Here is a 115343-nt window from a genome sequence, read left to right on the forward strand (position 1 = left end):
TTGTGGTTTCTCGAGTTGGTGTGGCTTGGTGCGTGTTTGTTTTTGTGATGGCTACGGCCGCCCCGGCAACTGACCACTTTCAATTCGTCGGCAGCGTCAAATGTGGATAAGAGACAGGTCTATGGTTTCAATGCAAATACCGGACGCCCCGGTACAACCCTCACCTCTGCCTGCGACAAACCTCAGTTCAACGTGTACGACCGAGAAGGCAACGATACCTTGGATTTCTCTGGCTTCTATCAAGACCAACGGATCGATTTAACACCCGGCACTCGCTCCAGCGTAGGTGGCCAGCACGATAATGTGTTTATTACCCCGGAAACCCTTATCGAAAACGCCATAGGTGGCAAGGGCAACGACCGTATCAGCGGAAATAGCGCCGATAACATCCTGATCGGTGGTGCAGGCGCGGATCATCTGACCGGTAATGGCGGTTTCAATACCTTCAGCTACCATTTTTCCTGCGATTCTCCACGCAATAACGCTGACCTCCTCACGGACTTCACCACAGGCAAAGACAAGATTGATTTGAGAACAATGAGCGAAAACGCTCACGTCAAACTCAACTATGTCAATCAGTACCGCAACCAGCCCGGCGACACGATCATCGTGCACAACCCGGCCACCGGCAGGTACTTCCTGGGCGTTGATTTGACAGGCGACGGGAAGACCGATTTTTTGATCAAAAGTACCCGGCCAATCAGCAGCGAAGACGTTATTGGGCTGAACATCCAGGATGACGGTTACCTCTGATCGTTCAGGGTGGACAGCATCAACGCAAGGCCCGGCGCAGCACCTTGCCCACCGTAGTCTTGGGCAATTCCGTAGTGCGAAACTCCACATACTTAGGCAGCTTGTACCCCGTGAGGTACTCTCGGCAGTGCGCAAGAATCTGCTCCTGTGTCAGGTTCGGGTCCTTGCGCACGACGATGATCTTGACCTTCTCCCCGCTCACCGCATCTTCCACACCAATGGCCGCCACTTCGGCAACTCCAGGGTGCATGGCCACCACGTCCTCGATTTCATTGGGGTACACGTTGAAACCCGAGACCAGGATCATGTCTTTCTTGCGGTCCACCAGGCGAATATACCCGCGTGCGTCCATCACGCCGATATCACCGGTGGACAGCCAGCCCTCGGCATCCAGCACCTCGGCGGTTTCCTTCGGCCGTTGCCAGTAGCCCTGCATCACTTGCGGGCCGCGTACTTGCAACTCGCCCTGCTCGCCGATGTCCGCCAGTTCGCCGTCTTCACGTATAAAACGCACCCAGGTAGAGGGCAACGGCACACCAATGCTGCCGGTGAATTCCATCTCGCGCATGCGCGAAATATCAATGGGGCTGATGCTCACCACGGGCGAGCACTCGGTCAGCCCGTAGCCTTCGATGATCGGCAGCCCGGTCACTTCCTTCCAGCGCTTGGCCACGGCGGTGTGGGTGGCCATGCCGCCAGCAATCACCAGGCGCAGGTCGGAAAAGTCCCGTGCACAGAACGCCTTGTTTTCCAGCAAGCCATTGAACAGCGTGTTCACCCCGGCGATGCCATTGAAGCGTTCCTTGCGCAGGATCATCTGCACGCGCTTCACGTCCCGAGGGTTGGCGATGAGGATATTACGCCCGCCCAGGCACATGAACATCAGGCAGTTCACCGTCAGGGAGAAGATGTGGTACAGCGGCAGCAAGGTCACGTTGGTTTCCTGCTTGTGCTGGTTTAACTGGTCACCGACCCAAGCCTTGGCTTGCAGCAGGTTGGCAATGATGTTGCGATGGCTGAGCATCACGCCCTTGGCATCGCCGGTGGTGCCGCCGGTGTATTGCAAAAAGGCCAGTTCTTCGCGGCCCAGGCTGACCGGCAAATGGTGCATGGCCCTGCCCTGTTTGAGCACCTGGTTGAAACGCAGCGAGCCGGGCAGCCTGAAGGCCGGCACCTGCTTCTGCACGCTGCGCAGAATGAAGTTCATCGCCGCGCCCTTGAAGGTACCCAGCAAGTCGCCAATGGCCGCGACCACCACACGCTTGACGCTGCTGCCCACCATGGCTTTTTCCAGGGTATGCGCGAAATTTTCGAAGATCACCACGGTTTCGGCGCCACTGTCCTTGAGCAGGTGCTTGAGTTCGTGGGCGGTGTACAACGGGTTGACGTTGACCACCACCGCCCCGGCCAGGATCGTGCCCAGCAGGCAGATCGGGTACTGCAAGCAGTTGGGCATCATCAGGGCCACGCGATCGCCCTTCTTCACGCCCTGGCCCTGCAACCAGGCGGCAAAGGCAATGCCTTGGGTGCGCCAATCGGCGTAGGTCATTTCGGTGCCGATGCTGACGTAGGCGACCCGCTCACGGAATTTTTCCAGGTGCTCCAGGAACACTTCGCGCAGCGAGGGGTAGTCCTCGATCCCGGCCTCAATGTCCGCCGGCACGCCGGGCAGGTAAGTGTTCAACCAGATGCGTTCGGTGTGTTCCAGGCTGATAGCGTTCATGGCAGTGTCCTTATTGTTGTTTTTGATAGCGCTACTTTTCGACGATGGCGGTGATGCCCAACCCACCCGCCGCACAGATCGAGATCAGGCCGCGACCGCCACCGCGTTCGTGGATGGCCTTGGCCAGCGCCGCCAGTTGCCGGCCACCTGTGGCCGCAAAGGGATGACCGCAGCCCAGTGAGCCGCCGTTGACGTTCATCTTGGCGCGGTCGATGGCGCCCAGGGGGGCGCTCAATCCGAGTCGCTCGCGGCAATACTGCGGGTCTTCCCAAGCCTTGAGCGTGCACAGTACCTGGGCGGCGAACGCTTCGTGGATCTCGAAGAAATCAAAGTCGGCAAAGCTCAAGCCTTCACGTGCAAGCATGCGTGGCACGGCGTAAGCCGGCGCCATCAGCAGGCCCTCGGTGCCGTCGACAAAATTCACCGCAGCCGTTTCGCCGGTGCGCAAGTAGGCCAACACCGGCCAGCCATTGGCGGCGGCCCATTCTTCACTGGCCAGCAGCACCACCGAGGCGCCATCGGTCAAGGGCGTGGAGTTGCCGGCGGTCAGCGTGCCGTTCTGGCGGTCGAAGGCCGGCGACAAGCCTGCGAGCTTTTCGAGGCTGATATCGGCACGCAGGTTGTTGTCACGGGCCAAGCCGCGATGGGGGCTGATCAGGTCGTCGAAGAAGCCGCGTTTATAAGCCGCATCCAGGCGCTGGTGGCTGGTGAGGGTCAGCTCGTCCTGGGCCAGGCGCTTGATCTGCCAACGCTTGGCCATTTCTTCGCAATGCTCGCCCATGGACAGCCCGGTGCGCGGTTCGCCATTACGCGGCAGCAACGGTTTGAACAGCATCGATGGGCGTACTTTCAACAAGGTTTTGAGCTTGTCGCCCAGGCGTTTGGCGCGATTAGCCGCAAGCAAGGTATGGCGCAAGGATTCGTTGATGCCAATGGGCGCGTCGGAAGTAGTGTCGGCACCACCGGCAACGCCCACGTCGATCTGGCCGAGGGCGATTTTATTCGCCACCAGCAGCGCGGCTTCAAGGCCAGTACCACAGGCTTGTTGTACATCATAGGCAGGGGTTTGCGGGGAAAGCGTGGTGGACAACAGCGCCTCGCGGGCCAGGTTGAAATCCCGCGAATGCTTGATCACCGCCCCAGCGGCAAACTCACCCAGGCGCTGGCCGTGCAGGTTGTAGCGCTCCACCAACCCTTGCAGGGCGGCGACCAGCAGGTCCTGGTTACTGTCGTGGGCATACACCGTGTTGGAGCGCGCAAAGGGAATACGGTTGCCGCCGATAATCGCCACGCGGCGGGTCGGGGCTGGGGTAAAACTGTGGTCGCTCATTGCTGGCTCTCTTTGCAAATGAATAGCCCGCGCATATGGGGCTTGTCCCCGGCGAGATTGCGCACTTCGAACTCGCGCCGTGGGCCGCTCACGGGGTGGCCCCACAGGGCAACCTGGCCGGGCAGGAAGATCGGCAATTTGAAGTCGCAATGGGCCTCGGCCTGGTCCATGCCGCCGGGTGGTTGTTGCGCTGCCAATGCGCGGCCCAGGGTCCACATGCCATGGGCGATGGCGCGACGAAAGCCGAACAGCCTGGCACCGATGACCGACGTGTGAATGGGATTGAAATCCCCCGAGACCTTGGCAAAGCGTCGCCCCAGGTCGGCGGGCAGTACCCAGCGCTGGGTGCGTAACAGGCCGTCTTCCTGCAGCGGCAGAGGGTCATTCCAGGGTTCACCCACCGGGTCACTGACATCACGGCGCAAGTACAGACTGTCGCTTTCCCACACCAGGGATTCCTGGCTGTAGGCACGGGTGGCGATGCTCAAGGCCTGCCCTTTCGGATGGGCCACCCAGCGCTCGCAATACACCTCCAGGCGCAGCGCCTGGCCCTCGTGCAGGCGCTGGTGCTGACGAATACGATTGGCCAGGTGCACCATGCCGCTGGCCGGGTACGGGAAGCTTGGCCGGGTCAGCAGCATCAGGTGCAGTGGGAACGCCAGCACATGGGGATAGGACAATGGCACGCCCTGCTCGCGACGAAAGCCACACGCCCGTGCGTAAGCGGCGATACCGGCCGGCGAAAGCTCCACCGCGCTGCGCACCAGGCGTGCGGTGGGCAATGGCGGCGCACCGTCGAACTTGGGTTTGCGCAAGGCGCGCAGGCCGTCGAGCAACAACTGCGTGCGCGACGGCGGTGGGTCGATAATCTGCGTCACGTAGTCCATCGGTCAGGCTCCCAACAGGCTTTGGCCGCACACCCGCACCACCTGGCCATTGACCCCACCCGACGCCGGATGGGCCAGCCAGGCGATGGTCTCGGCCACGTCGATGGGTTGGCCGCCCTGGGACAATGAATTCATGCGCCGCCCCGCTTCGCGGATCATCAGCGGGATCTTCGCGGTCATCTGCGTTTCGATAAAGCCAGGCGCCACCGCGTTGACCGTGACCTGCCGGGCGGCCGCACGCGGCGCCAGGCCCTGTACCAGGCCGATCACCCCGGCCTTGGACGTGGCGTAGTTGCTCTGCCCCAGGTTGCCGGCGATACCGGAAATCGACGACACGCACACAATGCGTCCACCAGGGTTCAAACCCTGACTGTCGAGCAAGGCCTCACTGAGCTGCCACGGCGCTTCGAGATTGACCGCCAGCACACTGCGCCAGGCGGCCTCGGTCATTTTGGCGATGGTCTTGTCGCGGGTGATCCCGGCGTTGTGCACCACCACATCAAAGGCGCCGTATTGGCTGACGTGGGTTTGCAACAGTGAGACGGTGTCGGCGGCGGTAATATCCAGGGGCAACGCCGAACCGCCCACGCTGGTCGCCGCCTGCTGCAAGGCTTGCTGGGCCTGGGGCACGTCCACACACACCACATGGGCACCGTCGCGCGCCAGCACCTGGGCAATTGCCAGGCCGATGCCACGGGAGGCGCCGGTGACCAGGGCGCGTTTGCCGGCAAAGGGTTTGTCCCAGTTGACGGCGGCGTGGCCATCGACCGGTTTTTCCAGGCGCACCACTTGCCCCGAGACATAGGCGGAGCGGCGCGACAGGAAAAACCCCAGGCTGCTGTCCAGCGCGTCTTCCGCGCCCGGCGCCACGTACAGCAATTGCACGGTGATCGCCCGGCGCAGCTCCTTGGCCAGCGACCGCACCAAGCCCTCAAGGGCACGTTGGGCGATGGCCTGGGGCAAGTTGTGGCAATGTTCGGGCGCGGTGCCCAGTACGACCACCCGGCCATGCTGGCCCAGGCGTTTGGCATTGCTGTGAAAGAACAGGTAGAGCTCATCCAGCTGTTGCAGGTCGGCCACCCCGCTGGCATCGAACACCGCGCCTTGCACCTTGACCGTGGACGGCGCCTTGAGCGTCGCCGGGGTCGCGGCGACGGTATCAGTGGCGCTGAAGAGGCGCTGCACCGAGGCCACCAGGCGCCCTGCCCCGGCGATGATCACCGGGTTAGCCAGGCCGGCCTGGCCGCTGCGATGCCGTTGCAGTGCCAAGGGTTGCGGCAAGCCAACGGCCTGGGCCAGGCGCCGGCCCCAGGGGGAATTGACGAACGAAAGGTAGCTGTCACTCATAGAGGGTTTCACTCACAACACAGTTCTTGGCTGGTAAACCCGATCAAATGTGGGGAACTGGATTACCCTCTGTAGGAGCGAGCTTGCTCGCGAAAAACGTCAACGATAACGCGGGCTGCCTGAATGAACGCGGCGCCTGTGAGTTTTTCGCGAGCAAGCTCGCTCCTACAGTTAGGGCAATCCAGTTCCCACGTGGGGGCCGGGTTTCTATTAATTGACCGGGACGCTGCGCCGTTTGGCCACCGGCTCGAGCGCCTGCTTACGCTGCTGCAGGGCCTCCAGCAAACCAAAGTCCTGGGGGAAGTCATCCACCTGGATACCGTGGTCGGCGTATTCCACATAGCGCGCCAGCAAGGCGTCTTCGTCGTCGCTGATCAAATCCAGCGCCCGCGCCTTGACGCGCCAATCGGTAAAGGCCGTGGCAGCAATCGGCAGCGGGCCGAGCAGACCTTGCTTGATGGCGGGTTTGAGCCGCGCCTCGATCAACTCCACTTGGGGCAACAAACGGAAACCCAATTCGCCGTAGGCCAGCTTGTCGACTTCCGGACGCGGGATGTAGGAATTGGCCAGCAAACGGTCGCGGGTCTCGCCAGGGGTCTGCACCACCTGCGCCACCTGTGCCAACAGCCGGTCCGATGGTTTGCGCAGCGGGATGCCAAACGGAAAACTCAACGTGCGCACCACCGCTGCAGCGGGTTTTGAGGGGTAGTTGTCGAGCACTTCGGCCAAGGCTTCATGGGCGCGCAGCAACGCGTCCTGGGCCGCCCAGTGCACCAGCGGCAAGTCCGCCTGGGGCCTGCCGTCATCCTCGAAGCGCTTGAGCACGCAAGACAGGATGTACAGCTGCGACAAAATATCCCCCAGGCGCCCGGTAATACTTTCCTTGCGCTTGAGGGCACCGCCCAGCACGCCCATGGAGATATCCGAGATCAGCGCCAGCACCACCGACAGCCGATTGGCCTGGCGATAGTAGGCAGCCAGCGCCGGGTCGGTCTTGGCCGGGGCCGCAATCAGGCGCCCGCCGGTCACGGCATGCACCGCTGCGCGTACGGTGTTGGCCACGACAAAACTCACATGGCCAAACATTGCGCTGTCGAAGTCTTCCAGGGCCTTGCGCCGGTCGGGGTTGTGCGCCGCCTCCATCTCGCGGAACACGTAGGGATGGCAACGAATCAAGCCCTGGCCAAAGATGATCAGGCATCGGGTCATGATGTTCGCGCCCTCCACCGTAATGGCGATGGGGCTTTGCTGGTAGGCACGGGCGAGGAAGTTATTGGGGCCCATGCAGATGCCTTTGCCGGCGACGATGTCCATGCCGTCGTTGACGATGATCCGCGCCCGCTCGGTGACGTGGTACTTGGCAATGGCCGAGATCACCGAGGGTTTCTCGCCAGCATCCAGGGACGCCACCGACACCTTGCGCACCGCATCACACGCATACAGATGCCCGGCCATACGCGCCAATGGCGCCTGCACACCTTCGAACTTGCCGATGGGCAGGCCGAATTGCTTGCGCATCGCCGCATAGGCGGTGGTACCGCGTACCGCCACTTTACCCAGGCCGACGTTGGCCGAAGGCAGGGAAATTGCCCTGCCTGCCGCCAGGCATTCCATCAACATGCGCCAGCCGTTGCCGATTTGTTCGCGACCACCGATCACCCACTCCAAGGGGATGAACACATCCTTGCCGGTGGTTGGGCCGTTCTGGAAGACCGCATTCAACGGCCAATGACGCCGGCCACTGTTTACGCCCGGGTGGGACGTGGGGATCAACGCACAGGTAATGCCCAGGGAACCTGGCGCGCCAAGCAGGCCCTGCGGGTCTTCGGCGCGGAACGCCAGGCCCAGCACCGTGGCAATCGGGCCGAGGGTGATGTAACGCTTGTCCCAGGTCACTTTGAAACCCAGTACTTCCTCGCCCTCATGCATACCTTTGCAGACGATGCCCAGGTCGGGGATCGCGCCGGCATCGGAGCCCGCATACGGGCTGGTCAAGGCGAAACAGGGGATGTCGTCACCGCGTGCCAGGCGCGGCAGGTAGTAGTTGCGCTGGGCGTCGGTGCCGTAATGCAGCAACAGCTCGGCCGGGCCCAGGGAGTTGGGAACCATCACCGAAATCGCTGCCGCCGAGCAGCGTGTCGACAGCTTCATCACCACTTGGGAATGGGCGTAGTGGGAGAAACCTTTGCCGCCGTACTGCTTGGGAATGATCATGCCGAGGAACCCGGCCTCCTTGGTGTACTGCCAGCCCTCGGGGGACATGTCCTGCCAGACTTGTGTGGTTTCCCAGTCGTTGGCGATGTCGCACAGGGTTTCGACTTCGTTGTCGAGGAAGGCTTGCTCCTCGGCGCTCAGGCTGGCCGGCGCGGCTTGCAGCAGGCGCTGCCAGTTGGGTTTGCCGCTGAACAGCTCGGCATCCCACCACACGGTGCCGGACTCGATGGCCGCACGCTCGGTGTCGGACATCGCCGGCATGATCGTACGAAACAGGCCCAGGGCCTTGGCGGTCAGCAGCTTGCGACGCAGCGGTTTGACCGCCATCACCAAGGCGGGCAGCACCACCAGCACTGCCGCCAGGGTCATGCCCGGCACGGCCACCACGTTGAACAGGTAACCCGCCGCCAACCAGACCAGGCCAGCGCCCAGCCACAAGGTGGCGGCGGCTTGTCGATACGCCAGGGCAATCGCGGCGGCGAGACCCACCAATAACCAGATAAGCATGGGGATACCTCTACTTGATTCGGGGCGTGGCAAACGCGTGGGCAGCTCGATATGAACTGCGGCTGAAAACCACACTACAAACTTCAAAGAGCAAATTCAAATTTTGTTTTGAAATTTTTATTTAATCGTTAAGCCAAAAAAAACACGGCTGAATGCCTCAACCTGTCCTCACCGACATAGATCACCGCCCTGTAGAAAGACGCAGCTCGGAGGAAGGCTGCAAGATGCGCTTGCCGCCCTCCGCCATCGTCCTCAGGCCCCGTCAGAACGCATAGGTCGCTGACAAACTGACCACATCACCGGAAGACTCGGCCTTGCCATCCAGGCTTGCGCCGCCCAGCCGGTCGATGTTCTTGGTCTTGAGATTGACCTTCTGCACGAACTGATGGGAATAGGCCACATCCAGGCTCAGGCCCTTGACCGCCTTCACATCGTAGCCAGCCCCCAGCGAAAGGAACGTACGATCACCATCGGGGATGCGTGGATCGCGGGTGGAGTTACGTGTAGGCGTCTGGTCGATAGCCACGCCGGCACGCAAGGTCAGTTCATCGGTCGCACGGTAGTCACCACCCAGGGAGTACATCCAGGTGTTTTTGTAGTTGTAGGGAATGGAGACAATGCGCATGTCGCCGGAGTCGAGGGTCAGGTCCTTGAACGACGACCATTCGGTCCAGGTGACGCTGGCACCCAGGGTCAGGCGATCGTTGAACTGATGCACCCAATCCAGGCCCGCCGTGGCAGGAATATCCAGTTGAACCTTTGCATGCGCACCGTTGGGCGCCAATTCCAGGCCAGGGTAGGCGGTGTTGACCAACGTACCGGTGCCCCCGAATGGGCTGGGCTGAGTCATGAGGTTGTAGGAAAACTGATCGGCGTACAGGTTGTACTTACCCGTCATCTTGTTTTTGATCTTGGCGTGGTAGTTCAGGCCCAAGGTGTCGCGCTCGGTGGGCTTCCACACCACGCCGGCAAACCAGCCAGTGGAAATATTGTCGACCTTGACCCGCATCAGCGCATGGCCCACGTCTGAGGGGAAGTTGATCCCGCCAAGCTCGGAGTCCGACACTGCCGCAGCGGACAACAGGTCGACGTTCTGGCTGACGAAGCCCTTGCTGTGCTGCACGATCATGCCGCCCCCCACGGAGAACTGGTCGTTGACTTTAAACGACAGCGAGCCCGTCAGCCCGACGGTTTCGATTTTGGTATCCACGGCAAAGTCGCGCAGTTTGGAGTCTTCATTCCAAGTGGAGCGCATGCCCTGTGGCACCACTTGGCTCAAGCCGAAGGCAAACCGGTCGCCCAAGGGCATTACCATGAAGCCGGTGGGCAGCCAGGCCGTGAAGCCGCCCTGGCCACCGTCGTTGTTATTGACAGCGGTTGCGGCGCCATCGGGAAAACCGTTCTCGTCCAACGGCGTACTGGAAATCGGGTTGCCGGCGTAATCCGAGGCACTGCCCTTGTACTTGATCTTGATGCGCGCATAGTCGACCGTGAATTGCGCAACATTGTGTTCGACAAACGCCATGGCGGCCGGGTTGTTGTAAGCCGAGCTCGGGTCGTTCTTGAACAACGAGCCGCCGGCAAACGCCCTGCCCCAACCAGGTGCGCCGTAGGTCGGGGTTGAAAAACCGCCAGCCTGTGCAGGCGCGATGAAGGCGGTTACCCCTCCCATTAACGCCAGCCCCAGCAAAACCTGCACGTGTTGTTTCTTATTATTCATGCGGCACTCCTTTTTGTTATCCCTGTGAACCGGCCTCGCCCGTTCGTCTTGCTGCCCGGCACTGCCTGAACTGGCGCCCGGTAAAGGCGCCAGTCTTTCAGCAGGTGATCAACCCAGTGTTCCGACCGGCCATCAAGGCACGATGGTGAAGGTTGGGCTTGGGGTCACGCTCAAGCTCACCACGGTGCAGCTGCCGCTGAGCCCTTGGTTGGCCGCCGTCAGCACCCCACCGCTGTAGCCCACGGTGATGGTCGATGGGCCACAGTTAGAGGCTGGGTACAGAACCGAAGAGGCGATGGTATAGCCGACATTGGCGACCGAACCTGCCGCTGGGCCGGTGGCGGTCAATGTCCATGGCAACCCAGTGATTTTTGGCAATGCGCAAAGGCCGCTACCGCTCACCGTCACCCCGGTGATCTTGGCCACCCCAGTGGCGTCGACGTTGCCGGTAAAGTTGGCGGTGCAGTTAACGGTGGCCTGATAGGACGACGGTGACTTCACCGAAATAGTGCCAGGCGCCGTAAAGTTCGAATTAACCGGCGTGATGCTGTAGGCATTGGCCATGGAAGCAGCACCCATGCAAACAGCCAAGGCAGAGAGCGACACGAGAGTTTTCAAGCTTTTCATTGTTTTTCCTCACATGTTATGGCGATTCATTTCGCCAGGGGTAATGGCCATGATCGAGAGGTCACGGTGAAACTGCAGAACTTCCCTTTCCAGCCAAATTTCAATGTATTTACCGCTGCAACAGTCGGAACGCGTTATTCGACAACTTTGAAGTTGGTTGGCATCTTGATCGACACCGTCTTGATCTTGCAGTCTTCGCCAATCGCCACATCGCTGGCTTCCAACTTGCCAGTGGCGTTATCCCAAGTACCGTCGGCCGTCGAAGGCCCGCACTTGCCGCCGAGGCCGAAGGCATGCACATCCACGCTGATCTTCGACATGGAGCCACTTTTTGTGTCTTTGGCGATTAACACCCAAGGCAAGTTGATAGCTTCGACGCGACTGCACTTGAGGCCACCGTCGAACTCGACCTTGTCCACATTCACCGACGAACCATCGGCTGCAACCTTGCCGGCCACCTTGATGGTGCAATCGGCACTGATGAGCTTGCCTTTGGAAAAACTGATAGGCCCCTGGGCAGTGAAGGCACTGCCCGCGGGTTCGATACGCGCAGCCTGGGCCTGGTGATACACAATCAGGCCCATGGCCGCCAAGAAGATGTGGGCGGTGAACTTGGCAGAACTTTGCATGGTGTACGTCCTTCCCTTGAAATTATTGTTGTAGGGTCAAACCAGGTGCTTGCACTCAATACTCCGGGCGATCAGAACCTGCGCGATACACAGATCCCGAGTACACCCTGAAGGCTTACTTCATCTCAAAACGGCTTGGCACTACCGCTGTACTTTTCCAGGTACTTCAAGCGTTTTGACGGTTGAAGATTGGTCAGGTTGATATCGCCGGCATAGTGATTCAGTACGCGATGGTCCATTCGACGCCGCCACAAATACGGCACATAAGCCCAGACAATCATGCTGGCGTAGCCATACGGAAGTTGCGGTGACTCATCAAAATGACGCAGCGACTGATAACTGCGCGTGGGGTTGGCATGGTGATCGGAGTGCCGTTGCAACTGGAACAGAAAGATATTGGTGACAATGCGATTACTGTTCCACGAGTGACGCGGCGAGCAGCGTTCATAACGGCCATTGGGCAACTTCTGGCGCTTGAGACCGTAATGTTCGACGTAGTTCACCACTTCCAACAACGAGAACCCGTAGATGCCCTGGATAATCAAGAACGGAATTACCGCCGCCCCCAGCCAGGCAATCATCGCGCCCCACAACACCACGCTGTACATCCAGGCGCTGAGCACGGCGTTCTTCCAGTGCAGCGCCGGCAGGCCGAGTTTGCGCAGGCGTTCGCGCTCCAGGTTCCAGGCAGACACGGCGCTGAACCACACCGAACGCGGCAGGAATGCCCAGAAACTTTCACCGAGGCGCGAGCTGGCAGGATCTTCCGGGGTGGCGACCCGTACATGATGGCCACGGTTATGTTCGGTGTAGAAGTGCCCGTAGAAGGTCGGCGCCAGAGTAACCTTGGCCAGGAACACTTCCAGGGGCTTGGGTTTGTGCCCCAGCTCATGGGCGGTGTTGATGGCAATGCCGGTGGCGGCACCGGTGGACATGGCCATGCCCACATAGGTCAACCAGCTGATTTCACCGTGAAGTTCAGTGCGTGCGGTGATGAACGCGGCGGTCTTGGCCAGCCAGCTTGAGGGTTCCAGGGTGGCCGTGGCGTGCAACAGGCCGCCGTTGATGATCCAGTCGATGCCGCCTGCGGCGAGCCAACCGGTGATGATCACCGAGGCAATCACAAACAGCACGCCGGTGTAGACGATCCAGCGGTAGTAGCGTTGGGATTCAAGGTGGCTGACCGCAGATTCAGGCGGGTTGCTGACGTCTTCGCCGAGCAGGCCGTCAATCAGCGGGATCAAGCCGAAGATCACCAGCACGCCCACCCACCACAGTTGTTGCACGCCTGTGGTGATGGCAAGGGCGCCAGAGAGTAAGGGAGTGGCCAGCGGCATGATGCCGAGCCACCACAGGTGGCGTTTGCCGTCGGCCCAGACATGCGGAGCTGCCAGCGTCTGGTTCATGGCAGCCTCCGAACACATTCGGTAGGCAATGCGACAGCGATGCGCTGACTGCTGCGAAAAATCATGCATGCGATAAAAGGCGTTTTTTTCATTATTTTATTCGCTCTTAGGCATTTCAAAAATAATTTCAAATTACACATTGAAATATTTTTTTAAATAAATAGCGCGGAATCGTTAGGTCGTCAACTAGTTTCTCCAGCCCTTTTTTCCGTGACCGAGCAGTCTCTTTTCAGCCATTGGGTCAGGTATTCAGGGCAGGCGTCAACGCTAATGAACCGCAGTCGAGTAGCACCGTTATTTGCTCGCCAAGGCTACAGATGGCTGTAACGGTCTGACGTTTTCACTGGGTCGAACCCGCTTGGCCACCTGCTCCACCAGCGCCGCCACGCGCTCGGAGGCGGTGATCGGCAACATATGCCCGCGGCCTTCGATCACCTGCATTTTCAGCCCTGGCACCTTGCTGGCCAGGGCTTGGCCGTGTTTCTGGAAGTCGAGCACCTTGTCTTGCCCACCGTAGATCAGGCCGATGGGCAGGGTCAGTTGGGGGTAGCGCTTGACCATGTCCGGCAGGTGATCATTGACCCGGTTGATCTCGGTGGACGCGGCGTAGAAGTTGTCGGGGCGCATGCCCAACAAGCCGCCGCCACGGCTGGCGAAGTCTGGCGGCGCAGGGTCCGGGGCGAACACGCCCTTCACCACTGAGTCTTTGGTCAGCAGGCCGATGGGCAGGGTCAAGGTGTGGGCCACCCAGCGCCGCAGCCAGGCCGGGCGCACGGCCAGAGACAGGAACACCAGCGGCAGCATGCGCTGGGGGTGAGTCAAGGGCGCAACCAGCACCAACCCAGACACCGCATGGGGATGGTCGAGGGCCAGCGCCAGGGCAATCGCGCCGCCCAGGGAGTGCCCCAGCACCAGCGGCTTGTCCAGGTCCAGCGTCTTGATAAAGGCCGCGATTTGTCGCGCCTGGGCCGGCAAGTCTGCTGGCGTGCCGCTGCGCCGGGTGGAATAGCCTGAGCCCGGCCGGTCGAGGCTGATGACGCGAAAATGCTCACGCAACTGGCCGGACAAGGCATAGGTCAGGTTGCGACTACTGCCCATCAGCCCGTGAATCATCACCAGCGGCGGGCCCTTGCCCTCTTCGACATAATGAAAGCGCTCGCCATCCACCTCGACGAAGCGCCCGTTGATCGGCACGGTCGCTTCAATGCGCCGCGTCATCCAGGCACTCAAGCCCCATAACACCGCGCTGGCGCCCACCAGCACACCCGCAGCGACAACCCACTCCACAGCCATAGCTCGGTCCTCTGCTTCCCTGCTGCTGGCGACCCGACCGGAATTAGCCTGGCCTCAGCCATCGTCCACACCCTGGACCTAGACTTCATGCATACCACGTTCGTCCGTCGGACAAATCGCTCATGCGCAACAAGGCCCTAGCGTAGGCGAATTTTTCAGGTAGATTATTTAAAATCTTTTTTAAAATAAATAATTCAATTTTCCTTTGCAATGGTGTTCTATCTAAAAGACAAAACAAGAACAGGAGCACATCCGATGCCCAAGCGCTTTATTGACGAGGCAGCCCTATGAATGCCCCCAGTGACTCAATCGACATCGCCATCATTGGCTCCGGGTTCGCGGGCCTGTGCATGGCGATCAAACTCAAGGAGGCCGGGCTCACCGACTTCTTTATCGCCGAACAGGCCGAGACACTCGGCGGTACGTGGCGCGACAACCACTACCCAGGGTGCGCCTGCGACGTGCAGTCCCATGTGTACTCGTTTTCCTTTGCGCCCAACCCGAACTGGACGCGACAGTTCGCGGCCCAACCCGAGATTCGTGCCTATCTGGAAGACTGCGCCAAGCGCTTCGAGCTAGCGCCTTACCTGCGCTTTGGCATGGGCTTGCAACGTGCGCTGTTTGATGAACAACAACAGCGCTGGCAACTGACCTTCACTAACGGCCGCCACGTCAGCGCACGGGTACTGGTGTCGGGCATGGGGGGCTTGTCACGCCCGGCAATGCCAGATATCCCAGGGCTGGACAGTTTCAAGGGCAAGCGCTTCCACTCCCAGCAGTGGGATCACGAGTACGCCTTGAAGGGCAAGCGCGTGGCGGTGATCGGCACCGGTGCCAGCGCCATCCAGTTCGTGCCGCAGATCGCCCCGCAGGTAGCGCACCTGGACCTGTTCCAGCGCACGCCGCCGTGGATCATGCCCAAACCCGATCGGCCGATTTCAACGGTCGAACGGTGGCTGTTCAAGCACCTGCCGTTCACCCAGAAGCTGGCACGCGCTGCACTTTACTGGGCACTGGAAGGCCGCGTGGTGGGCTTTGCCCTGCATCCACGCCTGATGAAAATGGTGCAGAAAATCGCCCTGCGTCACCTGCGCAAACAGGTGGCCCGCCCTTCCCTGCGCAAAACCCTGACGCCGGACTACACCATCGGCTGCAAGCGCGTGCTGATCTCCAACGATTACTACCCGGCACTCTCGCGCAGCAATGTCGAAGTCGTCACCGACAGCGTGCTGCGCATCGAAGCCGACGGCGTGATCACTGCCGACGGTATCAAGCACCCCGCCGATTGCCTGATCTTCGGCACAGGTTTCCAGGCCAGCGACCCGTTGCCCCGTGGCTGCATCATCGGCCGTGACGGCATCGACCTGATGGACGCCTGGCGCGATGGCGCCCATGCCTATAAAGGCACCACCGTGCCGGGCTACCCGAACCTGTTTCTGATCGTCGGCCCCAACACTGGCCTGGGGCATAACTCGATGATCCTGATGATTGAGGCCCAGGTCGCGTACATCCTTGATGCCCTGAAACACATGCAGCGCCAGCGCATCACCACGGTGGAGGTCAAACCTGCCGTGGAGCACGCCTACAACCAGCAGTTGCAGGACAAACTCAAGCGCACCATCTGGAACACCGGCGGCTGCCAGAGCTGGTACCTCGACCCGCGTACCGGCAAGAACACCACGCTGTGGCCCGGCTCGACCTGGCGCTTCAAGCAGGTCACCCGGCATTTTGCCCTCAAGGACTACAGCGTCAGCCAGGTGCCGGCGCCCGTCCTCCCGCGTGCGGTTGCAACGCCCCACTCCACCACAGAAGGCAGCCTGTCATGAAGTCATTCAACGGCCGCGTCGCGGCGATCACGGGCGCGGCTTCCGGCATGGGCCGCGCACTGGCCCTGGCCCTGGCGCGGGAAGGGTGTCACCTGGCGCTGGCAGACAAAAACAGCCAGGGCCTGGAACACACCCAGGAGCTGATCCGCGCCTCGACCTTGGCGCCCGTCACCGTCACCATCCAAGTGCTGGACGTCTCCGACCGCCAGGCCATGCAGGCGTGGGCAGCGCGTTGTGCGGCTGAGCACGGCCAGGTCAACCTGGTGTTCAACAATGCCGGGGTGGCGCTGTCGAGCACCGTCGAAGGGGTGGATTACGCCGACCTGGAATGGATCGTCGGCATCAACTTCTGGGGAGTGGTGCATGGCACCAAGGCGTTCCTGCCGTACCTCAAGGCCAGCGGCGACGGGCATATCATCAATACGTCCAGCGTGTTCGGCCTGTTCGCCCAGCCGGGCATGAGCGGCTACAACGCCACCAAGTTCGCCGTGCGCGGCTTCACCGAAGCCTTGCGCCAGGAACTCGACCTGCAACGCTGCGGCGTGTCGGCCACCTGTGTACACCCCGGTGGCATTCGTACCGACATCTGCCGCAGCAGCCGCATCGACGCGAACATGACCGGTTTTCTCATCCACAGCGAGCAACAAGCCCGCGCCGATTTCGAAAAGCTCTTCATCACTGACGCCGACCAGGCCGCCAACGTGATCCTGCAAGGCGTACGCAAAAACAAGCGCCGCGTGCTGATTGGCCGCGATGCCTATTTCCTCGACCTGCTCGCCCGTTGCCTGCCGGCGGCCTATCAGGCGCTGGTGGTGTTTGCCAGCAAACGCATGGCGCCCAAGCCGCGTACGCCAGTGTTTGAAACCAACGACGAGCCTCGACTCTGAACAGGAGCACGCAGCATGTTGCCGATCCGTCGCGATATCCGTTTTGCCTTGCCTGCCGAGCGCATCAAGAACTGGCACGAACAAGGGCCTGTGGTCAGCCATTTCTTCAATGCCCTGTCGTTGCTGTTTCCCCAGGGCGAGCTGTTCTTCATGGACAGCGTGCGCCACTACCGTGGGCAGATCGACGATGCCGAACTGAAAAAAGAGATCCAGGGGTTTATCGGCCAGGAGGCCATGCACAGCCGCGAGCACGTGGCCTATAACGACTTGCTGCAAGCCGCCGGCCTGCCGGCGCACACCCTCGACCGACGCCTGAAGTTCTTCCTCGACCTGCAGAAAAAACACCTGCCACCGTCGTTCAACCTGGCGGTGACCATCGCCCTGGAACACTACACCGCCATGCTCGCGGAAATCCTGCTGAGCGACCCGTCGCGCTTTGGCGACTCACTCAAGGGTTACCAGCAGATGTGGTACTGGCACGCCTTGGAAGAAACCGAACATAAAGCCGTGGCGTTCGATGTGTGGAACACAGTGATCAAGCCAGGGCCTGCGCGTTACCTGCTGCGCACTGGGACCATGCTGACCACCAGCGTGCTGTTCTGGGTGGTGGTGCTGGATTTTCACGTGCGCCTGTTGATTGCCGACCGCACTTCGGGTGGCACGCTGAAGGGGCTGTGGCGCATGGTTAAATTCTTGTATGGGCCCAAAGGCGTGTTTCCACGGATGTTCCGGCCGTGGCTGCATTACTTCAAGCCGGGGTTTCATCCCTGGGATCATGACAACCGGGCGCGGTTGGCGGGCATTGACCGGTTGGTCGAAGAGATAGAGCGTACGCGCCGCGGCTACGACGCTTATCAAACTGACGCACCCTGACCTAACTGTGGGAGCGGGCTTGCTCGCGAAGACGGTGGGTCAGTCACTGAATCTTTAACTGAACCACCGCTTTCGCAGGCAAGCCAGCTCCCACATTGGTCATGTACTACCCACAAAATCTGCGCCTGGCACAGATCCCCCTGTGGGAGCGGGCTTGCTCGCGAAAGCGGTGGGTCAGCCACTGAAGCTTTAACTGAACCACCGCTTTCGCAGGCAAGCCAGCTCCCACATTGGTCATGTACTACCCACAAAATCTGCGCCTGGCACAGATCCCCCTGTGGGAGCGGGCTTGCTCGCGAAAGCGGTGGGTCAGTCACTGAATCTTTAACTGAACCACCGCTTTCGCAGGCAAGCCAGCTCCCACATTAATCATGTATTGCCCACAGAATCAGCGCCTGGCACAGATCCCCTGTGGGAGCGGGCTTGCTCGCGAAAGCGGTGGGTCAGTCACTGAATCTTTAACTGAACCACCGCTTTCGCAGGCAAGCCAGCTCCCACATTAATCATGTATTGCCCACAGAATCAGCGCCTGGCACAGATCCCCTGTGGGAGCGGGCTTGCCCGCGAAAGCGGTGTGTCAGCCACTGAAGCTTTAGCTGAACCACCGCTTTCGCAGGCAGGCCAGCTCCCACATTAATCATGTACTACCCACAAAATCTGCGCCTAGCACAGATCCCCTGTGGGAGCGGGCTTGCCCGCGAAAGCGGTGTGTCAGTCACTGAATCTTTAACTGAACCACCGCTTTCGCAGGCAAGCCAGCTCCCACATTGGTCATGTACTACCCACAAAATCTGCGCCTGGCACAGATCCCCTGTGGGAGCAGGCTTGCTCGCGAAGGCGGTGGGTCAGTCGACATCAATATTGACTGACACACCGCTTTCGCGAGCAAGCCCGCTCCCACAGGGGGATCGCGTTAGGGCTGTGAGGGTTACGCCAGGCTCTTGCTGACCACCTCAAACACATCGCTGGACAGCTCACCCGCGCCCAGGATGCGTTCCAGCTCCGCTTTCATCAGCGCCTGCCGGGCGCTGTCGTATTTACGCCAGCGGGTCAACGGCGCCAGTTGGCGCGAGGCGATCTGTGGGTTCAAGGTATTGAGTTGGATCACCAGGTCCGCCAGGAAGCGGTAACCCGAGCCATCCGCCGCATGGAAGTTGATCAGGTTCTGCCCGGCAAAGGCGCCCACCAGCGCGCGCACCTTGTTGGGGTTCTTGATGGTGAACGCCGGGTGCTCCATCAACGCCTTGACCCGCGCCAGCCCGCCCGGCAAGGTGCTGCCGGCCTGGACGCTGAACCATTGGTCCATGACCAGCGGGTTGTCCTTGAAGTTCTCGGCAAACACGGCCAAGGCCTGGGCTTTCTCTGCTTCAAACGGCGAGTTCACCAGCACCGCCAACGCCGTCAGGCGTTCGGTCATGTTATCGCTGGTGTCGAACTGATCCAGGGTGGCCGCCAACACTTCTGGCTTGCCACTGAGCATCAAGTACGACAGCGCGATATTCTGCAGGGCACGCCGGGCGAAGTGCTCGGCCTCTGCCACATATGGCGTTTGCTTAGACAGCTCACGGTTGGCCTGATAGCGCAGCCACAACCCTTCGAACAGGTTGTCGGCCAGTTGCTTGCGGGCAAACTCGCGGGCAGCGTGGATGGCGTCCACATCCGCCACTTCGCTGATTTCCGTGAGGTAGGCTTCACTCGGCAGCGAGAGCATTTCGGCGACCATGGCCTGGTCCAGGCTTTCATCGCTCAACACCGTGCGCAGCGCGTCGATCAGGCGTTGGTCGAGCTTGAGCGGCTGGCCGGCCTGGTGCTGGCCGATCAGTTCTTGCAATACCTGCACGGCCAACTGCTGGCCAGCATCCCAGCGGTTGAAACCGTCGCTGTCGTGCTGCATCAGGAACATCAGTTGATCGCGGCTGTAGGGGAAGCTGAGCTTCACCGGCGCCGAGAAACCCCGCAGCAACGAAGGCAAGGGTTTTTCAGCAATGTCGACAAAAGTAAACGTCTGCTCCGCTTCGGTTACCGAGATCACCCTTGAGGTGCCTCCTGCCGTCGCTTCACCGGCCAGGCGCAAAGCGATACCGGCGCCCTGCCCGTCCAGCAAGCCCAGCTCCACCGGGATCACGAAGGGCAGTTTCTCGACCTTGTCCGGGGTCGGCGGGCAGCTCTGGCGGAAGGTCAGGCTGTAGGTCTTGGCCGCCGCATCGTAGGCTTCGCTCACCGCCAGACGTGGGGTGCCGGCCTGGCTGTACCAGCGCTTGAACTGGCTGAGGTCGGCACCATTGGCGTCTTCCATGGCCTTGATGAAATCGTCGCAGGTCACGGCCTGGCCGTCATGGCGTTCGAAATACAGGTCGCTGCCTTTGCGAAAGCCCTCGGCGCCGAGCAAGGTGTGGATCATGCCGACCACTTCCGAGCCCTTTTCATACACGGTCAGGGTGTAGAAGTTGGAGATCTCGATAAAGCTGTCCGGGCGCACGGCGTGGGCCATGGGGCCGGCATCTTCAGCGAACTGATGGGTACGCAGGTACGCCACGTCCTGGATGCGCTTGACCGTGGCCGAGTTCATGTCGGCCGAGAAGCCCGAGTCACGGAACACGGTGAAGCCTTCCTTGAGCGACAGCTGGAACCAGTCGCGGCAGGTCACGCGGTTGCCCGACCAGTTGTGGAAGTATTCGTGGGCAACGATGGCCTCGACGCGCTGGTGAGCGGCATCGGTGGCGGTTTCGGCGCGGGCCAGCACGGCGCTGGAGTTGAAGATGTTGAGGCCCTTGTTTTCCATGGCGCCCATGTTGAAGTCGTTGACCGCGACGATCATGAAGATGTCCAGGTCGTACTCGCGGCCGTAGGTCTCTTCGTCCCAGCGCATGGATTTTTTCAGGCTGGTCATGGCGTGCTGGCACTTGTCGATATTTTCCGGCTCGACGTAGATGCGCAGCGCGACTTCGCGGTTGGTCATGGTGGTGAAGCTGTCTTCGACGCACCACAGGTCACCGGCCACCAACGCAAACAGGTACGCCGGCTTCTTGAACGGATCTTCCCAGGTCGCCCAGTGCCGGCCGTCTTCACCAGGGCCGCTGGCGATCGGGTTGCCGTTGGACAACAGCACCGGGTAGCTGTGCTGCTCGGCGATCACCGTGGTGGTGAACACGCTCATCACATCCGGGCGGTCGAGGTAATAGGTGATCTTGCGGAAACCTTCGGCCTCGCACTGGGTGCAGAACATACCGCTGGATTTGTACAAGCCTTCCAGGGCGGTGTTGGTTTCCGGGTGGATCTTGACCGTGGTGTCCAGGGTGAAGGTTTCACGCTGGGGCTGCAGGGTCAGGTGGCTGTCGGTCAGCTGGTAATCGGCGGCGGTCAGTTCCTGATCCGCGAGGGTGACGCTCAGCAACTCAAGCTGCTGGCCATCGAGCACCAGCGGTGGCAGGCCGGTACCACGCTCGGGGTTGCGGCGCATCACCAGCTGCGCGTGGACCAGGCTGTGGTCCTCGAACAACTCGAAGGTCAGGTGCGTCTCGTCGATCAGGTAGTCCGGCGCCTGATAGTCCTTCAGGTAAATCATCTTCGGTTGTTCGGTGCGCATGCTGGGGATCCTTCTACTGATGCACGGCGAGCTGGTAGGCCGTGTATTTACGAATGTTGATGACGCCGGTGTCGAAGATCAGGTATTGGCCCTTGATCCCCAGCAGCGTGCCTTCGGCAATCGGGTTCTTGTCCAGGTTGAAGCTGACGATCTTGGTCGGATACTGCTCGACCGGGTAGCGGATTTCAATCGGCTCGATGTCGGCAATGGTTTGGATGGCTTGCAGGCCAAAGCGTTCCTGCAAACCCAGCAAGCCCTCGGCGCAAGAGGCGAACAGCTCGTCACGCACCTGCTTGAGGTCCACCGATTGCGCATCGCCCTTGAGCAAAGCGCGCCAGTTGGTCTTGTCGGCCACCTGGCTGCGAAACAGGTCTTCGACGAAGCCCGATTGCTGGCGCGTCGCCACGCGCATGATCGGCAGCGCCTGGCTGGCGCCCTGGTCCAGCCAACGGGTGGGCAACTGCGTAGCCCGCGTAATGCCGACCTTGATCCCCGACGAGTTGGCCAGGTACACCACGTGGTCGGTCATACAGAATGTCTCGCCCCAGCCCGGATCGCGGCAGGTGCCGGCGTCGTAATGGCAACGCTCGGGGCTCATGATGCACAGGTCACACTGGGCCAGCTTGGTCATGCACGGGTAGCAATAGCCCTGGCTGAAGCTGGTCTTGGTCTTGCGCCCGCAATGGCTGCAATGAATCGCGCCCAGGTATTCCAGGCGTACATGGGTGCCGATCAGCGGATTGACCGGCACCTCGGTGTTTCCTAAGCGAAAGGCGTATTGAACGGTCGGCTCACCGAGTTGCGCCGACATTTTGCTGACTGCACCGCGACCAATTTCAATCAATGGATCGCATCCGACTTGAACAGGATGTTGGGTACCGGTGCCGATTTCGACGCGCATTCCTGCGGGCCCATATAGCCGGTGCGCTGGTCTTCGGGCAGGTTCTGGATTTCCCAGGCGATCACCGCTTGCAACGACAGCTCGCGCTGCTCGGCGGTGAGCTTGCGGCCATCGGACCATTTGCCGATCTCTACCGCGAGCTTGAGGCTCTCGTAGATGTCCGGGGTGATGTTTTCGATCATTTCAGCAAAAGAGGACATAAGGCTCTTCCTTATCAAAGAGACGCTTTGCGACGGTTGTACAAACCGCCGAGCAAACCCGTCAAGCAACCGATGACCAAGCCGCCCACATGGGCCGCGTTGGCGATTTCGCCGAAACCGATCATCGAGACCAGCCCCGACAGGCAGAGCAGCAACCACACCAGCATCATCACCAGCACCCCACGGGGCAGGCGATAGGCCGGGTTGGGCGACAATAATTGAAAGATCCAGCAATGCCCGAGCAGGCCATACAACACGCCGGACAAGCCGCCAAACAAGCCGGGGCCGCCGTAGGCGTATTGCGCGTAGTTGGAGACCAGGCTGAACAACAGGGTCAGGCCCAGCAGGTTGATGCTGCCCTGGCGCGCTTCAATGCGCCGACCCAGCTCCCAGTACCACATGCCGTTCATCGCCAGATGCAGGATGCCGAAGTGGATCAGCATCGGCGTCACCAGGCGCCACCACTGCCCCGAGGCCAGGGTGTAGGCCAGCGGCGTGAACTGGATGTACTCGCCCAGCACCCGGAACGGCAGGAAGGTCAACCAGGCCATGGCTTGCAGGTTTTCACCCAGCAGAGTTACGGCAGCGACGATGAGACTGGCCAACAACACCAGAGCGGTGACCGGGCTGTGGCGCACCTGCTGAACAAAACCTGGCCGCGCAACGGGCGCCTGCTCGGGAATGTCCAGTTGCTGGTCCGGGTCGCCTGCTGGGAAGCGCTGATACAACACGCGCACATCGTCACTGATGGCCTCGGGCACCCACAGCACCTGTTCACCCGCCTCTTCGCTGACGCGGTGCGGCACCTGCATGCGGTGCAGCAACTTGACGAAGCCACCCAGGTCGACGCTCAGGGGCAAGCGCAATACAGCTACGGTACTCATGGAATGGCCTCTGGTCGCTCAACGTCGACCCATACGAATTTACGCGGATCCAGTTGGGTTTCCTGGTCCAGTCGATACGCCACCAGCTTGCCGTAGAGCACGGCACTGTAGTCCAGGCAGGCCAGGTTTGGGCGGATCGGCGCGGGTTTGCCGCTGCGCCAGTAGTGGCCGACGAACAACAGCGGTTCATCGACGCCATAGCGCAGCAGGGAATTCTTTTCAGTGGACGATAGCGGCGTGCGTGCCACCGGCTCCGGCAAAGCATCGGGCTGGAACACGATGTCGCCGTAGGTCTTGGGGTCGTCTTCCCAGAACTTGGTGCGAAAGAACGAACGTGTCAGGCCATCGCCACCGGTCAACGTCAGGCCGTCGGGCAGGCGCATATCGGTACCGCGCAACAAGCGATCGAACGCGTTGCAGGCGAAACTGCCCGGTACGGCAGCGGCTTGCAGGAAGTGCGGGTCGATGCAGCCATCCGGGAACGTCGCGCGCAGCGGCTGAATAAAACTGTCGTCCCAGCACGCGTGCACCACGCGAAAGCGCCCGGCGTCGACAAACAGCGGCATGTCGTAGAACCAGCCGAGGAAGTCGTGCCAATCGGCCGGGTGGTGTTCGAACTGGGTCAGGGTCTCGTGGATCAAGCGGGCGTGGCGCGGGTTGTGCTCACGCACAAACTGCTTGCCGCTGCCCGGAGGGGCCGGCGTGGTCCAGCCCAGCGCATTGAACTCGTGGTTGCCCATGATGCACAGCGCCTGGCCGGCCTCGGTCATGTCATGGACGATATGCAGCGCCTCGCGGATGCGTGGGCCACGGTCGATGATATCGCCCAGGAACACGGCCATGCGTGACGGATGGCGCCAGGTGCCGCCCTGCTTGTGGTAACCCAATTGGTCGAGCAAGTGCTCAAGGGTATGAGCGCAACCGTGCACGTCACCAATCAGGTCGTAGCTACGCGCGGGATCGAGCATCAGTCGCCTCCACCTCCCAAGCGGCTGCCCCAGCCCAACTTGGTGCGGCACACTTCGTAGTAGTTGTGATCCAGCGGGTGGATCAAGCGCAACTTCTGTGCCTTCTTGCTCACGGTGATGGTGTCACCGGGGGCGCAGGTGAAATGGTTCTGCCCGTCGCAGGAGACTTGCGGGTAGATTTGCATGTCTTTGGACACCACGATTTTCAGCTCACTGTTGCCATCGACCACAATTGGCCGACTGGACAACATATGGGGGTACATCGGCACGATCACAATGGCATCGAGCTTGGGGTGCATGATCGGGCCGCCCGCCGACAGCGCGTAGGCGGTGGAACCTGTGGGCGTGGCGACGATCAGGCCGTCGGCCTTCTGGCTGCACACGAACTGGCCGTCGATGTACAGCTCGAACTCGATCATGCGCGTGGACTTACCGGGGTGCAGCACCACATCGTTGAGGGCATCGCCCTGGCCGATCGCCTCGCCGTGGCGGCGCACTTCGGCTTGCAACAGGAAGCGGTTCTCCACCAGGTAATGGCCGTCGAGCACCTTCGCCACTTCGACTTCCAGCTCATCGGGGCGGATGTCAGTGAGGAACCCCAGGCTGCCGCGGTTGATCCCCAGCACTGGCACGTTATGCCGCGCCAGCGCTCGGGCGGCGCCGAGCAGGCTGCCATCGCCACCGACCACGATGACCATGTCGCACACCTCGCCGAGCATCTTGCGCGACGAAGTTTGCAGGCCGTGGCCGGGGAGGATTTCAGCGATGGTGTCTTCGAGGATCACATGCAGGTGGCGCTCGAGCAGAAACTTCTTCAGCCGGCGGACGGTGTCCAACACCTGGGTACTGCCCAGGCGACCGATAATGCCGATATTGCGAAAGTGCTCCATGGGGCTCCTGCGGGATCTGGGGTGAGGCAAAAAGAGCGATTATGGGCGAAAGGCCGCCTCAGGCAAAATCCTTTGTCGCCGCCAGGCCTTGATGACAATGGTTCTCAGGCACCTTGCGCGCGCTGAAAAGGCTATGCTCGGAGCATGACGCCATTCCCCGACTTGCACACCCTGCCCCGCCAATTGCGCCACCCCGAGGTGCGCGACCTGGCGTGGGTGATGCTCGCGCCACCGATGCTGGCGCAGACGCCTTGGCCCCAGCGCCACCCGCTGGCCGGCAGTGACTGGGTGCAGGCCCCTCATCAGCTCGAAGCCTGGCTGCGCCAGTTGGACCAGGACAGCAGCGCGTTGCAGCAGTGGCTGAGCCTGTCACGCACCCGGCGCCTGGGCCTGTATTACGAACGCTTATGGCAATTCGCGGTGCAGCATGCGCCGGGCGTGGAGTTGCTGGCCGCCAACCTGCCGATCCGCCGTGCCGGGCATACCCTGGGCGAGCTGGACATGCTGCTGCGCGACCGCGATGGCGTGCATCACCTGGAGCTGGCGATCAAACTCTACCTGGGCCCGCAGGACGGCAATGGCCAGGACACTGCGCAATGGCTGGGGCCTGGCTGTCATGACCGGCTGGACCGCAAACTGGCGCACCTGGCCCAGCATCAATTGCCGATCTCCGCGCGGGCAGAAAGCCGCGAGGCCTTGGCGGCGTTGGATATCCAACAGTTCGATGCGCATTTGTGGCTCGGCGGCTACCTGCTCTACCCCTGGCCTGGCGCGGCGCAATCCCCGCTCGGCGCTCACCCGCAGCACCTGCGTGGGCGCTGGTTGCATCAGCGCGATTGGGCGGACTTTGTCAGCACTCGCCCAGCGGGCCGCTGGCAACCCCTGCCCCGGCATGCCTGGCTGGCGCCGGCGCATTACCCGGCGGATGAAGTGTGGAGTGAGGTGCAGATGCAAGGTTGGCTGGCAGACCTGGACCCAATGGCCCCGGCGCAGTTGCTGGTGCGCATGGTGCCCAACGGTGAGGAGTGGGAAGAAGCCGAGCGGTTGTTTCTGGTGGCCGATCTTTGGCCGAATGTGCCGGGGACAGGCTGATACTGGTGTGGTGTGTTTGAGGGCCTCTTCGCGAGCAAGCCCGCTCCCACATTCGACCCAGTACATCCGTTGGAATGCGGACAAATGTGGGAGCGGGCTTGCTCGCGAATGCGCCCTCCCTGGCACTACACATCATCGATATGCTGATACTCCAACTGCAACCCCACCGCCAATCCCTCAGCCCGCCCCAACCTGATCGGCCCACGCTCGATATCAATCAACATACCTGGGCACTCCAACCGCGGCAGCGCGCCCATCGCCTTCAGTCGCCCATCGGTCACCACCAGCAACTTCTGCTGCTCGGCGGGATAACGCTTACGCCGTGCCGCCAACCAATGCCCCGCCTCGGTCAGCGCAGCCAGCAACGGCGTCCCGCCGCCCGCCCCCAACTGCTCCAACCAATCGGCCAAGCCTTTGGCCGCCTTCAAGCCTTGCACTTGCCACTTCGGTGACTGCCCGCTAGCCGTGAGCAACGCCATGCGCGCCCGTTGCTGATAAGCATCGTCAAACAACTGAGCCAACAACCCCTTGGCGTCGGTCAACGCCCGATGGCGCCGCGTGGACGCCGAGGCATCGACAATCACCAGCCACAGCTCAGGGGCTGACCGGCTACGCAGATGAAACAGCAGGTCAGCACGGCATTGCGGTCGCCCACCGAGCAACGTGCCCGGCCAATTGATCGCCCCGCGCTGTGCGCTGCGGGCCTTGCCCTGCCGGCCGGTGTTCAATCGCCCCGCCTGGGGCCGGGCATCCGCCCCCGCGTCAGATCGGGGGCGGATGCCTAGGGCTTTTTTGGCCAGGTGGGTACATCGCGGCGGGCGCCCGTAGGCAGGGCGGGTGCAGACATATCGCCCCACTGGCCTTGGCCGGGCGAGGTGTCAGAGGGTTGCGATGACGGCCCGTCATTCGGCTGGGGCGGCGCGCCTGGCGGAGTCTGTTGCTGACGACGATGGCGCAAGGCAAACTCTGCCACCGCATCGATATCTTCCTGCTCGATAGCGGCCGCACCACGCCACGCCGCGTGGGCACGGGCGCCACGCAACCAGACCAAATCGGCGCGCAAGCCGTCGACCCCTGCGGCAAAGCAGCGCTCGGTGATGCGGGCCAGCGCCTGGTCATCCAGGGCGATGCTGTCGAGCCGTGCCCGCGCGTGGGTGCAACGTTCGCGCAAGGCGGCTTGGGCTGGCGCCCACTGCGCGCAGAACGCAGCTGGGTCGGTGTCGAAATCCAGGCGACGCCGGATGATTTGCCCACGCTCGGCGGGCAAGGTCTGCCCGCTCAAGGCCACGTTGAAGCCGAAGCGGTCGAGCAACTGCGGGCGCAGCTCGCCCTCCTCCGGGTTCATGGTGCCGATCAATACAAAGCGCGCCGCATGGCGATGGGAAATCCCGTCGCGTTCGATCAGGTTGGTGCCGCTGGCCGCCACGTCCAACAGCAGATCCACCAAGTGGTCCGCCAGCAGGTTGACTTCATCCACGTACAACACGCCGCCGTCGGCCTTGGCCAACACGCCAGGGGAAAATTGCGCGCGGCCCTCGCCCAGTGCGGCGTCCAGGTCCAAGGTGCCGACCAGGCGCTCTTCGGTCGCGCCCAGGGGCAAGGTGACAAATTGCCCGCTGGCCAGCAGGTCCGCCAGCCCACGGGCCAGAGTGGACTTGGCCATGCCCCGTGGCCCTTCGATCAGCACGCCGCCGATCTTCGGGTCGATGGCGGCCAGGCACAGCGCCAGCTTCAAGTCATCGGCGCCGACCACGGCGGACAGCGGGAAATGGGGAGTATCAGTCATCAGCTGTCTTCTTCTATGTCCAGCAACAGGTTTTCCAAGGCTTCGCGGTACGCCCCCGGTGCCTGCCACAAGCCACGTTGTTGAGCTTCGAGCATGCGCTCGGTCATGTCGCGCAGGGCATCGGGGTTGTGCTGTTGCACAAAGGCACGGGTGTCGGGGTCCAGCAGGTAGGCATCGGCGAGCAAGGCATATTGGTGATCGTCAATCAGCGCGGTGGTGGCGTCGAAGGCGAACAGGTTGTCCACGGTCGCGGCCATTTCAAACGCGCCTTTATAGCCATGGCGCTTCACGCCTTCGATCCACTTGGGGTTGGCCGCGCGGGAACGGATCACCCGGTTGAGCTCTTCCTTCAAGGTGCGGATTTTCGGCAAGTCCGGCTGGCTGTGGTCGCCATGGTAGCTGGCGGCCTTGTCACCGCTCAGGGTTTCCACGGCGGCCAGCATGCCGCCCTGGAACTGGTAGTAGTCGTTGGAGTCGAGCAAATCGTGCTCGCGATTGTCCTGGTTCTGCAACACCGCCTGCACCTGGCTCAAACGCTGGGCAAATTGCTCGCGGGCTGCGGTGCCTTCATCGGAGCCACCGTAGGCGTAGCCACCCCAGTTCAGGTAGACCTCGGCCAAGTCCTCGCGGCTCTGCCACAGGCGCCCGTCAATCGCGCCCTGCACGCCTGCGCCATAGGCGCCCGGCTTGGCGCCAAAGATGCGCCAGCCGGCCTGCTTGGCCGCTGCTGCTTCATCCAGGCCCGACTCAAGCAGCGCTTGGTGTTCGCTGCGCACCTTGGCGGCCAGCGGGTTCATGTCGTCGGGTTCATCCAGGGCCGCTACCGCCTGCACCGCCGCATCGAACAGGCGGATCAGGTTGGCAAACGCATCGCGAAAGAACCCGGACACGCGCAGGGTCACATCCACACGCGGGCGGTCCAATAAGCTGATTGGCAGGATCTCGAAATCGTCCACCCGCTGGCTGCCGGTGGCCCATACCGGGCGCACGCCCATCAGCGCCATGGCCTGGGCAATATCGTCACCGCCAGTGCGCATCGTGGCAGTGCCCCACACCGACAGGCCGAGCTGACGCAGGTGGTCGCCATGGTCTTGCAGGTGCCGCTCAAGAATCAGGTTGGCCGACTGGAACCCGATGCGCCAGGCCGTGGTGGTTGGCAGGTTGCGCACGTCCACGGTAAAGAAGTTACGCCCCGTCGGCAGCACATCGAGCCGCCCGCGACTCGGCGCGCCACTGGGCCCCGCCGGGACAAAGCGCCCACTCAAGGCATCGAGCAAACCACGCATCTCTGCGGGGCCGCAGGCATCCAGGCGTGGCGCGACGACAATGCGCAGGCTTTCGATCACCGACTTCACCTCGTGCCAGCCGGGCTCTTCCAACTGCTCGATGGGCCCTTCCAATGCCTGCTCGATCAAGCGCGCTGCGTACAACTCCAGACGTTCACGGGTATCCCCGGCGGTGCGCCACAGCTGATCGTCAATCTTCTGCAACACCAACGGGCGCCGCCCCGTCCAGGGCTCGGCCAATGCGCAATCGAGCGGATCAAACCCCAGCTCGAATGCCTTGGCCAACACCCGCAACAGGCTCGACTGCGGGCCCCGGCCATCGCCCCGGGGAATGCGCAGCAGCGCCAGCAAGGTGTCGATACGCAAGCGGCCCTCGGGCGACTCGCCAAAGATATGCAGGCCGTCGCGGATCTGCGATTCCTTCAAGTCGCACAGGTAGGTATCCAGGCGCGGCAGCCACACCGCCGCGTCCGCCTCACTGCCCAATTCCAACTCCTGGTCGATACGGGTTTCGCGCACCAGCTTGAGGATGTCTTTTTGCAGCTCCTGGGCACGGCGCGGGTCGAGCAATTGCGCTTCGTAATACTCATCGGCCAGCAACTCAAGGTCACGCAGCGGGCCGTAGGTTTCGGCGCGGGTCAGCGGTGGCATCAGGTGGTCGATGATCACCGCCTGGGTGCGCCGCTTGGCCTGAGCGCCCTCACCCGGGTCGTTGACGATAAACGGGTAGATATTCGGCAGCGGCCCCAGCAGTGCATCCGGCCAGCAGTGCTCCGACAGGCCCACGCCTTTACCAGGCAGCCATTCCAGGTTGCCGTGCTTGCCCACATGGATCACGCCGTGGGCGCCGTAGGTATCGCGTAGCCAGAAATAGAACGCCAGGTAGCCATGGGGCGGTACCAGGTCCGGGTCGTGGTACACGGCGCTGGCATCTACCTGGTAACCCCGGGCCGGCTGGATGCCGACGAAGGTCAGGCCCAGGCGCAGGCCGGCGATCATCATGCGGCCATCGCGGCACATCGGATCGTTTTGCGGGGCGCCCCAACGCTCCAGCACAGCCTGGCGATTGGACGCCGGCAAGCGATCGAACATCGCCTGGTATTCCACAAGGCCCAGGCTTTGATGGCAGGGGCGCAGGTCGAGGCTGTCGAGGTCGTTGGTGACGCCGCCGAGCAGTTCATGGATCAGCGCAGTGCCGCTGTCGGGCAGCACATCCGCCACCGGATAGCCTTCGGCTTGCAAGGCGCGCAGGATATTCAGCGCCGCCGCCGGGGTGTCCAGGCCCACGCCGTTGCCGATGCGACCGTCGCGGGTCGGGTAGTTGGCCAGGATCAACGCAATCCGTTTCTGGGCATTGGGCACCCGCGCCAACTCGACCCAGCGGCGTGCCAGCTCAGCGACAAAATCCATGCGCTCGGGCGCTGCGCGATAGCACACCACGTCCGACTGGCTGCGCTCGCTGCGCCACGCCAGGTCCTTGAAACTGATCGGCCGGCTGATGATGCGCCCGTCCAGCTCCGGCAAGGCTATATGCATCGCCAGGTCGCGGGGCCCCAGGCCTTGTTCGCTGGCCTGCCAGCCGGGTTGGTTGTCCTGGGCGCAGATCGCCTGGATCACCGGAATATTGCGGCGAAACGGGCGCAAATGTGGCGCTTCCGGGCTCGATTGGGCAAAGCCGGTGGTGTTCAGAATTACCGCGGCTTGCACATCATCCAGCAGGTCCTCGACCACCGTGAGGCAGCCGGGCTCTTTCAAACTGGCCACCGCAATCGGCAATGGGTTGAAGCCCGCCGCTTGTAAGCGCTGGCAGAACACATCGATAAAACCGGTATTGGCCGCCTGCAAATGGGAGCGGTAGAACAGCACCGCAGCCACGGGCCAATCGGCGTGCCAATCGGCCTGCCAGTCATTGAGACGGGCATTGGCGGTGTGCGGGTGATAGATCGCCGTGCGCGGCAGCGCTTGCGGCTCGGCCCAGGCATAGTCGCGACCCAGGTGAGCACTGGCCAGGCAGTGATAAAAATCCAGGGCATTGCCCAGGCCCCCTTGGCGCAGGAAGTGCCACAGGCGCTCGCGGTGTTCGGCCGCAACGGTGCTCAGGCCGCTGAGTTCCGGGTCTGGGCGGTCGTCACCCGGCACCAGGATCAGGGTGACGCCGCGTTCGGCCAACTCCACCAGGCGCTCGATACCGTAGCGCCAATAGCCGATGCCGCCGTGCAATGACAGCAGGATGACCTTGGCGTGGCGCAATACCTCGTCGACGTACAGGTCGACCGAGGCATGGTTCTGCACCTGCATCGGGTTGGCCAGGCGCAGGCTGGGGTAATCCTCGGGCAATTGCTGGGCGGCTTCGGCGAGCAGCGCCAGGCTGGAATCGCCGCTGCACAGGATCACCAGTTCAGCGGGGGTCTGGCCAAGGTCGGCAATATTGTCGTCCGCGACGAAACCACCGGGTTGGGTCCTGAGCAGGTGCATGGTTAAACGCTGAGGGCAGCGCGCAATTGCGCTTCAAGGCCGGCGGCGTCCAGTTCCTGGCCGATCAGTACCAGGCGCGTGGTGCGTGCTTCGTCAGCGCCCCAGGCACGGTCGAAGTGCTTGTCAAAGCGCGTGCCCACGCCCTGGATCAGCAGGCGCATCGGTTTGTTGGGGATCGCGGCGAACCCTTTCACACGCAGGATGCCATGCTGCACCACCAATTGGGTCAGGGCGTCGAGCAGCAGCGCCTCATCAGCTTGGGGCAAGTCGATGGAGATGGAGTCGAAGGCATCGTGATCGTGGTCGTCTTCACCTTCGTGGTGATGGTCGTGATGGCTGTGACGCCCGTCGATATGCTCCTCGGAACCGGCGCCCAGGCCGATCAGCACGTCCAGGGGCAGGCGACCGCTGCTGGCTTCGATGATCTTCACCGCGGGCGGCAGTTCTTCGGCGACTTCCAGGCGCACACGGGCCAGGTCTTCGGCGCTGATCAGGTCGGTTTTGTTGAGAATCACCAGGTCGGCGCTGGCCAACTGATCGGCGAACAGCTCGTGCAACGGCGATTCGTGGTCCAGGTTGGGGTCAAGTTTGCGCTGGGCGTCGACCTGGTCCGGGAAGGCGGCAAAGGTGCCGGCGGCCACGGCTGGGCTGTCGACCACGGTGATCACCGCGTCAACGGTGCAGGCGCTGCGGATTTCCGGCCACTGGAAGGCTTGCACCAACGGCTTGGGCAGCGCCAGGCCCGAGGTTTCGATGAGGATATGGTCCAAGTCACCGCGACGGGCGACCAGTTCACGCATCACCGGGAAGAACTCTTCCTGCACGGTGCAGCACAGGCAACCGTTGGCCAGCTCGTAGACGCGGCCATTGGCCTCTTCTTCGGTGCAACCGATAGAACACTGCTTGAGGATTTCACCGTCAATGCCCAGCTCGCCGAACTCGTTGACGATCACCGCAATGCGACGGCCCTGGGCGTTGTCGAGCATATGGCGCAACAGCGTGGTTTTGCCCGAGCCAAGGAAGCCGGTAACGATGGTGACGGGAAGTTTGGCCAGTGTTTTCATCGGATGCCCTTTGGGGCGGGCATACGGGACGACAGGCCCTGCGGCGGCGCGCAGCAGCGGATTTCGTCACCGGATCACCCCGCCCGGTTGAAGTGGAAAATCAGTCGCGAGGCAGGTCTCCTGGCTTGGGGTGTGCAGGTCTTGCGACCAACGCTGACTGCGCCTTCCCGCCCTATCGGCAGTGGCGTGGCAGTCAACTGAACCCTTCACAGTTGCGGGGGCAGCCGCGGCTTGAACCGCGTTCCCTTCTTAGCTTCGGCCTGGGCCGAAGAACCTCGAGGGTGCAAGGCTACAGGGGCTTGCAGCATTTGACTACCGTCCCCGGCCCATGCTCTCCTACACCTCTTGTTTCGGGTGCCCTTCACAGGGTGAAACGGGAAACCGGTGCGTCATAGTCCTATGACCAGTCCGGTGCTGCCCCCGCAACGGTAAGCGAGCGAAGCGTCATGGCCACTGTGCGTTTGCATGGGAAGGCGACGCTTTCAGGAGGACTCTTTGATGAGCCGCCCCTCGCAAGCCCGGAGACCGGCCCGAAAAAATCAGATAACAAACCCGCGGTGGGCGGGCGCTGTTCGAACCCTGCGTGCCTGGCGCGTGGGGTTTTCATGCGCTCGTTTCACCCTGACACTTCAAAGGGACGCGCCATGTCGATCATCAGCAGCACTTCGCACTCCGCCAGCAGCACCGCCACCCTCAGCCAACGCCTGACCGCCGCCATCGGTGCGTCGATACTCGGCGCGTGTTTGGTGTATTTCGCCGGGTTCTCGCATATCGAGGCGGTGCACAACGCCGCCCACGATACCCGCCACAGCGCCGCGTTCCCGTGCCATTGAGAGCTGCCGACATGATCAAGCGTATTGCGCAAACCGCAGGGTTCACTGGGCTGTTGGCGGCCTTGCTGCTGACTCTGTTGCAAAGCTTCTGGGTCGCCCCGCTGATTCTGCAGGCAGAAAGCTTCGAAAAAGCCCCACCAGCCACCGAAGTGGTGCATGAGCACTCCGCTGGCGCCGCAGCCCACAGCCACGATGCCCAAGCCTGGGAGCCCGAAGATGGCTGGCAGCGCGTGCTGTCCACCACCGGCGGCAACCTGGTAGTGGCGGTGGGATTTGCACTGATGCTCGCCGGCCTCTACACGCTGCGCGCGCCGACCCGCACCGCCCAAGGACTGCTCTGGGGCCTGGCCGGCTACGCGACCTTTGTACTGGCGCCCACCCTGGGCCTGCCCCCGGAACTGCCCGGCACTGCCGCCGCTGACCTGACGCTGCGCCAGACCTGGTGGATCGGCACCGCCGCCTCCACCGCCGCCGGCCTGGCGCTGATCGTATTCGGCCGCAATTGGCTGTTGAAAGGCCTTGGGCTGGCGATCCTTGCCGTACCCCACTTTATCGGCGCGCCGCAACCGCAAGTGCATTCGATGCTGGCCCCGGAGGCGCTCGAAGCGCAGTTCAAGATCGCCTCGCAATTGACCAACGTGGCCTTCTGGCTGGCCCTGGGCCTGATCAGCGCCTGGTTGTTTCGCCGCAATCGCGACGACCAATACTCGGCATGATTCTGGTTGTCGGGCTTGGCTGCCAGCGCGGCTGTGAGGTTCACAGCCTGCTGGCACTGCTGGACAGCGCTCTGGCCGAGGCCGGCATTGAGCGCTCACGCGTGACCGCGTTGGCAAGCATTGACCGCAAACGCGATGAGCCTGGGCTGCTGGCGCTGGCCCAGCGGTTGAACCTGCCCTTGCAGTGCTTGAGTGCCGAACAACTGGTGGACTATGAGCATCGGCTGAGCCATCGCTCAGCGCTGGCCTTTGCCCATACCGGCTGTTACGGGGTGGCCGAAAGCGCCGCCCTGGCCCTGGCCGAGCACCTGTCCAATGGCCCCGCGCGCCTGCTGATCACCCGCCAGAAAAGCGCACAGGCCACCCTTGCATTGGCCTGCGCAGGTTAAAACCCCGATAATTGCCGTTCTCGATCATGAGCAATCTTCATGCTCGCCCGTTTTTCAACAGGACTTCTCCATGACCGTCTACTTTATCGGCGCCGGCCCCGGCGACCCGGAATTGATCACCGTCAAGGGCCAGCGGCTGATCCGCAGTTGCCCGGTGATCATCTACGCCGGCTCGCTGGTGCCCGCCGCCGTACTGGAAGGTCACCAGGCGCTCCAGGTGGTCAACAGCGCCGAACTGCACCTGGAACAGATCATCGAGCTGATCAAGACGGCCGATGCCCAAGGCCAGGATGTGGCGCGGGTGCACTCCGGCGACCCCAGCTTGTATGGGGCGATTGGCGAACAAATCCGCCATTTGCGTGAGCTGGGCATCCCGTTCCAGATCATTCCAGGAGTGACGGCTGTCGCGGCGTGCGCGGCCTTGCTGGAGACCGAACTGACCCTGCCGGACATCGCCCAAAGCGTGATCCTGACCCGTTACGCCGATAAAACCAGCATGCCCCCCGGTGAAGACTTCGACAGCCTGGCGCGGCATGGCACCACCATGGCAATTCATCTGGGGGTCAATCACCTGGAAAAGATCGTCGCCGAACTGCTGCCGCACTATGGCGCGGACTGCCCGATTGCCGTGGTGCACAGGGCGACCTGGCCGGATCAGGAGTGGGTGGTCGGTACGCTGAGTGACATTGCCCAGAAAGTTGCGGCCAAGGGGTTTCGGCGTACGGCATTGATCGTGGTGGGCCGGGTGTTGGCCAGTGACAGTTTCAGTGAGTCGTCGCTGTACCGCGCAGGGCATGCGCACCTCTATCGGCCCTGAAGAAACACATTTTGGCTAGAGAGCTTGCTGCCGTGACGATCCGACAGTCAGTGCATAACTCTGTAACGATCAACGGTAACCACGATGCGAAGCGAGCCGCTCTTGATCTGCTTTTGATCTTAGGCGCCCCGTTAAACCACGCTGGCCGAACGCAGGCTTGAATTCGTGGGTAACCCGGCAGGACGCCGGGTTAGCCGCCCCGCGCCATGGATGGCGCGTGGCGGCGGCCCACGGATTCAAGCCTGCGTTCGGGCACACCGAGCCTAAGCGAGGTGCCGAGTGGTGGGGCAAGAGCGTTTTGCTTACTTTTGCGCTGTTCAAAAGTGAGCCGCCGTCAGGGCGGAACCCCAGGTGGCCGTTACCGCAGCAATGGATATGTACACAATACAACTGGGTCGCCTGCCAGGCCGCCTTCGCGAGCAAGCCCGCTCCCACAGTTTGGATCGTGGGCTTCAGGTGGATAGGCGTCGGCCGTGAGGCCGACATCGCAGGCAAGCCAGCACACACTTGATATATTTGTTAGATACATCTTATAACTAACTGAATTTCAAGCATAAAAAACGGCGCTCACGGGGCGCCGTTTCTTATGTTCGCAGTGAACACCTTACTCAGTAGTAGGCGTTTTCTTTCTGCGTGTGGTCAGTCACGTCACGTACGCCCTTGAGCTCAGGAATACGTTCCAGCAGCGTGCGCTCGATGCCCTCACGCAAGGTCACGTCCGCCTGGCCACAGCCCTGGCAACCGCCGCCGAACTTCAGTACGGCGATACCGTCCTCCACCACGTCGATCAGGCTCACCTGGCCGCCGTGGCTGGCCAGCCCAGGGTTGATCTCGGTTTGCAGGTAGTAGTTGATGCGCTCATTGACCGGGCTGTCGGCATTGACGTTCGGCACCTTGGCGTTGGGCGCCTTGATGGTCAACTGGCCGCCCATACGGTCGGTGGCGTAGTCGACCACGGCGTCGTCAAGGAAGGCTTCGCTGAACGCGTCAATGTAGGCGGTGAAGCTCTTGAGCCCCAGGGCGGTGTCTTCAGGCTTCTCTTCGCCGGGCTTGCAGTAGGCAATGCAAGTCTCGGCGTACTGGGTGCCAGGCTGGGTGATAAAGACGCGGATGCCGATACCCGGGGTGTTCTGCTTGGACAGCAGGTCAGCCAGGTAATCGTGGGCGGCGTCGGTAATGGTTATGGCAGTCATGGAAACTCCTCACAGGCTTGCCCGCAGTTTACGCCAAATTATTACCCAGGTACAAAGTCCGAGTGTTTTTGTCAGGAAAGACCTGATCCTGCTGACCGAACCCGCTGGCGCTCCTACCGGTTTCTGCGAAAACCTATGCCTACCTATGTAGGCCACCTGCAAAACCGCGCTGAATATAGTGAATCCTCTTCGACCAAGGATTGTGAGGATTGCATGAACAACGCGTTGCAGAGTTTCTATTTCAACGGCTTGCCTGAACAGCAAGCGCACCTGGACCATCTGATTGAGTTCGTGACGGCGCACATTTCACGTCCAGTAACCGCCGCCGAGGTGTACTACTACCCTCCCCCGCATTCCGAGCTGAATCGCGAGTGCAAGGAAGCGTTTCGGGTCCTGGCAAAACTGGAAGCCGATGACGACTTTCAGCAGTTCCTGCGGGACAAGCCTGAACCGGATAATTCTCTGCTAGGCCGGGACTTTCTTTACGATCTGCTCTCCACCCTACTCAGCAGCGCCCGCTCGCCGGTACCCGACCCTCCCGAAACGTTCAGCATCGCCGACCGTTCGGTGATTCTGCGCCATGTGCCCACCTATTGGTACATCGACGTCGATGTGTTGCTGGATATCAACCGGCGCGTGGGTAATGGCCTTAAAAGTGACGGTTCGGTACGGTTCGACCTGGTGCTCAAGTATTACGCCATCCTCCCGTCCCATCCAAAAACCGGCGAACAGTGGAAATCGGTTCTTTATGGCTTGCAGGAACACTGCGCCCTGAAAAAACTCGGCCACGAAGGCAACATCAGCGATCTGCAGCATTTACTGGATGCGCCTGCTGACAAAAAGATCAAGTCTGTTATCCAAGAGATCCAGACACACACCCGTAAATCACTGTTCCAATGCGTGCTGCCGCTTACCTTTTCCTCATCACAGCAGGCCATGCTCAGCACCACGCCGACAGTCTTGCTCGAGCAGATTCTCAACAGTCCGAGCAACCTGGCGCTGGCCGAGCGTATCGCCAAGGCGCTGGACTGGTACGGCAGCCAAAAGGCGCAAACCTGCCCACAACCGGTGCTGGTGAAGTTGCTGTGGCGCGCACTGTGGCTGACGATCATCCCCAACCCACGCTCGACGTTGGATAACGAATTGAAGTTATTCATCACGATGGGGGCGTCTTACAAGTCGATCCGCCAAGACCTGATCAGCCAGTATCACCACACCTTGTCGATCAGCACTGACACGGCGCAACTGGCCATGTGCGTGGTCAAGGCCAATGTCGCCAGCGAAGTATGGGTGGCCGATATTCCCGATGACCTGCCCTACGCCGCCACCAGTACCTGGGTCAACTTCAGAAGCGGTTTTCTGCTGGCCGAAACACTTGCGCCCGGCTCATCGCGCCACATGAGCTTCGAGCAACTGCTCAACCTGACGGCGGAGCATTTTCGTGCCAGTGGCGATGACGTCAAGCAACAGGCTCTCGTCGCGGCGGCCAAGCTGGGCCCTACCGTGCAATGGGCGCAGGCCAACGGCCTGATTGCCAGCCGAAAGTCGGGCCACTCCCGCGAGGAGCTCGCTCAGGCCGTCACCGCGCTGGAACAGCATGAGTATGAGGTGTTCAACGCGGTCCAGAACCTTGCGCTCCATCTGCCCAGCCGTTGGCGCTCGGCGTCGGACGCGGAGTACGACAAAGCCTTCCGTGAAGCCCTTGAGCGCCCGAGAAACGCCTACAAGGTACTGATCCAGTCCCTGCTTGCCCATCTGGGCAGTTGGACCCTGGATGTGGACCGGGACGAAATCACGGTGTACTCATTGAGAGAGGCCCTGAACAAGGTGCCCATCGAATATGAAACCAAACGCAAGGCCGATGCCGTTCGCTACCGCACGGGTTTTATTCTGCGCATCGTCAAGGCTCGCGATCCTTTCAGCGCCCTCTACGTCGAGGTGTTCCCCCTCGCCGGCGTGATTCGTCGACGTGGCGATATCGATACCTTGCCGCTCAATGGCAAAGTGGTCGAACTGCGTGACGCCATGAGTTGGTGCAAATACAGATTGGCCACCGAAGTGCCCTTTGATCGCGAGGCCTACCGCGAGAACAAAGCGCCCAGGCGCGGCAAAAAAGCCGAGATGATCGTTGAACAAGTCGGCGAAACATTGCCTGGCATCGATTCGCACATATCGCGCCCCTCATCGTTCGCGCCCAACACGCTGTATGCGCCACGCAGTGAAGCGCTGGCGAGCATGATCGCCCGCGAGCTATTTTTTTGCGACGAAGAAGCCCTGCTGGAAAAAACCCGCAAAGACACACGCGAAGTGGACATCGGCGCAGAGGTACTCGAAGATTTGGCGTTCTGGGGCAAGATATTTGTCCCGTTCTGGGCCGGTATCGAAGACATCGCCTCCGGCGATCCCCAGCGTATCAAATCCGGCGTCGCCAGCTTGTTCATCGACATCGTGGCTTTCGCATTGCCGGTGGGTCGGTATGTGGCCGGCTCTACCCGCCTGCTCATCCAGGCGGGCAAAACCGGGCTGCGCCTGGCGATGCCGAAACTGGCGAAACTGACGGGAAAACTGGTGATTGCCACCCTGCAGGAATTCAACCCCCTGGCCGCCCTGCCCAGCCTGCTCAGGCTGGCGCGCATGGGCATGCTCAAGTTGGGTCACAAACTGATGCGCCAGACGAAACGGGGCATCGCCCAACTGCGCGATGGGACAATCGCCGCCAGGCACATGCGTTCGGTCGATCCTGACAGTTGGAAGCCGCTGCTGGCTGGCGATCGACTGTTTACTGTCGACGGTTTTGCCAATATCCCGATGCGTAACGTCGGCAGCCTCGACGCCCCCGATTATCGCCTGATCGACGCCGCCTCAAATACCGCCTTCGGGCCGCGTTATCGAGAGCCGATCACAGTCATCAGCAACAGCAGCCCATTGATCCGTCGATACGCGGTCGACCCCGAGTTGATCAGGGGCCTGACGCCCGACGCTCGCGGCCTCTTCTCCCGAGCGGACTACAATCAAAAGTTCATCTGCAATATCGATGATAAGGGCAAGATCGCGGTGTACCAGGTACGCGACAATTCCTACGGGTTTATTCAGGAGACCGCCGCAGGCGCCGACAACAGCTTTTCGATCGTTCTGGTCAATCCAAAGACCAACCGCGACTTATCGATCACGCTGTCCTCGGTCGAGCCCGGTCACTGGTACTCAAGCCAGATCAAATTGGCAGGCGGCGCGCCGGATGCACCCAACGTGGTAACGCCATCGATACTGCTGAAATGGACCGAGGCCAGCGAAGAGGCCCTGAAAAAAACCATGGACACCTTCGTCAGCACTTACAACCTGAACCTCACTGCATTTCGCCAGTTCGTCAACAGCCGCAACACCCTGACGCGCAGAGGCCAACAGATGCTGGACCGTGTGGGAACCGCCCGTTCCAGCGTGACCTACGACCACCTGGAGCGCTGGAGCAAGGTATCCCAACGTGAGCGCAACAGCCTCACCCTTGAAGGCTTCGCCGCCGACCACAACCTTGACCCGGTGGACTTTGCCGAGCATGTAAACCTGGACGGCAGCTACCGGGCGGCAGGCAAGGTGCTGGCCAAGTATGCCAGCGGCGGCGACTTCGATGTGCTGACGCCCGAGCACTTGAAAGCCTGGAACACACACTACAACGCCGCCAATTCACGGGTCTCGATGCTCTCGTTTGTCGAAGCCAAAAACCTCAACCCGGTGATATGGCGCAGTTACGTCAATGACAATGGCAGCATGACCCGCGCCGGTCGGGAGATGTGGCTGTTCGGACAAAGAAGCCCGCTGGACCAGCCGGTCGCCAGGAAACGGCCTGCACCGCCCCCTACCGCAGGCAGTTCAAAACGCCCGCGCCTGGAAGACAACACCCCACCCACGCGGCGCCGATCAACCTCGATCACAGGCTCTTTTGATCATAAAATCAACAACAACGCGGCAATTTTGCAAGATCCGACCGACATCAGGCGCAGCTTGACCCTCGAGCTTGAAGGCCCGCTGCACACCATCGAGATTACCGACGCCAACCGTTTTTTTGACGAGTTCACTGGCCTGCAACACGTCGAAGTCAAAGAAGCTGCGACCAAAAGTATCCGAGAATGGATCTCCAAAGAGGGCAGCCATCATCGCCGCCTTGATCGGCTGTTGGAGGTCAAGAAACTGGCAAATGGCCCGGAGCGCGGCCTGTCGGTGGTGGCCAAGACCGATATAAAGCGCTTCGATGTCCTTGGGCCGTACACCGGCAAGCTGCATCGGGATCAAGCCTCGATCAATGCCGAGATTCTCGAAAAAGGCGAGGCGGCCGTCGGTACGTATTTATTCCAGACCAACACCCAAGGCGCGACCATCAGCGGCCACGGCAACAGCAGTACGCTGAGCCTGATCAATGCGGTCAAGGTGCCGAACCTGCCCGATGTTGGCATTGAAAATGTCGGCGCCCTGTATGTAGGCAAGTACATGGTGTTTTTAATCGCCTGGCGAGATATCCCTGCCGGGACCGAGTTGCTGATGGATTACGGGAAAGCCTACTGGAAATACATGCGGCCCTGAGGCCCCAGCCCTAATGAGCTTGCCGAGAGGGTATCGCGTCATCAATGCCAAACCAGCGTTTGAGCCTGCGGTGCGTGCCCCTCTCCAACACGTGGTAGCTGGCGAATGCGCCCAGCGCAATGATGACGATACACACAGGCACCATGGTGTAGGGGTCTACCCCACGGTGCTCGATGGCCCAGCGTCCAGCGCATAGAACCAGGACATGAAGCAGGTACACCGAGTAGGAACAATCCCCCAGCATTTTTATACAGCGCGAGCCGCGCAAATACGGCTCCAGCGCCACACAACTGATCACCAGCACAGCGCTGGGCAGGCCCCATTCCAATGCACGGGGGACATCCGCGCCGTGATAGATCGCCGCCAGTGCCGCCATGATCCCCAGCAACGCCAACCACGGCCTGGCCCGGCACAGGCCGCGGCGATACAGCATGCCGATCGCCACGCCCATGAGAAACTCTAGGACAATGTCATTACGGTAAAACCCATCGGCCAAATCGAAGACGGGGCCAATCACGTAACACAGCAGATACAGCAACACCGCCACCACCCATAGCCGATAGGCTTCAGGCACTAGCAAGGCAACCGCAAACAGACAGTAGAACAGCATCTCGAAATTCAGCGTCCAGCCCACGTCCAGCAAGGGATAGACGCCATAGCCCGCGGGGTTTTGCGCCGGGATAAAGAACATTGAAAGGAGTATATGGCCGAGTTCGAGCTCAACGTCTGCAAACATCGAAGGCATGGCCGCCGCCAGCCCGGCCAACAGCACGGTATAGAACCAATAGGCCGGCGCAATCCTGGCTACGCGCATCAGCATGAAACGCCAAGGTGTCAGCGCTTTATCGGCAGTTGCGAGGAAAATCACCAAGCCGCTGATGACGAAGAACACATCCACGCCAGCGCCGCCCTTTTCGACTAACAGGTCCTCCAGCGCGTTGTGGGCCTCGAAGTTGAAAAACAGCTGCATGACGTGGTGCCCCACCACCAGCCATGCCGCCAACGCGCGTAGCAACTGCACTGAAATCAACATCGGCATCCCCTTTCCAGTCCGTAGGTAGATATCCGACTGCTTCAGCCCCCGCATGGAGAAATGACCGGATCAATAGCGGTAGTTATAGGTTCTCGTAGCGGTTCATGTCCAATACGCCCTCTTCCACCGGCGTGGTTTCGTGGATGTACCGCGACAAGTCATGGAAGTACTGCCAGAACAGCGGGTGACTGCGACGTACACCCCAGCGATCGACGATTTTCTCGAAGCTCTTGGCGTCCTTGGCTTGCTCCATTTGCGCGACAAACTCAGGCACTTGCCGGGCCGGGATATTGAACATGAAGTTCGGGTAGCTGCTGAGCACGCCTGGGTAGATCGTCACTGTGTCCAGGCCCGGCTGATAGCGATACGCCTCTCCCAGCAGGAACGCCACGTTACTGTGGGCACGGTTGCGCAGCAGGCTGTAGACCTCGCGCTTGCCGCTGGCGGTTTCGATGCGCAGCATGGTGGCTTCGGGCAATTGCTCGATCACTTTGAGCCCTGCCGCCGGCCGTGAGGTCAGGCGGCTCAGCGCTTGTTCGGCATCCTGCAAGGCCGGGTCGATGCCGTCGCGGGAGCAGAACGCGCCGCTGCAGCGGTTGATCGGGTCGGGGCTGGCGTTCAAATGGCCGTAGCGGGTCAGCAACTGGTTGGCGAAGTCACGCTTGGGGTCTTTCTCGCTCAGGTGCAAACCACTGGCCTTGTCATCGTCAATCGCTTCGTAGTCCAGCCACAGCTTGAGCTTGCCGCTGTTCTGGTACCAGTCGTCCATGAAGTCTTCGCGGGTATCCGCCGGCATCAAGCGCAGGAAGTTCTGCTCGGCGCCGTTGCGGATCAGGTCGAAATACAGGCGGGTCTGGGCCTGGTGCGAGACGTTGCCGAACACATCGAAATTCACCGCCAACTGGTAATAGGTGCGCTCCAGCAGTGGGTAGTCGAACAACCACATCGTCTGCGGGACCTCGCCAATCAGGCCCTTGGTCACCGAGGCGCTGTCAAAATGGCGGAAAATGCTCAACAAGGCATTGTCATTGCCCGCCCACAATGTCGACCAGCTCGGCGCCGGCAGGTCTGCATAGTTGTCACGGCGCAGGGCTTCGTACTGGTTGCGCTTGTCGCGATAGGCCAGCCACAGGCTCAGCACACTGCCCACGTCGTCATTCTGCCCAGGCATGGCCAGCAACGGCGTGGCCTGGCCGCGATAACGCGCATCGGTGATGTACAAGTCGTGGTCGGGGTCCTGGAACAGCGTCCAGAAGTTATCGCGGATCACGTCCGTGGCGATCTGCCCACGGCACACCGGCCCGCGAATGAAGGTACGCACGAAGTACTCGGCGTTATCGAGCATGAATTGGTAACGCGCTTTGGCCGGGATCGCTTCGAATGTCGCGAACGGGTTGGCGCGGCTGCCAGGGCCGTAGCCTGGCAAGGCAGTGACCTGCCAGTCGCCACCGTAGAACAGCGCCTTGATCCGCGCCATCTTCGCCGCGCTGAAGGGGTAAGTGATGTGGGTTTTATGCACGATCACACCCTGCACCGGCCACAGGCGGTAATACACCTGGGTGCCTGGGTCGTCGTTGGGGCGACGGGTGGCGATCAGGTCAATCGGCTGGCCACTGGGCGTGCGCGAACGCACCCACTGGAAGTAATGCCCCGGCTCGCCGTTCTCGAAATAGATATGCGCCAGGAACAAATGCTCGAACAGCCAGCGCGCCACCAGGCTTTCCCGGGCGCCCGGCTGGTTGAACAGGTTTTCCCACTGTTGCACTTGCAACGCTTCCCTGGCGCTCGGCGCCAGGCCCTGCTCGTCAATCGGCGCGCCGGAGGCCAGCCAGCGTTGCAGGGTCTGGTATTGCTGGTCGGTCAGGCCGGTGACGGCCAGCGGCATGCCTTCCTTGGGATGAGCACCGGCATAGGCAGTGAACTCGCCGGGCGTTGCGCACATATTGTCGCGGTTGAGCCCCAGCACAATGTTCTCGGGCAGCTTGGCATTGGGCGCCAGCGGCGCGTTATGCCCCAGCTCCAGCATGCGCGCCATCAGCGCAGCCTGGCTGCCCTGGGCGTCCAGCACCGAATAGAAGCCCTTCTGCTGCCACGCCTGTTTGCCGAAGGCGTCATAAAACAAACGGGTTGTGGGCGTGGCCTGGCTGCGCTCACCGTCATACACCGGCATCTTGCTTGCGCCCCGCGCTGCGCCCTCGGCACTGCCCAGGTTGAGCTGGCAGGCGGAGTCATAGCAGGCATGGCAGGCCACGCATTTTTCAGTAAAGATCGGTTGGATGTCGCGGGTGTAGGAAATCGCCGAAGCGGGACCTGCCGCCTGAGCGCTGCTGGCTATCAAGGCCAGGACGGCGCTGACGATTAAACGAAGTGACATGTATCCGGTCCCGATTCAAGGCGTGCGGTGTTTGAAGTGGCGTGATTCTACCGGGCCATGCACCCCAGCAACATGAGCGATATTCATGCAAAAGCTCTACATGCTCCAAAAGCCCGCAGGTTTGTTATGATTCACGCCCTCCGAAATGCCTGACCAGAGTAGTCCCATGTCCGACCGAAGCGTTCGTCTGCAAGCCCTTCACCACGCCCTCAAGGAACGTATCCTGATCCTGGACGGTGGCATGGGCACGATGATCCAGAGCTATAAGCTCGAGGAGCAGGACTACCGTGGCAAACGCTTCGCCGATTGGCCAAGCGACGTCAAGGGCAACAACGACCTGCTGGTGCTGACCCGTCCCGACGTGATTGGCGGGATCGAGAAGGCGTACCTGGACGCTGGCGCCGACATTCTGGAAACCAACACCTTCAACGCCACGCGCATCTCCATGGCCGACTACGGCATGGAAGAACTGGCCTATGAACTGAACGTGGAAGGCGCACGCCTGGCGCGCAAAGTCGCCGACGCCAAGACCCACGAAAACCCGGCCAAGCCGCGCTTCGTGGCCGGCGTACTGGGCCCGACCAGCCGCACCTGCTCGCTGTCGCCCGACGTGAACAACCCCGGCTACCGCAACGTGACCTTCGATGAACTGGTCGAAAACTACACCGAGGCCACCCAGGGCCTGATCGAAGGCGGCGCCGACCTGATCCTGATCGAAACCATCTTCGACACCCTCAACGCCAAGGCCGCGATCTTCGCCGTGCAGGGCGTGTTCGAAGCCCTGGGTATCGAACTGCCGATCATGATTTCCGGCACCATCACCGACGCCTCCGGCCGCACCCTGTCGGGCCAGACCACCGAAGCATTCTGGAACTCCGTGGCCCACGCCAAGCCGATCTCGGTGGGCTTGAACTGCGCCCTGGGCGCCAGCGAATTGCGCCCCTACCTGGAAGAGTTGTCGAACAAGGCCAACACCCATGTGTCGGCGCACCCCAACGCCGGCCTGCCCAACGAATTCGGCGAGTACGATGAACTGCCGTCAGAAACCGCCAAGGTCATCGAAGAATTCGCCCAGAGCGGCTTCCTGAACATCGTCGGCGGTTGCTGCGGCACCACGCCAGGGCATATCGAAGCCATCGCCAAGGCCGTGGCCGGTTATGCACCGCGCCCGATCCCGGAGATTCCCAAAGCCTGCCGCCTGTCGGGCCTGGAGCCGTTCACCATCGACCGCAGTTCGTTGTTCGTCAACGTCGGCGAACGTACCAACATCACAGGCTCGGCCAAGTTCGCCCGCCTGATCCGTGAAGACAATTACACCGAAGCCCTCGAAGTCGCCCTGCAGCAGGTAGAAGCCGGCGCCCAGGTGATCGACATCAACATGGACGAAGGCATGTTGGATTCGAAGAAGGCCATGGTGACCTTCCTCAATCTGATCGCTGGTGAGCCGGACATCTCCCGCGTACCGATCATGATCGACTCCTCCAAGTGGGAAGTGATCGAAGCCGGCCTCAAGTGCATCCAGGGCAAGGGCATCGTCAACTCCATCAGCATGAAGGAAGGCGTGGAGCAGTTCATTCACCACGCCAAGCTGTGCAAGCGCTATGGCGCGGCGGTGGTGGTGATGGCCTTCGACGAAGCCGGCCAGGCCGACACCGAAGCGCGCAAGAAAGAAATCTGCAAACGCTCCTACGACATCCTGGTCAACGAAGTCGGCTTCCCACCGGAAGACATCATCTTCGACCCGAACATCTTCGCGGTCGCCACCGGTATCGAAGAGCACAACAACTACGCCGTCGACTTCATCAACGCCTGTGCCTATATCCGTGACGAACTGCCCTACGCGCTGACCTCCGGTGGCGTGTCCAACGTGTCGTTCTCGTTCCGTGGCAACAACCCGGTGCGCGAAGCGATCCACTCGGTGTTCCTGCTGCATGCGATCCGCGCGGGCCTGACCATGGGCATCGTCAACGCCGGCCAACTGGAGATCTACGACCAGATCCCGGCCGAGCTGCGTGACGCCGTGGAAGACGTGGTGCTCAACCGCACGCCGGACGGCACCGACGCCCTGCTGGCGATTGCCGACAAATACAAGGGCGACGGCAGCGTCAAGGAAGCCGAAACCGAGGAATGGCGTGGCTGGGAGGTCAACAAGCGCCTGGAACATGCGCTGGTCAAGGGCATCACCACGCACATTGTCGAAGACACCGAGGAATCGCGCCTGTCGTTTGCGCGCCCGATCGAAGTGATCGAAGGCCCGCTGATGTCGGGCATGAACATCGTCGGCGACCTGTTTGGCGCCGGTAAGATGTTCCTGCCCCAGGTGGTGAAATCCGCCCGCGTGATGAAGCAGGCGGTGGCGCACTTGATCCCATTCATCGAGCTGGAAAAAGGCGACAAACCCGAAGCCAAGGGCAAGATCCTGATGGCCACGGTCAAGGGCGACGTGCATGACATCGGCAAGAACATTGTCGGCGTGGTGCTGGGTTGCAACGGCTATGACATCGTCGACCTGGGCGTGATGGTGCCGGCGGAGAAGATCCTGCAGGTGGCCAAGGAACAGAAATGCGACATCATTGGCCTGTCCGGCCTGATCACGCCGTCCCTGGACGAAATGGTGCACGTGGCCCGCGAGATGCAGCGCCAGGATTTCCACCTGCCGCTGATGATCGGTGGCGCCACCACGTCCAAGGCGCACACGGCGGTGAAGATCGAGCCCAAATACAGCAATGACGCGGTGATCTACGTCACCGACGCCTCCCGCGCCGTGGGCGTGGCCACGCAGTTGCTGTCCAAGGAGCTGAAGGCCGGTTTCGTCGAGAAAACCCGCCTGGAATACATCGACGTGCGTGAGCGCACCTCCAACCGCAGCGCACGTACCGAGCGCTTGAGCTACGCCGCCGCCATCGCCAAGAAGCCGCAGTTTGACTGGAGCGACTACACGCCAGTGGTGCCGACCTTCACCGGCGCCAAGGTGCTGGATAATATCGACCTCAACGTGTTGGCCGAGTACATCGACTGGACACCGTTCTTTATCTCCTGGGACCTGGCCGGCAAATTCCCGCGCATCCTCACCGATGAAGTGGTGGGTGAAGCCGCCACCGCGCTGTACGAAGACGCCCGGGCCATGCTCAAGAAGCTGATCGACGAAAAACTCATCAGCGCCCGCGCCGTGTTTGGTTTCTGGCCGACCAACCAGGTGCAGGACGATGACCTGGAAGTCTACGGCGACGATGGCCAGCCGATTGCCCGGTTGCATCACCTGCGCCAGCAGATCATCAAGACCGACGGCAAGCCGAACTTCTCCCTGGCTGACTTCGTCGCGCCTAAAGACAGCGGCGTGACCGACTACATCGGTGGTTTTATCACCACCGCCGGCATCGGCGCCGAAGAAGTCGCCAAGGCCTACCAGGACGCGGGCGACGACTACAACTCGATCATGGTCAAGGCCCTCGCTGACCGCCTGGCCGAAGCCTGCGCCGAATGGCTGCACCAGCAGGTGCGTAAAGAGCATTGGGGTTACGCCAAAGATGAGCAACTGGACAACGAGGCGCTGATCAAAGAGCAATACAGCGGCATCCGCCCTGCCCCCGGCTACCCGGCGTGCCCGGACCACACCGAGAAGGCCCAGTTGTTCCAACTGCTCGACCCCGAGGCCCGCGAAATGCAGGCCGGGCGCAGCGGAGTGTTCCTTACCGAGCACTACGCGATGTTCCCGGCGGCGGCGGTCAGTGGCTGGTACTTCGCCCACCCGCAGGCGCAATACTTCGCCGTGGGCAAGGTCGACAAGGACCAGGTCACCAGCTACACCGCACGCAAAGGCCAGGACCTGGCCGTGACCGAGCGCTGGCTGGCGCCGAACCTGGGTTACGACAACTGACAGAGCGAGGCCGAACTCGGTCAAAATGTGGGAGCGGGCTTGCTCGCGAAAGCAGAGTGTCAGTCACTGATAAGTTGACTGAAGCACCGCATTCGCGAGCAAGCCCGCTCCCACATTAGTTCTCAGCGGATGCTGGCCAGGCGTTGTATCTCCATGCGCGACAACTGCATCAATTTCAGGTTACGCGCGGTCGCCCGCTCCACCTCGAGCCGATTCAGCGCTTCTTCGTAGCGGCGCAGGCTCTGGGCATCGGCGCGCTCGGCGTGCTCGTCCTCCAACGCTTCGTACTTCTGCGCAAGCTCCTTGTTTAGCGCATCGAACTGTTCGGGGTAGCGCTCTTGCAGGTACCGAGCCCAATGATCCTGAGCGACCAGGTACTCGATGAACTCATCGGAGCCTTCCTGGGCGAGGATGCTGGCCTGGATCTGCGCGCGCCGTGTGCCTTCGATCGGGCGACCATAGGCCATGTACTCCGGTTGCCCCGGCAGTTCCAAACCGTCGGGCCAGCCACGAGTCAAGCCGATGCGATACCTCAAGCGCTCTTCGGCCCGGTCCAGGCCTGTGGCCGACGCTTCGGCCAGTTGATCGACCCGGTCGAGCCGGAACAACTGCCGCGACAAATCCAGCAGCGCTCGCCCTCGAAGATCAGGCCTTTGCAGCGGGATGCCGTGCAGGGCTCGGTACTCGAAGACCCGCACCTCCATCTGACTGAAGGTGAGGATACGCCCGTCAATACAGGTGCCATGGGTTTCAGCCTCGACGAACAACAGGCTGCGCAACTCGGCATTTGTGGTGGCGGCCTCGATCACATCCCACACGCGCTGCGTCAGGCTGGCGCGGTTGAAGTTGAACTCCGAAGTCAGGCGCAGGCTCGATATCAACCAGAAAAACCGGTCATGGTCAGGGGCTTGCGCCAGCAGCACCCACAGCGCCGTGCGCTGCGTTATCTGCCCAGGGTTGGAACCTTCCAGCCAGGGCTCCAGCGACGCGTTGGCCACCGTGCGCTGCAGCTCGGGCACCGCCTCCACGGGCTCGACGGCAGCGCCCGGATCGCCACCGGAATCGCCGTCCGAGTCATCGGAATCGGGGTCGGAACCGGAGTCCGAATCGCTGTCGGAACCGGCGTCGAAGCGTTGGTGCCAGGCATCAAGCTCTACGCGGTGAAACCCCATCAAATTGGTCAGTTGGTGCATTTTGGCGTACTGGTACAGTTCCTCCCGGGTAGCAAGCGTCAAGGTGTGGTTGCCCGACAAGTCGGTACCAGCCACCAACGCATCATGGGCGCCACTGAGCAGGCCGGGCGGCAAGCTGGTTAGCACATTGCCGCTCAGGTCCAAGCGGGTCAGGTGCGGGGCGGCCAACACCCCATCAGGCCATGTCGACAGGCTGTTGTAGCTCAGGTCCAGCGTCTCAAGGCGACTGAACGCGCTGGCATCGAACGCCTCCAGGTCGTTGTGGCTCATGTCCAGCCAGCGCAAGCGCTCGGCGCCCGCCTGGGTGGGCAGAGCGGGTGCCTCTGTGAACAGGTTGGTGGCCAGTTCCAGCCGTTCAAGTTGCGTCATGCCTGCAACCGCATCAGGCAGTGCTGACAGTTGGTTACCGCTGAGTATCAGGCGGTTTGCCCGCGTGAAGGCGCCCAGAAATTCGTTACTGCCTTGGGCCGTCAGCCTGACGCCGGTTAAATCGAGCGTGCGGATATGGTCAAAGGCCAGGTTCAGCGCGGGCAGATCGCCGGTCCTCAGCGCCCTCAGGCTCAATGTGTCCCCCACCTCCCCGGTGCGTCCCGCCGTCACGCCTTGCTGCCAGGAAAAGCGGATAGACTCTGCCGCTCGCGTACGGGTGAACGCGACAGTGTCGCCATCGGCAATCCGTATTTCTCGACTGAATACCCAGCCATTCAAGGTTCGCGTGAGTGCCTCAAAGGTCCGCTGCCATTGACTGAGCAGCGTATCGAGTTGCGCGTCACTCATGCCGGCTTGGCGCAACTGCTCGATCCTTGCCGCTCCTTGCTCATCGTTCAACATGGCATTCACACGGCGCAAGCGCACGACGAAGCTGAGGGGGTACCCAGGGTCTTCAGGTAGCTCCCGCCAAGGCAATAAATACCGGGACAACGACGCAGCCGTCTCCGGGGGCGGAAATGGCCAGGGCTCTTGAGCCAGGGCAAAACGGCTCAATGCGCCTTCTGGCAGCCCCCTCTGCCGCTCGATGCGATTACGCGCCGCCGTCAATGCTGCCTCACCTTGCGTGCTCAGCGGGTTACCCGCCAGTTCAGTACGCAACAGCATATCCGCGTGGCTCAGGGCGCCTGGGGCCACACTCGTCAACGCGTTGTCACGTATGTCCAGGCAGGCTAACTGCGCAAGGTTTTCGGCACCGGTCGGCCATGCCTGCAACAACGTTTCGCGCAGATTCAAGGCGGTCAGTTTCGTCATCGCGCTGACATTCAAACGCCCCAGCCGGTTGTACTGCAGGTTCAACACCTGCAGGTTCTTCATCCCATCAAATTGAGCCTGCACCGCTGGGGTCACCACGATATGGTTATCGGACAGGTTCAGGTGGGTCAGGGAAGGCAGCACGTCGGTGGCGACAGGTACGTCGCTGAGGTGGCTGTAGCGCACTTCCAGACGCTCTACCCCGCCAAACGCGTGGACAAAGCCTTTGAGCTGGTCGGCGGGCACATCCTCGAGCCAGCTCAGCTTGAGCGTTTTCACATGGGAAAACGTACCGGCTGGCAACACCGGCAACTCGTCAATTTTATCGCTGCTCAACTCGGCAGCGGTAGGCAGGTCAAAGGCTGGCAGTTCGAACACCGAACCGTCAAACGTATCGACCTGCCCGCTGAGCTCATCGTCGAGCTTGACCCCGTAGCGCTTACGCACGGCCCAGCTCCAGCTTTTCTCAAGCGCCGTCAGGATGCGCGCGTTATACCCCGCCTCCCAGTGCGCTACGCGAAACTTGTGCCTGATGCCCAGCAGCGTGGACGGCTGATAAAACTGTTTGAAGATACCCAGGTGTTCTTCGCGCAGCGCCTGGAGCGCATTCATGCGTGTTTGCGGGGTCTTCCAGGTGCTCATGAGCGCGTTGGCCACTCGCTCGGCAACCGTCTTTTCGCCCATCAGCAACGTCAGTTCTCCCTGGGCGAAACCTCTGACCATTTCATCCAGATTCACCAGGTGCGGACCCGCGGTGCCGGCGTAATTCTTGACGTGTTCGTAGGCCGGCTTGAATGCTTCATAGCTCAATTGCGACCAGTCCAGCGACAGCCCGCGCCACAGCCGCTCATACCCGGTGTAAAGGCTGTCCGGGAGTTTGAGGACTTTGGTTTGCGCCAGGTCCAGGCGCTCCAGCAGCGCCAGTTGCTGGACATAAGCCGGCCATTGCAACGTCACATTAGGCGCAACGACTTTCAACGTTTTGAGCTGGTTCAGCGGTGTTAGGTCCAGGCTGTCGAGGCGTGCGCTCTGATAGCCAAAGTAGCCGATCTCCAAGCGCTCAAGGCCGGTCAATGTTGCCAGCCTGGCGGGAAACTGCTCCGCCAGCTCCGACGCCCTGAAGGTCAGCTTCAAGTGCTTGAGGCCTTCCAGGCGCGCCAGCGAGAACGGCACGTTGGTCAACAACGGACGTGGCACGCGCTCAGCGCGCAAGCCTTGGGTGGCTTCGATGGACAGGCTTTCAAGCTTGGGAAAATAGCGCAGAAACTCGTCGATATTACCGTCATGCAAGGCGGCACCACTGACGTTCAACTCGCGCACATGGGAAAAATTCGCGGTCAGGGGCGGCAGCGGCGTATCCAGGTTCAGCGACAAGACCTCGGCACCGGTCACCTTGCCGGCCAGCACGGCCTGGCGCCAACTGCGCTTGAGGGCCTGGGCGGCCAACAGGTGGTAATGGCGCTCGGCGGGCGCTGCGCGACTGATCCAGTCATCCAGTGTTGCCTGCATCTGGCGGTTTTCTTCAAACAACGCCCTGAGTCGCTCCGCAATCGCCCGGACGTCGTTGCCCGCCTGCCGCAGCTCAAGGATAAAGTCATCGACTTGGGCGTCGGTCAAATCCGGGTAGATCTTGCGGACTTCGCGGATAACCGCTTGACGATGGTCCGGCACGCGCCCACTGGCGTAATAGCCCTTGAGCACGCCGTTGACGCGCACAGGGGGTTTGAACCAGCGGGTCTTGGGTTCCAGCCACTCTACGGCTTGCATGCGATAGGCATCGGCCTGTTCGATGATTTTTGCCTGCAGCGCAGCGTGCTGGCTCACCTGCGGCACGCCCAGACGCTGGCGTGCATCATCAGGCAAGGCATGCATCAGCGAGGCGAAAAAATTATCGCCATGGCTGGGCAGGCTATTGAGGGCTTCACCGCGCTCATCGAAGGCTTGGTAGGCTGGCCCCTGTTTGACCAGGTACTTTTTCTCACTCGCAGCCTCAGGCCCGATGCTGTCTAGCAACGCACCGTCGACACGGCCATCACGCACTTGCAGGCGTAGCGTCGACGGCCAGCCCGGCAAGGTCTGCAGGGTATGCAGCGCCAGCCGGCGCGTGTCCGCCGTGGCAATGGCTTCGCGGCGCAAGCCGGCATAGGCGCGCACCAGGCGCCCTTGGCGGGCATACCAGCGTGCTTCCTCCAGCATGTTCAAGGGCACGCGCGTTGCGCTGTCGAACGCTGCCAGCTCGTCCGCCTGGGCGTGTTCGAGCACGGCGTGCGCCGCCGATTCACTGAGCCCGGGGCAATTACGCTGCAGCCGGCGCACACGCGGGTCCACCGCTTCGGTGCCGGTATAGATACTGTCAAAAATCGCCGGTTTGCGCTGGCGAGCATAGTCGGCCAGCTGCTTGCTGAATTCCAGCGTGCGCGCCTCGCTCACCCGCGCCGCCTCGGCGCCGAGCAGCTTCACGCGCTCGGACTCATCCAGGGCCTGCAGAATACGCTCGGGCAGTTCGCCGCCCAGGATATGCTCACGGCTGACCTTGATGGTCGCGCCAATGCGCGAACGCCCGGCGCCATATTTGACCGGTTTGGCCGTCAACGCCGGGCCGTCGATAACTTCCAGCGCCCGCCCCTGGGGCCACCTGGGCATTTCCACAATCAAGGGCAGTGCATACAGGTACAGCTCATCAATGGGTTTGCTGCCCTCCAGTTGCTCGATCACGTCAGCGGCGGCGGTGTCCGCCTTGAACAAGCGCATCGCTTCCAACAGCTCGGGCGGCGCGACCGTGCGCTCAACGTGCACCTTGCGCAGGGTGTTGTCGCTGACACCGCTGATATCCGCCAGCTTGAGCAATGCCTCGTCAGTGAAGCCTTCGGTGGCATGCCCGATACGCCGTAACAGCGTGAGGCGGTCCCATTCCAGCGGGCGCTCCAACGTGTGTTGCCAGGCCCCGTGGCCGTTATGTTCAAGGATTGGCTGGTAAGCCTGGGGATCGCTGGGGTGCTTGATCCGCCATTTGCGCAGCGACGTGTCGTACGTCTGCTCGTAAGCCTGGGCGCCGAGGCGGACATAGGTCTTGCCGTCTTTCACATATTGGCCCAGGGCATTGGGACTCAGCGTGTTCTCCAGCACCACCGGGCTGGCATAACGGTCCAGGCTGGCTCGCCACAGCCGGGTTCGACCATCGGGCAGCGTCACCTCGTTCAGCGTTTCGATCACAGGCTCCGCCTTGGCTGCCCGCCAACTGACCGCAGCGCCCACGCCGGCCATAATCGCGATCTGCGCGAGGTTTTCGGCGACGTCCACCAAGTGCGCCTTGGCCGCTTGCAAATCCCCTTCGCCCCACTCTACCGCGCCTTCCAGCGTCTCATAGAGCAACTGCCCGGCCATCACTCCCATCATCACCTCGCCGAGTACCGGCACGAACATCGAGGCGATGTTCAGCCCAAGCATGCCGATCTCCAGCAGGTGTGCGAGCTTGGCGTCACGCGCCTTGGCATCCACCTCAGCGGTGGGTACCGCGTGGGCGCGGGCGTCGGCGATCAACTGTTCGCGATGTTGCTCATAGAAATACTTCCAGGGGTCGATGTTCGCCGCCCAAATGCCCTTGCCGGCTCGGGTGCGTGTAGACGGCGCAAGATAGGGGGCGTTGTTGGGTTCCAGTTTGGCAGGCGCTTGGGGTGGCAACTCCTTGATGCCCGTGATGAACTGCGGCGTGGTGAAGTCCAGGAGTTTCTTCCATGGCGAGCGCCAGATGTCCGTCGGGGAGTCGGCGGCCTTCTGGGTGAACTGGCTGAAGTAGTAAGCCCGCTTTGCATAGGGCACGAACCGGCTGAAGAATGCCTGGTACGGCGTCGGCGCAGGGTCGGCGCGCTTGTCGGCATCGCGCTCGGTAAACAGGCGCTTGAACTCTTTTTCCATTTGCGCCCAGGTATAGCGCTTGAGCGGATGCACCGGATCCTGGGGGATGTAAATGATCAGCTCATCGGGGTAGGTGTATTTCTTGCAGATCAAGAACACCATGCAGCCGGTCATCCTGAGCTTCATCAGGCCCAGGGTCCTGAACCACACTTGCTTGTCGCCCATCCACGGGTGAATTTCACCCTCGATCACCGACAGAATCATGCGCTGGTCGGCGGGCTGGATGTCTCCAGTCAACACGGCCTGCTCGGCGGCGGCCTTCAATGCAGCCTTCTGGCTGGCAATGAAGTGCTCGCGCAGGGTGACGTGTGCAGCGCCCTCCTCAGGGTAAAAAAACGACTGCAGATACGCTTGGTATTTGGCGCCGATGTCCAGGCTGCGGCACAGGCTGAGGAACTGGCTGACCTTGAGGTTGAGCGTCACCGAATGGTAGGTACCGGGTGTGCTGGTCGCCTCCATGAACCCCGAGGTCTTGTGGTACGCCCCTTCCTTGCACTCATAAGCTTCGAAGTTGTGCAGGGCCGCCTCCAGCATCGACAGCTTCAGGAACTGGAAGTCCGACACCTCGACTTCGATAATCCCCACCGCCAGGGGCCGGCGCAGGCACAGCAAGGTTTTATCGACGTCCACCTCCACCTGGTATTGATCCTTCAACGCCTTGAGCAGCAAGGGCCTGGCGAAGGCGTCGATGTCCTGGAAGCTGGCCATGGTTTTGTCCAGCTGGGTCTGTGCGGTAAAGCTCGCCAGGAAGCTGGCCGCCAATGCCTTGCGTTGCTCGGGCGAGGCTTTTTCGAGCCAGGCAGGCTGCGGCGTGGCGGCGTCCTTGAGCGCTTGCTTGCGCGCAGGTATGGCCTCGATCAGCCAGGAGGGGCTGGCGCGTTCGAGGAAGTCGCCGTGCAAGCTCTGCGTCGCGGCAGGCGAGGAAGGTTGGGTTACATCAGCCATCGGGTCACTCCTTTGATATGGAGTGCCAGAACACCATGCTGGGTGCCGCGCCAAGCGGTGCATATATGGCGCCCGGCGGCTCAAGCGCCGTCGGCGGTATCCCTATACCGTCGGTGCGGTGACGAAATTCGATTTGCTATGGCTGGCCCGCAGAACGGTGCCAACCACCCTCGAATTCAAACAGACAATGGATTTCGTCATGCCCAACCCCGCTCCGCCCCCTCCAATTGTTTTTGAGCAACTGCCTGCCCAGGCGGTCCACACCCGTTTCGCATCGCGTCCAGCCTTGTACTCGGTGGTATTCAACGCCCTGCGCAGGGGGATTCTGGAGCACTATCCAACGCTGCAACTGGACCTGCGCTCGGTCAAGCTCGCCCCCCCCCATGCCGAGGGGCACTACACCTACCCCTCGTTGATGGAGTTTGCGATCGCGCATGTGCTGAAACCACAGTTGATGGACCTGCACCCGCAGCGCGAGCTGCCGTACTACCTGACCCAGCAGCCCCCCAGGATACTCAAGCCACAGGCGCCGGCCCTCATCGACATGCAGGTCATCGCGCGTCTCCTCGATGAGCTGCCCGAGTCGCTGTACCTGCACTGGCAGCACGACCTGGCGGGCTACTGGAGCAGCGTCGACAACCATGGCCGCAGTCGCTGGCAATGGCTGAGCGACTTTCTCCACGGTCAGATGACCGCCACCGCCGCACGCTCATCACATCTGGACGAAACCCAGCGCGACATGCTGGCGGTCGTCGCTGCCTGGCCGGTGTTGGCAGAGCGCCTGCCGCGCTCCACGCCCGCCACCTATGTGTACTTCATCGAAAACACCTTCAACCGCGCCGGCCAGGAAGCACTTCTGCTGACACCCGACCTGCTGTTGGTGCGCGATAAGCAGGTGCTGCTGTACAGCCTGGCCGGGCACATCGAGACCTTCGATTGCATCGATGCTTTCGGCCAATCCTGGGCGGCGCGGATGCAAGCGCGCTTTACGTTCGACAGCATGACCTGGCGACGCAACGAACCGAACGGCAATGTATTCGACCAACAAGCGGGCCTGATCCTCAACCAGCAGCTGCAAGACCTCGCAACGCTGACGTTCCAGGGGCAAGACGAAATAACCCTGGGCCGGCGCCTGGAAACCCTCACCGACCCGGCGATTTTCTTTACCCCCGTGCCCGTCCCCCCCGCTCCATTTCTTCTCCAGCTGAGCGGCCAATTGCCGGGTTGGCTCAGCCAGGCCGACAACGCTGACCGTTTTGCCTACCATCGCCACCTGCAGGACATGGCACTGGTGCTGCAACAGAGCGAGGGGCAATCCTTCAACCAGGGCATCGAAGACTTGCACAGCTTCAGCCGCGCCGCCTTGCGCAAACAGATGCAAGCTGATCATGGCGACTACGACCCCGACGACGTGGTGCTGGACTTCACGATCGGTGCCGGCTACCCAGGCGGCGCCGGTATTGTCGAGCATGTGCGCCTGTCACTGACCGAGCTGGCGGTAAAGAACCTGGCCGGCAAGCCCAGCGGCACGCTGGAAATACTGGCCAAGGGCGCCCAGGCCTTGCCGTCCTGGCTGACAGAGGACTATGTGCTGGGGGCCTCGGGATTGATCCAGCGCGTGGATATCGGCACGGCCTATCCGCAGAACATCAAGGACACGCTGTTGTCCGACACCGCCGATGCGCGCCGGCGAGAAGCGCTGTTTACCCGCGCGCTGAAGGTCAGGTTGCCGATGCAGGCGCTCGAACTCAAGATCCGTCGACAGCATGGCGTCAGCATCGCGGGTTATCGCTACGTAAAGGCGTTGATGGGTGAAAGCCCGTTGGAGCGTTTCGTTGACGGCCAGGAGATCGTCCTGCGCCCTCTGGCTCTGTGCCGCAAGCCCGGGGCCTCACCCGATGAAGTCAGCAATGCGTTTATCATCGAACCGCGCGATGCCAACATTGGCCCGCACCTGCTGTACCAACCGCTGTACGCCGATGCGCTGCATGAGTACCCGACCCGCCAGGCGCTGCTGGATGCCCTCGCCAGCCCCGGCGCCTTGCAAGACAGCGTATTGACCTGGCTGAGCGACAAGGCGCGTCCGATCTACGATCACGGCGGTATCCGCGAACCCCACCTGATTCGCTTCCTGCCTGGCGACGAGCTCAGCGTGCTTGAAAAACCCGAGCCCGCTACCCTGGCGGTCGATGAGGGCGCGGGTGAATGGCTGCAATCGCAGGTCAACGGGCAACTGCTCAACCACCTGTTCGGCAGCACGGCGCGAGCGCTGGTGGACTTGGCGGACCGCGAGTCAGTGTCCAACAGTGAAAGCCGCTGGGCCCTTGTGATGGAAGGCGCCTGGTTGCTGTTCAATAGCCTGCTACTGCCGCTGGTGCGAGGGCCGGCGATGCTGGCGGGTTGGTTGATGGTACTGGTCGGTAGCCTGGCGCAGGACCTGGCGGGCCTGGACAGCGATGACCCAACCACCCGTGAGGTGGCACTGATCGATCTACTGCTCAACACCGCGATGGTGCTGTTGCACGCTGCCTCGCCCTCGGCGCGGCCGTTGGCAGAACCTGGCGCGCAAGACCACGCCCTGCATCTGCAAACCTGGCGCCGCCCGGTCGGCCTGCCACGCGTTCAGAGCACCGCGGTGGTGCGTCATGGCCCGGTCGCACTCCCCGGCGAGCCACCGGCCAGCGGCCATACCGCCCTGGACTTCAGCCGTTCGCTCGCCAGCCCCATGGCCAGTGCAACGTTACTCAAGGCGCTGGTCGAGGTGCATGTGCCCTGGCCCGCCATCTTACCCGCTGCGCAGCCAAGCGGTGCGTTGAAAGGGCTTTACCGCATCGACGGAGCCTGGCACGCCAGCGTCGGCGGGATGTTGTTTCAGGTGAGTGTGGTGCCGGGGTTTGGCGAGGTTTACCTGGTCCATCCGCAGCACCCACAGCGTCCGGGCTTCAGGTTGACCAGCGATGGCCAGGGGCATTGGCGTCTGGACCGACGAGCCAGGTTGAAGGGAGGGATGCCCAGAGAGAGTCTCAATAAGTGGCTGTCTGCACGTGAGCAACGAATACAGTCGTTAACGCAAGAATTCGCCGCGCTCCTCGTGGAAATGAACGCCTCAGTGACCGTTACCACCGGGTTTGAATCCGCCTTGAATACCGCCCGCGCCAATCTGGTCGACCAGGCAAAGCGCCTGAGGGATGACTGGCTACTGCTCGGCACCTCAACCGGCATCCCGCAACTGCACCTCAGGGTGACCCAACGGCATGCGGCCAGGCGCGTCAGTACGGCGCACGCCAGGGCCCAGTGGGAAACGGCACTCGATAACTACCAGCAAAACGGCCGGGCATTGATCCCCTTGATGCAGCGAATCGAAGCCAAGGCCGATGAACTGATGCAAACCGATCGCACCAACCCCGCACACAAACCCGCACGAGATAAAGCCACAAGAATCATCTATAGCTACTGGAGTTCGGTCTTTGAATGCCTGGCGCAAAAAATGGCCGACACCCTGGCAAGCGACACCGGCGAAAACGCCAGCGAACTCGGTGAGCGCGCCAATCGTGAACTTGCTGAAAACATCACCCATGCCTACGACGAATACATTGACACTAAAAAGCAGCAAGTAGCGGCGCTCAATCAAATGATTGAACCGGCTGAACACATCGAAACCCTTCTCAAGCAGGCTGATCCTGGGCAGCGCCGGCTGTTCCTGGAGCATAATCCTTCCGATCAACACATCTCTTCAGTGGCCATCAAGCAACATGTCATGCTGGTGTTCACCGATCTGGTGTTCAATCGCACCCATCGCCCTGTGAGGGTGATGGAGTTTCCTTTCATTCGTGTACTCACTGACGCCCAAATCGCCAGCCTCGTGCTTGCACATACCGAGATGCGCACTACCGCAGGCTATTCGACGGCGGAACAAATCGCTGTGCTCAAAGGCGTCCTAGAGCGCTATGAGCAGCTAGAGAACGCGGTCACCTCGTTGCACGACATGCGCTCCGGCTTTGTAAGGGAGGGTTACCGTGTTTCGTACCTGGCACATCTGAACGAGGCACGTTCGAGCCTGGAGGCGCAACTGGCCAACTTGATCCTCGCGCAAGAAAAGATTGCCCCGCAACCTGCGCTCGACAAAGCCAAACGCCAAAAAGCCGCAACCCGACGGGTTATCAAAACCGCAGACAAGAAAAGCCTGGTGGGTGACGTGCGTGCGCAACAGCCCGATGAACCGGGCAATTATGTCGATATCACGGACCCGCTCACCAACACAATCATTGCCTCTTACCACGAACATGCCAGCGAAGGCGTGTGGAAAATCGTCGAGCCCGCCAGCGTGCCGACTAAAACGCCCGCGCCTGTGGTTCGATCCTTGAAAAGAATTAGGGCGCACGCACAAGCCATCAAAGACGAGCGGCAAGGTATTGATGAACGTATTCGCTACCAGCAACGAAAACTGCGCGACCTTGAGCAGCGGGAGGTCGTGAACCCCTATGATTGGGACGTGATGCTGAGTCAGCATGCGGCAAAATTCAAAGCGCTTGCCGAGGAGCTCAAAAACGCGACTGACGAAAGCGCCATTGCCCTGCGTAAAAGTTACGATGACGAGGCAATAGCGGCCACTGAACAGGCTCGTCAACGCTGCGCAGAAGGCTACCTGTTACAGCGCCCCAAAGCCGCCAAAATCGACTATCTGTGGACCCACGGTTTTGTCGACATCAACCTGGTCAAAAAACGTGTGCCATTGAAGGCCGGTGACTACCTGACCGAATATGCCATACGTGACAAACGTAAAATCAAGGCCGGAATGAGGCAGGAAGACGCGGACCTGTGGTACGCGCATTTTCACTACTCCTCCGTCGAACAGCCCGTTTCAAAGCCTGATTTCGGGCACTTGAAGACCCCAGCGGAACGTCTATTCACGCGCAAGGAACTGATGGAGCAAGCCAGAGCCAATAACCGCTCTGTGATCAATCTGGAGAAAGCGTTGGTAGAGGCGCCGCTGGATCAGAAACTGTTCCTTGGCCTGGAAGTGTGAACGGTGCGAGGCACGTTCCGATAGGGTTGAACTATTCTCTGTAGGATGACCCGGCTCGCGAGGCAAGCATGGACGACCCAATCGACAATAAACCGCCGACCTTCTGGCAAATGCTGCACAGCGTCATGGCCGCAGCCTTTGGCGTGCAGAGCGGCAAGAACCGTGCGCGTGACTTCACCCACGGCAAGCCCAGCCACTTTGTGCTGCTGGGCATCCTGTTCACGGCGGTGTTTGCCTTGACCCTGTTTGGCATCGTCAAGCTGGTGCTGCACCTGGCCGGGGTTTAACGCAGCAACAGTTGCAGGCTGAACGGGTAACGGTAGGACGCAGGCTTGCCCACCGCTGATAATGCGCGGAAATTCACTGATGGCAGGGGGCCCGATAGCCGGCGTGCCTGGGCGGCGTCGATTAACTGAAACAACGCTTGCTGGCGGTTGCGACCGCCACGCGCGCCAATATCGACCCCCTTGGCCTCATCATGAATCAACACCATCGCCCAACCGCCCAGGGTGAAATGCCCCGCCACCAGGGTACTCAGGCGCCCATCAAGGCGTGCCGCGAGGATCTGCGGTGAGCTGTTGGCCGCACTGAACAACACGTCTTTGCCCGGTACGCGACCACTGTCTTGCAGGGCCTGCATGGCACCCAGCGCCATTTCATCATTGGCCGACCACACCAGTGCGGTTTGCGGGTAGCGCTTGAACAGCTGGCTGGCCTGCTCGAATGCGCGCTGGCGGCTCCACTCACCGTAGACCAACTGTCGCAGGCGCACTTCGGGGTGCTCGGCCAGGGCACGCTGCATGCCCTGCACGCGCAACTGTGCGACCGGCGTGGTCTTGGCGCCGGAAAACGCCAGCAGGTCAAGTGTGGTGCCCGCAGCGACCGGGCCGTGTTGGCGCAACAAGTCGGTGAGCATCAGGTAGCCCGCCTGCTCGTCGTCGGCAACCATCGTGCCGATCAAGCCGGTGTCGTTGTAGGCGTCCAATAGCTGCACCTGGTCGGGCGTCAGCGCGTTGCTGACGATCAGTAACTTCACCCCGCTGCCCTGGGCCATGCGCATGATCTGCGGGGCGACGTACTGTTCATTGACCAGCACCAGGTAATCGGGCCGTTCAGTGCCCAGCAGTGCCTCCCGCGCATGGGCCAGGGTGACCTGGTTGTCACGCTCGGAATAGCGCACACGCAAATCCAGGCCGAGGTCCTTGGCGCCGGCCTGCATGAATTGCGCATAACTGACCCAGAAGGTTTCCGAAGACAAGCCAGGGTTGAGAAACACCACCGACGCAGCCTGGGCGATTGCCCCGTACGCCGACCCCAGCAACCACACACACGCCATCAGAACCTTCAACATGGTTGCCTGAACCTTGAACATAGATCGCCATGATAGTGGCAATTAGATATTCAATCGAGGCTCAATCCACGTGCTGCTTTTACTGGTGGCTGACCCAGAACACCGCGGTTCCAACCACCAGGATAATCAGGAACAAGATTGCCCAGGCGTCCACGGTACTGTCGGGTTTGCGGGCTTTGGTGGAATTACTCATCGCATCGCCTCTTGTCGGTTTTATAGGTGACTGCACTCAGACTCGATCACAGTAAAGACCACACTTGTCCCTATGACAAATGTGGGTATGACGATAACGGTTCTCATTAGTCAGTTTGGTTATTTACATATACCCAAACATCACTTTTGCGCATATACGCAAACTGTTATCGTGCGCCGGCTCCGTTGGGAGTGCGCGGCCGTGCGCGCAGATTTGCCGAGAACAGGACCTATATGTACGTATACGACGAATACGATCAGCGCATCATCGAGGACCGCGTCAAGCAGTTCCGTGATCAGACCCGACGCTACTTAGCAGGTGAACTGAGCGAAGAAGAGTTCCGCCCTCTGCGCCTGCAAAATGGCCTTTATGTGCAGCGCTTTGCGCCGATGCTGCGGGTGGCCGTGCCCTATGGCCAACTGACGTCGCGCCAGACGCGCATGATGGCCAAGATTGCCCGCGACTTCGACAAAGGCTATGCCCACATCAGCACCCGGCAGAACGTGCAGTTCAACTGGCCGGCCCTTGAAGATGTGCCGGATATCCTGGCTGAACTGGCCACTGTGCAGATGCACGCCATTCAGACCAGCGGTAACTGCCTGCGCAACGTGACCACCGACCAATTTGCCGGCGTCGCCGCCGATGAGCTGATCGACCCACGGCCATGGTGCGAGATCGTGCGCCAGTGGACCACCTTCCACCCCGAATTCGCCTACCTGCCGCGCAAGTTCAAGATCGCCATCAATGGCTCGACCTCGGACCGTGCGGCCATCGAAGTGCACGACATCGGCCTGGAGCCGGTGTACAACGCCGCCGGTGAGCTGGGCTTTCGTGTATTGGTCGGCGGTGGCCTGGGCCGTACCCCGGTGGTCGGCGCGTTCATCAACGAGTTCCTGCCGTGGCAGGACCTGTTGAGCTACCTCGACGCCATCCTGCGGGTCTACAACCGTTACGGCCGTCGCGACAACAAGTACAAGGCCCGGATCAAGATCCTGGTCAAGGCGCTGACCCCTGAGGTGTTTGCCCAGAAGGTCGATGCCGAAATGGAACACCTGCGCGGCGGCCAGACCACCCTGACCGAAGCCGAAGTACACCGCGTCGCCAAGCATTTCGTCGACCCTGAGTACAAGGCCCTGAGCAATCAGGACGCCGAGCTGGCCGCACTCGACCAGCAACACCCAGGCTTCGCCCGCTGGCGCACCCGCAACACCCTGGCGCACAAGAAGCCCGGCTACGTGGCAGTGACCCTGTCGCTCAAGCCCACCGGCGTAGCGCCAGGCGACATCACCGACAAGCAACTGGACGCGGTCGCCGACCTGGCCGAGCGCTACAGCTTCGGCCAACTGCGCACCTCCCACGAGCAGAACATCATCCTCGCGGACGTTGAGCAGAGCCAACTGTTCACCCTGTGGGGCGAGCTGCGCGAAGGCGGGTTTGCCACGCCGAACATCGGCCTTTTGACCGACATCATCTGCTGCCCGGGCGGCGATTTCTGCTCCCTGGCCAACGCCAAGTCAATCCCGATTGCCGAGTCGATCCAGCGCCGTTTCGACGACCTGGACTACCTGTTCGACATCGGCGAGCTGGACCTGAACATCTCCGGTTGCATGAACGCCTGTGGTCACCACCACGTCGGCCACATCGGCATCCTGGGCGTGGACAAAAAAGGCGAAGAATTCTACCAAGTGTCCCTGGGTGGCAGCGCCAGCCGCGATGCGAGCCTGGGCAAGATCCTGGGCCCATCCTTCGCCCAGGAAGCCATGCCGGAGGTGATCGGCAAGCTGATCGACGTGTATATCGAACAGCGCACCGAAGATGAGCGTTTCATCGACACCTACCAGCGCATCGGCATCGACCTGTTCAAGGAGCGCGTCTATGCAGCGAATCATTAAGAACAACGCAGTCGTCGATGAAACCTGGCACTTGCTGCCCAAGGACGCGAGCTTCGACGGCATTTCCAACTGCGACGACCTGATCGTGCCGCTGGCCCTGTGGCGCGAGCACGGCCACGCCCTCAAGGCCCGCGACGGCGGTTTGGGTGTGTGGCTGGACGCCGATGAAGAAGCCGAAGAAATCGGCGATGACGTGCAGCACTTCCAAGTCATCGCCCTGAACTTTCCGGCCTTCACCGACGGGCGCAACTACTCCAACGCCCGCCTGCTGCGTGACCGTTATGGTTACAAGGGTGAGCTGCGTGCCATTGGCGATGTGCTGCGTGACCAACTGTTCTACCTGCGCCGTTGCGGGTTCGATGCCTTCGCCTTGCGCGCCGACAAAGACCCGTACGAAGCGCTGGAAAGTCTCAAGGATTTCTCGGTGACCTATCAAGCGGCCACCGATGAACCCCTGCCACTGTTCCGCCGCCGCTGACACCCTGTCCCTGTAGGAGCGAGCTTGCTCGCGAAAAACCTGAACGATAACGCAGGTCGCCTGGCTGTAGTGGCGCCCTCGCGGTCTTCGCGAGCAAGCTCGCTCCTACAGGTTTGTCGCCCGTCAATTCTGTATGTCGACTTCCGCTTGACATTAAAGTTAACTTTAAGCTTAGCCTGAGGCCTCCCCTGCTCAGGAGTTAACCCATGTCACCGTTCGAACCGCTGCAACTGCCTAACGGCCAAGTCATCGCCAACCGCATCGCCAAGGCCGCGATGGAAGAGAACATGGCGGACTTGCACCAGGCACCGTCCCAAGCATTGAAGCAGCTGTACAAGACCTGGGCCGACGGCGAGCCCGGCCTGCTGCTCACCGGTAACGTGATGATCGACCGCCGCGCCATGACCGGCCCTGGTGGTGTCGCGCTGGAAAACGAGCAACACCTGGCCAGTTTTCGTGAATGGGCCGACGTAGCCCGCGCCAAGGGTGTGCACTTCTGGGTACAGCTCAGCCATCCGGGCCGCCAGACCATGGCCAACCTAGGTCAACAAGCGTTGGCACCCTCGGCTATCGCGCTGGATGTGGGCAGTTTTTCCAAGATGTTCGCCACACCCAAGGCCATGACCGAAGACGACATCCAGGACGTCATCAAGCGCTTCGCCACCAGCGCCCGCCTGGCCGAGCAAGCCGGGTTCACCGGGGTGCAGATCCACGGCGCCCATGGCTATTTGTTGAGCCAGTTCCTCTCACCCTTGAGCAACCATCGCACCGACCGTTGGGGCGGCTCCTTGGAAAACCGTGCCCGCCTGCTGCTGGAGGTCATCCGTGCCGTACGGGCCAGCGTCAGCCCTTCATTTTGTGTGTCGGTAAAGCTCAACTCGGCAGACTTCCAGCGTGGCGGCTTCGATGAGACCGATGCGCGCGCTGTGGTGGAGATGCTCAATGCACTGCCGATTGATTTGCTTGAATTGTCCGGCGGCAGCTATGAAGCGCCGGCCATGCAAGGCGAAGCCCGGGACGGGCGCACCCTGTCCCGTGAAGCGTACTTTCTGGATTTCGCCAGGGAAATGGCAACTGTCGCCAACATGCCGCTGATGGTGACCGGGGGTATTCGCCGTTTACCGGTGGTCCAGCAGGTACTGGACAGCGGCATCGCCATGGCCGGCATCGCCACCGCCCTGACCCTGGAGCCGCAGTTGCTCAAGCAGTGGCGTGAAGGTCGCGACCTCAACCCACAACTGCGGCCCATGGAATGGAAGCGCAAACCCCTGGCCGCCCTCGCCACCCTCGCCGTGGTACGCGACCAGATGCGCCGCCTGAGCCGCGGCCGCCTGCCCAACCCCAACGTGGCGCCCTGGCTGGCACTGGTGTGTGACCAGTGGTTTATTGCGCGGCGTACGCGGCAGTATCGCGCAAGCATGACGCAATCTTCACATTAAAGGCGGAGCATTCGCCGTGATTGAACTGTCCCCTACTGATCAGCAGTTTTTCAACCTCACTGACGATTGGAGTTCCTCATGGCGAAAATCAACTTGGCGCAGCAGTTGGCGACCACCCTGGAACAGGCAGGCATCAAGCGTATCTGGGGGCTGACCGGCGACAGCCTCAATGGCCTGACCGACGCCTTGCGCAGCATGGACAGCATCGAGTGGATGCATGTGCGCCACGAAGAGGTTGCCGCCTTCGCTGCCGGTGCCGAAGCGGCGGCCACTGGCGAGTTGACGGTGTGCGCTGGCAGTTGCGGGCCGGGTAACCTGCATTTGATCAATGGGTTGTTCGACTGCCATCGCAACCATGTGCCGGTGCTGGCGATTGCCGCGCAAATTCCGTCCTCGGAGGTTGGCCTGAATTACTTTCAGGAAACCCATCCCCAGGAACTATTCAAGGAGTGCAGCCACTTTATCGAACTGGTGAGCAACCCCGAGCAGATGCCTCAGGTGCTGCACCGTGCCATGCGTTCGGCGATCCTCAACCGAGGCGTGGCGGTGGTGGTGATACCAGGGGATGTGTCGCTGTTGGAAGTGGAAGATAAGCTCAAACCGTGGCCAGCCTTGCACGCACCGCGCACCGTGCCGGTTGAGCAGGACTTGCAGCGCCTCACCGACATGCTCCAAAACAGCGAGAAAGTTACCCTGCTGTGTGGCAGCGGCTGTGCCGGTGCCCACGATCAGGTAGTGGCGCTGGCCGACGCCCTCGGCGCGCCGGTGGTGCATGCACTGCGGGGCAAGGAGCATGTGGAGTGGGATAACCCGTTCGACGTCGGCATGACCGGCCTGATCGGTTTCAGCTCCGGTTACCACGCCATGCTCGATTGCGACACCTTGATCATGCTCGGCACCGACTTCCCCTATCGCCAGTTCTACCCCACCGACGCCAAGATCATCCAGGTGGACCGCAACCCACAAGCCCTGGGGCGCCGTGCGACCTTGGACCTGGGCATCGCCGCCGACGTCAGTGAAACCATCGCCGCGCTGCTGCCACGCTTGACCCGCAAGACCGATCGCAGCTTCCTCGAAACCTCCCTGAAGCACTACGAAAAAGCCCGCCAAGGCCTGGATGACCTGGCGCAACCGTCCAAGGCTGGTAGGCCGATCCATCCCCAGTATGTGGCGCGCTTGCTCAGCGAGCTGGCCGATGATGATGCGATCTTCACCGCCGATGTCGGTTCACCCACCGTGTGGGCGGCGCGTTATCTGAAGATGAACGGCAAGCGCCGGCTGATCGGCTCGTTCAACCATGGCTCGATGGCCAACGCCATGCCTCAGGCTATCGGTGCGCAGGCGGCATTCCCTGGGCGGCAGGTGATCTCTATGTCTGGGGACGGTGGTTTCACTATGTTGATGGGGGATTTCATTTCCCTGGCGCAGCTGCAATTGCCGGTCAAACTGGTGGTGTTCAACAATTCGTCCCTGGGCTTTGTTGCCATGGAGATGAAGGCGGCGGGTTACCTGGACACTGGCACCGAGCTGAAAAACCCGGACTTCGCGGCCATGTCCAATGCCATGGGGATCTTGGGCATTCGGGTGGAGCAATCCGAAGACCTGGAGCCGGCCCTGCGCCGTGCGCTGGCCCATGATGGACCGGTGTTGGTGGATGTGGTGACCGCCACTCAGGAACTGGTGATGCCGCCGAGCATCAAGCTGGAACAGGCCAAGGGGTTCAGCCTGTATATGCTCAAGGCGGTGATGAGCGGGCGCGGCGATGAGGTCATAGAGCTGGCGCGCACCAACTGGCTTCGATAAATCCATTGTGGGAGCGGGCTTGGCCGCGAAAGCGGTGTATCAGTCGATCATGTCTCTGCTGAACCGACGCCTTCGCGAGCAAGCCCGCTCCCACATTTAAGCGCATTGCCAAATCAAGCCTTCTGTTTTTCTACCCACTTGCCGTAGGCATCGATGAATGCCTGCAGGAACGGCTTGGTCTTGTCCGACACCTTCCCCGCCTCATCGAACACATTGCCCGCCCCGCCCAGGTAGGCTTCCGGCTGCTGCATGCACCACACATCCAGGAACACCAGGGACTGGCGCAGGTGGTGGTTGGCGCCAAAGCCGCCGATGGCACCCGGCGAGACGCTGATGATGGCCCCGGGCTTGCCGCTCCAGGCGCTTTGCCCGTATGGGCGCGAGCCCACGTCGATGGCGTTTTTCAAGGCAGCTGGCACAGAGCGGTTGTATTCGGGGGTGACGAACAGCACCGCGTCGGATGAACTCACTTGTTTGCGGAAAGTGCTGTAGGCTGCTGGCGGTGTTGCACCGTCGATGTCCTCGTTGTAGAGCGGCAAGTCGCCGATTTCAACAATGTTCAACTTGAGATTGGCAGGGGCCAGTTCGGCCAGGGCCAGCGCGACCTTGCGGTTGATCGACTCTTTTCTCAAGCTGCCCACCAGGACGGCAATCGTGTAGACCTTGCTCATTGAGGTTTCCCGACTTCTGAATAAAGGAGCTTGTAGTTATAGAGGCTTCGCGGCGCGTTCACCAGAGGGTTATGCGGATTCCCTCGACGTTTTCCTTGCAAGCGCTTGCGTAGGAAGCGTCTGAAAATATCAGCGAATAGTATTTTTTCTTATAGGTAAACTACCCCGCTCCCTGACGGTCTACAGAACCGCAAATCGAGTGTTTATCTCCAGAGGTTCTAAACAGATGGCTGCAGTACTTGTTGGACAGTTTCATGCCAGAGACGCGGAAGGCCGCGTGTATTCGGTGCATGAGTTCCAGGAATCCAACCCGGCGCAAGGCGACCTGGCGGGATCGACGCCCACCGTGACCTACAAGCTGGCCATTGGCGACCGTGTAGAAAAGCTGGAAGGTGACGAATTCAAACTGATCCAGTCGGGCACCATTCTCGTGCGCGAGTCCGAAACCACGCTGGCATCGTAAGCGCTTGCCTTGTTCACCTGCTCAGTCCTGGCGACTGGGCTGGGAACGCTCATGGGCGGCGGATCTGCGTTACCTCTATGCCCTGCTCGTCTTGCTTGAGCGTCACCAGCAACTGGCCGCGCTCCCCTTGCACCGTATACATCGAGCGCTTGTAACCCGGCGCGTTGTACGCGGGGTAAGCCTCGACCTCCCTGACCAGGGTAATCCCCACTACTGCGCCCACCTGCTCGTCCACCTGTTGCTGGGTGCGGATAAAGGCTTGCAGTGCGAGATCGTCCGGCGTCGGTTCATCCAGATGATTGAAGAAGTAAGCCGCCAGGCCTCCCACGGTCACCAGGACCAGGAGTTGCTTGGCCGTTACCCCGAAGAACGTCGAGGGCAGAGGCATATGAGACCAGACCTGTTTTTTATTTTAAGTACCGGCAAACCGGCAGGGGTCGTTGCTGATCAGACTCGTCATTCTAGTGGGGTCGTGGCTGAACGCCATAGCCTGGGACGACCCCGGCAGTCTTTTTTACGCACGAAGGCCTGCGCCATTGAATCCCCTGCGCACTGCACATAGACTCCGGCCATGCGTTTACGTCATATCGAAGTGATTCAGGCCATCTTGCAAACCGGCCACCTCGGCACCGCCGCCGAGTGGTTGCAACTCTCCGTGGGCGAAGTAGACGCCACCCTCAAGGACGCTGAGCAGCAACTGGGCTTCATGCTGTTCGCCAGCGTGCGCGGGCGCTTGCAAGCCACCCGGGAAACCTTGGAGTTGCAGGCGCAAATTACTGCTCTGTACGAAGCCCTGGAGCCGCTGCAACGCCTTGCCAGCCGTTTGAAACACCACCACGCGCCGCCCTTGCGCGCCCTCTGCACGCCGCCGCTGGCCAACCAACTGTTGCCCCAGAGCATTGCCGCGCTGCGTCGACGCTTCCAGGACATGCCGTGCAACCTGTCGAGCCAAACCACTGGCGAGATCATCAACAGCCTGCTGTTGCATGAAGCCGATGTGGGCCTGAGCCTGCATGACCCTGAGCATCCACAGATCCAAAGCACGGTGCTGGCCCAAGGCAAATTACAGTTGCTGGCCCCCCATGGCTGGCTCAAGCCCAAGCAAAAATACATTGCGCTGCAGGACCTAGCCGGCCAGTCGCTGATCGGCCTGGAAGGCCATGACCCGCTCAGCCGCTTGCTGGATGCCAAGCTGCAAGCCCTGCGACCACTGCCCGTGGTGCAGACGCGGGTGCAAACCTACCCGATGATGCGCGGCCTGGTGGAAGCCGGAGAAGGCTTGGCGATTGTCGACCCGTTCACCGCCTTCGGTGCGCAGGAGTCCGGGCTGGATACCTGCCCGTTATCACCGCCCATTCCGGTCAGCCTATACGCACTGACGTTGAAGAATGCCGCGTCCACACCCGCGCTGAATGCGCTGCTGGAAATCGTCGCGCAAAAAGCCCAGCCCCTGCTCGCGGGCTCGCCGGCACTGTAACGGGCTCCGCGCCCTTCCCTTCCTGGTACCGACACACGGCCTTAAAGAAACGACAGGAACCCCATCCTGTGCGCAAGGCACTCATCCAGCGCAAAGCTCACGCTTTTTACCGGATGAACAGCGCAACCAAGGATTGATACCCATGCTCCCACTACCCAATGCACTGGCGCACTTGCCGCTGCTGCACCCTGCTGCCCTGACTCAAGCACCGCCCCTGCAGCCTGCGCCCCCAACGCAGTCCTTGCCGGTGGAGGGCTCCACCAACGATGTGGCCCCTGACGAGCTCGACAACCCGGCAGCCCTTAAACAAGCCTTCAGTGAGCGCTGTAACTGGCAGCTACTGGCAGACAACCTGGGTGAACTCCTCAAGGAACTCAACGACGCCTTCCCCGGCGAGGTGTCGGACCGCCAACGAGGCGCGCTCGAAGCCCGGCTCGCCACGCATCTGGCAACCTCCACGCTACCGGTGTGCGAGGGCTCACGGTACTCGCGGCAACACAACCTGGCGCCCAACAGCCGGGTCAAGCTAGGTACATTCCTCAGCGGCAGCGGCGTGCCCGCACCCAAGACCCTTGAGGCGTTGCTGGCGCTTTATCAAGTGGCGACCAAGCAGGTGCAGACGTTTCCCCTGGGCAATTACGGTGGCGCCTTGTCGTGGCCGATCCCGCTGTCGGCGCAGGACCGACAAGCCCTCATTGACCTGTTGAACACACCAGACCCCGCGTTGCCAGAACTGCCATTGACCGACAAAGAGGGGGTACTGGGCTACCTGTGCTCTGTCACTCACCTGTCGAGCAACGATTTCAAATTCCCGGCCAGCGCCATGGAAATGCTGCTGGGATCGACCAAGGCGCAAGCACTGGGCCAGTTCCTTCAAGCGCGACTGGGCGGCATCGCAACCAACACCAGCGTCAATGACTACTTGCTGGCAGCCATTGCACTGGGGCTGGACCCACAAGCCCTGGGAACACCGGCCCGCAACAGCGTGAGTGGCTTTGATCTCGGCCAACGGGCGCTATGGAACCAGCCGCCCAGCGTGGCGATCGACGGCTTGAGCCGCCATCTGGTCAAGGAAGGTCGAGCGTCCAAGGCATCGGCCGACCTGGCAGCGCGCCTGTTGCTGGCACGTAGCGCACCGCAGTATCTGGTCAAGGACATACCGCCCAACGTGACCTACGCCAGCGTGGCCTGGACTCAATTGGAGATCGCCGTGGCCAAGCTGGAGGTCGAATCGCCGGGACGTGCGTTCACCATGACCTACAGCGAGGTACTGGCAGCCGCCGAGACCGCCGATGTCGGCGCAGCGCTGACGCAGACGATCCATCGCGAAGCCTTGCACAACTGGGGAATCGTCAACGGTTACTTGAAAGCGGACACCTCCCCCAGCGATACGCAGATGCGCGCCACGCAAACCGCCTTCAGCAATCAGCAACAATCGTTGCAGGCCACCGCCCAGGCACTGGCAACCCCCATTCCGATGCGTGAGGAGATGGGCATGCAATTGCTGCGGGAAAAATTTCCCGATGTGCCGGACGACGTCTTCAGGGCAAAGCACCTGACCAAGGCCCGACTGGTTCCAGGACGGCCAGGACGCTTCCCCGGTACCCACTCGATGCTGGATGTGGTCATGCAGGGGGCCAAGGTCGACAACAGTGACAGCGAGCATTGGGTCACCCAGGACAAGCGCATCCCCATCATGGCGTTCTGCGCGCTTTCCGATAGCGGCGTACTGTCGGTCGCAGACGCCTTTGACCAGCGCTACAAACCTGCAATGGAGGCACTGGAAAAAGGTCATGCGGGAATGACTCAGCACCTGATATCGACGTTACCACCGCAAGATCGGGAAAATTTCGAATATGGCCAGCTCGAATTTTTTCATACCAACGACTACTTCATAGAAGCCGATTTTTCGAGCAAAACCCTGATCAAGAAAGGCCATACGCTGGATGTGAAAATCACCCGCAACGGGCAGGTCAATATTTATCGGATCGACACCCGCGCCGGGAACATTACAAAACACAATTACCTCGCGCATATTTATTCGCCGCCCTATTCCCGGCTCGATATGCGCGACGCAAACACCTTGCACAGGACCGTGCGCTTCAACCCGTTCGCAGACGAGCACGCCCAACGGTCCAAGGAAATGCCGGCACGCGTTGAAACACCGCAGGTGTTCGACTCCGAGCGCACCCGTTACATCGCCAAAGTGCTCACCCAACGTCTGGACCTGCACGGCGATGACCTGCTCCAGCACGCCCGCGGAAGCACTTCATACGATAAAACCAGCGCCGCCAACCAGGCCATCGGCGAGTTTTTTCTCAACATGATTCCTTTCAGGTCGGCGATTGTTAATTTCATGCAGGGCAATATCGGCGACGGCTTGATGGACCTCGGCCTCGATGTGATCGGCCTGGTGACACTGGGCGCCGGCAAAGCCGCCCAGGCCGGCAAAGTGCTGAGCAAGGGCGTGTTTGGGGTCAAAGGCGTCGCCAGAACTGCACGGTTCGTCGGCACCGTCGCGCTCGAGGCGCTTAACCCATGGGGCGGCGCAGGCGATTTGCTCAAGGGTATCAGCCGCTGGGCCTTGTCCAAGGGCGCGAAAGCCTTCAATACGCTCAGGGGCGCCACCGGCAGCTACGACCTGCTCAAAGCCGCCAGTAACCAGCATGGCCTGGTTTGCACAGGTACCGCCAGGATTGGCGGGCATGACCTTGAAATGGGGGCGGTGTTCCAAGGTGGCAACTGGCACGCCTTTGATGCAGCGAAGGGCTTGCCCTATGGGCCGCCACTCCAGCATTTCCAACCCTCGGTGGTGGTTGCCAACGGCGAGCTCAAGGTGCTCAATATACCGTCGCTGCAGGGTTACGAGGCCACGGTCTCTGCGGACCTGCTGCAGGTCAAAGGCTTGCAGGGCAACGTCTACGTGGGCCCGCACAATAAAGAATATGTGAAGGTTGACGGCACGCTGTATGAGTCCAACCTGAAAGAGGGCCAGCGCTTTATAAGGCATCCGTCTGGAACCGGCGTCGACCTTCCAATCAAGGATGTGGGCGTTGCAGGTTGGGAACCGATTTCACGCGGTCACCGTTTGCCCGGAGGCGCCCCCACTACAACCCATTGGCGATTAGCCGACGACACGTTCGTCGTCCCCCTTGATGATGTAAAGATAACGCGTACGGGGGCTTCCCCCTACGCCGTCCACTACAAAGGCCGCGATCATACGGTGACGTTTGATACGCAGGTCGGCGCATGGAAAAGCGAGATGTCGAATACTCACGTTCCCGGCAGCCAAGCGAACCCAGGCGCCTTGTATTTTTGGCGGGCCGGCAAGGGGAAATGGAGGCTGGGTAGTGTCGATGAGTTCAATCACGCCAAAAAAATCAAAACCCACAAACATATCTTTGTTAACGCGCCGTCTATTTCTCTGACGGTCCCCCATAACGCCAAGCCAATTCCCAAAGAGATTCACTACTTCTGGGCCGGCGGCCATATGAATCCTCACTTGCAGGACAACATAAAGATCAATGCGGTCAGCGCACCTGGCTATAAATCTATCGTTCATGTTGATGCGAACGACCAGAGGACGTTTGTCAAACTCAAAAATCAACTGGAGGCCAACAAATCAGGCATTGAGGTCAGAAACCTTCATAAAGACGACGTTTTCCAACAGTTAAAGTCATCCGACATGTATGCCTATTTCCGCCAAGGCCAGGGAACCAACCTTGCTGCAGCCTCGGATGTGGCGCGCTATCCGATCATGAAGAAATACGGCGGCATTTACCTTGACACTGACGACAGCATTGTCACCACCGTCAAAGATACCGAATTGCGCGCGGCGCCCAACGACATTCTGTTAAACAGCCCCGTCGCCATTGAATTCACTGACTACAAAAATTTCTACAACACCAGCAACTTCGCCACCCAACCTGACAACCCTGTCATCGACACCATTATCAGTGAGATGCGCACCCGCTTCGCTAATAACAAAGACTACTTCACCGCACACCGCCCCACCGTTCAACAAGGCGAGGCACCCAATGCTGAGTTCTACCAGTACGAGCGTAAAATTTTTGAGACGGTTGGCCCCGATATGTTTAACGACATACTCAAGGCGCGCAGGCCTGACATGTATGACCTTGGTTTTGATAGATTAAAAGAAGTCACACTGGTTGATAATAAACCCGTGCGCAACGGGCCGGCTATCAACATAGAAGCGGTCATACACGAGCAGTATAAAGCGCAAGGCATCGTCCCACCGAGCGATACGCGAGACAAAATGAACGCGGTAAAAACCCATTACTTTCCGTTCGCCTTGGATTTTAAAATCAAAACCGGCAACGAACACTCTTGGATGTACACCTGAGCATTGAGGTAGCGGGACGGGCCGGCATAAATGCCGCCTGGTCCCCGCCAGGGTCAACATCGTCAGCCGTTCATACCGCTTCGCGCTCCGATTTGAACAACCGATACCAGAAAATCGCGACCTCGCGGGTGTGCGGGTCGATCCCGCGATAACGCAACTGATCGATACCGCCCATCACATAGCCACAGCGCTCATACAGGCGACAGGCGCCGAGGTTGTTGTTCTGGGTCTCGAGCATCATGCCCGACAGGTTTTTCTTGCGGGCCCAGAATTGCGCCACGTCCAGCAGTGACTTGGCCACGCCATGTCGGCGCGCCGGCAACGCCACGGCCAACTCGTCAACGTGGGCAAAGCCGTTCCAGTTGGTGCTGACCACGATATGCCCTACGGCACAGTCATCCAGGTACGCCATGAAGATCGAGCTGTCGGCGGCGTCACGGAAACTGGCGAACTCCTCTGGGTCGATGCCATAGCACTTGCGGTACGGCAGCACGCGGTCCACTGGCCATTGGTCAACGCGCTGGCCCATTTGCGGTACCCCATAGGCGCTGACTTCAAAGCTGAAATCATTGCCCCACACATAGGCGTCAAAACCTTCGTCGGCGACTCGCACACTGAGTCCTGGATACTTCGGGTTCATTACAGCTTGCATAACCTTCCTTAACCCTTGATGCAGTCGACGGTATAACGACGGCCACTGCCGTCATCTTCGTGTTGCAGCCCATGCACATCCGCGAAAAAACCGGGGAAACTGCTATCGAACGTGCGGGCAAATGCCAGGTAATCGATGATCGAACGCGTTGACTCGGTGAAGCGTTCGCCAGGCATGATCAGTGGAATGCCCGGCGGGTAAGGCACCAGCATCACGGCGGCGATGCGTCCTGCCAAGGCATCGATAGAGACCGCCTCCACTTCGCCCCTGACCAACTGGTCGTAGGCGTCGGCAGGCTTCATCGCGATTTGCGGCAATACCGTATACATACGCTTGAGGTGCCTGGCCGTGGCATTGCTACGGTAACAGCTGTGCAACTGGTCGCAAAGGTCGCGCAGCCCCAGGCCTTGATAACGCGCCGGGCCTTGGGCATACACCGACGGCAAGCAACTGGCCAGGCTGACATTGGCATCGTAGCTACGCTTGAACTCCAGCAGCTCGGTGAGCAAGGTGCTCCATTTGCCTTTGGTAATGCCCATGGAAAACAGCACGAGGAACGAATACAGCCCAGTCTTCTCCACCACCAGCCCGCGCTCCCACAGGAACTTGCTGACCACTGCGGCGGGAATCCCGCACTCGCTCAAGGCTCCGCCTGCGTTGAGGCCAGGCATCACCAGCGTGACTTTGATCGGGTCCAGCAGCACGTAGTCTTCGACCACGTCGCCAAAGCCATGCCACTCATCCCCAGGGTGCAACAGCCAATCCGCCGTGGCGACCCGGTCGATGCCTGCGACCGAGGGTGGTTGCCAGATGGAAAACCACCAGTCCTCGGCCGCGATATGTTGGCGCAAGTTAGCCAGGGCGCGACGAAAACTTAAGGCCTCGTCGAACATTTCCTGGAGCAGCGAGCGCCCGGCCGGGCCCTCCATCATCGCCGAGGCCACATCCAGCGACGCGATGATGCTGTATTGCGGCGAGGTGGAGATATGCATCATGAAGGCTTCATTGAAGCGGTCACGGTCCAGTTGCCGTGCGCCACCGTCCTGCACGTGGATCATCGACGCCTGGCTGAAGGCGGCCAGCAATTTATGCGTACTGTGGGTGGTGAACACCAAGGGGCTGTCCGGCGTGCGCGAGGTGCCCATGCCATAGCGCCCGGCGAAGAACTCGTGAAAGGCGGCGTAGGCGTACCAGGCCTCATCGAAGTGCAGCACCTCGACACTGCTGCCCAACTGCTGCTTGATCAGTTCGGCGTTGTAGCACAGGCCGTCGTAGGTGGAGTTGGTCACCACCGCCAATTTCACTTTCGGTGGTCGCCCACGGGTCAAGGGGCTGGCGTCGATCTTGGCGCGGATCGACTCAGGGCTGAATTCGCTCAGGGGGATCGGGCCGATGATCCCCAGCTCGTTGCGCTCCGGGCACAGGTAGAGAGGGATCGTGCCGGTCATGATGATCGAATGCAGCACCGACTTGTGGCAATTGCGGTCCACCAGCACCAGGTCATCGCGCCCCACCATGGAATGCCAGACGATCTTGTTGGCGGTGGACGTGCCGTTGATCACGAAGAACGTATGGTCGGCGCCAAAGTTACGCGCAGCGCGGGCCTCGGCTTCGGCCAAAGGCCCGGTGTGATCGAGCAGCGAGCCCAGTTCGGGCACCGATACCGACAAGTCCGAGCGCAGGGTGTTCTCCCCAAAGAACTGATGAAACGCCTGCCCCACCGGGCTTTTTCGATAGGCCACGCCACCGCCATGGCCGGGGGTGTGCCAGGAATAATTAGAGTCGGCGGTGTGTTGCACCAAAGCCTTGAAGAACGGCGGTAACAGGCCATCCAGGTAAGTGCGTGCGGCGCGGGCGACTTGGCGCGCCAGAAACGGCACGGTGTCTTCGAACAGATAAAGGATGCCGCGCAGTTGGTTGAGCTCGCTCATGGCATCGGCAGGGGCGTTTTCCAGGGTGACTTGCTCGCCCAGCGCAAAGATCGGCAGGTTGGGTGCGCGCAGCCGCGCCAGGCGAATCAGCTCTACCATGTTTTGCAACAGATGGGTGTTTTCCCCGGCGCCTTCGGCGGCGATCAACATGCACGCCAGACCGTGATGGGTCGCGGCCACCAGCCGCCCCTCGGCGTAGTCCACCGCAGAAAAAATACTGAAGCCCTCCTGTTCCAACTCCCTGGCGATGCCTCGAACCCGGTCACCGGCAACGGTGTCGGCCTTGATGTCACGGTGCACGATCAGAACGGGGAACTTCAGGTCTTTGTACATGAGCACTCTTACTCCGGAGGCTTTGCACAAGGGTAGAAGCTGGAAGCAAAAGTGGCGAATGAAGATTTCACAGGCGGTCGAGAGGTATCTACATAACTTCGGTACGGGGCTGCGATCAAACTGTGGCTTGCCTGCGATGACGGCCTGCCAGCCGACGCCTATCTGCCTGACACCCCACAATCCAAATGTGGGAGCTGGCTTGCCTGCGATGACGGCCTCCCAGCCGACACCTATCTACCTGATACCCCACAATCCAAATGTGGGAGCGGGCTTGCTCGCGAAGGCGGCCTAACAGGCGACGCAGTTATACCGGGTACATATCCATTGCTGCGGTAACGGCCGCTTAGGGTTCCGCCCTGACGGCGGCTCACTTTTGAAAAGCGCAAAAGTAAGCAAAACGCTCTTGCCCCACCACTCGGCACCTCGCCTAGGCTCGGTGTGCCCGTAATTCGCCAGTGATTTGGGGGGCCGCCGCCACGCGCCATCCATGGCGCGGGGCGGCTAAACCGGCATCCCTGCCGGTTTACCCCCCAAATCACTGTCGAATTACGGCCAGCGTGGTTTGACGGGGCGCTTAAGATCAAAAGCAGATCAAGATCAAGATCAAGAGCGGCTCGCTTCGCATCGTGGTTACCGTCGGCTGTCAGACCACCACCGCAGGCTACCCACTTGAGCGGTTATTGCTGAGTGAGTTGCGTCCACAACGCCGGCGCGCCCGCCGCCTTGGCGATCGCCTCCAGCCGCGCCGCATGCTCGGCCAGGTCCTGCTCGCTGGCGCGGATGATCGGCGTCGGCTTGCGATCAGCCGGCAAGCGGCGGATTTCCGAAGGACGGTTGCCCGAGCCCTCAGCCGATCCGCTGCCATCGGACGCATTACCGGCCAGGGACAGGCTGGTCTGCCCGCCGGTCATGGTCAGGTAAACGTCGGCCAGGATCTCGGAGTCGAGCAAGGCGCCGTGGAGTTCACGGCCGGAGTTGTCGACGCCATAACGCTTGCACAAGGCGTCGAGGCTGTTGCGTTGGCCCGGATGACGCTCGCGGGCCATCATCAAGGTATCGAGGATCGTGCAGTGCTGGGAGATGTCCGCACGGTCGGTCTGCCCCATCAGGGCAAATTCGTTGTTGATGAAACCGATGTCGAACGCCGCGTTATGAATGATCAACTGGGCGCCGTTGATGAACTCGAAGAACTCATCGGCCACTTCGGCGAAGCGCGGCTTGCCCTTGAGGAATTCATCGGTGATGCCGTGGACGCCAATCGCCCCTTCGTCACTGTCACGGTCCGGTTGCAGGTAGACGTGGAAGTGGCGGCCGGTCAGGCGGCGCCCCATCAGTTCGACACAGCCGATTTCGATGATCCGGTGACCATCGGTCACCGGCATGCCGGTGGTTTCGGTATCGAGTACAACAGATCGGATGGCCATCAGGGTTCAGCTCTCAACGGTTCGGTACAGTTCAAGGGGCGGGATATTAGCACGCTCTATAAGTGTGCGGACGAGCAACTCGCCCGCGCAACCCTGACCCTGTAAGCCGCAACGATCACTGGGTCTTTTTGATCAGGCCAAAATCCCGCAGGGCCACGTAGGGGTCCCAATACTCGCGCACCGCCTGGATTTGCCCATCCTTGGCCATTCGCAAAATAGCGATGAAGCGCTGCTGGTAGGGCTTGTTAGTGGCGCGAATCACCCCATCGCTGCTGTACTCAAACACGTAGGTGCCCTTTTGGGTGGTCTGAAGCAAGGTCCAGGTCTTGGGATCGCTATACCTCAAGTTGCCCAACTGCTTGCTGAAGTTGGTGAAGTAATCGGTCATTTCCTGGCGCCCTTTATTGGCACGCTTAAAGCCCACATTCGGAAAATCATCGACCGGCGCATAGGCCAGTGCGTAAACGCCATCCTTCTGATAATACTTGGCCATTTCGGCTGGATGCTCCGACCAGCCATTCAGGCTACGCCAATAGAAATTCGCGACGTCAGCCGCGGTATACCCAGGTGCCAGATAGTAGAGACCGCCTCGCTCCTTGATGACGGGGGTAGCTTGAGCGTTGGCCCCGACGGAAAAAACCGCAGCCGCGACCCATGCACTCAGTGCCCACCTACGAAGAATCCCCATGCTTATTACCTCACGCTTACGAATGGCTTGAAGTCGATTACGGGGTAACCGACCGTTGAAGCCAGACTAACGAGCAGCTTCGCAGGACGCTTTACCTTGCCTGCTGTTGTGTTGACACATATTGCGCAATGTACGACGCCTAGGGGCGGCGCAACTGGCTAGCGGCCTGCCCCACGATGCGCCGGAACGCACGGGAAAACTGGCTGGCGCCGGCAAACCCGGTGTCCAGGGCAATGTCCAACAGGCTGCGGTCAGTGGTGGTAATCAAGTGCTTGGCCCGATTGACGCGACACAGCAAAAGGTACTGGTACGGTGACATACCGAACGAACGCCGGAAGACCCGAGAGAAATGATAAGGGCTGAGGTTGACGATGTTCGACAAGTCAGCCAGGCGGACTTCGTTGGCCAGGGATGCCTCGATATAGTCGATCAAACGCTGGCGCTGCACAGGCCCGAACTCACCGGTATTCACCGGCACAACCTCCGGCAGTTGTTGCAGCGCACACACTTCCTGCATCAACAGCATCACCAGGGTTTCCAGGTACAGGGCATCGGTTTTGCCGCTACGCACGACCTGATCCAAGCGCTCCAGCAATCCCCGCAAAAAAGCATCATGGCAACTGATCAGCGGCTTGAGATCCGTTTGTACACGATAGGTCGGGCAGACTGCCGCCAATTGATCCTCATCAATCGACACCAGGGCATAGCCGACCCTGGCACGCTCACCCGTCCACCCTTCGAATAAGGCACCGGCAGGAATAAAATCGACGAACTGGTCCAGAGCCCTCGGCCCAGCCATGCGCAAGCCGTCGATGCTGACCTCGCCATCGCTGACCGAACCCTGCCGATACAGCGCAAACTGATGCTGCGCACGGCGCATTTCAAAGCGATGTGGGCGATGCGCCACCTGCACGCACTCAATCGCACCCCAAGGCGGCAACGTACGACGGATCATCTGTGAAATGCGTGGCGGCGTGTACGTCAGCCCTTGCGGCTCGCTCTCTACTGCTTCGTCAAGAAATGCCTGGACATCGGCATGAGGTAAAGAGGACATCCCGCACTCCCGTTAGCATTCAACCCGGTATTAATTAAATAATGGTGCCTTTCGTTTACCCATCAGGCCTGCCCGGCAGTATGCCGGACACCGCTGCCAAAGGTGCCCCTCAATGATTGAAGCTCGATACACACCAGCGCTGCTATTGGCCAGCCTCCTGCTCGGTGGCTGTTCCACTGCGCAAGCTCCCGACATCGCAGGCCCCCAGCTGCCGCTGATCGTAGCCCATCGAGGTGGCACGGCGGACTTTCCGGAGAACACGCTACTGGCGATTCAGAACGCCTTGCACCATAACGTCGACATGCTGTGGCTGACCGTGCAACTGAGCCGTGACGACGTGCCCGTGTTGTACCGACCCGCCGACTTGAGTGCCAATACCCAGGGTAGCGGCGCGGTCGCAGAGAAAACCTGGGTGCAGTTGCAACAACTCAACGCTGGCTGGCAGTTCAAGCAAGCTGCAGCGGATGGCCGCGTGACCTTTCCTTATCGCACCCAGGCCGTAGCGTTGCCCTCATTGCAGCAGGCATTGGCGGCGATTCCAGCCAACACCCCGATCATCCTCGACATGAAAGCACTGCCGGCTGCGCCCCAGGCCGCGGCTGTCGCCCGCGTATTGGAGCAGCACCACGCCTGGAACCGCGTGTGGATCTACTCCACCGACGTCAGCTACCAGCAAGCATTTGCCCAATATCCCAAGGCCCGCTTGTTCGAATCCCGCGACCAGACCCGTGAACGCCTGGCCAATGTCGCCCTGGCAAACAGTTGCAAACCGCCTCCGCAACCCGGCGGTTGGGTAGCATTCGAGTACCAGCGTACAGTGGATGTGGTGGAAACCTTCACCCTCGGCGAGGCCCGTTCAGCGGTGAATGCCAAGCTGTGGACGCCCCAGGCTGTCGACTGTTTCCGCGCCAACGGCGAGTCGAATATTCTGGCGATTGGGGTCAACAACGATGACGATTATCGCGCTGCTGCTTGCCTGAAGCTCGATGCGGTGCTGGTGGACTCGCCACGCAAGATGGCGGCAGTGAAGCAGCGGCTCGAACGGCCGCTGCGGTGTCGCTGATTCAGCTCTGCTTGTAGCCGCGCACTTCATCCACGCCACGGTTGGCCAACTGGTCGGCACGTTCGTTGCCTGGATGGCCAATGTGCCCGCGTACCCATTTCCAGGTGATGTCGTGACGGTTGCACTGCTCATCGAGCAATTGCCACAGGTCGGCGTTCTTGACCGGCTCCTTGGCCGCCGTCTTCCAGCCGCGTTTTTTCCAGTTGACCATCCACTCGTTGATGCCCTTCATCACATATTGCGAGTCGGTCACCAGCAGTACGTTGCAGCGCCGCTTGAGTTCTTCGAGGCCGCGAATGGCGCCCATCAGTTCCATGCGGTTATTGGTGGTATTGGCTTCGCCGCCCCACAGTTCCTTCTCCACGCCCTTGCACACCAGCAAGGCGCCCCAGCCACCTGGGCCCGGGTTGCCCTTGCAGGCGCCATCGGTGAAGAGTTCTACGCTATCGGTCATCGGTTATTCGGCCTGAAATCAAAAAGAGGTTTTACGGTTCGCGTTGTTCGCGGTTGACCTTGGCCAACGGCATCGGCACGAGCTTGCCGATCCGCTCGCGGCGTACTTGTTGCACCGGTCGCAGCCCGACCACGATCTTGCGTGCAACCAATAAATAGAAGCCGCCACCCGACAGCTGCCAGGCCCCTGCGCGGCGTTCCCAACCGGCCAGGCGGCCCTGCCACTTGGCTGTCGCAAGCGGCGGACGATAGCACCCGAAGCGGCGTTTCTCCAGCGCGAAGCCCAGCAGGTTGAGCCAGTCGCCCACCCGTGATGGCGCGATGCAACGCGCCTGGCGCAGTCCGTCATGGGCGAACACACGGCGCAGGCCCCAACTGCTCCAGGGGTTGATGCCGACAATCAGCAAATGGCCACCAGGGCGCACGCTGCTGGCCGCTTCGCGCAGCAAACCGTGGGGTGACAGGCAGAAATCCAGGCCATGCTGCAACACCACCACATCGGCGGCGTGTTCGCTCAAGGGCCAGGCCTGTTCCTCGCAGACGATTTCCACCCCCGGCAACGGCGCGCCCAGGCGCACATTGCGTTGCACCTGCGGCGCCGAGGGCGGCGTGTCGGCTGACGGCCCGTAATGCACCAGGTAGCCACCAAAGAACCGGCCCAGCTCGTCTTCGAGCATGCGCCGCTCTTCTTCCAGCAAAAACTGCCCAATCGGCCCGGACAACCATTCGCGGGCCGCGCTGATCAGGGCCAGCCACTCAGGATCGGCCTGGGCGAACGCTTTATCAGTCATTGCATTCTCCAACTCGCCTAGACGTTCTAAGATGCACCAATGTGTTCAGCTTGGCGAATCGAAGAATGATACAGATCAGTGCCCTACCCGCCTTCACCGACAACTACATCTGGTTGTTACAAGACCCCGCCACCCAGCGCTGCGCCGTGGTCGACCCCGGCGATGCCGCGCCAGTGCTGGCCTGGCTCAAGCAGAATGCGGCGTGGACCCTCAGCGACATCCTGGTCACCCACCATCACCATGATCATGTAGGCGGTGTCGAGCAACTGAAAAATGCCACCGGCGCCAAGGTCTACGGCCCGGCCAACGAAAAGATCCCGGCGCGGGATGTGGCCTTGCACGATAACGACCGTATCAGCGTGCTGGGCTGGGACTTCGACGTGTACGCCGTGCCAGGCCATACCCTGGGCCACATCGCCTTTTACCACCAAGGCGTTTTGCTGTGTGGCGATACCTTGTTTGCTGCCGGCTGCGGTCGCCTCTTTGAGGGCACGCCCGAACAGATGTACAGCTCCCTGGAACGCCTGGCCGCCCTGCCCGCCGATACGCAGGTGTACTGCACCCACGAGTACACACAAAGTAACCTCAAGTTTGCCCAAGCCGTGGAGCCGCACAACGCCGACATCGCCGAACGCGTGGAAAATGTCGCCCAACTCCGCGCCCGTGGCGAGATGACGCTGCCATCCAACCTGGCCCTGGAAAAACGTACTAACCCATTTTTGCGCACCGCTGAAACATCCGTTAAACAAAAAGCGGACGAACGGAACGGCCGCGACAATCGCTCTGGGGCCGAGGTGTTTGCTAGCTTGAGGGCTTGGAAAGATAAGTTCTAACCAGATGCAATCTGATACGTAATTTCTGAATGGTTGACCGGAACCACAGCGCTTTCTAGAATCGCCCGACATTTTTGCCCGGAACTTACTTCCAGCCAATGTCGTCATCTATTCGTAAATCCATTTCTTCAGACGCATTGACCCGCCTGGCTCAAGCCGTGGCGGTGGCCGTTTCCGCAACTCTGGCGGGCTGCCAATCGACTCATTACGCTGCACAATCCACCGTGCAACCCAAACCGAATCTTGCTGCCAAGATCAAGCAAAAACCTATTTGGCTATCAGAGAAGCCTAGCCCCGAAGTGCCCCAGGATGTCTGGGAACGCATGCGTCGGGGCTTTCAATTGCAGGACGGTGTCGGCGTCAACCCGCGCATCGAGCAACAGCGCCTGTGGTTCGCCAGCAACCCGTCCTTTCTGGAGAATGCCGGCGAACGCGGCAGCCTCTATATTCATTACATCGTCGAACGCCTTGAAGAACGCAACATGCCCCTGGAGCTGGCGCTCCTGCCAGTGATTGAAAGTGCCTACAACCCAATGGCCTATTCGCGCAGCGATGCGGTCGGCTTGTGGCAGTTCATTCCCTCCACCGGGCGCTACTTCAACCTGCGCCAGACCCGCGCCTACGACGGCCGCCGCGACATCACCGCCTCCACCACCGCCGCCCTGGACTATCTGACGCGTCTGCATGACATGTTCAACGGCGACTGGCTGCTGGCCCTGGCGGCTTATAACGCCGGCGAAGGCACGGTCAGCCGGGCAATCGAGCGCAACGAAAAACTCGGCCTGCCCACCGATTACTGGAACCTGCCCCTGCCCCAGGAAACCAAGGACTATGTGCCCAAGTTCCTGGCCTTGTCCCAGGTGGTACTGGCGCCTGAAGCCTACGGCGTCAACCTGAACCCGATTGCCAACACGCCGTACTTCGAAGTGGTTGAAGTCAAGCAAAGCATGGACCTGTCACGGGTTGCCGCGCTGGCCGAGATCGACGAAGACGAACTGTTCCAGCTCAACCCGGCATTGAAACAACGCACCACCCTGGACGGCCCCCAGCATCTGCTGGTGCCGACCTCCAAGGCCCAGTTGCTGACCAGCACCCTTTCGACGATGAAGCCGGAAGAATTGCTGAGCATGCGCCCGAAAAAGCCGGTGTTCGACGAAGTCGAGACCAAGGCCGTTGCAGGACGCACCCGCAACTACAAGGTACGCAGTGGCGACAACCTCACGCTGATCGCCAAGGCCAACAAGGTCGATGTGCATGACCTGCAGCGCTGGAACAAGCTCAACGGCCAGGCCCTCAAGGTCGGCCAGACCCTGGTGATGCAGGACACGCGCAAAGTTGCGGCGAAAAAACCGGTGCAGTACAAGGTCAAGAAAGGTGACTCGCTGTACATGGTGGCCAAGCGCTTCAACGTTGAGATGCAACATCTCAAGCGTTGGAACCCGCGCACCGGCCAGGCACTGAAGCCAGGCCAGATGCTGGTGGTTTCCGGGCCGCGCTAAGGCCTCAGGCATTGTGGGGAACTCATGTGGGAGCGGGCTTGCTCGCGAATAGGGTGGCACATCAACATCTCTGTTGACTGACACACTGCATTCGCGAGCAAGCCCGCTCCCCCATGGGCCTATAAGCCAATTTCAAGATGCTTTTTCCAACCGGAACAAGCTGTTACTGTACCGATCATAAAGCCCAAGCCGCCCGGATCGGATCTCTGACTTGAAGCGTCCCCTCCTTCTACTAATAAGCCTGGCCTTGAGCTTTGCGGCGAACGCGACGATCACCGAGAGCCACGGTTATGCGCAGTTCGGCACACTCAAGTACCCGGCCAAATTCACCCATTACGATTGGGTAAACCCTGCAGCGCCCAAAGGCGGGACATTGCGGGTGATGGCATTTGGCACCTTCGATACGCTCAACCCCTATACCTTCAAAGGTTCAAGCCCGGTTTCCACCGCCAACTTCCTGCAGTACGGCGTCAACGAGCTCAATGAACCCTTGATGGTGGGCACCGGGCAATACGCGCCGTCCGGCGATGAGCCCACCTCCAGCTATGGCCTGATTGCCCAATCGGTGGAATACAGCGAGGACCGCAGTTGGGTGGTGTTCAACCTGCGCCCCGAAGCGCGCTTTCACGACGGCAAGCCGATTACCGCCGATGATGTGGCGTTCTCCTATCGCACCCTGCTGACCGAAGGCCACCCGCAGTACCGCACCAACCTGCAGGAAGTGGCCCGGGTCGACATTCTCAACCCGCACCGTATCCGCTTTGTGTTCAAGCGCGCCGGCAACCCCCTGCTGATCCTGCGTCTGGGCGAGTTGCCGGTGCTGCCCCAGCACTATTGGAAAAACCGTGACTTCAAGGCCACCACTTTCGAACCGCCCCTGGGCAGTGGGCCTTACCGCATCACCAAGGTGACGCCTGGGCGGCAACTGGTGTTTGAACGGGTCAAGGATTACTGGGGCAAAGACCTGCCGGTCAACCAGGGTTTCTATAACTACGACAAAGTCGAAGTGGAGTTCTATCGCGACAGCGACGTGGCCTTTGAAGCCTTCAAGGCCGGTGAATTCGATATTTATATCGAGCATCAGGCCAAGAACTGGGCCACAGGCTACAACTTCCCGGCGGTCAACCGCGGCGATGTGATCAAGGCGCAGATCGCCCATCAGATCCCCACCCAGAGCCAGGGCCTGTTCATGAATACTCGGCGACCGGCATTCAGCCAGGCCAAGGTCCGCGAAGCCCTGGGGTTGATGTTCGATTTTGAATGGACCAACCGCACGCTGTTCAGCAGCGCCTATAAGCGCTCGGTGAGCTATTACCCCAACAGTGAATTCTCGGCCACCGGCCTGCCCGTGGGCCATGAGTGGTTGATGCTCTCGCCCTACCGCGACCAACTGCCGGCCGCGCTGTTTACCCAGCCGTTCAACCTGCCGCACACCGACGGCCGCGGCATCCCCCGCGAAACCCTGCGCCAGGCTCTGGCCCTGCTCAGCGAGGCCGGCTGGAAACTGTCGGGGCAGCGCCTGCTGGACAAGGACGGGCAACCGCTGCGCCTGGAAATCCTGCTGGTCAACCCGAACCTTGAGCGCATCCTGCAACCTTATGTCGAAAATCTGACCCGCATCGGCGTCGACGCCCGCTTGCGCACCGTTGACCGCGCACAGTACAAACAGCGCCTCGATCAATTCGATTTCGACATGATTCTGATGACCCTCAACCAGACCTTGAGCCCCGGCCTTGAACAGTGGCAGTACTTCCACTCCAGCCAGGCCGCGATCAAGGGCAGCAAGAATTACGCCGGTATCGCCAACCCGGTGGTCGACCACCTGCTGGACCAACTGCTGGCGGCGCAGACCCGCGAAGAACAACTGGCCGCCGGCCGCGCCCTGGACCGTGTGCTGCTGTGGCAGCACTACAGCATTCCCAACTGGTACCTCAACTATCATCGCCTGGCGTACCGCAACCGGTTCGCCTTCGTCACCACGCCGCCCTATAGCCTGGGCCTGAGCGCGTGGTGGCTGAAAGCTTCGGAGAAAGCCCAATGATGTCCTTGCGTACTACCCTGCTCGCCAGCCTGTTGCTGTGCACCGCGGCGCACGCCGCGCCACAGCATGCGCTGACCCTCTACAACGAGCCCCCCAAGTACCCCGCCGACTTCAAGCATTTTGACTACGTAAACCCCGACGCCCCCAAGGGCGGCACCTTCCGCGAATCGGCCATGGGCGGCTTCGACAGCCTCAACCCCTACATCAGCAAGGGCGTGCCAGCGGACAACCTGCCGCTGATCTACGACACCCTGGCCACGCAGAGCCTGGACGAACCCATCACCGAATACGGCCTGGTGGCCGGCAAAATCGAAAAAGCCCCGGACAACAGCTGGGTGCGCTTCTACCTGCGCCCCGAAGCGCGCTTCCATGACGGCCACCCGATCCGCGCCGAAGACGTCGTATTCACCTTCCAGACCCTGATCAAGGAAGGCAACCCGCTGTACCGCAACTACTACGCCGACGTCGATGAGGTGGTGGCCGAAGACCCGTTGCGCGTGCTGTTCAAGTTCAAGCGCACCAACAACCGCGAGTTGCCGTTGATCCTTGGGCAGTTGCCCGTGCTGCCCAAACATTGGTGGGCGAGCCGGGATTTCTCCAAGGGCAACCTGGAAATCCCCCTGGGCAGCGGGCCTTACCAGGTGGCGGAGGTCAAGCCGGGCCGCATGATTCGCTACGAGCGCGTCAAGGATTATTGGGCCAAGGACCTGCCGGTCAATAAGGGCTTCTATAACTTCGATACCCGCATCACCGATTACTACCGCGACAGCACCGTCTCCCTGGAAGCCTTGAAGGCCGGGCAGTTCGACTACTGGCTGGAGTTCAGCGCCAAGAACTGGGCCAATGCCTACAACATTCCAGCGGTGAAAGAAGGCCGTTTGATCAAGGAAGAAATCCCCAACGGCAACCCCACCGGCATGCAGGGTTTTGTGTTCAACATGCGCAAGCCGATGTTCCAGGACGTGCGGGTGCGCAAGGCCATCAGCCTGTTGCTGGATTTCGAATGGAGCAACAAGCAGCTGTTCAACGGTGCCTACACCCGTACCCGCAGCTATTTCGAAAACTCGGAAATGGCCGCCACCGGCTTACCCGGTCCGGACGAGCTGGCGATCCTTGAGCCGCTGCGTGACAAGATCCCTGGCGAAGTCTTTACCCAGGCCTTCGAACCGTCCCACACCGACGGCAGCGGCATGATTCGCACCCAACAGCGCGAGGCCTACCAACTGCTGCAAGAGGCAGGCTGGAAGATTGTCGACGACAAAATGGTCGACAGCACCGGCAAGCCCGTGACCATCGAGTTCCTGCTGGCCCAGACCGAGTTCGAGCGCATCCTGCTGCCGTTCAAGCGCAACCTGGCAGACCTGGGCATCGACCTGGTGATTCGTCGCGTGGACGTCTCGCAGTTCATCAACCGCCTGCGCTCGCGCGACTTCGACATGCTGGTGGGCAGCTTCCCGCAATCCACCTCGCCGGGTAACGAGCAGCGCGAGTTCTGGAAATCCTCCAGCGCCGACAAGCCCGGCAGCCGCAACTACATGGGCCTCAAGGACCCCGCCGTCGACCAGTTGGTGGAAGAGTTGATCGACGCCGGTTCGCGCCAGAGCCTGATCGCCCACGCCAGGGCGCTGGATCGTGTGCTGCAGTTCGGTTACTACGTGATCCCCAACTGGCACATCAAGACCTTCCGTGTTGCGTACTGGGACCACCTGGGCCACCCCAAGGTCTCGCCACGCTACGACGTCGGCACCGCCACCTGGTGGGCTAAACCCGACGTCAAACCGGCGGTATCCCTCGACACCACGCAGAACGCCGATGCGGCGAGCGGAGGCAATTGAATGCTGGCCTATATTGCTCGCCGCCTGTTACTGATCATCCCCACGCTGTTCGGAATCCTGCTGATCAACTTCGTCATCATCCAGGCCGCGCCCGGCGGCCCGGTGGAGCAAATGATCGCCAAGCTTGAAGGCTTCGACGGCGCCACCAGCCGCATTGCCGGCGGCGGGGCCGAAGTCGCGGTGGCCGGCTCCAGCTATCGTGGCGCCCAAGGCCTGGACCCGGCGCTGATCAAGGAAATCGAAAAGATGTACGGCTTCGACAAGTCGGCGCCGGAACGCTTGTGGATCATGGTCAAGAACTACGCCCAGCTGGACTTCGGTGACAGCTTTTTCCGCGACGCCAAGGTCATCGACCTGATCAAGGAGAAGATGCCGGTGTCCATTTCCCTCGGGTTATGGAGCACCCTGATCATGTACCTGGTGTCCATCCCCCTGGGGATCGCCAAGGCCACGCGCCACGGCAGCCATTTCGATGTGTGGACCAGCTCGGCGATCATCGTCGGCTATGCGATCCCGGCGTTCCTGTTCGCGATTTTGCTGATCGTGGTGTTTGCCGGTGGCAGTTATTTCGATTGGTTCCCCTTGCGCGGGCTCACCTCCAACAACTTCGACGAGTTGAGTTGGGGCGGCAAGATCCTCGATTACTTCTGGCACCTGGCGCTGCCCGTCACCGCCCTGGTGATCGGCAACTTCGCGACCATGACCCTGCTGACCAAGAACAGCTTTCTCGACGAGATCAACAAACAGTACGTGGTCACCGCCAAGGCCAAGGGCCTGACCAACCGCCGCGTGCTGTATGGCCACGTGTTCCGCAACGCCATGCTGTTGGTGATCGCCGGTTTCCCTTCGGCCTTCATTGGCATCTTCTTTACCGGCTCGTTGCTGGTGGAGGTGATCTTCTCCCTCGACGGCCTGGGCCTGATGAGCTTTGAAGCGGCGATCAACCGTGACTACCCGGTGGTGTTCGGCACGCTGTTTATCTTCACCCTGCTGGGGCTGATCGTGAAACTGATCGGCGACCTCACTTACACCCTGGTCGATCCGCGTATCGACTTTGCCAGCCGGGAGCATTGAGATGAACCTGTCCCCCCTCAATCGCCGCCGGTTCGAGCGGTTCAAGGCCAACAAGCGTGGCTGGTGGTCGCTGTGGCTGTTCCTGGTGTTGTTCGTGCTGAGCCTGGGCGCCGAGTTGATTGCCAACGACAAGCCCCTGGCAGTGCACTTCGACGGCGGCTGGTACTTTCCGGCGCTCAAGCGCTACCCGGAGACCACCTTCGGCGGTGAATTCCCGCTGGAAGCCAACTACAAGAGCCCGTACATCCAGGAACTGCTCAAGGCCAAGGACGCCTGGACCCTGTGGGCGCCGATTCCATTCAGCTACCAGAGCATCAATTACGACCTGAAAGTGCCGGCCCCGGCGCCGCCGTCCTCGGTCAACCTGCTGGGCACCGATGACCAGGGGCGCGATGTGCTGGCGCGGGTGATCTACGGCTTTCGCGTGTCAGTGCTCTTCGCCCTGACCCTGACCATCCTCAGCTCGATCATCGGCGTGATTGCCGGCGCCTTGCAGGGCTTTTATGGCGGCTGGGTCGACCTGGCCGGGCAGCGTTTCCTGGAAATCTGGTCCGGCTTGCCGGTGCTCTACCTGCTGATCATCCTGGCCAGCTTCGTGCAGCCCAACTTCTGGTGGCTGCTGGGGATCATGTTGCTGTTTTCGTGGATGAGCCTGGTGGATGTGGTGCGCGCCGAATTCCTGCGCGGGCGCAACCTAGAATACGTGCGCGCGGCGCGGGCGCTGGGCATGCAGAACGGCGCGATCATGTTTCGCCACATCCTGCCCAATGCGATGGTCTCGACCATGACCTTCCTGCCCTTCATCCTCACCGGCGCCATTGGCACCCTCACCGCCCTGGACTTTCTCGGCTTCGGGCTGCCGGCAGGTTCGCCGTCGCTGGGTGAGCTGGTGGCCCAGGGCAAATCCAACCTGCAAGCGCCGTGGCTGGGCATGAGTGCCTTTGCGGTGCTGGCGATCATGTTGAGCTTGTTGGTGTTTATCGGCGAGTCCGCTCGCGATGCGTTCGACCCGAGGAAATGAGATGAATCCGGACAATCTGATCGAAATCCGCGACCTCAGTGTCGAGTTCGTCACCGGCGAGCATCATCACCGCGTGGTCAACCACGTCAGTTTCGACATCAAGCGCGGCGAAACCCTGGCGCTGGTGGGCGAAAGCGGTTCGGGTAAATCGGTCACCGCCCATTCGATCCTGCGCCTGCTGCCCTACCCGTTGGCCAGGCATCCGTCTGGCACCATCGAATATTCCGGGCAAGACCTGCTGACGCTCAAAGAGAAGACCCTGCGGCATATACGCGGCAATCGTATTGCGATGATCTTCCAGGAGCCGATGACCTCGTTGAACCCGCTGCACTCCATCGAAAAACAGATCAACGAAGTGCTCGGGCTGCACAAGGGCCTGACTGGCAAGGTCGCCACCCAGCGCACGTTGGAGTTGCTGGAACTGGTGGGCATCCCCGAGCCCCACAAACGCCTCAAGGCCCTGCCCCATGAGCTGTCCGGCGGCCAGCGCCAGCGGGTGATGATCGCCATGGCCTTGGCCAACGAGCCTGAGCTGTTGATTGCAGACGAGCCGACCACCGCCCTCGACGTCACCGTACAGTTGAAGATTCTGGAATTGCTCAAGGAGCTGCAGGCGCGGCTGGGCATGGCGCTGTTGCTGATCAGCCACGACCTCAACCTGGTACGGCGTATCGCTCACCGCGTTTGCGTGATGCAGCAAGGTTGCATCGTGGAACAGGCCGATTGCGAGACGCTGTTCCAGTCGCCCCAGCATCCCTACACCCAGGAATTGCTTGCTGCGGAGCCCAGTGGCGGTCCGGCCAACAACACGGTCGGCCCACCGCTGCTGGAAGTGGACGACCTGAAAGTCTGGTTTCCGATCAAAAAAGGCTTTTTGCGCAACACCGTGGATTACGTCAAGGCCGTGGACGGCATCAACTTCAGCCTGCCCCAGGGGCAAACCCTGGGCATCGTGGGTGAAAGTGGCTCGGGCAAATCCACCCTGGGCCTGGCGATTTTGCGCCTGATCGGCAGCCAGGGCGGGATTCGCTTCGAAGGCCAGCAACTGGACCGCCTCAGCCAACAGCAGGTGCGCCCGTTGCGCCGGGAAATGCAGGTGGTGTTCCAAGACCCGTTCGGCAGCCTGAGCCCGCGCATGTGCGTCAGCGAGATTGTTGGCGAAGGCCTGCGCATCCACAAGATGGGCACGCCCGCCGAGCAGGAAGCGGCGATTATCGCGGCGCTCAAGGAAGTGGGCCTGGACCCTGAATCCCGGCATCGCTACCCCCATGAATTCTCCGGTGGCCAGCGCCAACGCATCGCCATTGCCCGAGCGCTGGTGCTCAAGCCGCGCCTGATCCTGCTGGACGAACCCACCTCGGCCCTGGACCGCACGGTACAACGCCAGGTGGTAGAGTTGCTGCGCGGCTTGCAGGCCAAGTACAACCTGACCTACCTGTTTATCAGCCATGACCTGGCGGTGGTGAAGGCACTGAGTCACCAATTGATGGTGGTCAAGCAAGGCCAGGTGGTGGAGCAAGGCGACGCCCGGGCTATTTTTGCCGACCCGCAGCATGCCTATACCCGGCAGTTGCTCAAGGCGGCTTTTCTGGTACCGGCCTGACGTAACGCGGATGCAAATGCAGGAGTACTAACGCTATGTCGCCGAGCCCTATCGCCCGCCCCGCAGACACGCCGCGCTTCTGGCGCGACGAACGCCTGCCGTTCATCGAAGCGCGCACCATCGCCGACGGGCGCAAGGTCACCTACACCCGGCACGCCCACGAGCATTTTTCCATCGGCGCGATCACCACCGGCTGCAGCTATTACCACTACGGCGCGCGCACCTTCGACATCAGCGCCGGCACCGTGGTGCTGATGAACCCCGGCGATGTGCATGCATGCAACCCCATCTATGACCAGCCCTGGTCCTACCACATGCTGTACCTCGACACGCCTTGGCTGACCGACCTGCAATACCAGTTGGGGTTCAGTACCGACCAGGGCTACCGGCCCTTCGACACGCCCCATACCCGCGACACCGCGCTGTACCACGGCTTGCTAGACCTGTACCGCACACTGGTGGATGAACAGGCCGAGTTGCTGCAAAAACAGAGCGCGCTGGTGAGTTACTTCACCGAGGTACAACAGCGCCTGAACCCTTCGTTGGCGCCGGTGCGCGAGGTCAATCACAAACTGGAACGCGCCGCCGACTACATCCGCGCCCACTGCACACAAGCCTTGAAACTCGAAGACATCTGCCAGGCCGCCGACTTGTCGCCGTCTTACCTGATCCGCGCGTTCAAACAGTATTACGGCTTGACGCCCCACGCCTACTTGGTCAACCGACGCATCCAGTTCGCTCGCAGCCAACTGCGCAATGGCGCACTGATTGCCGACGTCGCCCTGGCCGCGGGCTTTGCCGACCAGGCGCACTTCCAGCGCACCTTCAAACAACACTTCGCGGCCACGCCGGGGCAATACCGCGAGAACCTCAAGCCATCAGCAAATAACCCACACTGGCCACCAGCAACGCGGCCATTGAGCGGTTGAACAGGCGCACACCTTTGGGGTTGTTCAAGTAGCGGCGCAAAAACGTCCCCGCATACGCCCAGCACGCCACCGACAGGTAGCAGATCACCAGGTAAAGCGCGGCAAACAACCACACCTGCGCCGCATCGCCATCGGCCACAAACAAGCCCATGCCTGCCACACACGCCAGCCAGGCTTTCGGGTTGAGCCACTGCATGATCGCGCCGTACAGCATCGACGGCGCGGTCTGTGCACCATCAGCGTCCAACTGGCCATCATCCACCGCCAGCTTCCAGGCCATATACAACAAGAACGCGACTCCGCCCCAACGGATCAATCGGATCAGGATCGGCCAGCGCACCAGCACTTCATGCAGCCCCAGGCCAATCAGTACCAACAACAAGGTGAAACCTACGGCGGCGCCCAACACATGTTTCTGGCTGGCGACAAAACCGAAACGCGCACCGGCACTTAAAGCGACCACATTGACAGGCCCGGGAGTGATGGACGTGGCCAGGGCAAAAGCGGCCATGGAGAGGATCAAGCTCATTACAGTTCCTTGTGTGATGCCAACGATATTGAGATCACGGTAACGCGCACAAAGACGAGAGGTATTGAAGAAAATGCCCCTTTGTCTTTCAGAACGAGCGCTATTGATTTGCGCCCCACCGCTAACCACGATGCGAAGCGAGCCGCTCTTGATTTGCTTTTGATCTTGATCTTAAGCGCCCCGTCAAACCACGCTGGCCGGAATTCGACAGGGATTTGGGGGGTAAACCGGCAGGGATGCCGGTTTAGCCGCCCCGCGCCATGGATGGCGCGTGGCGGCGGCCCCCCAAATCACTGGCGGATTACGGGCACACCGAGCCTAGGCGAGGTGCCGAGTGGTGGGGCAAGAGCGTTTTGCTTACTTTTGCGCTTTTCAAAAGTGAGCCGCCGTCAGGGCGGAACCCTAAGTGGCCGTTACCGCAGGAATGGATATGCACCCGGTACAACTGCATCGCCTGTCTGGCCGCCTTCGCGAGCAAGCCCGCTCCCACAGTTGGGTCGCGGGGGGTCAGGTAGGTAGGTGTCGGCTGGCAGGCCGCCATCGCAGGCAAGCCAGCTCCCACAGTTGAATCGTTGGGGTGTCAGATAGGTAGGGGTCGGCTGGCAGGCCGCCATCGCAGGCAAGCCAGCCCACAGTTGAATCGTTGGGGTGTCAGATAGGTAGGCGTCGGCTGGCAGGCCGCCATCGCAGGTCAAGCCAGCTCCCACAGTTGGATTGCGGGGCACCAACGTTGAACCTCCCGCTTGAGCCTTCAGGCCAGAGGCCTTACGGTGCCAAAGGAGCAACGTTTCTCTATGATGTGGCCTTTGACTGAACATCCCTGGAACCGCCCATGCCCACCCTCACCTTGCGCAACGCCCTGCCCACCGACGCCGCACGCTGCTTTGAAATCGAAACCACCGCCTACGAGGGCGACGAAGCCGCAACGCTTGAAAAGATCACCACGCGCATCGCGCAGTACCCCGAGGGCTTTTTGATCCTGGAGGAAGATGGCGCAGTGGTGGGTTTCATCAACTCAGGGTGCGCCCATGAGGTGGTGATGTCGGACGAGGCCTTCAAGGAGTTGGTGGGCCATGTGGCCGAGGCGCCGAATGTGGTGATCATGTCGGTGGTGGTCGACCCGGCCCATCAAGGCAAGGGGTATGCGAAAAGGCTGATGACCGAGTTCGTGCAACGCATGCAAGCGATGGGCAAGCGCACCCTCCACCTGATGTGCAAGGAGCAGCATGTGCCGTTGTACAGAGCAATGGGCTACACCTATGTGCGCCCTTCGCCGTCGGATCATGGGGGTATGGCGTGGCATGAGATGGTGAGAATGCTTTGATGCAAGCCGTTGCACGAGTGATTGCAAAAGTGTTTCCAAGCGTGAAGCCGCCAAAAAACCTGCAACGACCCAGTGTGTTTCAGTGAGTGAAAACCTGGCACTGCGCTGCCCTATCTGACAGCCAGCCTGACTTTTCGGCGCGTGGGCCGGACTGCACCTATAGCCTTTTCACTCACTCGAAAACCCACGCCCGATGCGGTTTTACGTTGTTACACCCAGCCAAAACAGACCTCGTTGAGCGCCTGCCCCTGGCGCTGTAGCCTGCGAAACGCCCTGTCAGGATCCCTTCCTGGCAGGGTCAACTTCCTAGCGATCAGAGAGGTGCAATCATGTCTTCAATCAGTGACTCCATCCCATTCGTACCCGCGTACCAGCCCGCTGGCAAACACCCTATCGATAACGATGTACCCAGGACAAACCCTCTGGACAAACAGGCAGGAGAAGATGCCGAAGTGTCCAATGGCAAGGGCGGCTGGAAGAGCATTGGCAATGCGACGCGCGACCACGCCAACCGCACTCGGTTGGATCGCAACTTCTTGCCTTCGGACAAAAAGATCGTCGATGACTCCAAGGTCAATACCCATATCCAATATCACGGCAGCGGCACCCTGCCCGCCTTCTCAACTTCGGATTACAAGGCCTTAGACGACTCCCCGTCCAATACCCATCGCGAACCGATCGACTTCGAAATAAAACCTGACGGCATCGGCGGTTGGACCAAGGCGTGACAACTCCTCTGCTTTTGACCTAAGCCGCCGTAGTACCCAGGGCTTTGCCGAACACCCCATACCCATTAGCTTCAACTGGTATGGTTGGCGGCTGTTCCGCTATGGGACAGCCGCCGAACCATCTACCAACTGCCGGAAGCCCCCCCGCCACCGCTGGAACCGCCACCGCCCGACGAACTGCTGCTGGAGCTGGAGCTGGAGCCGCTGGAACCTGAACTGGACCCGCCACCGGAGCCAGAACCTTCGCCGACCTTGCCAAAGATAATCAGCGCAACAAACGATGCGATAGGAAACGCCAGCAACCAGGCGTCGCGATCACCGTCCATCACCCGCCCCGCCACCCCATACACGGCCATCACCGCCAGCAGCCGTACGGCAAAACCTGCGCGGCTGGTGCGCCAGGTCTCCCTCATGATCAGCAGCAGCACCAGGTACAAGCCTAGTACCACCAAGACGCCCAATGGCCACAGCAGCCAATGGATGAAACTGACGTCCACGTACTGGTTTGCCACCACCAACCCGAGGATATAAGCCAGCAGCCCGATCACGCCGTAAAACAGCGTACGTACCTGCCACAACGCGCCGAATATCGCGCCGCCAATCAACAACGTCAGCGGCACTACAAACAGAAACATCGGCCAATCCCGACCACCTGCCAGCAGCACCAACAACAGCGTGGCCGCTACTGCGATGATCAAGGCCCTGCGCCAGTGCAACTTACCGGCAGCGATCAGTACACCGGTGAGCGCCCCCAGGATAAACGCCGCCAATATCGCGATAAATTGGGGGTTGAGCCCCGGCCCGGCCCTTTCAGGCAAGTCGCCGCCGTCCACCAAGACGACCAGCGCGTTCACGCCTTGCTCGATGCCTGCGGCAAAGTCACCCGTCCGAAACGCCGGCGTGATCTGTTCTTCAATGATGCGATGGGCCAGCAGGTCGGTGACAATGCCTTCCAGGCCGTAGCCCACTTCGATGCGCACCTTGCGGTCGTTCTTGGCCACCACCAGAAGGATGCCGTCGTTGACGTTCTGGCGTCCCAGTTTCCAGGCGCGAAACAGTTGGTTGGCGTAGCTTTCGAGATCGGCGCTGCCGGTGGTCGGCACCAGCAATACAGCAACCTGCGCGCCTTTGCGTTGTTCAAGGTCGGCGAGTTGTTGCTTGAGGCGCTCGGCGGTGCCCGAGTCGAGAGTGTTGGTCAGGTCAATGACCCGTTGATCAAGGGCAACCCCAATGGGCGAGGTGTCCGCATGCGCGGCGATCAACAGGCTGGAAAATACCAGGGCCAGTAGGCTGAACACCGATTGCCGCACAAGTACGATCATGTATGGTTACCTGAAGTCTCTCCCTGAAGGCGCCGACTTTACCTTATCTGCACGCAAACGCGTGACCCAGGGCCTGCGACTATCTAAACTGCCGCCAAGCTGCATAGCAATTAGCCATCTACGGGACCCCCATGGACCTACGTCACCGAAACCATATACATGTGATGGGCAACGGTCCCTCGACGCTGGTGTTTTCCCACGGTTTTGGTTGCAACCAGGCCATGTGGAATGCCCTGGCACCGCACTTTCTCGAACGCTTTCGCGTGGTGCTGTATGACCTGGTCGGCGCCGGCCTGTCGGACTTGAGTGCGTTCGACAAAGCCAAATACAGCCGCCTGGATGGCTACGCCCATGACCTGAACGAGATTATCCACGCCTACGCCCAAGGCCCGGTGATTCTGGTGGGTCACTCGGTCAGCGCGATGATCGGCACCCTCGCCGACCGTTTCATCCCGGGCCGCATTGCCGCGCACGTGATGATTGGCCCATCGCCGCGCTATATCGACACCGATGAGTATGTCGGCGGTTTCCAGCACCGCGACATCGACGACCTGCTCCACACCCTCGACAGCAACTACCTGGGCTGGTCCAGCGCCATGGCCCCGGTGATCATGGGCGCGCCGACGCAGCCGCACCTGAGCGAGGCGCTCACCGAGAGTTTCTGCCGCACCGAGCCGGACATCGCCAAGCAGTTCGCCCGCGTGACCTTTCTGTCGGATAACCGCCAGGATGTGTTCGGCCTGACTACCCCGGTGCTGATCCTGCAATCGACCGAAGACCTGATCGCTCCCGTGGCCGTGGGTGAATACCTGCACGCCGTATTACCTAACAGCACTTATTGCCTGGTCGAGAATGTCGGCCATTGCCCACACATGAGCGCCCCCCAGGCGTGCGCAACAGCGATGGACCGCTTCCTCGCCCCTTGGGCGGCTGCCGATGCCCGCTGATTCACTGTTCGACAGCGCGGCCTGCGCGCTGGCGGTGACGCAGGAAGATGGCACGATCCTGCACGTCAACCCGCGCTTGTGCGATTGGCTGGGCTTTACCGCCGCCCAACTGCTGGGCCGGCGTTTCCAGGACCTGCTGGCCATGGGCGGGCGGATTTTCTACCAGACGCACCTGGCACCGATGCTGCGCATGCACGGCAGCGTCACCGAGGTGAAGCTCGACATCCGCCATTGCGACGGGCACAAGGTCACCGTATTGCTCAATGTCACCCGGCGCCAGCAGCCCGACGGCGTGGTGTATGACCTGGCGCTGTTCGGCACCACCGACCGTGACAAGTACGAGCGCGAACTGCTCAATGCCCACAAGCAGGCGGAAGCCCTGCTGCAGGAAAAAACTGCTACGGAACTGGCCCTGCAACAGGCCCAGGCCGAACTGAGCGAGGCCTATGCCATTGCCCAGCGCCGGGCGTTGTTTGCCGAACAGATGGTGGCGATTGTCAGCCATGACCTGAAAAACCCTCTCACGGCGATCCGCATGGCGTCCGACTTTCTCCAGCGTGGCGAGCGCACGGCCAAGGAGCGCCAGTTGTTGGGGCACATCGGCCAGTCGTCCGAACGCGCCCACCGCATGATCGCCGACCTGCTGGACTTCACCCAGGCCCGGGTCGGCCAGGGCATTATCATCAAGCCGCAACCGCTGGACCTGCACAGCGTTATTCATCGCAGCGTCGACGAACTGCGAGTGGCCTTCCCCAAGGCCACGCTGGTGCATCACGCCGAGGGCCAGGGCGACGCCTGCCTGGACGCCGACCGCGTGCAACAGATGATCGGCAACCTGGTGGCCAACAGCGTGGCCTATGGCGACTTGCTGCAGCCGATCACCATCACCTCGCGCCTGGGCGATAACACCTGCGAGGTTGCGGTGCACAACCACGGCCCCGCGATACCCCAAGCCTTGCTGGCCGGGTTGTTCGAACCCATGACCCGTGGCACCGACCAGGGCAGCGACGTGCGCAGCGTGGGCCTGGGCCTGTATATCGTGCGTGAACTGGCCAGGGTGCATGGCGGCGATGTGGCGGTGAGTTCCTGTGCGAGCGCCGGCACCACGTTTACGGTGAAGTTCTAGTACAGGTACGCGGTGCCCTGCATGATCGGCTCGACACGGCCGGTCAATATCACCCCACCCTGCCCGTCCCATTGCACCGTGACCGCACCACCATCGCATTCGACTTCCACACACTCATCAAGCAGCCCGCGCCGGATGCCATTGACCACCGCCGCGCAACAGCAGGAACCGGACCCCTGCGGCACACCGCCGCCACGCTCCCAGATACGCAGGCGGATATGGCTGCGGTCCAGCACTTGCACGAAATGCACATTGGTGCTGACCGGAAACAGCGGGTGAACTTCCAGCGTCGGGCCCATGGCCTCAATATCGAGCGCCGTCACATCCTCCACAAAAAACGTGCAATGCGGGTTGCCCATGCTGCACGCCGCCGGCTGGCCGTCGATAGGCAACACACAGGTGTCCATCGCCCTGTCCAGGGGCACCGACGCCCAGTCCAAGGAGGGTGGGCCCATGTCCACCGACACCCGCTGCCCATCAGCACGTGTGCATCTCAGCAAGCCACGGTCGCTGCGCAGCACGATGGTGTCAGTGCCAGCCTCATGCATCAGGCGATCAGCCACGCCACGCGTCGCGCTGCCGCAGGTGTGCAGGCGTGTCCCGTCCGGGTTCCAGAACTGAACGCGCGCGGCGGCCTCCTCACAGTCGAGCACCACCGCCAGTTGATTGAAACCGATGCCGAAGCGGCGGTTACCCAGGTAGCGGGCAATCTGCGCAGTAATGGGGTTGTCCTCGCCACGGCGGTCGACGATGATGAAGTCGTCGCCGTGGGCGTGCATCTTCACGAACGGCAGGGTCATGGGCGCTCCTGTGAGTGAAATGAGCCGAGCGGTTCTAATACCACTGTAGGAGCGAGCTTGCTCGCGAAAAAACCACAGGCGCCGCGTTTATTCAGGGAAGTACACGTTATCGTTGGCGTTTTTCGCGAGCAAGCTCGCTCCTACAGGGGGTTGATGGTCATGCTTATTGTATTCAGCGGCTTGCCCGGCAGTGGCAAGACCACGATTGCCAGGGAGCTGGCGCGACAGGTGGGCGCGGTGTACCTGCGTATCGATGTGATCGAGCAGGCGCTGCGCGAGGCTGGGGTGTTGGCGGGGGATGTGGGGGCCAGTGGCTACGCTGTGGCGAATGCGCTGGCGCTGAGTAACCTGCGCCTCGGGCAGCGGGTGATCGCCGATTGTGTGAACCCGGTGAAGGAAAGCCGTGATGGCTGGCAAGCGGTGGCGACAGCCGCCGGCGTGGCGCTGATCAATATCGAAGTGGTGTGTTCCGATCAGCAGGCGCATCGGCGTCGAGTCGAAGGTCGTGTGGGCGATATCCCGGGGCTGGTGCCACCCACCTGGGAATCGGTACAGGTGCATGAGTATGAACCCTGGGAAGCGCCGCCGTTCAGGCTGGATACGGCGCAGTTGACGCCGGCAGAAGCTGTCGCGGCAGCCCTGCTCCATCTAGGCTAAAACCCCACCCTGTGGCGAGGGAGCTTGCTCCCTCACCACACTCTTTAGAAGTTACCGCGCAGTGCCTCAAGCCCGCCTTCGTAGACACCGGTAAACAACTCCTCTACCTGCGCATCAGTGGTACCCGCTGCCGGCGTGAACACCCCGGACCAGGTCACTTTCGCCGAGGTGTCCGTCAACGCTTCAACCTGCAAGGTCGACAGGTAAGCACTCACCGGAAACGGCGACGCTTCAATGGTGTAGCTGTAGGTGCGCGCCACGTTGTCGAAAGTCTGCAAGCGCTCGACAATCGTGCCGCCGTCAGCGGCGGTCAGGTGACGCACACGGCCACCCTCGCTCGGCTCGCTCTTGGCAATAAAAGGCAGCCAGTCGGGCAGGCTGTTGAAGCCGCCAATCAGTTGCCAGACCTGGTCGGCCGACACCGCTATTTCAATCACAGAAGACGCTGTTGCCACGATCAATACTCCAGTCAGGAAAAATCAGATTGCCATGCTGTCGACAACGCCACCGTCGACTCGCAGCGCGGCACCGGTTGTCGCCGAAGACAGCGGTGAAGCAATGTACGCCACCAGGTTCGCCACTTCATCCACATTGGCCGCACGCTGGATGATCGAGGTGGGCCGCGCGTGGCGTACAAACACATCCGCTTCTTCTCGGGCACTGCGCCCGGATTCGGCCGTGGCGTCCTTGAGCATGTGTTCCAGGCCATCGGTAAAGGTCGGCCCCGGCAAGATAGCATTCACCGTCACCCCGGTCCCCGCCAGGCGCTTGGCCAGGCCGTGGGACACCGCCAGGTTGGCGCTTTTGGTCACCCCGTAGTTGATCATGTCAGCCGGCGTCGCCACCCCGGACTCCGACGACACGAAGATCACCCGGCCCCAACCCTGCTCGACCATGCCCGGCACATAATGGCGCGCCAGGCGCACGCCGGAGATCACATTGACCTCATAGAAGCGCGCCCACTCACTGTCCGGCGCGTCGAAGAAATCCACCGCATCGAAGATGCCCAGGTTGTTGACCAGAATGTCGGCGCGGGGTTCGGCGGCGAAGAGCTTCTGTGCGCCTTCAACGGTGCCGAGGTCGGCCACCACACCACGCAGTTGAGCAGCGGGAACCGCTTGGCAAATGCTGGCCAAGGCGTCGTCCACCTTGCCTGCATCACGCCCGATCACCACCACCGTGGCACCCGATTGCGCCAGGGCCTGGCTGATGCCCAGGCCGATACCGGCGGTGCTGCCGCTGACAATAGCCACTTTGCCACTTACATCAATTTTCATGCTCAAGCTCCTTAACGTGAGAGAGGCAAAGGTGCACGATCCGAGATCAAGCGGGCCTCGCGCAACGCCTGCCAGAAGGCGGCTGGAATCTGTTCAGACAACGCCGCAACGTCTTCGGCAATCCGCCCCGGACGACTGGCACCGGGAATCACCGCCGCCACCGCCGGATGGGCCAGTGAGAACTGTAGCGCAGCGGCCTTGATACTGACGCCAAACGCCTGGGCAATCGCCTTGATCTGCTCGACCTTGGCAATGATCGCCGGGCTGGCTTGCTGGTATTCAAAGTGCGCACCGCCAGCGAGGATGCCGGAGCTGTACGGGCCACCGACGACGATCTCGACCTGCTGGGCGTGGGCGGCGTCCATCAGGCGCTGCAAAGCGCGGTCGTGGTCCAGCAGCGTATAGCGCCCCGCCAGCAGAAAGCCGTCGGGCTGGGCTTCGGCCAGGTCCAGGGTCAACTCGCAAGGTTCGACGCGGTTGACGCCAAGGCCCCAGGCCTTGATCACCCCTTGCTCGCGCAAACGGGTGAGTACTTTGAAGGCGCCAGTGCGGGCCTGGTTGAAGTATTCCAGCCATTGGTCGCCGTAAAAATCCTGGGCGATGTCGTGAACCCACACGATGTCAAGGCGATCGGTTTGCAGGCGTGTCAGGCTGTCTTCAATGGAACGCAGGGTGGCGTCGGCGCTGTAGTCATTGAGTATTTTATTGCGGCGGCCGTGTTCGAATACGCCGCTTTTTTCGCCAAGGTCCCGGGCGGTTTCTTCGACTTCATCGAGAATCACGCGGCCGACCTTGGTGCTGAGCACGTAGTCGTCGCGGTGGTAGTTGGACAGCGCCTGGCCCAAGCGCATTTCCGACAGGCCCGAGCCGTAGAACGGCGCGGTATCGAAGTAACGCACGCCCTGGCTCCAGGCTGCCTCGACGGTGGCCTGGGCTTCTTCTTCGGGGATGGCGCGAAACATATTGCCCAAGGGGGCGGTGCCAAAGCCCAGTACGCCGGGCAGTGTGTCTTTCAAGCTCATGGTGGATCCTCAATCGGTGCGAGGTCGCGGTGACCGTTGAGCAGATGCTAGATTGCGCTGATCAGACCGTCCAAGACATACTGCGACCAACTTGAGTCCTTGCAGGTCTTACATGATTGATCTACGCCAGTTGCGCTACTTCGAAGTGGTGGCTGAAGAAGAACACGTTGGCCGCGCCGCCGAGCGCTTGCACATTTCTCAATCGCCCCTGAGCCGGCAGATCGCCCAGCTCGAGGAGCGCCTGGGCCTGACCCTGTTCGAACGCAGCCAGCAGCGCATCCGCCTGACCCGCGACGGCCAGACCTTCCTGGCCGAAACCAAGGCATTGCTGACCCACGCCAACCGCCTGGAGTCACTGGGCAAGCGCCTGGGCCGTGGGGAAGAAGGCGGTTTGTGCATCGGTTATATCGAGAACGCCATGCACGCCGGCGTCTTGCCCAACGCCTTGCGCATACTGCGCGACGACCGGCCCGCCGTGCATATCAAGCTGTATAACCTGCCCTCCCTGGAACAACTGGAAGGTTTGCGCCAACGCAGCCTGGACATCGCCCTGGTGAGCGAACCACCCGCCGCCGCCGACCCGGACCTGAGCGCCTGGCAAGTCCTCGACGACCCGATGCTGCTGGCCCTGCCCGAACAGCATCCGCTGGCTCGACACCGCGAACTGTTGCCCGAACACCTGGCTGACCAACAATGGATCGGCGTGCAGCGCAAACCTGGCGCCCACCCGGCTGACGATTTCGTCGCCGCCTGCATCCGCGCCGGTTTCACCCCGCAGATCCCCATGGAGGCCAGCGAGCCCTTTACCGCATTGGGCCTGGTGGCGTCCGGGCTGGGGGTGGCGATGGTGCAAAAAGGCCTGAGCCGCAACGCACCGCCCGGCGTGGTGTTGCGCGAGCTGCCGTGGCTGGCCTACACCACACCCCTGTGGGCGGCCTGGCATCGCGTCAACTTGAGGCCGTTGGTGGAAACCTTTCGCAAAGTGCTGACCGAACCTGAGGCTATCTGACTGACGCCCTGCAGTTTGAATGTGGGAGCGGGCTTGCTCGCGAAGGCGTCGGTTCACCAACATTGATGGTGACTGACCCACCGCTTTCGCGGGCAAGCCCGCTCCCACAGGGGATCTGTGCCGGGCGCTGATTTTGTGGGCAATGCAGAACCCGTGTGGGAGCTGGCTTGCCCGCGAAAGCGGTGGTTCAGTTGAAGATCAGTGACTGACACACCGCCTTCGCGAGCAAGCCCGCTCCCACAGGGGATCTGTGCCGGGTGATGATTTTGTGGGCAATGCAGAACCCGTGTGGGAGCTGGCTTGCCTGCGATAGCGGTGGTTCAGTTGAAGATCAGTGACTGACACACCGCCTTCGCGAGCAAGCCCGCTCCCACAGGGGATCTGTGCCGGGCGCTGATTTTGTGGGCAATGCAGAACCCGTGTGGGAGCTGGCTTGCCTGCGATGGCGGTGGTTCAGTTGAAGATCAGTGACTGACACACCGCCTTCGCGAGCAAGCCCGCTCCCACAGGGGATCTGTGCCGGGTGATGATTTTGTGGGCAATGCAGAACCCGTGTGGGAGCTGGCTTGCCTGCGATAGCGGTGGTTCAGTTGAAGATTCAGGCACGCCCGCTCCCACATTGGATCTCAGAGCGCTTCGCGCAAGCGATACCACAACATCCCCAACGCCAGCAGCGGCGAACGCAGCGCCTTGCCACCCGGAAAGGTCATGTGTGGCACCTGGCTGAAAATATCCAGACCCTGGCTTGCACCCGCATGTATCCCTTCAGCCAGCAACCGTGCGCACCAGTGCGTCACGTTCAAGCCATGGCCGGAGTAGCCTTGGGCATAGAACACATTCGGGTACTGCTTGAGCCGCCCGACCTGGGGAAAGCGGTTGGCGGTGATGCCGATCTTGCCGCCCCACTGGAACTCGATGGCGGTGTTGGCCAACTGCGGGAACACCTTGAGCATTTTCGGGCGCATGTACGCGGCGATGTCCTGAGGGTCTCGCCCTGAGTAATGGCAGGCACCGCCGAACAACAGGCGCCGGTCGGCGGTCAGCCGGTAGTAATCCAGGCCGACTTTCTGGTCGCACAGCGCCAGGTTCTGTGGGATCAACTGCTGGGCCACAGGCTCAGGCAGTGGCTCGGTGGCGATGATGTAGCTGCCCGCTGGCAGTACCTTGCCGCTCAAGCGCGGCTCCAGCTCTTCAAGATGGGCATTGCATGCCAACACCAGGTTGGCTGCGCGCACGCTGCCGCCCGCGCAGCGCACCTGCACGGAATCGCCATGGATCAGCTCCAGCACCGGGCTGTGCTCAAAGATACGCACCCCAAGGGCCTCGGCCGCCTGCGCTTCACCCAGCACCAGGTTGAGCGGGTGCAGATGCCCGGAACCCATGTCGACCAGGCCGCCGGCATACACCGTTGAACCCACTACTTGCGCCATGTCGTGCGGGCCGACCAGTCGCGTTTCAGGGGCATACCCCATGGCTGCCAGGTGCGCCTGTTCGCCCTTGAACGCCGCGAACTGCGCCGGGGTATTGGCCAGTTCGCAGAAGCCCCAGCGCAGGTCGCAGTCGATACCGTGCTCGGCAATGCGCTGGCCCACCAGGGCCACCGAGTCGATACCGGCCCGCTCCATATAGCGCACGCCCTCCTCGCCCACGTATTTGGCAAACCCGGAGACGTCATGGCCGATGCCGCGGATCAATTGCCCGCCGTTGCGCCCGCTGGCGCCCCAGCCAATGCGGCGCGCCTCCAGCAGCACCACCGAGAGCCCGCGCTGGGCCAGTTCGATGGCGGTGTTGACCCCGGTAAAACCACCACCGATCACACACACATCGGCGCTCAGGTCTGCCTCAAGTACAGGCCGCTGCGCCATGGCATTCGCCGAAGCGCGGTAATAGGACGGGGCATGTTCGTTGGACGGCATCATCGGTTGGACTTCACTTTGCTCCAGGCGCGGGTCATCACGCGCATGGTGGCCGGCGTGGGCGTGGTGGAAATATAGAGTTTGTCGAGAACCTCCTGGGGCGGATACACCTCAGGGTTGTTCACCAGTTCCGGGGCCATGAACGGCTTGGCGGCCGGGTTGGCGTTGGCATAGCCCACCGAAGCGCTGACCTTGGCAATCACCTCAGGCTCCAGCAGGTAGTTGATGAACGCATGGGCTTCTTTAGGGTTGCTCGCGTCGGCCGGAACCGCCAGCAGGTCGAACCACAGGTTGGCCCCTTCCTTGGGGATCGAATACGCAATGTTCACCCCGTTCTTGGCTTCCTTGGCGCGGTTGGCGGCCTGGAACACATCGCCGGAATAACCGAAGGCCACACAGATATTGCCGTTGGCCAGGTCCGAGATGTACTTGGAGGAGTGGAAGTAAGTGATATACGGCCGCAGCGTCAGCAGCTTGGCTTCGGCCTGCTTGTAGTCCTCGGCGTTCTCGCTGCGTGGGTCCTTGCCCATGTAGTTGAGGATCGCCGGGAACAACTCATCCGCCGAATCGAGGAAAGCCACGCCGCATTCATGCAGCTTCTTGATATTTTCCGGTTCGAACAGCACGGCCCACGAATCGATGCGGTCGATACCCAGCACTTGCTTGACCTTGTCGACGTTGTAGCCAATGCCATTGGTGCCCCACAGGTACGGCACCGAGTGCGTATTACCGGGGTCGTTCTGTTCCAGTAACTTGAGCAGCTTGGGGTCCAGGTTCTTGAAGTTGGGCAACTGCGCGCGGTCGAGCTTGAGGAACGCACCGGCCTTCACCTGGCGCGCCAGGAAGTGGTTGGACGGCACCACCACGTCATACCCGGTGCGCCCGGCCAGCAACTTGCCCTCCAGGGTTTCGTTGGAGTCGAACACATCGTAGACCACCTTGATACCGGTCTTGGCCTGGAAGTCCGCCAAGGTGGTCTCGCCAATGTAATCGGTCCAGTTGTAGACACTCACCGTCGGTGCCGCCTGGCCGGCACTGCTGAACACCGCGGCCAGGGCCAGTGGGAGAAGCTTGTTCACAAGACGCATATCGTCACCCCTTTTATGCTTGTTTTTAGACGCTCAACAGCAGGAACTCACGCTCCCAGGAACTGATCACCCGCTTGAAATTCTCATGTTCGGCGCGCTTGACCGCCACATAGCCGCGTACGAATTTCTCGCCCAGGTACTGCTTGACCGTGTCGCAATCCTCCATGCGCGCCAGCGCATCTTCAAGGGTGAACGGCAAGCGCAGGTTGCGGCGCTCATAGGCGCGACCTTCCACCGGAGCACTGGGTTCGATGTGCTCGATCATCCCCAGATAACCACACAACAGGCTCGCGGCAATCGCCAGGTACGGGTTGGCATCAGCCCCCGGCAAACGGTTTTCCACGCGCATCGCCTCCGGGCTGGAAGTGGGCACACGCAGGCCGACGGTGCGGTTCTCTTCGCCCCATTCGACGTTGACCGGCGCCGAGGTGTCCGGCAGGAAGCGGCGGAACGAGTTCACATTGGGCGCGAACATCGGCAACAGCTTGGGGATGTACTTCTGCAAGCCGCCGATGTGATGCAGAAATAACGGGCTCATGTTGCCGTCAGCATCGACGAACACCGGCTTGCCGGTGGCAATCTCTACCACGCTCTGGTGCAAATGCATGGCACTGCCCGGCTCATCGGCCACCGGCTTGGCCATGAAGGTGGCGGCGACGTTGTGCTTGAGGGCGGCCTCGCGCAAGGTGCGCTTGAACACCGTGATCTGGTCGGCCAGATCCAGGGCGTCGCCATGACGGAAGTTGATTTCCATCTGCGCCGGGCCGTCTTCATGGATCAGCGTATCGAGGTCCAGGCCCTGGGCTTCGCACCAGTCATAGACGTCTTCGAACAGCGGGTCGAATTCGTTGGCCGCGTCAATGGAGAACGACTGGCGGCCGGTTTCGGCACGGCCGGAACGGCCAATCGGGGTTTTCAACGGCAGGTCCGGGTCTTCGCAGCGCTGGGTGAGGTAGAACTCCATTTCCGGCGCCACGATCGGCTGCCAGCCTTGGTCGGTGTAGAGCTGCAGGACTTTCTTCAACACGTTGCGCGGTGACAGCTCGATGGGGTTGCCCTGCTTGTCGAAGGTGTCGTGGATCACGATGGCCGTGGGTTCGATGGCCCACGGCACCACGTAAGTGGCGTTGGCTGCCGGGCGGCAGATCATGTCGATATCGGCCGGGTCCAGCAGGTCGTAATAGATATCGTCGTCGACGAAGTCCCCGGTTACCGTTTGCAGCAACACACTTTCCGGCAGGCGCATGCCTCGCTCATGCAGGAACTTGTTGGTGGGCGCAATCTTGCCGCGTGCGATGCCAGTCAAGTCACTGATCACGCATTCGACTTCGGTAATCTTGTGTTCTTTCAGCCAAATGGAGAGCTGATCGAAGGGGGCGTTCATAAGGACCTCGTCTTGGGTGGGATGCGACGCTGGCTTGTACTCCCAGCGCATTGAGGTCTATCTTGGGCCAGCCTTGAAACGGCATCTATCCACTTTGCACGCGGCACAACGCACCAATAGAGTGCGCACGGATCACCCATGACACAGGCAACCGCTTTGCGCGTACAGGCCTTCGCCACCGGCGATGTGGCCACCCAATGCAGTGCGACACCCGGCTGGGTGCAGCAGTATCAGCAGATGTCCCCGGGGCATTTTGCCGGGCAGGTGCGCTACCTCGACCTGCAAGGGGTTCAGGTCTACGAAGAGTGCATGAACACCCGGGTGGAGCAGCATTTCAACGCACCTGCCGGCGCCCTGGCGTTCTGTTTCGACGCCAGTGACAACGCGCTGTACCTGCTCAATGGCGAGAGCCGCAACACCTGGATCACCCCGGTCAACTACCGCGAAGTGGCGGTGGTATTCGGCCCGCAGTTCGTTCAACGCCAGGGCCTGGATATAGCCAAACTCGAAGGCTTGTTCATGGCGCCGCTGACCGGCCAACAGAACGCGCTGTTCACCCGTTGGCTCAGTGGCACGCTCACGCGCTTGTCGGCACTGACCGACCCCATCAGCCGCGATGCCCTCACCCAGCAACTGCTCGACGACTGCCTGTTTATTCTCGATAACGCCTGCGTGTGTCTGGACCGCAGTTCGCTACAAAAGCGCAGCGAAGAACGCCGCTTGATGGCGCGCATCGGCGAATGGGCGGCGGATGCGCCGGACGAAACCGCCAACCTGTTGGAACTGGCGCAGATTGCGGGTGTGCCGTTGCGCCACTTGCAGCAAGGGTTCAAGACCTACACAGGGATGAGCCCGGCGCAGTGGTTAAGGTTGCGTCGGTTGAATGGGGCGCGGCGTGAGCTATTGAGTGGCGCGGATACCACCGTGGCCGAGGTGGCGATGAATTGGTCGTTCTGGCATTTGGGGCGGTTTTCCAACAGCTATCGGGCTTTGTTCCGGGAGCTGCCCAGCGAGACGCTGAAGCGCTTTGGTTGAAACGCTATGCCCTGTGGGAGCTGGCTTCTACACAACTTTCTGAGCTGTAGCAGCAGACGGTAACCACGATGCGAAGCGAGCCGCTCTTGATCTTGATCTGCTTTTGACCTTAGGCGCCCCGTCAAACCACGCTGGCCGGAATTCGACAGGGATTTGGGGGGTAAACCGGCAAGGGATGCCGGTTTAGCCGCCCCGCGCCATGGATGGCGCGTGGCGGCGGCCCCCCAAATCACTGGCGGATTACGGGCACACCGAGCCTAGGCGAGGTGCCGAGTGGTGGGGCAAGAGCGTTTTGCTTACTTTTGCGCTTTTCAAAAGTGAGCCGCCGTCAGGGCGGAACCCTAAGTGGCCGTTACCGCAGCAATGGATATGTACACAATCCAACTGTGTTGACTGTCAGGCCGCCTTCGCGAGCAAGCCCGCTCCCACAGTTTTGACCGCGGGGTGTCAGGGAGATAGGTGTCGGCTGGCAGGCCGCCATCGCAGGCAAGCCAGCTCCCACATTCGATCAGCGGTGTCGCAGAGCCCCTCTGCATAACTTGTAAAATCCCGCCGTTATGCCTAGCTTATGCGCCCCCCGCCCAGCGCTTTAAGGCCTTGCCCCATGGTTTTGCGTTTCCGCCCCATCGTCACCTCACGTTTCGCCCTCGGCCTGTTACTCAGTGGCGGCATCGGCAGCAGCCTGGCCGCCGAGATCGAGTTGCCGACGGTAAAGGTCCAGGGCCAGGATGAGTCTGGCTACCGCAGTGAAACCGCGTCGGTGGGTGGTTTTGATGAAGCGCCGCTGTTGGACACCCCCGCCTCGATCACCGTGATCAACGCCACGCTGATCAAGGACCAGCAGGCACGCCTGCTCAGCGAAGTGCTGCGCAACGATGCCTCGGTTGGCGACAGTTACGCGCCCATCGGTTATTACGAGAATTTCGTGGTGCGTGGCTTTTCGCTGAACGCGGCCAGCAGTTACAAGATCAATGGGCGCACCATCACCGGCGAGCAGAACGTCGCCCTGGAAAACAAGCAGCAAGTGGAAGTGCTCAAGGGCCTGGCGGGTTTGCAGAGCGGCATTTCCGAGCCCAGTGGAGTGATCAACTACGTGACCAAGCGCCCCCAGGATGTGCGCTCGGTGACGGTGTCCACCGATGATCGTGGCAGTGGTTACATCGCCACCGATGTTGGCGGCTGGTTTGGCAGCGAGCAGCAGTTCGGCCTGCGCGCCAACGTCGCCCATGAAGACCTCAATTCCTATGTGGAACACGCCAACGGCCAGCGCGATTTCGTGTCCCTGGCCTTTGACTGGAACATCAGCCCCGACGCCGTGTTGCAACTGGATGCCGAATACCAGAACAAACAACAGCGCTCAGTACCCGGTTATCAACTGCTGGGCGGCACCGAAGTGCCCCACGGTGCTTCACCGAAGAAGCTGTTGGGGCACCAGACGGGCGGCAAGCAGGTCGGGATTGATTCGCTGAACCTCAACGGCAAGTTCGAGTACCGTTTCAGCGACCAGTGGAAAGGCAGTGTCAGCGCGGCGCGTAGCAAGGTGGTGATTGATGACTACAGTTCGTTTGCGTGGGGTTGCTATGGTTCAGACAGTTGCAGTTCTACAAGCGTGCCGAACTACTTCAGCCCCGAAGGCAATTACGACGTCTACGACTACCGCAGCCCGGACGACACTCGCCGCGACGATGAAATCCAGGCGGCCATGACAGGCCTGTTCGACACCGCCGGCATCGGCCACGAACTGACCTTCGGCACCAGCGCGTTTCGCCGGGTGATCGACAAACGCAAGTCGGTCAACGAATTCATCGGCACCGCCAATATCGACCAAGAAGTGCCGAGCTTTCCCCCGACCAATAAGCCGCTGAACGACAGTCACCGCAACCTCGACAGCCGCCAGTACGGCCTGTTCGTCACCGACCGCATCCGCTTCAACGAACACTGGCAAACCATCCTTGGCGGCCGTGAAGTACGCCTGGACGAAAAAGCCTTCGACAGTGTCACCGGCAACCAGACACGCCACACCCAACAGTACGTGTTCCTGCCCCAGGCCTCGTTGATCTACAAGCCGGTGGACAACGTTTCGCTGTACACCAGCTACAGCAAGGGCCTCTCTCTTGGCGGCACAGCGCCGTGGTTCGCAAACAATGCGGATGAAACCCTCGCCCCCACCGTCTCGCGCCAGCTCGAAGCCGGGGTGAAATACGACTGGCGCCGTATCAGCTTCGCCGCCGCCGTGTTCCAGACGCGCCAGGCTTACCAGTACGCCAAGCCCGAAGGTGGCACGTTCAACTACGTGCAACAGGGCCAGCAGAAAAACACCGGGATTGAATTGTCCGCCAACGGCTGGGCCACCGACCGTCTGCAGATCGCCACCAGCGTGGCCGCGATCCGGGCGCGGGTGAGCGGCAGCGGCACGCCGGAGTACGAAGGCCATCAGGCGATCAACGTGCCCAAGCTGCGCGCCAGTGTGTACGCCGACTACGCCCTGCCCTGGGTCAATGGCCTGGCGGTATTGGGCGGCGTGCAATACAGCGCGAAGAAGTCCGCCAATCGCACCGGCAACGTGGAAGTGGGCGACTACGCGGTGGTCAACGTCGGGAGCCGCTACACCACCAAGGTCGATGGCTACGAAACGGTGTTTCGCCTGAGCGTCGATAACCTGTTCGACAAGCGCTACTGGCGCGACGCCGGCGAATACATGGGCGATGACTACCTGTTCCAGGGCGCCCCGTTGACGGCGCGTTTGAGTGCGTCGGTCAACTTCTGAGTAGCCGCGACGTAGCCAGCCACAACGCTGCCAAGCCGCACACCAACAGGCTCCAGCCTAAATCCTGGGACCAGGTCACCAAGGCCAGCCCGCCGCCAATCACCAGGTAGTACAGCAAGCCAAACAGGGCGGCGGCGGTGCCAAGGCGGTCTCGGTAATCGACCAGGGCCGCCCCCAGTACGTTGGGAATCGCCATGCCGAAGGCCAGCACCACCAACAGCATCGGCCACACCAACAGCCAGCTGTGCTGCAGGGCCAACACCAACAGGCTCCCCACCACGGCCACCGCTGCGGCGACAACCACCAACCGCTCACCGCTCAACCCACGCTTGAGCAAGGCTTTGTTCAGCCACGCCCCCAACCCGGAACCCAGCGCCAGCAACACGCCGCTGTAACCGAACTCGGCGGTGGAACGCCCCTGCTGCGCGAAGACAAACGGCCCCACGCTGTAATAGCTGAACAGCGCGATATTGAACGCCGCGACCAACCCGACCGAGCGCCATACTCCGGCATCCTTGAGCATCAGGCCGAGCGTCTGGCCAAGGGCGGCGATGGGCAAGGAGGCCGGACGGGTTTCCGGTAAGGCCCACCAGCACCAGCCCCACAACACCGCCGCGAGCAGCAGCAACGCGCAGAGCACGCCGCGGTAACCGAAAAATTCCACCAGGCTCGCGCCGCTGAACAGGCCGACAGCAGGACTGGCGGCCAGCGCAATACCCATCACGGAAAACACCTGGGCCAGGTCGGCACCGTGGAAACGGTCACGCAACACCGTCTGCGTGACCACCGACCCCACCGCCGCGCCAAAAGCAGCACAGGCCTGGGCCAGCAGCAAGGCGTCGAATGTCGTCACCGTCAAGGCCAGCGCCGAAGCGCCCACATAGATTGCCAGCCCCATCAGCATCACCGGCCGCCGCCCCAGACGATCACTCAGCCGGCCCCACACCACCACGCCCAGGGCGAAGGCGAGGAAATACACCGACAAGGTCTGCCCTGCCCGTTCCGGCGCGACGTCAAAGGCGCGGCCGATATCGCCCAGGGCCGGGCTGTACAGGGTTTGGGCCAACTGCGGGAACATCAGCAGGGCCATGGTCAGCGGCAGCAAATTTTTATATGTCATCACACGATCCATCCATAAACACAACGGACGGATTCTAGGGCGCGCCAGCTGGGCTATTATCCGGATTTCGACACTTTATCCATCAAATCGGACAACCCATGGCCTGGCTTGCCGCTACCGCGTCTTTCAACCCCGACGCCTTCGCAGCGCCCGTGATCGGCATCGCTGCGGTGCTGGGCAATCACGATTCGGGCCTGCATGTGCACCAGCGCGGGCAACTGCTGTTCACCCAGCAAGGTTGCACGCGCATCACCCTGGACAATCAACTGTGCCTGTTGCCACCTACGCGCGCAGCCTGGATCCCCGGCGGCCTGCCCCATCGTGCGGTGATGCAGCAGGCGGTGGATTATCGGTCGGTGTATGTGAGTGCGGCCCTGGCCGAGCAGTTGCCGGCCCAGGTGCGGGTGATCCAAGTGAGTGCCCTGCTCAGGGCAGTGCTGGAACCCATGGCCCTGGCGCCGTTCGAGACTGATTGGCAGGCGGGTCGCTATGCCCATTTGCTGGGGCTGTGCCTGGATGAAATCCGCCACGCGGCGGCGCAACCCTTGCTGTTGCCGTTGCCACGGGACAAGCGCCTGGCGCCGCTGCTGGCCCAGCTTGACCGCTTGCCCCCCACGCTGCAGGACCTGGAACAGCACATTGGCGCCAGCACCAAGACC

82 protein-coding genes, 1 pseudogene and 2 riboswitches (1 of these 85 running past the window's edge) are annotated in these 115343 nt (G+C 61.2%); of the genes and pseudogenes, 39 read left to right on the plus strand and 44 right to left on the minus strand.

Annotated features, from left to right (window positions below; genetic code table 11):
• Positions 1–102 precede the first annotated feature (102 nt).
• Positions 103–753, plus strand: coding sequence for a M10 family metallopeptidase C-terminal domain-containing protein (locus tag MF6394_RS20340; protein WP_238597306.1), 651 nt, complete (start codon positions 103–105; stop codon positions 751–753).
• Between the two features lie 19 nt (positions 754–772).
• On the opposite strand, the gene MF6394_RS20345 is transcribed toward MF6394_RS20340, so the two are convergent.
• The 10 genes from MF6394_RS20345 to MF6394_RS20390 all read right to left on the minus strand — a co-directional run bounded on the left by MF6394_RS20345 (position 773) and on the right by MF6394_RS20390 (position 14436).
• Positions 773–2476 carry an AMP-binding protein gene (locus MF6394_RS20345; RefSeq protein ID WP_069558248.1) on the minus strand — a complete coding sequence of 568 codons (1704 nt, stop codon included), beginning with the start codon at positions 2474–2476 and terminating at the stop codon, positions 773–775.
• A gap of 31 nt (positions 2477–2507) precedes the next feature.
• Entirely contained in the window at positions 2508–3806 is a 1299-nt protein-coding gene (locus MF6394_RS20350) for an acetyl-CoA C-acetyltransferase (protein ID WP_078467400.1), read from the minus strand.
• On the minus strand, positions 3803–4693 hold the full coding sequence (locus MF6394_RS20355; protein WP_078467401.1) for a MaoC family dehydratase: 891 nt from the start codon (positions 4691–4693) through the stop codon (positions 3803–3805). Before MF6394_RS20355 ends, MF6394_RS20350 begins: the two co-directional genes overlap by 4 nt.
• A gap of 3 nt (positions 4694–4696) precedes the next feature.
• Positions 4697–6040: a 3-oxoacyl-ACP reductase gene (locus MF6394_RS20360; protein ID WP_069558245.1), complete on the minus strand. Its 1344-nt coding sequence runs from the start codon at positions 6038–6040 to the stop codon at positions 4697–4699.
• A 210-nt stretch (positions 6041–6250) separates the two neighbouring features.
• Positions 6251–8761, minus strand: coding sequence for an acyl-CoA dehydrogenase (locus MF6394_RS20365; protein ID WP_078467402.1), 2511 nt, complete (start codon positions 8759–8761; stop codon positions 6251–6253).
• Between the two features lie 262 nt (positions 8762–9023).
• Positions 9024–10481, minus strand: coding sequence for an outer membrane protein transport protein (locus MF6394_RS20370; RefSeq protein WP_003190765.1), 1458 nt, complete (start codon positions 10479–10481; stop codon positions 9024–9026).
• A 132-nt stretch (positions 10482–10613) separates the two neighbouring features.
• Positions 10614–11108 carry an alkane oxidation protein activator PraB gene (gene praB / locus MF6394_RS20375; protein ID WP_003190764.1) on the minus strand — a complete coding sequence of 165 codons (495 nt, stop codon included), beginning with the start codon at positions 11106–11108 and terminating at the stop codon, positions 10614–10616.
• Between the two features lie 134 nt (positions 11109–11242).
• Positions 11243–11737: an alkane oxidation protein activator PraA gene (gene praA, locus MF6394_RS20380; protein WP_032892163.1), complete on the minus strand. Its 495-nt coding sequence runs from the start codon at positions 11735–11737 to the stop codon at positions 11243–11245.
• A gap of 125 nt (positions 11738–11862) precedes the next feature.
• Positions 11863–13143 (minus strand): alkane 1-monooxygenase, encoded by a 1281-nt coding sequence (locus tag MF6394_RS20385; protein ID WP_078467403.1) that lies wholly within the window; start codon positions 13141–13143, stop codon positions 11863–11865.
• A gap of 294 nt (positions 13144–13437) precedes the next feature.
• Positions 13438–14436: an alpha/beta fold hydrolase gene (locus MF6394_RS20390; protein ID WP_078467404.1), complete on the minus strand. Its 999-nt coding sequence runs from the start codon at positions 14434–14436 to the stop codon at positions 13438–13440.
• Between the two features lie 287 nt (positions 14437–14723).
• On the opposite strand from MF6394_RS20390, the gene MF6394_RS20395 reads away from it, so the two are divergent.
• The 4 genes and pseudogenes from MF6394_RS20395 to MF6394_RS35220 all read left to right on the plus strand — a co-directional run.
• Complete coding sequence (locus MF6394_RS20395; protein WP_078467405.1) at positions 14724–16262, plus strand: flavin-containing monooxygenase; 1539 nt, start codon at positions 14724–14726, stop codon at positions 16260–16262.
• Positions 16259–17149 (plus strand): SDR family NAD(P)-dependent oxidoreductase, encoded by an 891-nt coding sequence (locus tag MF6394_RS20400; RefSeq protein ID WP_044273409.1) that lies wholly within the window; start codon positions 16259–16261, stop codon positions 17147–17149. The genes MF6394_RS20395 and MF6394_RS20400 overlap by 4 nt, the downstream gene beginning before the upstream one ends.
• A gap of 15 nt (positions 17150–17164) precedes the next feature.
• Positions 17165–18022 carry a metal-dependent hydrolase gene (locus tag MF6394_RS20405; RefSeq protein ID WP_047710675.1) on the plus strand — a complete coding sequence of 286 codons (858 nt, stop codon included), beginning with the start codon at positions 17165–17167 and terminating at the stop codon, positions 18020–18022.
• A 789-nt stretch (positions 18023–18811) separates the two neighbouring features.
• Positions 18812–18925 (plus strand): annotated as a pseudogene (locus tag MF6394_RS35220) (DUF4381 domain-containing protein); the annotation flags it as partial.
• A gap of 25 nt (positions 18926–18950) precedes the next feature.
• Here MF6394_RS35220 and pepN read toward each other — a convergent pair.
• Genes pepN through MF6394_RS20435 form a run of 6 tightly spaced genes read right to left on the minus strand, consistent with a single transcriptional unit; the run spans position 18951 to position 25451 of the window.
• A complete protein-coding gene (gene pepN / locus MF6394_RS20410) occupies positions 18951–21608 on the minus strand; it encodes an aminopeptidase N (protein ID WP_044273408.1) in 2658 nt (885 codons plus the stop codon).
• 13 nt (positions 21609–21621) lie between these two features.
• Positions 21622–22452, minus strand: a complete 831-nt coding sequence (locus MF6394_RS20415) for a DUF2797 domain-containing protein (protein ID WP_078467406.1) — start codon at positions 22450–22452, stop codon at positions 21622–21624.
• Complete coding sequence (locus MF6394_RS20420; RefSeq protein ID WP_016972751.1) at positions 22449–22709, minus strand: YeaC family protein; 261 nt, start codon at positions 22707–22709, stop codon at positions 22449–22451. Before MF6394_RS20420 ends, MF6394_RS20415 begins: the two co-directional genes overlap by 4 nt.
• Before the next feature lie 14 nt (positions 22710–22723).
• Positions 22724–23593 carry a rhomboid family intramembrane serine protease gene (locus MF6394_RS20425; protein ID WP_078467407.1) on the minus strand — a complete coding sequence of 290 codons (870 nt, stop codon included), beginning with the start codon at positions 23591–23593 and terminating at the stop codon, positions 22724–22726.
• Positions 23590–24564 (minus strand): metallophosphoesterase, encoded by a 975-nt coding sequence (locus tag MF6394_RS20430; protein WP_376753094.1) that lies wholly within the window; start codon positions 24562–24564, stop codon positions 23590–23592. The genes MF6394_RS20425 and MF6394_RS20430 overlap by 4 nt, the downstream gene beginning before the upstream one ends.
• A complete protein-coding gene (locus MF6394_RS20435; RefSeq protein WP_003190745.1) occupies positions 24561–25451 on the minus strand; it encodes an NAD(+) kinase in 891 nt (296 codons plus the stop codon). The genes MF6394_RS20430 and MF6394_RS20435 overlap by 4 nt, the downstream gene beginning before the upstream one ends.
• A 144-nt stretch (positions 25452–25595) precedes the next feature.
• Here MF6394_RS20435 and MF6394_RS20440 point away from each other — a divergent pair, with 144 nt between their 5' ends.
• On the plus strand, positions 25596–26543 hold the full coding sequence (locus MF6394_RS20440; protein ID WP_069558671.1) for a DUF1853 family protein: 948 nt from the start codon (positions 25596–25598) through the stop codon (positions 26541–26543).
• 125 nt (positions 26544–26668) lie between these two features.
• On the opposite strand, the gene MF6394_RS20445 is transcribed toward MF6394_RS20440, so the two are convergent.
• From MF6394_RS20445 to cobW, 4 genes are read right to left on the minus strand one after another with little or no spacing between them, the layout of a single operon-like run.
• Entirely contained in the window at positions 26669–27271 is a 603-nt protein-coding gene (locus MF6394_RS20445) for a vWA domain-containing protein (RefSeq protein ID WP_078467409.1), read from the minus strand.
• A 53-nt stretch (positions 27272–27324) separates the two neighbouring features.
• Positions 27325–28329: an ATP-binding protein gene (locus tag MF6394_RS20450; RefSeq protein ID WP_078467410.1), complete on the minus strand. Its 1005-nt coding sequence runs from the start codon at positions 28327–28329 to the stop codon at positions 27325–27327.
• Positions 28329–32090: a cobaltochelatase subunit CobN gene (gene cobN / locus MF6394_RS20455; RefSeq protein WP_078467411.1), complete on the minus strand. Its 3762-nt coding sequence runs from the start codon at positions 32088–32090 to the stop codon at positions 28329–28331. Before cobN ends, MF6394_RS20450 begins: the two co-directional genes overlap by 1 nt.
• Positions 32091–32092: 2 nt before the next feature.
• Entirely contained in the window at positions 32093–33154 is a 1062-nt protein-coding gene (gene cobW / locus MF6394_RS20460; RefSeq protein WP_047710668.1) for a cobalamin biosynthesis protein CobW, read from the minus strand.
• Positions 33155–33247: 93 nt separating this feature from the next.
• Positions 33248–33447, minus strand: a riboswitch (cobalamin riboswitch).
• A gap of 42 nt (positions 33448–33489) precedes the next feature.
• Positions 33490–33702, plus strand: a riboswitch (cobalamin riboswitch).
• 96 nt (positions 33703–33798) lie between these two features.
• Here cobW and MF6394_RS20465 point away from each other — a divergent pair.
• The 4 genes from MF6394_RS20465 to cobM all read left to right on the plus strand — a co-directional run bounded on the left by MF6394_RS20465 (position 33799) and on the right by cobM (position 35909).
• Positions 33799–33987 (plus strand): CbtB domain-containing protein, encoded by a 189-nt coding sequence (locus MF6394_RS20465; protein WP_032875937.1) that lies wholly within the window; start codon positions 33799–33801, stop codon positions 33985–33987.
• Between the two features lie 11 nt (positions 33988–33998).
• A complete protein-coding gene (locus MF6394_RS20470) occupies positions 33999–34703 on the plus strand; it encodes a CbtA family protein (protein WP_044273399.1) in 705 nt (234 codons plus the stop codon).
• On the plus strand, positions 34700–35092 hold the full coding sequence (locus tag MF6394_RS20475) for a cobalamin biosynthesis protein (RefSeq protein WP_044273398.1): 393 nt from the start codon (positions 34700–34702) through the stop codon (positions 35090–35092). Before MF6394_RS20470 ends, MF6394_RS20475 begins: the two co-directional genes overlap by 4 nt.
• 70 nt (positions 35093–35162) lie before the next feature.
• The gene (gene cobM / locus MF6394_RS20480) at positions 35163–35909 is read left to right on the plus strand and encodes a precorrin-4 C(11)-methyltransferase (RefSeq protein ID WP_078467412.1); all 747 of its coding nucleotides are present in this window, start codon (positions 35163–35165) and stop codon (positions 35907–35909) included.
• Positions 35910–36517: 608 nt separating this feature from the next.
• On the opposite strand, the gene nfuA is transcribed toward cobM, so the two are convergent.
• Complete coding sequence (gene nfuA / locus MF6394_RS20495; RefSeq protein WP_003173594.1) at positions 36518–37102, minus strand: Fe-S biogenesis protein NfuA; 585 nt, start codon at positions 37100–37102, stop codon at positions 36518–36520.
• A gap of 213 nt (positions 37103–37315) precedes the next feature.
• On the opposite strand from nfuA, the gene MF6394_RS20500 reads away from it, so the two are divergent.
• Positions 37316–41674 (plus strand): SET domain-containing protein-lysine N-methyltransferase, encoded by a 4359-nt coding sequence (locus MF6394_RS20500; protein WP_078467414.1) that lies wholly within the window; start codon positions 37316–37318, stop codon positions 41672–41674.
• A 10-nt stretch (positions 41675–41684) separates the two neighbouring features.
• On the opposite strand, the gene MF6394_RS20505 is transcribed toward MF6394_RS20500, so the two are convergent.
• On the minus strand, positions 41685–42707 hold the full coding sequence (locus tag MF6394_RS20505; RefSeq protein ID WP_078467450.1) for an acyltransferase family protein: 1023 nt from the start codon (positions 42705–42707) through the stop codon (positions 41685–41687).
• An 82-nt stretch (positions 42708–42789) separates the two neighbouring features.
• A complete protein-coding gene (locus MF6394_RS20510; protein ID WP_078467415.1) occupies positions 42790–45081 on the minus strand; it encodes a fatty acid cis/trans isomerase in 2292 nt (763 codons plus the stop codon).
• Positions 45082–45247: 166 nt separating this feature from the next.
• On the opposite strand from MF6394_RS20510, the gene metH reads away from it, so the two are divergent.
• Positions 45248–48958, plus strand: a complete 3711-nt coding sequence (metH, locus tag MF6394_RS20515; RefSeq protein WP_078467416.1) for a methionine synthase — start codon at positions 45248–45250, stop codon at positions 48956–48958.
• 122 nt (positions 48959–49080) lie between these two features.
• Here the strand turns inward: metH and MF6394_RS20520 are convergent, their stop codons facing one another.
• Positions 49081–56253 (minus strand): NEL-type E3 ubiquitin ligase domain-containing protein, encoded by a 7173-nt coding sequence (locus tag MF6394_RS20520; RefSeq protein ID WP_078467417.1) that lies wholly within the window; start codon positions 56251–56253, stop codon positions 49081–49083.
• A gap of 199 nt (positions 56254–56452) precedes the next feature.
• Between MF6394_RS20520 and MF6394_RS20525 the strand changes: the two genes are divergently transcribed.
• Positions 56453–61279, plus strand: a complete 4827-nt coding sequence (locus MF6394_RS20525; RefSeq protein ID WP_078467418.1) for a dermonecrotic toxin domain-containing protein — start codon at positions 56453–56455, stop codon at positions 61277–61279.
• A 68-nt stretch (positions 61280–61347) separates the two neighbouring features.
• Complete coding sequence (locus MF6394_RS20530; protein ID WP_032892193.1) at positions 61348–61566, plus strand: DUF2970 domain-containing protein; 219 nt, start codon at positions 61348–61350, stop codon at positions 61564–61566.
• Here MF6394_RS20530 and MF6394_RS20535 read toward each other — a convergent pair.
• Positions 61563–62630, minus strand: a complete 1068-nt coding sequence (locus MF6394_RS20535) for an ABC transporter substrate-binding protein (RefSeq protein WP_047712144.1) — start codon at positions 62628–62630, stop codon at positions 61563–61565. The two genes, MF6394_RS20530 and MF6394_RS20535, sit on opposite strands and share 4 nt — an antisense overlap.
• 426 nt (positions 62631–63056) lie before the next feature.
• Between MF6394_RS20535 and MF6394_RS20540 the strand changes: the two genes are divergently transcribed.
• From MF6394_RS20540 to poxB, 4 genes are all read left to right on the plus strand, one after another.
• Complete coding sequence (locus MF6394_RS20540; RefSeq protein ID WP_003190712.1) at positions 63057–64715, plus strand: nitrite/sulfite reductase; 1659 nt, start codon at positions 63057–63059, stop codon at positions 64713–64715.
• Positions 64699–65193: a DUF934 domain-containing protein gene (locus MF6394_RS20545; protein WP_044273390.1), complete on the plus strand. Its 495-nt coding sequence runs from the start codon at positions 64699–64701 to the stop codon at positions 65191–65193. Before MF6394_RS20540 ends, MF6394_RS20545 begins: the two co-directional genes overlap by 17 nt.
• 206 nt (positions 65194–65399) lie before the next feature.
• Positions 65400–66632, plus strand: a complete 1233-nt coding sequence (locus tag MF6394_RS20550) for an NADH:flavin oxidoreductase/NADH oxidase family protein (protein WP_078467419.1) — start codon at positions 65400–65402, stop codon at positions 66630–66632.
• Positions 66633–66710: 78 nt separating this feature from the next.
• The gene (poxB, locus tag MF6394_RS20555) at positions 66711–68435 is read left to right on the plus strand and encodes a ubiquinone-dependent pyruvate dehydrogenase (protein WP_069558062.1); all 1725 of its coding nucleotides are present in this window, start codon (positions 66711–66713) and stop codon (positions 68433–68435) included.
• A 113-nt stretch (positions 68436–68548) separates the two neighbouring features.
• On the opposite strand, the gene MF6394_RS20560 is transcribed toward poxB, so the two are convergent.
• Complete coding sequence (locus MF6394_RS20560; protein WP_078467420.1) at positions 68549–69106, minus strand: NADPH-dependent FMN reductase; 558 nt, start codon at positions 69104–69106, stop codon at positions 68549–68551.
• Between the two features lie 226 nt (positions 69107–69332).
• Here MF6394_RS20560 and MF6394_RS20565 point away from each other — a divergent pair, with 226 nt between their 5' ends.
• Positions 69333–69569 (plus strand): hypothetical protein, encoded by a 237-nt coding sequence (locus tag MF6394_RS20565; protein WP_032892208.1) that lies wholly within the window; start codon positions 69333–69335, stop codon positions 69567–69569.
• A gap of 49 nt (positions 69570–69618) precedes the next feature.
• Here MF6394_RS20565 and MF6394_RS20570 read toward each other — a convergent pair whose 3' ends face one another.
• Positions 69619–69957 (minus strand): hypothetical protein, encoded by a 339-nt coding sequence (locus MF6394_RS20570; protein ID WP_044273387.1) that lies wholly within the window; start codon positions 69955–69957, stop codon positions 69619–69621.
• Between the two features lie 183 nt (positions 69958–70140).
• Between MF6394_RS20570 and MF6394_RS20575 the strand changes: the two genes are divergently transcribed.
• Together MF6394_RS20575 and MF6394_RS20580 are read left to right on the plus strand one after the other, a co-directional pair.
• Positions 70141–71046 (plus strand): LysR substrate-binding domain-containing protein, encoded by a 906-nt coding sequence (locus MF6394_RS20575; protein WP_069558060.1) that lies wholly within the window; start codon positions 70141–70143, stop codon positions 71044–71046.
• Positions 71047–71188: 142 nt separating this feature from the next.
• Positions 71189–75409, plus strand: coding sequence for a TcdA/TcdB catalytic glycosyltransferase domain-containing protein (locus tag MF6394_RS20580; RefSeq protein ID WP_078467421.1), 4221 nt, complete (start codon positions 71189–71191; stop codon positions 75407–75409).
• Positions 75410–75479: 70 nt separating this feature from the next.
• Here MF6394_RS20580 and MF6394_RS20585 read toward each other — a convergent pair whose 3' ends face one another.
• From MF6394_RS20585 to MF6394_RS20615, 5 genes are all read right to left on the minus strand, one after another.
• Positions 75480–76061: a GNAT family N-acetyltransferase gene (locus tag MF6394_RS20585; protein ID WP_078467422.1), complete on the minus strand. Its 582-nt coding sequence runs from the start codon at positions 76059–76061 to the stop codon at positions 75480–75482.
• 8 nt (positions 76062–76069) lie between these two features.
• Positions 76070–78325 carry an Orn/Lys/Arg decarboxylase N-terminal domain-containing protein gene (locus MF6394_RS20590; RefSeq protein WP_078467423.1) on the minus strand — a complete coding sequence of 752 codons (2256 nt, stop codon included), beginning with the start codon at positions 78323–78325 and terminating at the stop codon, positions 76070–76072.
• Positions 78326–79002: 677 nt separating this feature from the next.
• Complete coding sequence (gene dnaQ / locus MF6394_RS20605) at positions 79003–79743, minus strand: DNA polymerase III subunit epsilon (protein ID WP_164692278.1); 741 nt, start codon at positions 79741–79743, stop codon at positions 79003–79005.
• A 121-nt stretch (positions 79744–79864) separates the two neighbouring features.
• Positions 79865–80437 (minus strand): nuclear transport factor 2 family protein, encoded by a 573-nt coding sequence (locus tag MF6394_RS20610; protein ID WP_047710654.1) that lies wholly within the window; start codon positions 80435–80437, stop codon positions 79865–79867.
• Positions 80438–80576: 139 nt separating this feature from the next.
• Positions 80577–81491 carry an AraC family transcriptional regulator gene (locus tag MF6394_RS20615; RefSeq protein WP_078467426.1) on the minus strand — a complete coding sequence of 305 codons (915 nt, stop codon included), beginning with the start codon at positions 81489–81491 and terminating at the stop codon, positions 80577–80579.
• Between the two features lie 112 nt (positions 81492–81603).
• Between MF6394_RS20615 and MF6394_RS20620 the strand changes: the two genes are divergently transcribed.
• On the plus strand, positions 81604–82554 hold the full coding sequence (locus MF6394_RS20620) for a glycerophosphodiester phosphodiesterase family protein (RefSeq protein ID WP_047710653.1): 951 nt from the start codon (positions 81604–81606) through the stop codon (positions 82552–82554).
• Between the two features lies 1 nt (position 82555).
• On the opposite strand, the gene rnhA is transcribed toward MF6394_RS20620, so the two are convergent.
• Together rnhA and MF6394_RS20630 are read right to left on the minus strand one after the other, a co-directional pair.
• Positions 82556–83008 carry a ribonuclease HI gene (gene rnhA / locus MF6394_RS20625; RefSeq protein ID WP_003173571.1) on the minus strand — a complete coding sequence of 151 codons (453 nt, stop codon included), beginning with the start codon at positions 83006–83008 and terminating at the stop codon, positions 82556–82558.
• Between the two features lie 31 nt (positions 83009–83039).
• Positions 83040–83798: a class I SAM-dependent methyltransferase gene (locus MF6394_RS20630; RefSeq protein ID WP_078467427.1), complete on the minus strand. Its 759-nt coding sequence runs from the start codon at positions 83796–83798 to the stop codon at positions 83040–83042.
• Positions 83799–83863: 65 nt separating this feature from the next.
• On the opposite strand from MF6394_RS20630, the gene gloB reads away from it, so the two are divergent.
• The 8 genes from gloB to MF6394_RS20670 all read left to right on the plus strand — a co-directional run bounded on the left by gloB (position 83864) and on the right by MF6394_RS20670 (position 94633).
• On the plus strand, positions 83864–84631 hold the full coding sequence (gene gloB / locus MF6394_RS20635) for a hydroxyacylglutathione hydrolase (RefSeq protein ID WP_069558993.1): 768 nt from the start codon (positions 83864–83866) through the stop codon (positions 84629–84631).
• Between the two features lie 98 nt (positions 84632–84729).
• Positions 84730–86130 carry a transglycosylase SLT domain-containing protein gene (locus MF6394_RS20640; RefSeq protein ID WP_044270010.1) on the plus strand — a complete coding sequence of 467 codons (1401 nt, stop codon included), beginning with the start codon at positions 84730–84732 and terminating at the stop codon, positions 86128–86130.
• A 211-nt stretch (positions 86131–86341) separates the two neighbouring features.
• On the plus strand, positions 86342–88171 hold the full coding sequence (locus MF6394_RS20645; protein WP_078467428.1) for an extracellular solute-binding protein: 1830 nt from the start codon (positions 86342–86344) through the stop codon (positions 88169–88171).
• Positions 88168–90006, plus strand: coding sequence for an extracellular solute-binding protein (locus tag MF6394_RS20650; RefSeq protein ID WP_044270014.1), 1839 nt, complete (start codon positions 88168–88170; stop codon positions 90004–90006). The genes MF6394_RS20645 and MF6394_RS20650 overlap by 4 nt, the downstream gene beginning before the upstream one ends.
• Positions 90007–91080, plus strand: a complete 1074-nt coding sequence (locus MF6394_RS20655; RefSeq protein ID WP_034135393.1) for a microcin C ABC transporter permease YejB — start codon at positions 90007–90009, stop codon at positions 91078–91080.
• 1 nt (position 91081) lies between these two features.
• Positions 91082–92101, plus strand: a complete 1020-nt coding sequence (locus MF6394_RS20660; RefSeq protein ID WP_003190688.1) for an ABC transporter permease — start codon at positions 91082–91084, stop codon at positions 92099–92101.
• Between the two features lies 1 nt (position 92102).
• Positions 92103–93704, plus strand: a complete 1602-nt coding sequence (locus MF6394_RS20665; protein WP_044270018.1) for an ABC transporter ATP-binding protein — start codon at positions 92103–92105, stop codon at positions 93702–93704.
• 35 nt (positions 93705–93739) lie between these two features.
• On the plus strand, positions 93740–94633 hold the full coding sequence (locus MF6394_RS20670) for an AraC family transcriptional regulator (protein WP_078467429.1): 894 nt from the start codon (positions 93740–93742) through the stop codon (positions 94631–94633).
• Here the strand turns inward: MF6394_RS20670 and MF6394_RS20675 are convergent.
• Positions 94575–95162 (minus strand): LysE family translocator, encoded by a 588-nt coding sequence (locus MF6394_RS20675; protein ID WP_078467430.1) that lies wholly within the window; start codon positions 95160–95162, stop codon positions 94575–94577. The two genes, MF6394_RS20670 and MF6394_RS20675, sit on opposite strands and share 59 nt — an antisense overlap.
• Before the next feature lie 832 nt (positions 95163–95994).
• Between MF6394_RS20675 and MF6394_RS20690 the strand changes: the two genes are divergently transcribed.
• Entirely contained in the window at positions 95995–96486 is a 492-nt protein-coding gene (locus MF6394_RS20690) for a GNAT family N-acetyltransferase (protein WP_044270023.1), read from the plus strand.
• Between the two features lie 329 nt (positions 96487–96815).
• Complete coding sequence (locus MF6394_RS20695; RefSeq protein ID WP_044270025.1) at positions 96816–97214, plus strand: hypothetical protein; 399 nt, start codon at positions 96816–96818, stop codon at positions 97212–97214.
• A gap of 122 nt (positions 97215–97336) precedes the next feature.
• On the opposite strand, the gene MF6394_RS20700 is transcribed toward MF6394_RS20695, so the two are convergent.
• The gene (locus tag MF6394_RS20700; RefSeq protein ID WP_078467432.1) at positions 97337–98536 is read right to left on the minus strand and encodes a TPM domain-containing protein; all 1200 of its coding nucleotides are present in this window, start codon (positions 98534–98536) and stop codon (positions 97337–97339) included.
• Between the two features lie 131 nt (positions 98537–98667).
• Between MF6394_RS20700 and MF6394_RS20705 the strand changes: the two genes are divergently transcribed.
• Both MF6394_RS20705 and MF6394_RS20710 read left to right on the plus strand, forming a co-directional pair.
• Positions 98668–99483, plus strand: a complete 816-nt coding sequence (locus tag MF6394_RS20705; RefSeq protein ID WP_078467433.1) for an alpha/beta fold hydrolase — start codon at positions 98668–98670, stop codon at positions 99481–99483.
• Positions 99473–100609: a PAS domain-containing sensor histidine kinase gene (locus MF6394_RS20710; RefSeq protein ID WP_078467434.1), complete on the plus strand. Its 1137-nt coding sequence runs from the start codon at positions 99473–99475 to the stop codon at positions 100607–100609. Before MF6394_RS20705 ends, MF6394_RS20710 begins: the two co-directional genes overlap by 11 nt.
• Here the strand turns inward: MF6394_RS20710 and dapF are convergent.
• The gene (gene dapF / locus MF6394_RS20715) at positions 100606–101409 is read right to left on the minus strand and encodes a diaminopimelate epimerase (RefSeq protein ID WP_078467435.1); all 804 of its coding nucleotides are present in this window, start codon (positions 101407–101409) and stop codon (positions 100606–100608) included. The two genes, MF6394_RS20710 and dapF, sit on opposite strands and share 4 nt — an antisense overlap.
• Positions 101410–101568: 159 nt before the next feature.
• Between dapF and MF6394_RS20720 the strand changes: the two genes are divergently transcribed.
• Positions 101569–102066, plus strand: coding sequence for an AAA family ATPase (locus tag MF6394_RS20720; protein ID WP_078467451.1), 498 nt, complete (start codon positions 101569–101571; stop codon positions 102064–102066).
• Between the two features lie 44 nt (positions 102067–102110).
• Here the strand turns inward: MF6394_RS20720 and MF6394_RS20725 are convergent, their stop codons facing one another.
• From MF6394_RS20725 to MF6394_RS20735, 3 genes are read right to left on the minus strand one after another with little or no spacing between them, the layout of a single operon-like run.
• A complete protein-coding gene (locus MF6394_RS20725) occupies positions 102111–102521 on the minus strand; it encodes an SRPBCC family protein (RefSeq protein WP_044270035.1) in 411 nt (136 codons plus the stop codon).
• A 24-nt stretch (positions 102522–102545) separates the two neighbouring features.
• A complete protein-coding gene (locus MF6394_RS20730) occupies positions 102546–103343 on the minus strand; it encodes an SDR family NAD(P)-dependent oxidoreductase (RefSeq protein ID WP_078467436.1) in 798 nt (265 codons plus the stop codon).
• An 11-nt stretch (positions 103344–103354) separates the two neighbouring features.
• The gene (locus tag MF6394_RS20735; RefSeq protein WP_078467437.1) at positions 103355–104365 is read right to left on the minus strand and encodes an aldo/keto reductase; all 1011 of its coding nucleotides are present in this window, start codon (positions 104363–104365) and stop codon (positions 103355–103357) included.
• A gap of 112 nt (positions 104366–104477) precedes the next feature.
• On the opposite strand from MF6394_RS20735, the gene MF6394_RS20740 reads away from it, so the two are divergent.
• Positions 104478–105374, plus strand: coding sequence for a LysR substrate-binding domain-containing protein (locus MF6394_RS20740; protein WP_078467438.1), 897 nt, complete (start codon positions 104478–104480; stop codon positions 105372–105374).
• A gap of 626 nt (positions 105375–106000) precedes the next feature.
• On the opposite strand, the gene MF6394_RS20745 is transcribed toward MF6394_RS20740, so the two are convergent.
• From MF6394_RS20745 to MF6394_RS20755, 3 genes are read right to left on the minus strand one after another with little or no spacing between them, the layout of a single operon-like run.
• Positions 106001–107293 (minus strand): NAD(P)/FAD-dependent oxidoreductase, encoded by a 1293-nt coding sequence (locus MF6394_RS20745; RefSeq protein ID WP_044270042.1) that lies wholly within the window; start codon positions 107291–107293, stop codon positions 106001–106003.
• The gene (locus MF6394_RS20750) at positions 107290–108378 is read right to left on the minus strand and encodes a polyamine ABC transporter substrate-binding protein (RefSeq protein WP_078467439.1); all 1089 of its coding nucleotides are present in this window, start codon (positions 108376–108378) and stop codon (positions 107290–107292) included. Before MF6394_RS20750 ends, MF6394_RS20745 begins: the two co-directional genes overlap by 4 nt.
• Positions 108379–108403: 25 nt before the next feature.
• On the minus strand, positions 108404–109762 hold the full coding sequence (locus MF6394_RS20755; protein ID WP_044270176.1) for a glutamine synthetase family protein: 1359 nt from the start codon (positions 109760–109762) through the stop codon (positions 108404–108406).
• A 138-nt stretch (positions 109763–109900) separates the two neighbouring features.
• On the opposite strand from MF6394_RS20755, the gene MF6394_RS20760 reads away from it, so the two are divergent.
• Both MF6394_RS20760 and MF6394_RS20770 read left to right on the plus strand, forming a co-directional pair.
• Positions 109901–110797, plus strand: coding sequence for a helix-turn-helix domain-containing protein (locus tag MF6394_RS20760; protein WP_078467440.1), 897 nt, complete (start codon positions 109901–109903; stop codon positions 110795–110797).
• Between the two features lie 604 nt (positions 110798–111401).
• Positions 111402–113564: a TonB-dependent siderophore receptor gene (locus tag MF6394_RS20770; protein ID WP_078467442.1), complete on the plus strand. Its 2163-nt coding sequence runs from the start codon at positions 111402–111404 to the stop codon at positions 113562–113564.
• On the opposite strand, the gene MF6394_RS20775 is transcribed toward MF6394_RS20770, so the two are convergent.
• Entirely contained in the window at positions 113554–114684 is a 1131-nt protein-coding gene (locus tag MF6394_RS20775; RefSeq protein ID WP_078467443.1) for an MFS transporter, read from the minus strand. The two genes, MF6394_RS20770 and MF6394_RS20775, sit on opposite strands and share 11 nt — an antisense overlap.
• 98 nt (positions 114685–114782) lie before the next feature.
• Here MF6394_RS20775 and MF6394_RS20780 point away from each other — a divergent pair, with 98 nt between their 5' ends.
• On the plus strand, positions 114783–115343 hold the 5' portion of the coding sequence (locus MF6394_RS20780) for an AraC family transcriptional regulator (RefSeq protein ID WP_078467444.1). 210 nt of this gene lie beyond the right edge of the window; only the first 561 of its 771 coding nucleotides appear in the window; it begins with the start codon at positions 114783–114785; its stop codon lies beyond the right edge, outside the window.

The sequence above is a fragment of the Pseudomonas sp. MF6394 genome (genome assembly GCF_002018845.1).
GTDB classification, from domain to species: domain Bacteria; phylum Pseudomonadota; class Gammaproteobacteria; order Pseudomonadales; family Pseudomonadaceae; genus Aquipseudomonas; species Aquipseudomonas lactis.

Excerpts from the sequence above, each read along its gene's own strand:
- MF6394_RS20345 (WP_069558248.1), bottom strand. The coding sequence starts at position 2,476 with ATGAACGCTATCAGCCTGGAACACACCGAACGCATCTGGTTGAACACT.
- MF6394_RS20350 (WP_078467400.1), bottom strand. The coding sequence starts at position 3,806 with ATGAGCGACCACAGTTTTACCCCAGCCCCGACCCGCCGCGTGGCGATT.
- MF6394_RS20355 (WP_078467401.1), bottom strand. The coding sequence starts at position 4,693 with ATGGACTACGTGACGCAGATTATCGACCCACCGCCGTCGCGCACGCAG.
- MF6394_RS20360 (WP_069558245.1), bottom strand. The coding sequence starts at position 6,040 with ATGAGTGACAGCTACCTTTCGTTCGTCAATTCCCCCTGGGGCCGGCGC.
- MF6394_RS20365 (WP_078467402.1), bottom strand. The coding sequence starts at position 8,761 with ATGCTTATCTGGTTATTGGTGGGTCTCGCCGCCGCGATTGCCCTGGCG.
- MF6394_RS20370 (WP_003190765.1), bottom strand. The coding sequence starts at position 10,481 with ATGAATAATAAGAAACAACACGTGCAGGTTTTGCTGGGGCTGGCGTTA.
- praB (WP_003190764.1), bottom strand. The coding sequence starts at position 11,108 with ATGAAAAGCTTGAAAACTCTCGTGTCGCTCTCTGCCTTGGCTGTTTGC.
- praA (WP_032892163.1), bottom strand. The coding sequence starts at position 11,737 with ATGCAAAGTTCTGCCAAGTTCACCGCCCACATCTTCTTGGCGGCCATG.
- MF6394_RS20385 (WP_078467403.1), bottom strand. The coding sequence starts at position 13,143 with ATGAACCAGACGCTGGCAGCTCCGCATGTCTGGGCCGACGGCAAACGC.
- MF6394_RS20390 (WP_078467404.1), bottom strand. The coding sequence starts at position 14,436 with ATGGCTGTGGAGTGGGTTGTCGCTGCGGGTGTGCTGGTGGGCGCCAGC.
- MF6394_RS20395 (WP_078467405.1), top strand. The coding sequence starts at position 14,724 with ATGAATGCCCCCAGTGACTCAATCGACATCGCCATCATTGGCTCCGGG.
- MF6394_RS20400 (WP_044273409.1), top strand. The coding sequence starts at position 16,259 with ATGAAGTCATTCAACGGCCGCGTCGCGGCGATCACGGGCGCGGCTTCC.
- MF6394_RS20405 (WP_047710675.1), top strand. The coding sequence starts at position 17,165 with ATGTTGCCGATCCGTCGCGATATCCGTTTTGCCTTGCCTGCCGAGCGC.
- pepN (WP_044273408.1), bottom strand. The coding sequence starts at position 21,608 with ATGCGCACCGAACAACCGAAGATGATTTACCTGAAGGACTATCAGGCG.
- MF6394_RS20420 (WP_016972751.1), bottom strand. The coding sequence starts at position 22,709 with ATGTCCTCTTTTGCTGAAATGATCGAAAACATCACCCCGGACATCTAC.
- MF6394_RS20425 (WP_078467407.1), bottom strand. The coding sequence starts at position 23,593 with ATGAGTACCGTAGCTGTATTGCGCTTGCCCCTGAGCGTCGACCTGGGT.
- MF6394_RS20435 (WP_003190745.1), bottom strand. The coding sequence starts at position 25,451 with ATGGAGCACTTTCGCAATATCGGCATTATCGGTCGCCTGGGCAGTACC.
- MF6394_RS20440 (WP_069558671.1), top strand. The coding sequence starts at position 25,596 with ATGACGCCATTCCCCGACTTGCACACCCTGCCCCGCCAATTGCGCCAC.
- MF6394_RS20450 (WP_078467410.1), bottom strand. The coding sequence starts at position 28,329 with ATGACTGATACTCCCCATTTCCCGCTGTCCGCCGTGGTCGGCGCCGAT.
- cobN (WP_078467411.1), bottom strand. The coding sequence starts at position 32,090 with ATGCACCTGCTCAGGACCCAACCCGGTGGTTTCGTCGCGGACGACAAT.
- cobW (WP_047710668.1), bottom strand. The coding sequence starts at position 33,154 with ATGAAAACACTGGCCAAACTTCCCGTCACCATCGTTACCGGCTTCCTT.
- MF6394_RS20465 (WP_032875937.1), top strand. The coding sequence starts at position 33,799 with ATGTCGATCATCAGCAGCACTTCGCACTCCGCCAGCAGCACCGCCACC.
- MF6394_RS20470 (WP_044273399.1), top strand. The coding sequence starts at position 33,999 with ATGATCAAGCGTATTGCGCAAACCGCAGGGTTCACTGGGCTGTTGGCG.
- MF6394_RS20475 (WP_044273398.1), top strand. The coding sequence starts at position 34,700 with ATGATTCTGGTTGTCGGGCTTGGCTGCCAGCGCGGCTGTGAGGTTCAC.
- cobM (WP_078467412.1), top strand. The coding sequence starts at position 35,163 with ATGACCGTCTACTTTATCGGCGCCGGCCCCGGCGACCCGGAATTGATC.
- nfuA (WP_003173594.1), bottom strand. The coding sequence starts at position 37,102 with ATGACTGCCATAACCATTACCGACGCCGCCCACGATTACCTGGCTGAC.
- MF6394_RS20500 (WP_078467414.1), top strand. The coding sequence starts at position 37,316 with ATGAACAACGCGTTGCAGAGTTTCTATTTCAACGGCTTGCCTGAACAG.
- MF6394_RS20505 (WP_078467450.1), bottom strand. The coding sequence starts at position 42,707 with ATGTTGATTTCAGTGCAGTTGCTACGCGCGTTGGCGGCATGGCTGGTG.
- MF6394_RS20510 (WP_078467415.1), bottom strand. The coding sequence starts at position 45,081 with ATGTCACTTCGTTTAATCGTCAGCGCCGTCCTGGCCTTGATAGCCAGC.
- metH (WP_078467416.1), top strand. The coding sequence starts at position 45,248 with ATGTCCGACCGAAGCGTTCGTCTGCAAGCCCTTCACCACGCCCTCAAG.
- MF6394_RS20520 (WP_078467417.1), bottom strand. The coding sequence starts at position 56,253 with ATGGCTGATGTAACCCAACCTTCCTCGCCTGCCGCGACGCAGAGCTTG.
- MF6394_RS20525 (WP_078467418.1), top strand. The coding sequence starts at position 56,453 with ATGCCCAACCCCGCTCCGCCCCCTCCAATTGTTTTTGAGCAACTGCCT.
- MF6394_RS20530 (WP_032892193.1), top strand. The coding sequence starts at position 61,348 with ATGGACGACCCAATCGACAATAAACCGCCGACCTTCTGGCAAATGCTG.
- MF6394_RS20535 (WP_047712144.1), bottom strand. The coding sequence starts at position 62,630 with ATGTTGAAGGTTCTGATGGCGTGTGTGTGGTTGCTGGGGTCGGCGTAC.
- MF6394_RS20540 (WP_003190712.1), top strand. The coding sequence starts at position 63,057 with ATGTACGTATACGACGAATACGATCAGCGCATCATCGAGGACCGCGTC.
- MF6394_RS20545 (WP_044273390.1), top strand. The coding sequence starts at position 64,699 with ATGCAGCGAATCATTAAGAACAACGCAGTCGTCGATGAAACCTGGCAC.
- MF6394_RS20550 (WP_078467419.1), top strand. The coding sequence starts at position 65,400 with ATGTCACCGTTCGAACCGCTGCAACTGCCTAACGGCCAAGTCATCGCC.
- poxB (WP_069558062.1), top strand. The coding sequence starts at position 66,711 with ATGGCGAAAATCAACTTGGCGCAGCAGTTGGCGACCACCCTGGAACAG.
- MF6394_RS20560 (WP_078467420.1), bottom strand. The coding sequence starts at position 69,106 with ATGAGCAAGGTCTACACGATTGCCGTCCTGGTGGGCAGCTTGAGAAAA.
- MF6394_RS20565 (WP_032892208.1), top strand. The coding sequence starts at position 69,333 with ATGGCTGCAGTACTTGTTGGACAGTTTCATGCCAGAGACGCGGAAGGC.
- MF6394_RS20570 (WP_044273387.1), bottom strand. The coding sequence starts at position 69,957 with ATGCCTCTGCCCTCGACGTTCTTCGGGGTAACGGCCAAGCAACTCCTG.
- MF6394_RS20575 (WP_069558060.1), top strand. The coding sequence starts at position 70,141 with ATGCGTTTACGTCATATCGAAGTGATTCAGGCCATCTTGCAAACCGGC.
- MF6394_RS20580 (WP_078467421.1), top strand. The coding sequence starts at position 71,189 with ATGCTCCCACTACCCAATGCACTGGCGCACTTGCCGCTGCTGCACCCT.
- MF6394_RS20585 (WP_078467422.1), bottom strand. The coding sequence starts at position 76,061 with ATGCAAGCTGTAATGAACCCGAAGTATCCAGGACTCAGTGTGCGAGTC.
- MF6394_RS20590 (WP_078467423.1), bottom strand. The coding sequence starts at position 78,325 with ATGTACAAAGACCTGAAGTTCCCCGTTCTGATCGTGCACCGTGACATC.
- MF6394_RS20610 (WP_047710654.1), bottom strand. The coding sequence starts at position 80,437 with ATGGGGATTCTTCGTAGGTGGGCACTGAGTGCATGGGTCGCGGCTGCG.
- MF6394_RS20615 (WP_078467426.1), bottom strand. The coding sequence starts at position 81,491 with ATGTCCTCTTTACCTCATGCCGATGTCCAGGCATTTCTTGACGAAGCA.
- MF6394_RS20620 (WP_047710653.1), top strand. The coding sequence starts at position 81,604 with ATGATTGAAGCTCGATACACACCAGCGCTGCTATTGGCCAGCCTCCTG.
- rnhA (WP_003173571.1), bottom strand. The coding sequence starts at position 83,008 with ATGACCGATAGCGTAGAACTCTTCACCGATGGCGCCTGCAAGGGCAAC.
- MF6394_RS20630 (WP_078467427.1), bottom strand. The coding sequence starts at position 83,798 with ATGACTGATAAAGCGTTCGCCCAGGCCGATCCTGAGTGGCTGGCCCTG.
- gloB (WP_069558993.1), top strand. The coding sequence starts at position 83,864 with ATGATACAGATCAGTGCCCTACCCGCCTTCACCGACAACTACATCTGG.
- MF6394_RS20640 (WP_044270010.1), top strand. The coding sequence starts at position 84,730 with ATGTCGTCATCTATTCGTAAATCCATTTCTTCAGACGCATTGACCCGC.
- MF6394_RS20650 (WP_044270014.1), top strand. The coding sequence starts at position 88,168 with ATGATGTCCTTGCGTACTACCCTGCTCGCCAGCCTGTTGCTGTGCACC.
- MF6394_RS20655 (WP_034135393.1), top strand. The coding sequence starts at position 90,007 with ATGCTGGCCTATATTGCTCGCCGCCTGTTACTGATCATCCCCACGCTG.
- MF6394_RS20660 (WP_003190688.1), top strand. The coding sequence starts at position 91,082 with ATGAACCTGTCCCCCCTCAATCGCCGCCGGTTCGAGCGGTTCAAGGCC.
- MF6394_RS20665 (WP_044270018.1), top strand. The coding sequence starts at position 92,103 with ATGAATCCGGACAATCTGATCGAAATCCGCGACCTCAGTGTCGAGTTC.
- MF6394_RS20670 (WP_078467429.1), top strand. The coding sequence starts at position 93,740 with ATGTCGCCGAGCCCTATCGCCCGCCCCGCAGACACGCCGCGCTTCTGG.
- MF6394_RS20675 (WP_078467430.1), bottom strand. The coding sequence starts at position 95,162 with ATGAGCTTGATCCTCTCCATGGCCGCTTTTGCCCTGGCCACGTCCATC.
- MF6394_RS20690 (WP_044270023.1), top strand. The coding sequence starts at position 95,995 with ATGCCCACCCTCACCTTGCGCAACGCCCTGCCCACCGACGCCGCACGC.
- MF6394_RS20695 (WP_044270025.1), top strand. The coding sequence starts at position 96,816 with ATGTCTTCAATCAGTGACTCCATCCCATTCGTACCCGCGTACCAGCCC.
- MF6394_RS20700 (WP_078467432.1), bottom strand. The coding sequence starts at position 98,536 with ATGATCGTACTTGTGCGGCAATCGGTGTTCAGCCTACTGGCCCTGGTA.
- MF6394_RS20705 (WP_078467433.1), top strand. The coding sequence starts at position 98,668 with ATGGACCTACGTCACCGAAACCATATACATGTGATGGGCAACGGTCCC.
- MF6394_RS20710 (WP_078467434.1), top strand. The coding sequence starts at position 99,473 with ATGCCCGCTGATTCACTGTTCGACAGCGCGGCCTGCGCGCTGGCGGTG.
- dapF (WP_078467435.1), bottom strand. The coding sequence starts at position 101,409 with ATGACCCTGCCGTTCGTGAAGATGCACGCCCACGGCGACGACTTCATC.
- MF6394_RS20720 (WP_078467451.1), top strand. The coding sequence starts at position 101,569 with ATGCTTATTGTATTCAGCGGCTTGCCCGGCAGTGGCAAGACCACGATT.
- MF6394_RS20730 (WP_078467436.1), bottom strand. The coding sequence starts at position 103,343 with ATGAAAATTGATGTAAGTGGCAAAGTGGCTATTGTCAGCGGCAGCACC.
- MF6394_RS20735 (WP_078467437.1), bottom strand. The coding sequence starts at position 104,365 with ATGAGCTTGAAAGACACACTGCCCGGCGTACTGGGCTTTGGCACCGCC.
- MF6394_RS20740 (WP_078467438.1), top strand. The coding sequence starts at position 104,478 with ATGATTGATCTACGCCAGTTGCGCTACTTCGAAGTGGTGGCTGAAGAA.
- MF6394_RS20745 (WP_044270042.1), bottom strand. The coding sequence starts at position 107,293 with ATGATGCCGTCCAACGAACATGCCCCGTCCTATTACCGCGCTTCGGCG.
- MF6394_RS20750 (WP_078467439.1), bottom strand. The coding sequence starts at position 108,378 with ATGCGTCTTGTGAACAAGCTTCTCCCACTGGCCCTGGCCGCGGTGTTC.
- MF6394_RS20755 (WP_044270176.1), bottom strand. The coding sequence starts at position 109,762 with ATGAACGCCCCCTTCGATCAGCTCTCCATTTGGCTGAAAGAACACAAG.
- MF6394_RS20760 (WP_078467440.1), top strand. The coding sequence starts at position 109,901 with ATGACACAGGCAACCGCTTTGCGCGTACAGGCCTTCGCCACCGGCGAT.
- MF6394_RS20770 (WP_078467442.1), top strand. The coding sequence starts at position 111,402 with ATGGTTTTGCGTTTCCGCCCCATCGTCACCTCACGTTTCGCCCTCGGC.
- MF6394_RS20775 (WP_078467443.1), bottom strand. The coding sequence starts at position 114,684 with ATGACATATAAAAATTTGCTGCCGCTGACCATGGCCCTGCTGATGTTC.